The following is an 87,837-nucleotide window of genomic DNA, read 5'->3' on the forward strand; positions in this document are numbered from 1 at the left end:
GTGTATCACCGGCTACCGGATCGCATCCGCGCCCACGCGCTGATTTGCTTCCTCGCCCTGGTGCTTTACCGCGTGCTGCGAATGCGCTTGAAGGCCAGTGATAACCCACTGTCACCGACGAGGGCGCTGGAAATTGCCCGCAAGATCCAGTTCCACCAGGTCCTGCTTCACCGTCGCGAGACGGCGAGCGGCCTAACCAAATTGAAGCCTGAACAACGCGACCTTTTCGAGGCGATTGGGCTACCGGCACCTGCCGCATCCCGCTTGTAGTGCCAATTTTCGAAATGCGTATCCAGGCTAATCAATAGTTTACGCTTCTATCTGTCGAACTCGGGGGAGTTTGGGGCCGATACCACGGTAGCCTTTGCCTCGATGTGGCTGCTGGTTCGAAGGAGTAAACCCTGACTACTCTTCTTTGAACCAACCGATCGGCTCGGGCACCATCCTGATTTCGCTTACGGGCGCATGGAATGCCAACCACCAAGGACGCGACATGGCTCACCTGCAACGCATCGTGATGATTCACGGCCATCTCGAGGGGGTGGTGGAACTCAGTGTGGACGGCCACACCAACATTTGTGGCACCAATGCTTCAGGCAAGACCACCCTGCAGCGTCTGGTGCCGGTGTTCTACGGTGAGCAGCCCAACAAGGTGGTGCCGAAGACCCGACTCAAGTTCGACGCCTTCTATCTGCCACACCGCAACAGCTATCTCGTCTATGAGTATCGTCGCGAGGAGGGCGACGTCTGTCAGGCAGTGCTGACACGCAAGAGTGATGGCGGTGTCGAGTATCGCTTCGTTGGGGATCCCTACCGCCCAGAGGATTACCTGGTGGAAAGCGAAGGCGGCGTCACTGCTCTGGATTACGCCCAGTGGGCCAACGGCCTTCGCCGCCAGGGTGTCTCGGTCTCGCCTAAGCTTGGTGCCACCTCTGAATACCGCTCGGTGATCCAGAACGACTTCACCCAGCTTGGCGTCTCCCAACCCCGCGGCAACAGCAAGGAGGGGCTGCGGCTGCGTCAGGTCGCCGCCCGCTTTAGCCTGGTGCGACCCGGGCAGCGCATCCGCCACATGGAGAAGCTGGTCTCGGCGGTGCATGCCAAGGAGGGCAAGATGGACACCCTCAAGACCATGCTGGCGGCGATCTTCGAGGAGGATGGCGTCGAGCTGCCGGTCACTCGTATCCGCAACACCAAGGCACGGGAGTGGATTGCGCGCATGCGTCAGTCGATGCGCCTGGAGCCGCTTCAGCGCTCGCTGGCTGCCCTGGAGAGCCTCGATCGCGAGATCGCTGATATCGAGACCTCGCTGTGGCAGCTGCGGCCCCAGCTCGAGGCTGACCACCACCGCGCCGATCGCGAGAGCGCAGACCTCGAGGCGCAGATCCAGAGCCAGCAGCGCGCCTTCCAGGCACGGGAGGAGGCCTACGAGGAAACACGCTATGCGCTGAATGAACGCTTGAGTTCGCTCGATAGCGAGCTGAGCAAGGCGCGAGCCGACCTTGACGACCTGCAGCGCCAGTTCGAGGCCTTCGAGGAGGCCGACATGCCGAGTCTCGAACAGGACCTCAAGGCGCTGCCCCAGTGGCGTGACCAGCAACAACAGCTGCGTGACCACCTGGAACTGATGCAGCAGGTGGTAAAGGAGAGCAGGGCCAGGCTGGAGGCGCGTCTGGTGGAGCTGGGCGACTCCCTTGAGCAGCGCCGCGATGAGCTTCAGGCGCTGATCGATGCGCTGGGCGAGGAGAAGGAGGCTTGTCGCGATCAGCAGAACGATGCCGAAAGCCGCCTGGACGTCGACTACCAGGCCCGCCGCCAGGCCCTGGACGACGACTATCGCACCCGCCTGGAGACGATCACTGTCCGGCTCTCCGAGCTCAAGGCGCAGCTTTCCCATAGTGCCCAGACCCCGGAAGAGATCCGCGAGGCGGAGCAGGCCCAGGCCCGGGTCGACCAGGCTCAAAACGAGCAGAGTGCTGCTTCTGCCGCCATGGAGAACGTGCGAGCCGAACTCGATGAGCGTAAGCAGGAGCGCGAGGGCGCCGATCGGGAGCTGGAAAGAGCCCGAGCACAGCGCACCCGCATCGAGACGCACTGCGAAGCCCTGCTGATCCAGCGCGACCCTGCGCAGGGCAGCCTGCGCCACTTTCTGCGCCACCATCGTCCGGGCTGGGAGCAGGGCCTGGGCAAGGTGATCGCTCCCGAGCTCCTCGAGCGCCGTGACCTGGCGCCCCAGCTCAACGACACCGCCAGCGACGACCTTTACGGACTGACGCTGGACCTGGCCGCCATCGCAATGCCCGATTACGCCCAGGACGAGGCCAGCCTGCTAGCCGAGATCGAGGCTGCAGAAGCGGCAGTGGGCGAAGCCCAGGAGACCGAGAAAGGCGCCGAGAAGGTGCTGCGCGCCTGCCACCAGAAGGTCCAGGAGATGGACGCGCGCCTCGACCGCGCCCGTAGCGCCCGACGTCGCGCCGCTGAGGAGGTGGACTACGCTTTGCAGGCACGCAGTCAGTGCCAGCTGCGCCACGCCGCCGCCCAGCAGGAACGCCAGGCCGCCTGTCGCGAGGCGTTGGAGGAGCAGGAGGCTATTCAGCAGACGCTGCGCGATGAGCAACGCCAGGCCCTGGAGTCGCTGGCTGATGGCCACCGGGCGCAACGCCTGGAGCTGACCGCCGACTTCCAGGGGCGGCTGGCCGGCTTCGATCAGCAGATCGTTCAATACCGCCGCCAGCTGGACGACCACAAGGAGGAGAATCGCCGCCAGCGTGACGAGCTGCAGGCCGCCTTCGACCGCGAGCTGACGGACCAAGGCGTCGACCCGGTCACCGTGCGCGAGACCCGCTCACGCCTTAAGGATCTGGATCAGCGCATCCGCCAGACCATGGGCCGGCAGGACGAGCTGGATGCCTATAGCCGCTTTATGCGTGTCGACTGGGGCGAGCGCAAGCCGCGCCTGGTAGAGAGGGAGGCCGAACTCTCCCGCGAGCGCCAGCAGGCCGAGCGCGAACGCGAACAGCACAGGGTTGAATTCCGTACCGCTCGCAGTGAGCACCAGGCGGCGGTGAGCGCGCTGAAGACCCATCGCGACGCAGCCAGGGCGCTGGCTGAGACCCTTGTTCCTCTGCTCGCCAAACTCGAAGCCTTGAGTCTCGAGCCTGCCCTGGAACCTGTCGCCGAGTCCCCGGGCGATGCCGATGAACGCATCGAGCGTGTTCGCCAGGGGCTTGCCGACCACGCCCGGCGCCTGGACGACCTGCGCCGCGGCTGCGAGAAGATCGAGTCCGAGCTGGTCAAGGGTGCCAGTGCCGACTTCCAGGATACCCTGGCGGCCGAGCGCGCCAGGCTCGAGGGCGAGAGTCCACGCCGGCTACTGCCGGTGATCGCCGGCATGCTCCAGCTGCTCGAGGGTCAACAGCAGCAGCTGCTGCAGGAGGGACGCAATCTAAGCGACGACCTCGACAAGTTCTTCACTGTGTTCCGCGACCTCAATCGGCGCATCAATGCCCAGAGCCGGCGTCTGTCCGACGAGGTGGCAGACGACCTCAGGCTCGAGGGTATTGGCAGGGCCGAAGTGAAGATCCAGTCGACCATCGACGAGCTCGGTTTCTGGGAGCCGCTCAAGCGCTTTGCCCAGCGCTATCACGAATGGCGTGACTCGGGCCAGCCGCTGCCCGGTGATGACTACCTCGATGCCCTGGCCGACGTCGTGGAGCTCTTGCGCAGTGATCAGCAGTACAGTTTCGAGAGCCTGCTTCGCCTGGAGCTGCACCTCAACGAGGGTGGCACGGATCTGGTCATCAGGAACGACCGGCAATTGCTGGAGTCCTCCAGCCATGGCATGGCCTACTTGATCCTGTGCAAGTTTCTACTCGCCTTCACCCGGTTGCTGCGCGGCCAGGCCGAAGTGGCCATCCATTGGCCCATCGACGAGATCGGTACCCTGGCCTACCACAACGTCGAGAAGCTCTTCGATGCCTGCGACAATAACCGTATCCACATCGTCGGCGCCTTCCCCAACCCGGAGTCGGATGTGCTGCTGCTGTTCCACAACCGTTACCTGATTGACCGCGATGAGGCGGCACCCAGTAAGCGACGTCTCAAGCGCATCGAACCGCGCCTGAGCCGCCTGGCGCAGCGGCTGCAGGCCCGTGCCGAGGAGGCCGCTTCATGATCGAGCGCTCTATGGTTGAACTGGGTCCCCTGATCGAACGCCTGCTGGCCGGCGAGTTCATTTGTGCGGTGAGCGACGAGAGCGCCTTCCGCCGCCTGCAGGACGACGAGGTTCGCGAGCAGCTCGATACCTACTTGCGCCCGCTCAACCGCCGGCTAGCCACCAATGACGAGGGCAGCGTCTACTTCCTGGCCTGGCGAGCGCTCGATGAGGCCGCTCGGGAGCAGCTATCACGCCAGCTGGCGGACACCGTCAACAGCCTGCTGCCGATGCTGGAGTGGCTGCAGCTGGTGCAGGAAACGCTGGGCCGCGACGGCCTGGCCGCCCCCGGTGACGTGCTCAAGCCCGCTGACTTCAGCTCGCGTTGCGAGGACAACCAGGGGCTGCGCGAGCGCCTAGAACGCCTGGCCACCGACCCCTTCTTTGGCTCCCAGAGCGATCAGCTCGATGCCCAGCTCAAGCAGGTCTTCAAGCGCTTGAAGGAGCACGGCTACCTGCTTCAGCCCCATGCGGATCGCCAGTACTTCGTGGTCACCGCCAAGATCGATTACCTGGTCGACCTGGTGCGCTTCATACGCGATGAGGAGAACCTGCCCGTGGATGACCAGGCTCCGGCTAGCCAGGAGAGCCTGCTGTGAGTGACGGCGATCCCCACGCTCTGGAGAGCCGCCTGATCAGCACCGGCGTCGAGCGTCTGGCCCTGCTCGGCAAGCACGCCGAGGCACTGATGGCCGGCTACGCCAGGGACGAGGTGCCTCTGGAGGGGCTCAGTACCACCGTACTCAACCGACTGCTGGCGGCGCGCATCCTGTGGCGGCCGGACGAGCAGGGCGGTGTGAAGCTCACCCCCAAGGTACGCGAGCTGATCGCCGAGATGCTCGCCGACGAGACGCGGCGGCACGTCAACGCCGATGTGGCCGAGACCCTGGAGCTTATCCGCACCCTGGTGCAGAGCTACCGCGAGGCTCGTGACGCCGGCGAGTACTGGCGCCAGGAACAGCAGCTATTGCGCCTGCGTCAGGAGGTAGATGACCTCAACGGCCGCTTCGCCGACGCCATCGACAGCCTGTGGCGGCGCCTCAACAGCGACTTCGGCTTCGTCAGCCGCCTGGGCGACAAGATTCGCGAGAACGAACGCGCCCAGAAGCAGATCGTTCGCCTGCTCGATGGCCTGGAACTGATCGACTTCCACGAGCTGATCGAGCTGGTAGGCAGCGATGGCACCTTGCGCAAGCTGTTGGTCAGCGGCCTGCAGCACCAGCTCACCCAGCACTACACCAGCCTGCGCGAGGTGCAGCGGCGCATGGTCGAGTTGATGGCGCGCTTCCGCCAGCAGCAGTCGCGAAGCCGCCTGGTAGCCGGCATGGCCGGCTTCCTTCGTGAGCATCCCGGCTTCGTGCCCGGCAACTACGCCCGGCGCAGCGAGGTACCGACGCTGGTCAACCGCGCCGCCCCGCTGATCGCCTCCGGCGCCGCGGCCCTGGATCATCATCCCGATACGCGAGTACTCACCGAGCTGTTGCATCAGCTGCCGCAGCCTACCCATCGACCGGACCCGGTTACCGCCGCTGGCGCCGCTGCTCCCCAGGAAGACACGCTTGTCGCCACTCGCCATCAGGCACTCAAGGAGGACGTGGAGCGCTTCTATCTCTCGGTGGTGGACCGCGGGGGTGAAAAACTGAGCGCCCTGGAGTACCTGCAGGAAGGCGAACTGGAGTGGGGTGAGGAGATCTGGCTTTTCCAGGTGATTGCCGAATTCCAGGGCCTTCCCAGAGGCGAGCAACGCGTCTTTTGTCTGCGTCAGCAGGAGAGCCAGGCCAGCTCCTTTAACCACCTGCGGCTGATCCATGACGTCAGTCTGGAACTGAGGGTGGGGGCATGAACCTGTCGTCGCGTGCTCGAAACGTGCTCCGCGAGGCTGGCCAGGCGTTGCGTAGTGCTCCAAGCATAGAGAAGCGCCGCAGCAAGGTAGTGAACGAGATCGTTGATTGGTGTCAGGAGCACGATATCGAAACCGGCCCGCGCCTCTCCCACGCCCGTCTGCAGCTAGACCGTGAGCTACTCACCCGGATTGACGAAACCCTGGCCTCTCTGGGGGAGCCTGCCATCGCGGCTGATCTCAGCGGCCTGACTACCACCGAGCAGGCCTCACTTGGTAACCGTGAGGAGAAGAGCGTCCGCGAGAAGCCTCGCGATCGACGCGTACTGGCCTGCTTTCCTGCTGCTGCGGAGCAGCGGTCGGGCCTGATCCGCCGCTGCTGCGACGTCCTCGACCTCGACTGGCACGAACTCAATCTCGACGCCTTCGACGTGCTGGTTCAGGTCGAGAATCTCGATAGCTTCTACGCACTCCCGCCGACCATTCCGGTGCTGGCCAACGGGTCCCGTCCGTTAGTGCTCTACCGTGGCGACAGCCACTACGGTGGGGCCTTCGCCAGGGTGGCCGAGGCCTGGGCTGAGAGCGCCAGGCCCCACCTCTATCTCGGTGACTTCGACGCCAAGGGGGTGAGCATCGCGCTTTCTAGCCGCGCCACCCATCTTCTGCTGCCGCCGCTCGAAGATCTTTCAGAGCGCGCCAACGCCGCGCATCTGCCGTCCGAGCAGCAGAGCTACCAGCCGGCCCTGCGTGACCACGCCGCCCGTCTGCCCGTTGGTCACCCGCTGACCGACTACCTCGTCATCCTGCTTCGAGAGCAGCGCGGCCTGCGGCAGCAGTGGTTTGGTGATTTACTGGAAGGAGTGCCGCTGAATGAATCTGGTCTATTGCATTCGTGGCACCAGCGGTAGGGCTGGCGGTCTCAATGAAGGCGCTGGAAGCGCGCGCCGAGAAACTCCCGCTACTGCCGGGCAAGGTAAGGGGGGCTGAAGGAACAAAGGATGTTGCCCGTCACCTCTGCTAAAGGATCTCACTGTCGACCAGGTTACCGTCGGAGTTAAAGAGCCGACAGAGCGGTGGGGTCAAACGCTCCTCCAGGCCGCCTCGTTGACCAGGTTGATCGGGTGTTCGCCCCGGAGTGCCAGGACCAGATTGTCCACCGCACGTTGAGCCATGGCATGGCGCGTCTCATGAGTGGCCGAGCCGATGTGCGGCAGGGCCACTACATTCGTCATGTGTGGCAGAGGCGACTCCGGCGACAGCGGCTCCTGCTCGAACACGTCCAGGCCGGCAGCGCGAATGCGGCCCATCTCCAGCGCCTCGATGAGCGCCGCCTCGTTGACGACCTGTCCGCGCGCGATGTTGACGAAGATCGCAGTGGGCTTCATCAAGGCAAACTCTCGCTCGCCGATCAGGTGCTCGGTCTCGGCGGTGAGCGGCACGGTGACACAGATGATATCTGCCTCGGCGAGCAGCGAGTCCATCTCGTGGCGCTCGGCACCGAGTTCCACCTCCAGCTCGGGCTTGGGGGAGGCTTTGGTGTAGAGGATGCGCATACCGAAGCCCAAGGCGCCGCGCCGCGCCACGGCGGCGCCGATGCGTCCGAAGCCGATCATGCCCAGGGTCTTGCCGTGCACGTCGCTGCCGAAGTGCTCGGGTCCGATCCCGGTTTGCCATTCACCACGCTTGATCAGCTCGGCCAGCTCCACGGCGCGCCGGGCGGTGGCCATTATCAGCAGAAAGCCGGTGTCGGCAGTGGTCTCGGTGAGCACGTCGGGGGTGTTGCACAGCAAGATGCCACGGCGGGTCAGCTCCTCGACGGGATACTTGTCGTAGCCCACCGAGATGGTGGCGATGGCCTCTAGGTTTGGGGCTTCCTCCAGCAATTCGGGGGTGATCGCCACGCTGGCTCCGATCAAGCCGTGGGCGTCGGGCAGCGCTGAACGGAAGGCGGGGTCGTCGGCTGAGGCCAGGTCGGGAAAGGTCTGGACTTCGAAGTCTTGGCCAAGCTGGGCCAACTGCTCGTCGTTCAGGCGGCCATAGGCGAGGATGCGTTTCTTCATTGTTAAGGCTCCTTTAGGTTCTCTTTTCCGTTGATGTTTCTATAGATTACGCACACCCGCTGGTGGGCGATCAGCCAGCTGATGCCTGTCAGACTCCGCCCCTCGAAGCTGATTCATCATGCGGTCGACAGCCAGGATCGGTAGACCCACTGTCTTCATGGGGTCGGTTTCTACCCGCTGTCAGCCCCCGTGTCGTGAGTGCCGGCCGCCAGAGCTAGGCTTGCGCCCCTGCTATCTTGCCTTAGCTTAACCTCTCTGGCCTTAAACTTTGGTCGCAATTTGATCAGTAGCCCTTGCGGAGGCCCAAGAGGGCGATTAACTTACCAGTTGTATGATGTATGACAACAACGCTGTTGTCGTTACCCCTGCGGCGGTCGGGGAGTCCCTGGCCCCGGTAAGCATGAGGACGGTTGCGTGAAGTTTTCCAGAGAAGAAGTGGTGCAAGCCATCGGCGATGGTCTGCTGTCGTTTCCCATCACGGACTTCGATCAGGAAGGTCGTTTCGATGCCGAAAGCTATCGCAAACGGCTGGAGTGGTTCATCAGCCACGACATCTCGGCTGTATTCGTGGCCGGTGGTACCGGCGAGTTCTTCAACCTGACACACGACGAATTTCGCGATGTGGTTCGAGTCGCCGTGGAGACGGTGGACGGTAAACTGCCGGTGATCGCCAGCGCTGGACTGAGTGTCGAGAGCGGCAAGGCCTATGCCAAGGCAGCCGAGGAGGTAGGTGCTGACGGTATCCTGCTGATGCCGCCCTATCTGACCGAGTGCCCCCAGGACGGGCTGGTCGAGTATGCCCGGCAGATCTGCGATTCGACCCGGCTCAACGTCATCTACTACAACCGCGGTAATGGCATCCTGGATGCCGGGTCCGTCACGGCGCTGGCCAATGCCTGCCCCAATCTGGTCGGGCTCAAGGACGGCAAGGGCGACATCCAGGCACTGAACAAGATCGTCAAGACAGTGGGTGACCGCCTGGTCTATATCGGTGGCGTGCCAACGGCAGAGATTTTTGCCGAGGCCTATCTCTCCATTGGTGTCAATACCTACTCATCGGCCGTGTTCAATTTCGTCCCCGACATGGCTGTGACCTTCTACAAGGAGCTCCGCAAGGGTAACAGCGAGGTCGTTAAGCAGATCACCCTCGACTTCTTTATTCCCTTCGTGGATCTCAGGGATCGGAAGAAAGGGTATGCCGTCAGCCTGATTAAAGCCGGCGCCGAGATCGTCGGTCGTCCGGCGGGCAGCGTACGTGCGCCCCTGACCATGCCCACCAGCCAAGAGCGCGAGACACTCGCCTCGCTGATCAAGGTGGCCGAAAGCCTGTAACGCTTTGATTCCGCCATTACTGGCTGAACCTGGACCTTGGAGAAGGTTATGTCCCGCATTGCATCCGTCGTCGTGACTCCCATCGCATTTCGCGATCCTCCCTTGCTTAATGTGAGCGGTATTCATGAGCCTTGGGCACTGCGTTCGATCATCGAGGTGGTCACCGAAGACGGCAACTATGGTCTCTCCGAGTCCTATGGCGACGAGCAGACACTGACACATTTGCAGAAGGTGGCAGCTATACTAAAAGGCATAGACGTCTTCCATCTCAACGAATTGAAAACCATCGTGGCAGAGGCCACTGCTAGTCAGTCTCAGCAGAGTGGTATTGAACTCGCGCCTGGAACTAATCAGGCAACCACATTGCCACGCGTGTTTGCCGCCTTTGAAGTCGCTTTTCTGGACCTGATCGGCAAGTTTACCGGGCGCAGTGTCTGTGATCTCTTGGGTGGCAAGGTGCGTGACGCCGTCCCCTACAGTGCTTATCTCTTCTACAAATACGAACGTCACCGGTTCGCTCAGGACGACTGGATCGATGCCTGGGGTGAGGTTCTCACCCCCGACGATGTAGTTCGTTCGGCTAGGCAGATGATCGATCAGTACGGCTTCCAGTCAATCAAGCTCAAGGGTGGAGTGTTCGAACCGGAACAGGAACTCGAGGCGATTCGCTCCCTGCGTGAGGCCTTCCCTGAACACCCGCTGCGTATCGATCCCAACGGCGGCTGGACCCCCGAGACCACCCGGCTCCTGATGCCGCAGATGGAGGGACTGCTGCAGTATCTTGAGGATCCCGCCCCCGGCAAGGATGGCATGGCCGAGGTCCATCAGTCGGCCAGCATGCCTCTGGCTACCAACATGTGCGTGATCGGCTTCTTCGATTTCCCCGAGGCTATCGCCAAACAGTCCGTGGACGTGATTCTCTCCGACCACCATTATTGGGGCGGATTGCAAGCGACGCGTGATTTGGCCCGAATCTGCGAGACGTGGGGGCTGGGGCTGTCCATGCATTCCAACTCCCATCTGGGCATCAGCCTGATGGCCATGACCCATGCCGCCGCCGCGATCGACAACCTCACCTATGCCTGTGACACCCATTATCCCTGGCAGGAGGAGGAAATCATTGTGGGTGGCAAGATTGAATTTGAGCACGGCAGCGTTCGCGTCCCCGATGCGCCTGGCCTTGGCGTCGAGTTGGATCGCGACGCACTGAAGCAACTGGCGCGCAATTATCAGGAGTGTGGCATTCGTTCGCGTAACGATGTCAAGGAGATGCAGAAGTACGAGCCCAGCTGGACCGGGAAAGCTCCTCGCTTCTGAGGCCTCAATCGAGGCAGTTTGATGTTGAACCCACAAAAGTTACAAGGATACCGACATGCAGATTCGCACCTTGGCGCATTCTGTCACTCTGGCAAGCGCCGCACTGGCGTTCGCCGGCTCCGTTCATGCCGCAGAAGATTTGAAGGTCCAGACCTCCTTCAATTCAGGTGATTTCGCCTACCAGTATCTTCAAGAGAACTGGGTACCCAAACTCAAAGAGATGACCGGTGGGGACGTCACCATCAATCTGATGCCCATCGGTAGCGTTGTGCCCTACAAGGAAACCATGGAGGCCGTGGCCATGGGGCTGTTGGATGGCGACATGACTGCCCCGGCCTATTTTACCGGTAAGGATCCGGCCTTTGCCCTGATGGGTGACCTGATTGCCGGATACGACAAGCCCTCGCAGTTCCTCGATTTCTGCCAGAACGGTGGCGGTGAGGAAGTTCTGCAAAAGGCCATCGACGCCCAGGTCGGCGACAAAGTTGAGGTGGTCGGCTGCGGCCCCTATAAGCGTGAGGCCTTGGTCGCTGCGGTCCCTATCCATAGCGTCGAGGATCTAGAGGGCGTGAAGATTCGTTCGCCGGAAGGCCTGGCGGCGGCTGTGTTTGAGCGTGCCGGGGCGACACCGGTCAACATTCCCTTCTCCGAAGTCTATACCTCGCTGCAGCAGGGCGTGGTAGATGCCGCCGATGCCTCTGCCTATGTCAACAATGATGCCTCAGGCATGCACGACATCGCAAAATACCCGATCTACCCGGGCATTCACTCCATGTCATCGCAGCAGTTCACCCTCAATCAGCAGACTTGGGAGTCGCTGAGCGAGGAGGATCAGCAGGCACTGAGTCAGTGGTTCTACGATGCCTTCCATGACCTGGCCGGCGCAGTGCAGGAGCAGGACGAGAAACTGGTGGCCCGCGACAAACAGAAAGATGACATGACTGTTATCGACTGGCCTCAAGAAGAACGTGACCAGTTCCGCGAGATCGCCCGCGGCGCCTGGGAAGCCTTCGGCGAGAAAAGTGAGCTGGCCCAGCAGGCCCTGCAGGCTCACCTTGACTACATGAAGGAGAAAGGTTTGCTCGAGGGTGAAGCTGTGACAGACGCCGCCGAGGCATCTCAGGGCGAGCAAAACTGACACGTTACCTTTCAGACCACGGCAACGATCGTTGTCGTGGTCTTCTTTCTTACTGGAGTCTGCTATGCGACTACTCAGCCGACTGGCGGCGGGTATGGACCGGATCAGTGCTTTCATCGGCTATGCCTGTGCGGTGCTGTTCTTTGCCTGCATCGTGCTGTCTGCCCTTGAGGTGGTGATGCGCTATGTCTTCGATTCCCCCACCCAGTGGACTTTTGAAACGGTCATGGCACTTTGCGCCACTGGCTGGGTGATGACTAGCGGCTATGTCACCCAGCGCAAGCGGCACATCGCCATCACCATGATGGAGCTGATCGTGCCTGCCCATGTGTGGAAAAAGATGGAGCTGGTGTCGTTGGGGGTGGCGATCTTTGCTCTGTCCGCACTGATCTGGGCCACTTGGGAGCCAGCGATGATGGCTCTGCATGGTGGGGAGAGAAGCGGCAGCTCGTTCAATCCGCTGCTGCCGGCCTACCTCAAACCGACCCTTGTGGTGGGAGCCTTCCTCTATCTCCTGCAACTGCTCGCCAACGTGGTTCACTGGTTTGAGGACCAGGCCAAGGGAGAGGCCGAATAATGGCTATCGAAGTTGTTACCTTGTTGATCGTGCTGGCCCTGCTAGCACTAATGGCCTTCGGTATTCCGCTGGGGGTTACCACGCTGACTGTGTCCGTGGTCACCGCGCTGATTTACTACGGGCCGGATGGCCTCTTTCTGGTCGCGTCCAACGTCTATCACGTGCTCGAGAAATACGAATTGGTTGCTGTGCCGTTCTTCGTGTTCATGGCCAACGTGCTGGAACGTTCGGGAATCGCTCACTCGTTGTTCGACAGCATGTCGATTCTCGGTGGTCGCGCACGTGGTTCGGTGGCTGTGCAGACCTGTGTGGTCGCGGTCATCCTCGCGGCGATGAGTGGCATCATGGGCGGCGAGATTGTCATGCTGGGCCTAATCGCCTTGCCGCAGATGCTGCGCCTTGGCTACGACCGCAACCTATCGATCGGTATTATCTGCGCCGCCGGCGCCCTAGCCACACTGATTCCACCCTCGGTGGTGATGATTGTCTACGGCCTGGCCGCCCAGGTGTCTATCACCAAGCTGTTCGCCGCCGGTGCCATACCGGGCATGGTCCTGGCCTCGATCTACATCACCTATATCCTGATTCGTTGCCGCCTCAATCCGGCGCTGGCGCCGATCAACGACATTCCCGAAACTGCGCTACCGCTGTACAAGCGCCTCAAGTACCTCAAAGGGGCGGTCCTGCCATTTATCCTAATCGGCTGCGTACTGGGTGCTATCTACACAGGTATTACCACGGTGACTGAGGCCGCCGCTATGGGTGCGGTAGGGGCGATGATCGTTGCTGCGATTCTCAAGCAGTTCTCCTACCGAATGATCCGTGATGCCATGCGCCAGACGGCACTGACCGTGGGTTCGATCATCTGGTTGGTACTCGGGGCGGTCAGCCTCGTCGGCATCTACAATCTGATCGGGGGCGTCAGCTTCCTGACGAACTTCCTGGAAGGCCTCGATGTGCCGCCGCTGGCCGTGATCGCCATCATGATGCTGATTGTCATGGTACTGGGGACCTTCCTCGAGTGGATCGCGATCATCTTCATCACTGTCCCGATTTTCGCGCCGGTGGTGGTGGGCTTGGGCTACGACCCGGTGTGGTTCGGCGTGCTGTTCGCCATGAACATCCAGATCTACTACCTCTCGCCCCCGTTCGGCCCGGCTTGCTTCTTCCTCAAGAGCGTGGCGCCAGAGGGAGTTGAGCTGCAGCACATCTTCCGCGCGGTGCTTCCCTTCATCGGGCTGCAGGTGATCGGCATGGCACTGGTGCTGTTTTTCCCACAGCTGGCGCTGTGGCTGCCCAACCTGATGTTCGGATAGGAGGTATCGACCATGAAGATGCGCAACGACGAGCTGACACGCCAGGACGACGAGCTGACCATCAGTGACTCACCAGAAGAGGTCAACCAGTTTCGCTTTGGCTTCTGGCCGGAGATCGCCGGCTTGGTGGCTACCGGAATCATCATCTGGCTCATGCTGCTATAAATAGATGACGTCATTGATTGGGGGCGCAGGTCTGAAGTTTTTAACCCTAGAGCCAAGGGTTGGTCAGGCGCCGTACCCATTGAACGACTGTAAGAGACAGCGTCCATGTTTCCCAAGATTACCAATATGAAAATCGTGCCGGTGGCCGGCTATGACGGCTTCCTGTTGAACCTCAGCGGCGGCCATGCCCCCTGGTTCATCCGCTGTGTGTTGATTCTCGAAGATGATGCCGGCAACCAGGGGGTCGGGGAGATTCCCTCGAGTGACGGCATCCTTAAAGGGCTGGAGCAGTGCCGCTCACTGGTTGAAGGCTCGAAGGTCAACAATATCAAGCAGACCTTGAACCAAGCGCGCCAAGCGCTGGCCCGAAATGGGCGCGAGGAGCGAGGACGCCAGACCTTCGATCTACGTGTGGCCGTTCATGTTGTCACCGCCATCGAGTCGGCGCTGTTCGATCTTTTCGGTCAGGCGCTGGGCATGCCAGTGGCCGACCTGCTAGGCCAGTACGGCCGTCAGCGTGATGAGGTCGAGGCCCTGGGCTATCTGTTCCTGCTCGGCGACCCGGCCAAGACCGACCTGCCCTACCCCAAAGCTGAAAATCCTAAAGATGCCTGGGACGAGGTGCGTTACCAGGAGGCCTTGACGCCGGACGCAGTAGCTAACCTGGCCAAGGCAGCCTATGAGCGCTACGGCTTCAAGGACTTCAAGCTCAAGGGCGGGGTGCTGCGTGGCGAGGAAGAGGCCGATTGCATTCACGCCCTTCATGACGCCTTCCCCGAGGCGCGTCTGACCCTCGACCCTAACGGTGCCTGGACGCTCGACGAAGCGGTGCGGGTGCTGGAACCGATCAAGCACTTGCTGAGCTACGCCGAGGATCCCTGCGGTCAGGAGGAGAGCTACTCCGGCCGCGAGACCATGGCGGAGTTCAAGAAGCGCACCGGTCTGCCCACCGCGACCAACATGATCGCGACAGATTTCAAGCAGTTGCAATACGCCGTGCAGCTCAATTCAGTGGATATCCCGCTGGCAGACTGCCACTTCTGGACCATGCAGGGTGCCGTGATGGTCGGTGAGCTATGCAACGAGTGGGGCATGACGTGGGGCTCACACAGTAACAACCACTTTGATATCTCGCTGGCGATGATGACCCATGTGGCAGCGGCCTGTCCGGGCGAGATCACCGCCATCGACACCCACTGGATATGGCAGGACGGCCAGCGCATCACCAAGAACCCGTTCCCGATCCGCGATGGCAAGCTCAAGGTGCCGACGACGCCGGGCCTGGGTGTCGAGCTGGACGAAGAGAAGCTGATGGAGGCCCATCGTCTCTACCAGTGCCTCGAGGTGACCCAGCGCAATGATGCCATGGCCATGCAGTATCTCATTTCCGGTTGGGAGTTCGATCCCAAGCGGCCGGCACTCGTGCGCTAAGTCACTCTTGGCTGTTAGACTAAAAGTCATACTTTTAGTTGAAGGGCTTCTTTATGGGAAAGAGTAAGGAAATGCCAGCAGAAATCGTGCGATTGGATTTGCATAAGGTGGCGAAACAGGGACCTCTTTCTACCCATGTTGCCGATCAACTCGAATCGTTGATTCTTCAGGGGAGAGTCAAGGTTGGCGAGAAGCTTCCCACTGAAAGTCAGCTGTGCGACTCCTTCGGCGTTAGCCGTACCGTGATTCGCGAAGCGATTACGCATCTCAAGTCGCTGGGGCTGGTGGAGACGCGTCGTGGGGTGGGCACCACCGTGCTGCGCTCGACGGCCGTCGAGGCGCGGCCGGCGGAGCGGATCAACCCGACCACCGTCGAGGATATCCTGCATGTTCTCGAGTTTCGCCTGACCCTGGAGCCGGCGGCGGCGGAACTCGCTGCCCTGCGGCACGACGCCGAGGATCGGCGCCTCATCGAGGCGAAGCATGCCGCTTTCGTCAAGGCTCATGCCGAGAACAGCCTGGCCCGGGTGGAGGACTACGAGTTTCATCTTGCTATCGCTGCGGCCACCCATAATCCGGTCTTCGAGCAGTTCTACGAGCAGCTCAGCGCCAGCAGCATTCCTCGCGCCAAGCTGTTGAGCATCGATATCAATCCGGTTGCTGCGGATCGCTATCTGGCGCGCGTCCAGGAAGAGCATGCCTTTGTTCTTGAGGCCATTCTTTCCCGTGACCCCGAGGCGGCCAAGGAGACCATGTACCAGCATCTCAATCGTTCTCGAAACCTGTACCTGCAATATCAGGAAAATTGAAGCAAGCAAACCCTAGGAGGCATCATGACCCCACAAGGCACATCCCTGATCGGCCAACAGGCCGTCACAGGTGACCAGGCCGTCATCCACGCCATCGACCCGGCCAACGGTGAGGTCTTGGCTCCGGACTACCCGGGCCTGGATCGCACCGCGGTCGCTCGGGCCTGTGAGCTCGCCGAAACCGCCTACGCCACCTATCGCGAGAGCTCGCTGGAGGACCGCGCGGCCTTCCTCGAGGCCATCGCCGCCGAGATCGAGGCCCTGGGCGATGACCTGGTCGAGCGAGCCATGGCCGAGACCGGTCTGCCCCAGGCGCGCATTGAGGGTGAGCGCGGCCGCACTTGTGGCCAGCTGCGCCTGTTCGCCTCGGTGGTACGCGCCGGCGAGTGGCTAGATGTGCGCATCGATCCGGCGCTGCCAGAGCGTGAGCCCATGCCCCGCGTTGACCTGCGACAGCGCCACGTGGCCCTGGGGCCGGTGGCCGTGTTCGGTGCCAGCAACTTCCCTCTGGCCTTCAGCGTTGCCGGCGGCGACACCGCCTCGGCGCTGGCCGCCGGCTGCCCGGTGGTGGTCAAGGCACACTCCGCCCACCCCGGTACCTCTGAGCTGGTGGGCCGGGCCGTGCAGGCCGCGGTGGCTAAGTGCGGCCTGCATGAGGGCGTCTTCTCGGTGCTGTTCGGCTCCGGCAAGGAGATCGGCCAGGCGCTGGTTGCCGATCCGCGTATCCAGGCGGTGGGCTTCACCGGCTCGCGCTCGGGTGGTCTGGCGCTGCAGCAAACGGCTCAGAGCCGCCCTCAGCCGATTCCGGTCTACGCCGAGATGAGCTCCATCAATCCGGTGTTCCTGCTCCCCGAGGCGATTCAGGCACGTGGCAAAGAGATCGCCGAAGGCTTCGTCGGCTCGCTCAACATGGGTGCCGGGCAGTTCTGCACCAATCCCGGCCTGGTGATCGGCATCAAGGGTAAGGGGCTGGATACTTTCCTTGCGACGGCTGGTGAGGGTATCAAGGGCAGCGTAGCCCAGACCATGCTCACCCCGGGGATTCATGCTGCCTATCAGGACGGTGTCGGTGCCCTGGCAGGCAACGCCAAGGCCCGTGAAGTTGCCCGTGGGCAGTCCGGAGAGGGACCCTACCAGTGCCAGCCTGCACTCTTTGTCGCCAGTGCTACCGACTTCCTGGCAGACGAGGCCATGCAGGCCGAGGTATTCGGTGCTGGCGGCCTGGTAGTGGAGTGCGCCGACGCCGAGGAAATGCAGCGTGTGGCCGCGGCCCTGGAAGGCCAGCTCACCGCCACTCTGCAGATGGACGACGGCGACACGGAGGCGGCCAAGAAGCTGCTGCCGCTGCTCGAGCGCAAGGCCGGCCGTATCCTGGTCAATGGCTGGCCCACCGGCGTCGAGGTATGCCACGCCATGGTCCACGGTGGCCCCTTCCCGGCCACCTCGGACAGCCGTACCACCTCGGTGGGCAGCGCGGCTATCCACCGCTTCCTGCGCCCGGTGTGCTACCAGAACCTGCCCGAGGGCTTGCTGCCCGACGCCCTCAAGGAAGGCAACCCACTGGGCGTCAGCCGGCTGGTGGACGGCAAGCGGGATTAATTCTCGGAATCTGCAAGCGGTTAGACTCCTTTGGCGGCCTACGGGTCGCCTTTTTTGGCTTTTCGTTGTTGAGTGAAGCCTGATGAGGTGTACTTCCATCAACCACTGACCCAGGCGGCCTGACGCCAATGATCTAATGATCAGAGTTCAGATGAGCTGTCAGGTGGTCCGAAGGATGGGGTCCACTTCAAACCTTGAAGATGATGTCGGGGCTATCGCACCAGCTATCCAGTGATACAAGGTTGTCGATGTGTTCATGAAGCTTTTGCCAGAGAGGTTGCGGTCAACCCGCCCCGGCTAAGGCTGCGATTAGGGCTTCGAGGGACTGAGAAGCCTACCGAATCAAGTCGGTGGCTACCCGCCACGGCTGAGACCGAGATTATCGACCCCTTTTTGGAGCAAGTTGATGAGTCATTCCTTTCGTGTCGGCATGGTAGGCGTGGGCCTGATGGGTCATGGCATCGCCCGCAATATTCTGAAGGCCGGCCACCGGCTGTGTTTCCTCGATCATCCCGGCAATCAGCCCGTGGATGACCTGCTGGGTGCCGGGGCGGTAACAAAGGCCTCGGGGCGTGAGGTCGCGGAGGATGCCGAGGTGATACTGCTCTGTGTGACCGGCTCACCCGAGGTTGAGGCAGTACTCTTCCAACCAGAGGGAGTCCTGGAGGGGTTGGCACCGGGGAGTATCGTGATCGATTGTTCCACGGCCCTGCCCAGTTCCACTGAGCGCGTCGCGCAACGTGTCGTCGAGGCCGGTGGGCGCTTCATGGATGCGGCCATGACTCGCACCCCGAAGGAGGCCGAGGAAGGGCGCCTCAACCTGATCGTCGGCGCCCCGGCGGACCTGTTTGCCGAGGTGAAGCCACTGCTCGAGGGCTTCGCCGAGAACATCGCCCATGCCGGGGGCGTCGGGGCCGGGCATACCCTCAAATTGCTGCACAACTACGTCTCCCTGGGTTTCTCGGCGGTACTCGCCGAGGCTACCGCGGCGTCGCGTCGTGCCGGTATCGACGATGCGGCCCTGCTGGAGGTGCTCGGCAAGGGCGGCGGGGGAGGCGTGATCCTTGAGCGCCTGAGGCCTTATATCGAGACCGGTGATCCCTCGGGGTTCCGCTTCAGCGTGGCCAACGCCAGCAAGGATATCGGCTATTACCACGCCATGACCGACCAGCTCGGCGTGGCGCGTGGTGTGGCGACGGGAGTCCGCGACCTCTATGCCGCCATCGAGGATCAGGGGTTGTCCGTGCCGGAGGTCATCGGTGTCCTGGAGAGGGATAGCCACTGACATGATGGGTCACCCTTATGGGCCAGGTGGGCTAGATTGGCCAGGTGAGAGACTTCCGTGAGCGCCTTCCACTCGTTCTCCCACCGCCAGCAGGGCCTGCTGCTGACCGGCGGCGGGGCGCTGATCATGTCGCCGGATGCCCTGCTGATCAAGCTGGCAGCCCTCCCGGACGCCGAGATCCTGATGTGGCGGGGACTCTTGTCTGCCCTGGGTTTCTTCCTGATCGTGCTGTTCCGCCATGGACGTCGCAGTCTGCAGGTCTATCGGCGCTGCGGCTGGACGGGTGTGGCGGTCGCCTTGTTGTTCAGCCTGACGACCTGCGGGTTCGTGCTGGGTAACCAGTACACCAAGGCGGGCAATGTCCTGCTGATCCTGGCGGGTGCACCGCTGATCGCCGCCTTGCTGTCCCGCGTGATCCTTGCCGAGCGGCTGCCGCGGCGTACCTGGCTTTCGATCGGGCTGTGCATGCTGGGTATCGGGATGATCGTGATCGACGACACCGGCGTGGGCTCCTGGGTGGGCAATGCCTTCGCCCTCATGGCGGCCACCACCCTCGCCCTCAACTTCACGCTCTGCCGTCGACGCCCGGGCGTCGACATGAGCCCCATGCTCGTCTTCAACGGCCTCATCGTGGGCGGTAGTGCTTCCCTGGTGTTGTGGCTGGGCGGCGGCGGGTTCGCGATGCCGCCGATCGATCGCTTGTTGCTGGTGGTCCTGCTGTGCCTGATCATCGTGCCGACGGGCGTGACCCTGCTGCAGCGCGGGCCGCTCTACCTGCCTGCCGCTGAGGTAGGCCTGCTGCTGCTCCTGGAGGTAGTGGTCGGTACGCTCTGGGCCTGGTGGTTGTTGGGCGAGACGCCAGCGCCGATCGCCCTGGTGGGGGGTGGGCTGGTGCTGGGCACCCTTGTCACCAAGGGGCTCTACGAACGACGCCTTGAACAGCGACTGCGGTCGGCTGCCGGCATCGACTAATAGGGAGAGGAATAATGAAGATCACGCGGTTGAAGACCTGGCAGGTACCCCCTCGCTGGCTATTCCTTAAAATCGAGACCGACGAAGGTGCCTTCGGTTGGGGAGAGCCCGTCATCGAGGGGCGCGCCGCCACCGTGGAGGCCGCGGTCCATGAGTTCGCCGATATGCTCGTCGGTGAGGATCCCCACCGTATCGAGCACCTCTGGAACCGAATGTATCGAGGTGGCTTCTATCGTGGTGGTCCGATCCTGATGAGCGCCATCGCCGGAATCGATCAGGCCCTCTGGGATCTCAAGGGACGTGATCTGGGGGTTCCCGTGCATCAACTGCTGGGCGGCGCCTGTCGGGAGCGGATGCGGATGTATGCCTGGACGGGGGGCGACCGTCCCAGCGAGGTGGGTATCGGTGCCCAGGCCCTGGTCGACCAGGGATTCACGGCCTTCAAGATGAACGGTACGGCGGAAATGGCCATCGTCGATTCCCATGGGCGTATCGACGAGGCGATCGCTCGGGTGGCCGAGGCCCGTCAGGCGGTGGGACCCGAGGTGGGTATCGCCATCGACTTCCATGGTCGGGTCCATCGGCCGATGGCCAAGGCATTGCTCCGCGAGCTCGAGGCCTTCCATCCGATGTTCGTGGAGGAGCCTGTGCTGCCGGAGCACTTGCCCAGTCTCAAACAGATTGCCGGGGGGTTGGGTTACCCCATCGCCACTGGTGAACGCTTGTTCACCCGCTACCAGTTCCGCGACCTGCTCGCCGATGGCATGGTCGATATCATCCAGCCGGATATCTCCCACTGTGGCGGTATCAGCGAGGCCATGCGCATCGCCAGCCTGGCGTCTTGCCATGATGTTGCCCTGGCACCGCACTGTCCGCTGGGGCCCCTGGCCCTGGCTGCCTCGCTCCAGGTGGATGCGGTCAATCACAACGCCTTCATCCAGGAACAGAGCATGGGGATTCACTACAACCAGGAGAATGACGTCCTTGATTACCTGCTCGACAAGTCGGCGCTGGCCATCGAGGATGGCTATTGCCGGATTCCCGAGGGACCCGGGCTTGGGGTGGAGATCGATGAGGCCTTCGTCGAGGAACGCGCGGAGGTCGGCCATCGCTGGCGCAACCCTCTCTGGACGCATCAAGATGGCTCGGTGGCCGAATGGTGAGGATCGCCTTGCAACGAAAGCCATGAGGTGGAACGAATGAACGATAACCCCCGTGAGCTGCAGGCCGCCTTGGCGGAATATCCCTTGGTCGCCATCCTTCGTGGCATAAGGCCCGATGAGGTATTGGCGGTGGCTGATGCGCTGATCGCCAGCGGCTTTCGCATGATCGAGGTACCACTCAACTCGCCGGATCCCTGGGACAGCATTGCACGACTGAAGGCGCATTGTCCGGCGGATATCCTGATCGGTGCAGGCACCGTGCTCTCGGTGGAGGATGTGGCGCGTCTGGCGAGCCTGGATGCTTCCCTGCTGGTGACGCCCAACACCGACGTCGAAGTGATTCGTGCCGGGCGAGACGCTGGGCTGGCCCCCCTGGTTGGCTGCATGACACCCACCGAGGCCCTGGCGGCAGTTCGCGCCGGCGCCTGCGCCCTAAAGCTCTTTCCGGCCGGGAGCCTAGGTATCGGTTATTATCGCGACCTGCGCGCCGTCTTGCCTCCAGACCTGCCGGTGCTGGCGGTGGGTGGCATTGGTGTCGACGAGATGGCTAGCTGGCATGCGGCCGGTATCGCGGGGTTCGGTCTGGGCGGCAGCCTCTATGCAACTAGGCGCTCGAGTGACGAGGTCGGTCGGCGTGGTGCCACCCTGGTAGCAGAATGGCGCCGACTTCAGGTGGCGACATGACCGCCCCCTTCATCGCCGTCGATTGGGGGACGAGCAACTTCCGCGCCTTCCTGGTGGATGGCCAGACGGGACGCTGCCTCGGCGAGAAGCGCTCGTCCGCCGGCCTGAGGGCACTGGAACCCGAGCAGTTTCCCCACTATTGCCGGGAGCAGCTGGCCGAATGGCGGATGGCCGCGGGAGGAATTGCACCGCTGCCTATCTATCTCGCCGGTATGGTCGGGGCGCGCAGTGGCTGGGTCGAGGCACCACAACTGGAGATGCCGCTGACTCTGGAGGCCCTTGCAGCGAACCTCATGCCCGCTCCCGGGCTGGACAATGCCTGGTTGGTGCCTGGGGCCAGGATGGTGACGCCGTCCCATGTGGACGTGATGCGTGGGGAGGAGGTGCAGGCCTTCGGCGCCCTGTCACTGGCGCAACGGCCCGGCGGCCTCTGTTGCCTGCCGGGAACGCATAGCAAGTGGGTCAGTGCCCGGGAGAATACGCTGACCCATTTCACGACGCTGATGACCGGCGAGCTCTTTCATGTGCTGCGCTTTCATACTCTGGTGGGCCAGCCGATTCCCCGTGAGGAGGCCTTCGATGCAGCGGGTTTCGAGCAGGGGCTTGCCGCATCTCGACATCCGTCGGGTATCCTGCATGCGCTCTTCGAGGCGAGGAGTCGGTATCTTCACTCGGGCCTTGAACCTGAGCAGATCGGCAGCTTTCTCTCGGGCGTGCTGATCGGTAGCGAACTCGCTGGCATGCAGCCATATATCGAAGCAGAGGAAGGTGTCGTTCTGGTCGGGTCTCGCGAGCTGAGTGAGAGCTACCGGCAGGCCTTGGAGATACACGGACTGGCCGTTTGTCAGGTCGAGGCCGACAGGGCCAGCATCGAGGGGATCCGGCTGCTGAATCGTTGCCGGGCCGGATCCGCGGGATAGCCAGCCTGCGAGGCTGGCTACCTCGTTCTACCGTATTGCTATCAACTGCCGCGCACCGCCGTGAGATCCGGCAGCCAGGTCACGATCCCCGGGAAGGCGATCAGGATGACCAGTACGACCAATAGCGCCACATAGTAGGGCAGCATTGCCCTGACCAGTTGCTCCATGGATACCTTGCCGACCCCACAGCCCACATAGAGGCAGGTCCCCACCGGTGGAGTGAGCAGGCCGATGCCCAGGATGTAGGCCATCAGAACGCCGAAGTAGACCGGATCCACGCCCACCGAGGTGGCGATCGGTGTCAGCATAGGCGCCATGATGACCATGGCGGGGGTCAGATCCATCACGAAACCCACCAGGAGCAGCAGGCCGGCGACGATCATCAACAGCCAGAAGGGATCCTGGGTGATCGCCTGGACCTGCTGAACCAGTGTCTGCGGCACCATGTTGATGGTCAGGAACCAGGCGATCACCGTGGCGAAGGCCAGCAGCAAGAGCACCATGCCGGTCAGTCGTGCAGTACGGATCAGCATTCCCCAGAGATCTCGCAGGGGGAACTCGCGGTAGACCAGCAGCGAAATGGCCAGTGAATAGAGCAGCGCGGCCACCGCCGCTTCCGTGGCCGTGAACACCCCGCCGATGATGCCGCCAATCACGATGACCGGCAGCACCAGCGCTAACCAGGCGCCCTTGAAGGCCTGCCAGAGCACATCGAGGCGAAACTTACGGGTCTGCCCGGCATGCTTGAGGCTGGCCAGGATGAAGGTGGTTAACATCAACGCAAAGCCGATCAGCATCCCCGGCACGATACCGGCGATGAACAGGCGACTGATCGAGGTCTCGGTGACGATGCCGAACAGGATCAGGGGGATAGACGGCGGAATGATGATCCCGATCACCGAGGAGACGGTGTTGATAGCGGTGGCATGGGGCGCCGAATAACCCTGCTGCTTCATGGAGGGAATCATCATCGCCCCGGTGGCCGCGGTGTCGGCGACGGCCGAGCCGCTGATGCCGCCGAAGAACATCGAGCCGGTGATTGCCACCTGGCCAAGCCCGCCCCGCATGAAGCCGACCAGGGCTCCGGCCAGGTCCATCAAGCGACGGGCGATCCCGCCCTGACTCATCACCTCTCCGACCAGGATGAAAAAGGGAATGGCCAGCAGAGGGAAGCTGTTGACTCCCCGGATCGACTGTTCGATGAGAATCGACAGCGGGATGTCCGACAGCACTGCCATCACGACGCCGGCGACACCCAGGCCGAAGGCGATGGGCAGTCCGATACCGATGGAGGCGAACAGGATGGCCAGAAAGATCCATAGCATGGCTCAACGCACTCCGTTTTGAGAATTTGAGGACAACGGCGGCGTGCGGATCAGCCGCACACACTGCCAGGCGCGCCACAGCGCCACGGAGAGGATAAAGATCGAGCACAGCACCAGGGAGACATTGATCAGGTTCCAGGGCACGCCGAGTATAGCGGTTTGACCCGTCGATCGGGACATCACCACATAACCGCCCCATATCATGATGCCCATCAGTACACTGATGATCAGGTGTTGCACTAGGTAGAGCGTGTAGGCGGCACGCGGCTTGAGCTTGCGGACCACGAAATCCACTGCGATATGCTCGAAATGGGCGAAGGCCGCCGCGGCCCCGATGAAGACCAACCAGATAAACAGCATCCGGGCCAGCTCATCCGCCCAGGGCAGCGAATTGTTGAGCAACGAGCGTCCGATCACATTGGCTGATACCGAGATGATGAGGGCCACCAGGATGGCGGCGATCAGGTGTTCCATGGCCACGGTCAGCCAACGAAAGACCGCGGGGCCCTTTCGCGCCTTGAAATCCAGCTCGAGGGCGCGACGGTTGGGATCAGCGAGATAGGTATCGATATCGGGTGGGGGAGAAGTCGATTCAGACATGGTAAGACTCCAGAGACAGGACAAGGGGCCAGGCAAGGCCCCTTGTCGCTGAACGATCATCGGATGACGCGATATCAGTTGTTCATGGTTTCGTCGACGATCTCGCGGATGTCGGCAATCAGGTCTTCGCCGATTTCCGGCGCCCACTCGTCATAGACCGGCTGCACGGCTTCCTGGAAGGCGGCAATCTGCTCGTCGTTCAGACGATTGATTTGCATGCCGAGCTCCTCGAGGCGATTCCGCGCCCAGTCGTCGTACTCGGTGGCCAGCTGGATCTCGTAGGCAGCGGACTTGCGAGCCGCCTCCTGGACGAGCTCCTGATACTCGGGGTGCAGGTCATCCCAGGTGCGCTCGGACATCATCAGCATGAAAGGCGTATAGACGTGGCGTGTCTCGGAGCCGTACTCCTGAACCTCGTAGAAGTTGGATGTCAGGATGGTGCTCCAGGGGTTTTCCTGGCCGTCGACGACACCCTGCTCCATGGCCGAGAACAGCTCACCGAAGGCCATCGGGGTGGGATTGGCGCCCAGGGTTTCCCAGATGGAGAGGTGTACCGGGTTCTCCATGGTGCGGATGGTCAGGCCACCCATGTCGAGTCCGCCAACGTCTTCCGGCGTCTCGACCGGACGCACGCTGTTGGAAAGCTGGCGATAGCCATTCTCGGAGAAGGCCAGTGCCTTGATGCCGGTGCCATCGAAGGCATCCAGCATGCTCTGGGCGACATCGCTGTTCATGACGGCGATGGCCGCCTCACGGGTCGGCAGCAGGAAGGGCAGGTCGAATGCCGCCAGTTCCGGCACATAGGTGGTGGCCGGCGAGGAGGAGGGATAGGACATGTCCAGGGTCCCGGTCTGCATCATCTCCATCATCTGGACATCGTCACCCAGTTGGCTGTTGGGGAAGACGTTGACGGTCAGCCGTCCGTCGCTGCGCTCGGCGAGGATGTCGGCGAAATACTGGCTCGAGAGATACTGCGGGGAACTTTCGGCCAGGCCAATGCCCATGCGGATGGTGTGGCTGCCGTGATCACCGACCATGTCACCGTCGATGGCAGGTGGCTCGGAGAGGTCCGGTGTCTGTGCATGGGCCATGCCCAGGGTGAGGGTGGCCGCGCCGGCCAGTGTCAGCGTGCTGCGCCAGATAGGCATCATGGCATCTTACTCCTTGGTGTTCTGCGTGGAGCGCGCCTCTGGGCCTTGGCCTCGGCGAGCCTCATCGCGGAACAGGGTGGCGAATTATTGATTGGTTCCACATTCCGGCAGCGCCGTCGGATCACGTCGGGACTCCAGCAGCGATGGCGGGTCGCAAGGGAAAACGTAGTTCAGATCTCCGCATGGCGACAAATCTCACTATGAATGACGGTATGCTTGTATGACAAGTAGAGAGGAGAGAAAACCATGCAGACTTACGAGACCCCCTTCAAGTGCCGCCTCCTGGCCGGCGAGACGCTGACCGGGCTGTGGCTGGGCCTGGCCAATCCCTACACGGCTGAGATGGCGGCCACGACGGGATTCGACTGGTTGCTGCTGGATGCCGAGCATTCGCCCAACGATCTGAAGGGCCTGCTGGGCCAGCTTCAGGCCATCGCTCCCTACGCTTCCCATCCCATCGTGCGCCCCCCGGTCGGAGACCCGGTGCTGATCAAGCAGTACCTGGATATCGGGGTACAGACCCTGCTGGTCCCCATGGTGGAAACGGCAGGCCAGGCCGCCTCCCTGGTGGCGGCCATGCGCTATCCGCCGCGGGGGGTTCGCGGCGTGGGCCATGTGCTGGCGCGAGCTGCCCACTGGGGGGTCGTCGACGACTACCTGACCCGGGCCGACGACGAACTGTGCCTGCTGGTGCAGGTGGAAACCCTCCAGGGCCTGGAGAATCTGGAGGCCATCGCCGCCATCGAGGGAGTCGACGGTGTCTTCATCGGCCCGGCCGATCTCTCGGCTTCCATGGGGCATCTGGGTGACCCCGGCCATCCCGAGGTGCGGTCGGCGATTCACCATGCCATCGCGCGGTTGCGTGCCGTCGGCAAGCCGGCGGGCATTGTCACCGTCGACGAGGACGAGGCCAGGGGCTATATCGATGCCGGCTGTGGCTTCGTTGGGGTCGGCATCGATACCCTCCTGCTGATGAAGGCGATGCATGGGCTGGCGCAGCGGTTTCGTCCCTCCTGAAATCGAAAAGCGTTTCATCTCAGCGGGCGGGAAGGATCCGCCCCGCATTCATCAGGCCGTCCGGATCGAGTAGCGTCTTGATGCCTCGGGCCAGCTCGAGCTCCATTGGCGAGAGTCGCGACAGATAGGCCGCTTGCTTGGCGCGGCCGATGCCATGCTCGGCACTGATGCTGCCATCGAAGCCGTCCAGCACCTCGAACAGAGTCGTCTCGAGGGCATGCAGATGGTCGTGCTTGGCGTCATTGTCGAGCGTGCCTGGTGGCAGAATATTGAAGTGCAGGTTGCCGTCGCCGACATGGCCATAAGCGATGATCTCGCAGTCCGGCGAGGCCGCCATCACCGCCTCGGTGGCCTCGGTCACGAAGGCGGGGATCGCCGAGATCGGTACCGAGATGTCGGTTCGCAGATGCTCGCCGCGCAGGCGCTGGCCTTCCAGCATGCTCTCGCGGAATTGCCACAACTGCAGTGATTGGTTCTCGCTGCTGGCCAGCGCGCCATCGAGGACAAGCTCGCGCTCCATGCCCCGCTCGAGGAGTTGCTCTAGCATGGCGCTGAGATCCACTGGGCCGGTGGCGGCGACTTCCATCAGCACGTACCAGGGGTGTGCCTCTTCCATGGGGTCGCTCAGGCTCGGGGTGGCCTCCATGGCCAGCTCGATGCAGCGTCGCGGTATCAGTTCGAAGGCCGTGAGCAGGTCGCTGCAGCCCCGCCGGGCCAAGACGTAGAGATCGATGACCGCCTCCACGGAGGGCAGCCCCAGCAAGGCGGTGCGGCTCTGTTCGGCCTTGGGGACCAGCTTGAGCACGGCGCCGGATACGATGCCCAGCGTGCCTTCGCTGCCAAGGAACAGCTGCTTGAGGTCGACCCCGCGGTTGTCCTTGTGCAGGGTATTCAGGCCGTTCCAGATCCGACCATCCGGAAGGACCACCTCCAGGCCGAGTACCAGCTGGCGCATCATGCCGTGGCGCAGTACGTTGAGCCCGCCGGCATTGGTGGCGATGTTGCCACCGATCTGGCAACTCCCCTGGGCGCCCAGGGAAAGAGGGAAGTCGCAGTCATGCTCGGCGGCGGCCTGCTTGATGGTCTCGAGGATGCAGCCGGCGTCCACGGTCATGGAGAAGTTGACCGGGTCGATGTCGCGGATACGATTCAGGCGTTCCAGGCTGATCACCAATTCTCGACCGTCACTGGCCGGCAGGGCACCGGCCACCAGACCGCTGTGCCCGCCCTGGGGCGTCATGGCAACGCCATGTTCACGGCAGAGCGCCACGACCTCGGCAAGTTCGGCGGTGGAGGCCGGGCGTACCACGGCCAAGGGCATGCCCAGCCGATTGCCGGCCCAGTCGCTGAGGTAGCGGGCCTGGTCTGCGGGATCGCGCAACACGGCCCGCTTGCCGAGCTGCTGCTCGAGGATCGCCAATAGGGAGGTGTCGTCGCTCATTCGGGGTTACTCCTGCCAGGCGGCGCCATCAGGATAACGGTGATCGGCCAGTGAGGCGTCGTGCATGGTAATGCTGTAGCCCGGCGCCTCGGGGACTTGGTAACGGCCGCGGCGAATCGATACCGGGTCGACGAAGTGCTCATGCAGGTGGTCGACGTACTCGAGCACCCGGCCGTCGAGGTTGCCCGAGACGGCGATGTAATCGAACAGCGAGATGTGCTGGACGTATTCACAGAGGCCGACCCCGCCGGCATGGGGGCAGATGGGCACGCCGAACTTGGCGGCCATGAGCACCACCAGGATGACCTCGTTTAGCCCACCGAGTCGTGCCGCATCGATCTGGCAGTAGTCGATGGCCTCGGCCTGGAGGAACTGCTTGAACATCACCTTGTTGTGGCAATGCTCGCCGGTGGCTACGCCGATGGGTGCCACCCGATGGCGGATCTCGGCGTGGCCGAGGATGTCATCGGGGCTGGTGGGTTCCTCGATCCATAGCGGGTCGAACTCGGCTAGCCGACGCATCTTGGTGACGGTCTCGTCGACGTCCCAGACTTGGTTGGCATCCATCATCAGGACATTGTCCCAACCGATCTCCTCGCGCAGCAGGGCGGCACGACGAATATCCTCTTCTAGGTCGCCGCCGATCTTCTGCTTGAAATGGGTCCAACCCTCGTTCAGGGCGTCGCGCGCCAGCTGTCGCACCTTGTCGTCAGTATAGCCGAGCCAGCCCGCCGAGGTGGTGTAGCCGGGAAAGCCGTCGCGGCGCATCTCGGCCTCGCGCTCGGCCTTGCCGGATTCCTGCCGGCGAAGCAAGGCGATGGCTTCTTCCGGTGTCAGGGCATCGGTGACGAATCGGAAGTCGAGGCAGTGCACCAGTTCCTCGGGGCGCATGTCGGCCAGCAGCTTCCAGATCGGCTTGCCTTCGCGCTTGGCCCACAGGTCCCAGATGGCATTGACCAGGGCAGCGGTGGCGAGGTGAATCGCGCCCTTGTCGGGGCCGATCCAGCGCAACTGGCTGTCGCCGGTGATCTCGCGCCAGAAGGCGCCCATATTGGCGGTGATCGTCTCCAGCGAGCGGCCCTCGAGGAGCGGGGTGAGCGAGCGCACCGCGGTGACGACGATCTCGTTGCCCCGGCCGATGGTGAAGGTCAGGCCGTGGCCCTGGGGGCCCTTGTCATCGTCGGTGTGCAGGATCACGTAGGTGGCGGAGTAGTCCGGGGCGGCGTTCATGGCGTCCGAGCCGTCCAGTGAACGAGACGTCGGGAAGCGGATGTCCTGGACCTCGACGCGGGTGATGGTGGTCATGGTGATCTCCACTTTGTTCGGTACAGGGAAGTCCTGGGCTCAGCCCCGGGAAAGATGCTGCATCAACTGGCGGATGCCGAAGGTCCAGGGTGGTAGTTGGTCGCTGTAACCGACCTCGTTGACCAGGGCGCCGAGCGCCGGGGTCGCGATGGTCACACGGTCGCCCGAGTGGTGGGTGAACCCTTGGCCGGGGCCGTCACGATCCTGAATCGGCGAGAACATGGTGCCCAGGTAGAGCATGAAGCCATCGGGATACTGGTGATGGGCGCCGATGGTCTGGGCGACCAGGTCCAGCGGATCCCGGCTGATCTCACGCATGTCGCTGCTGTCATCGAGCAGGAAGTCATCGTCGGCCCCTTCGATGCGCAGCGATACCTGACACTGGCGCAGGGTGTCGATATCAAACCGCTCATCGAAGACGCGAATGAAGGGACCGATAGCGCTGGAGGCATTGTTATCCTTGGCCTTGCCCAGCAGCAGGGCGCTGCGGCCTTCCACGTCGCGCAGATTGACGTCATTGCCCAGGGTGGCCCCCCTGACTCGACCACGGCTGTCGACCGCCAGCACGATCTCGGGTTCGGGATTGTTCCATTTCGACGAAGGGTGCAGCCCCACGGTGGTGCCCAGGCCTACCGATGAGAGGGGCTGTGCTTTGGTGAAGACCTCGGCATCCGGGCCGATGCCGACCTCCATGTACTGGGACCAGCCGCCCCGGGCCTGGAGTGCCTCCTTGAGCGCCATGGCCTCGTCGGAGCCGGGCTTGATACGCGACAGGTCCTTGCCGATCAGGGCCTGGAGCTCCTCGCGAAGCTCGTTGGCACGCGCCGGATCACCGCCGGCCTGCTCCTCGATCACCCGCTCCATCAGGCTGACCGCGAAGGTCACCCCGCAGGCCTTGATGGCCTGGACGTCGCAGGGGGCCAGCAGGTAGGGAGCCCTGGTTGGCGTAGCAAGGGAGTTGCCCAGCAGTGTTTCGACCGAGCCTAGGCTGGCACCATCGCTGGAGCGTACGATCTCGGCAAGATCATCCCGCTCCAGGAGATCGGCCATGGTCGGGCCGGCGGTGCTGATATCGATGACGTCCTCTCCCCGAATGGCGATCAGTGCAGGTCCCGGCTGGGGTGAGTCCAACCAGGCACGCCCCACCAGCAGGGCCTGGTGATGATCACGGGGAAGAAGGTCAGTCGGCGAGAGCGGAATCATGGTGCCTCCAACGGCGGGAATGGCGGGCGGGCGGCTGGCCAGCCTTCGACGAGCGTGCTATTGGTGTATTGATGTATGACAGGTATGCCAATGTCACTATAACCAACAGATGACCTCGTTGCGACAGCGAGCAGGAGAGCGAGACATGTTCGATGAATTAAAGGGTAGGCGAGTACTGGTGACAGGTGCCAGTCGTGGTATCGGTGCGGCCGTGGCGACCCAACTTGGGCGACTCGGGTGCCGGGTGGCGGTGCATTATCACTCCAGTGACGCCGGGGCCGAAGCGGTATGCCGGGCGATTCGCGAGAACGGCGGGGAGGCCCGCCTCGTCAAGGGCGATGTCAGCCGGTCGGCCGAGGCCATGCGTATCGTCGATGAGGCGGCTGAGCACTTGGGTGGCCTGGATCTGCTGATCAACAATGCGGGCGACATGCTGGGACGCGTCAGCCTGGATGAGATGGACGATGCGCATTACGATCGAGTGATGGACCTCAATGCTCGTTCGGTGGTCATGGCCAGCCGCGCGGCACTGCCCTACTTTCGTCATGCCGGGCGCGGGAACATCATCCATACAGGCTCGATCGCCGCGCGCAACGGTGGAGGAACGGGCGCCGGACTCTATGCCTCGGCCAAGGGCTTCGTCACTACCTTGACCCGCAACATGGCCAAGGAGCTCGCAGGGGAGAACATCCGTGTCAACGCCGTGGCACCCGGCGTGATCACCACCGACTTCCATGAGCGCCACTCCAACGATGCCCAGATGGAAGCGGCGCGTGCGACGATCCCCCAGGGCCGGCTTGGCAATGCTGAAGACTGCGTCGGTGCCTATCTCTTCCTGGCCACTGATGCCCTGAGTGGTTACGTCACCGGCCAGGTGATCGAGGTCAATGGTGGGCAGCTGATGCCATGAGTGATTCCAGCCACGCCGTTTCAAGACAGTACGATATCGCAATTACCATGGGTGACCCGGCGGGCATCGGACCGGAGATCATCTGCCGGGCGGTGGCGGCCATGTCGCCCGAGGACCGTGCCACGACACTGCTGGTGGGCGACCCTGCCATCTATCGGCGCGCCGCCCGGATGCTGGGCAGCGACCTGGACTTCGTCGTTCTCGATGCAGCGGAAACGTCGCCAGGCAGCGTAGCGGTGGCAGGGGTTGAACTCCCTGAAGGGGTCGAGCTTGCCGAGGGGCGCATCAGTGCCGCCGCCGGTGATATGGCGTTTCGCTGTGTAGAGGTGGCGGTGGACCTGGTCCAGTCGGGTCGAGCCGGGGTGATCGTCACCGCTCCTCTCAATAAGGCAGCGCTGCATGAGGCTGGCCATCACTACGATGGCCATACCGGGATGCTGGCTTCGCTGACCGGTGCACCGTCCTCCTTCATGTTGCTGGCCTCCGAGCATCTCTCGACCCTGCATGTCTCGACCCATGTGTCGCTGCGTGAAGCCATCAACAGGGTCACACCGGAGCGTATCGTCGCCACCGTGGAGGCCGGACACGAACACCTCGTCTCGCTGGGCATCGAGACACCACGCATCGCGGTCGCCGGGCTCAATCCCCACTGCGGTGAGGGTGGCATCTTCGGCGACGAGGACACACGCTGCATCGTGCCAGCTGTCGAGGAACTTCAGGCGCGCGGTTTCGATGTCAGCGGCCCCATCTCCGCCGACACGGTCTTCTATCGCGCTTCACGGGGGGAGTTCGACCTGGTGGTGGCGCAATACCATGATCAGGGCCACATCCCGGTCAAGCTGATCGCCTTCGATACCACGGTGAACGTCAGCCTCGGCCTGCCGATCCAGCGGACCTCGGTGGATCACGGTACCGCCTTCGACATCGCCTGGCAGGGCAAGGCCGATGCCACCAACCTGGGATCGGCGATCGCCTATGCGCATCGCCTGGTCAGGGATGATCCGCCGTGAGTGCCTGCCGAGTGGCGATCGTCGCCGATGACCTGACCGGAGCGCTGGATGCCGCAGCGCCCTTCGCGGCACGCGGCGCCGGCACTCGGGTCGTGGTGGCTCTGGAGCACCTCGAGGCCTTGCTGGACACCTGGCAAGATTCGCTGCCGGCGGTCATTGCGGTCAACACCCAGTCGCGGCACCTTGATGCCTCGCTGGCCGCCGAACGGGTCGCCCTGGCCACGGACTTGCTTTCCCGGATTGCTCCCGAGGTCTGGTTCAAGAAGATCGATTCGACCCTGCGCGGCCAGGTGGTGGCCGAATGCCTGGCAATGCGCGAGGCATGCGGGAGGCGCCTGCTGCTGTCGCCGGCCGTGCCGGCCCAAGGGCGCCTCCTGTGTGATGCCGAAGTGTATGTAGAGGGTGTCCCCCTGGCCTCTACGGCCTATGGCGAAGATGCGCGGTCGGCACCCCCTCTGGGCCCTCTCGACGAGGTGTTCGCTTGGCAGGGATTGTCCCTGACTCGCTATTCGTCCCGATCGGATGATGGATTACCGGCGACGGACTGTATCGCGGATGCGGAGAGCGACCACGATCTTGACCACCTCCAGGAGGCCAGCCGGGCCGATGTGGCCGCTTGGCTGATGGTCGGAGCTGCGGGCCTGGCAACGGCGATCGCCCGGCACCTTTTCGGTCAACCACAGCCTGGCCTTGTGATACCTCGGGATGGCTTGTCGCGTCTCTACGTAGTGGGGTCGCGAAGCCCTCGGGCGACAGAGCAGGTGAAACGACTGTGTCGTGTTGAACCGGCGCTGACCATCGCGGAGGCACTGGCATCCCCTTCGGCAGAGCCTACCGTTCAACCCGATCTGGTGATTCCCGGTGGGCCATCTCACCAGGCCCTTGATGCAGATGAGGTGGCGCAGGCAATGGCGATACGCGTCGAGGCCACCGTCGGTCAATGGCCGCCGGGGCCTGGGCTGCTGTTTCTGACCGGCGGGGACATCGCCATGGCGGTGTTGTCGCGACTGGCTGTGACCTTTATCCAGGTGAATGCCGAGTGGTCGCCAGGCGTGGCGACGGGCTGTCTCGAGGGGGATCGCCAGCGATGGGTGATGACCAAGGCAGGCGGTTTTGGCCATCCGGACCTGCTGGTGGAACTCGAAGCCTTTCTCGGCTCGCCCTTCGCAAGTGAGGATGGCGATTAAGACAGCAGAGGAGCGCGCGATCTCATGCATGGATGAGATCGCCCAACCATGGTTGCATTGTCGGATATGGAGCGCTAGCTTTGAATCAGGTGGTATGAGACGTATACAGGAAGACACTGACCTTCAAGAAACGTAGCCAAAGTGACTGTTCTTGAAGGGCCTGTCCCTGAAGTGTCTAGCCTCGAAGGGTCTTGACCTTGAGGAAAGGTTTTAACCTTGGGGATATAGCAGCAAGAATCCATACGGCCACCTGCCAGACCACAACCACAACAACGTCCAGAGCGCTGTGAGGAGAAGTACCATGAGTGACAACAAGAGCCAACGCCAAGCAACATTCGTGCGCGCCATGACGGCTGCCATGCTGGCGGCCGGGGTCAGTATCGCCGGCATTGCCCAGGCACAGGAAACCCTGAATTTCGCCCACGTTTATGAGACCTCCGAGCCCTATCACGAGTGGGCACTGTGGGCAGCCGAGGAGATCGCGGAACGTACCGACGGACGCTATAACATCGAGGTCCATCCCGCCTCGTCGTTGGGCAAGGAGGCCGACATCAACGAGGGTCTGCAACTGGGTACTGTGGACCTCATCTACACCGGTAATCAGTTCGCCGGGCGCTTCCACGGCCCCATCGGCATCGCAGGGGCTCCTTACATGTTCCGCGATTTCGATCACTGGCGTGCCTATGCCGACAGTGACCTCTTCGATGAGATCGCCCAAGGCTATCAGGACGCGACCGGCAACGTGCCGCTGGCGATGAACTACTACGGCAAGCGTCATGTCACCTCCAACAAGCCGATCAATGTTCCCGCAGACATGCAGGACCTCAAGATCCGCACCCCCAATGCGCCGATGTACATGATGTTCCCCGAGGCCGTAGGTGCCAACCCGACGCCAATTGCCTTCGCTGAAGTATACCTGGCACTGCAGCAAGGTGTGGTGGATGCCCAAGAGAACCCGCTGCCGACCATCAAAGCCAAGGCCTTTTACGAGGTACAGGATTACATCAACCTGACCGGCCATATCACGGACTCGCTGATCACCATTGCCGGCGGGCCGCTATGGAATCGCCTGTCCGAAGAGGACCGCGAGATTTTCCGCGAGGTCTACATGGAAGCCGGCGAGAAGATCACCGAAGACATCCTGCAGTCTGAGGAGGACCTCGTCGCCTGGTTCGAGGAGCAGGGAGTGACCGTCAATGAAGTCGACATCACGCCCTTCCGCGAAGCGACCATCCCCTACCATACCGGTGAAGACGCCACCTGGGATCAGGAAACTTACGACCGCCTTCAGGCTATCGGTCAGTAATCTCCTTCTCGTTGCCGACGCGCCACCCCTTCAATGGGGTGGCGTTTTCCGCGGAGCTAGCTCATGACGACCGAAAAATGGCTGGAAGGGGAATCCGGGTTTCAGATCGAGGAAGACGATACCTTCGAGTGGCGTGATTACGGTATCGAGGATTACGCCACTCTTGCAGTGTTCTGGATACTGGCGCTAGATGTGTTCCTGCAGTTCTTCAGCCGCTATGTGCTGGGCAACTCCATCGCCTGGACGGAAGAAATGGCGCGCTATCTGTTGGTGACCGTGGGCTTCATGGGGGGCTCAATGGCTGTGCGTACGGGTACGCACATTTCCGTTGAATTCTTCTATCGTTACATGCCGGGATGGATGTCTCGCCTACTCGTGACTCTTGTCGATCTCGTCAGCATCGCCTTCTTCGCGATCGGTGCCTGGATCACCTGGAAACTTGCCGGCCTGACTACGGCGATGATGGTCTCCGTCGATATCCCCAAAAGCTATCTTTACTACCTGGTGCTGCTGGGCTTCCTCTTGATGCTGGGGCGTTCGGTTCAGATCGCGATTGTGCGCTGGCGCAATCGCACCGTCGTGCATCCCCAGATCCCATAACGACAACCTAGGCCGGAGTCCCTCCCATGTCTCAAATCCTGGCGGTGAGCCGACGGGGTGCATTGATTTCCCCCTTGATCGCTCTGCTGGCGGTCCTTGGCTGTCTCTTGCTGGTCTTCACCGGCCAGTACCTGCTTTTCCTGTTTGCTGCCCTGTTTACCCTGCTGTTGCTGGGGGTGCCGATCGCCATCAGCCTGGCCGGTTCCTGCCTGCTCTATGTCTTTATCACTGGGCAGGTGCCGGATGTGGTGGTCGTGCATCGCATGATCAATGGTATCGATAGCTTCCCGTTGTTGGCGATCCCGTTCTTCATCCTTGCCGGCAACCTGATGAATAATGGTGGCATCACCAACCGCATCTTCGATTTCGCCAAGGCGCTGATGGGCTGGATGCGAGGTGGCCTGGGCCATGTCAATGTCGGTGCCAGCATCGTGTTCTCCGGCATGTCCGGTGCGGCGGTTGCCGATGCCGGTGGCCTTGGCACCATCGAGATCAAGGCCATGCGCGATGCCGGCTATGACGAGCAGTTCTCGGTTGGGATCACGGCGGCATCTTCGACGATAGGCCCGATCATTCCGCCCAGCCTGCCGATGGTCATCTACGGTGTAATGGCCTCGGTCTCAGTGGGACAGCTGTTCGCAGCCGGGCTGATTCCTGGCTTGATGATGGGGGTCGCACTGATGGTGATGATCACCATTATGGCCAAGCGGCGAGGCTATCCTCGTGATACCAGGTTCTCGATCCTGGTCCTCTGGTTTACCTTTCGCCGCGCCTTCCTGTCGCTCCTGACTCCCTTGATCATTGTCGGCGGGATCATCTCAGGCGTCTTCACCCCGACCGAGGCGGCTATCGCGGCGGTGGTCTATGCGCTCTTCCTGGGCGGCGTGGTGTATCGCATCCTGACCTGGCGGCGCCTGCTCAAGGTCAGCATGGAAACTATCGAGACTACCGCCGTCATCCTGTTGATTGTCGCGGGTGCTTCGATCTTTGCCTGGATCATGACCAGCAACCAGGTGACCCAACACGTCGTGGGGTTGCTTGGGCCTTTTGCCGATAATCCCATCGCGCTGCTGATCATCATCAACCTGGTGCTGATCGTAGTTGGCTGCTTTATGGAAACCATCGCGGCGATCACCATCTTGGTGCCGGTGCTGCTTCCGGTCGCCGTGGGCGCAGGGGTGGATCCGGTACATTTCGGTGTGATCATGGTACTCAACCTGATGATCGGCCTGCTGACGCCCCCGGTGGGGATGGTGCTCTACGTCCTGTCGCGAGTGTCGAACATTTCCTTCGAGAACTGCATGCGCGGCACCATGCCGTTCCTGATTCCGCTGGTGATTTCGCTGCTGCTGGTGACCTTCATTCCGGCGATCTCACTGTGGCTGCCGACTCTGGTCTATCGGTGAGCCACGCTTCCATGAGAGGAAAAAGGAATAGCGATCGATGAAACAGCCAACGGAGGAGTTCCGGGTCCCTGTCGGGGACCTGGAAAGCTTCATCAAACAGGCCCTGGTCTGCACCGGTGCCGATAATGCCTCGGCCGATGCCGTGACGCAGGCCCTGGTCACGGCATCGCGGATGGGGACCGACAGCCATGGTCTGAGGTTGCTGCCTCATTACCTCAAAGCACTGCAGGGGGGGAGGGTCAGCGGGCATCCCGAAATGGACTTCAGTCGCCGGCTGCCGGCAACCGGCTTTCTGGATGCCGACAATGGCTTCGGTCACCTGGCCGCGTACACCGCGATGTCACATGCCGGAGATATGGCCGAAGAGGTCGGGCTCGGGGCGGTGGCCGTGGGTCATTCGTCGCATTTCGGTGCCGCGGGCTGCTACGCCCTGGCCGCGGCAGAGCGCGGGCTGATCGGCATGGCCTTCTGCAATTCCGATCCCTTCGTGCTCTTGCACGAAGGCAAGACGTCCTTCCACGGAACCAATCCCATTGCCTTCGCCGCCCCTGTAGCGGGGGAGTCACCCTACCTGCTGGATATGGCGACCAGCTCGGTGCCCTGGAATCGTGTTCAGCAGTATGGCGCCATCGGTCGTGAGCTTCCGGATCAAGTCGCTGCCGATGCCCGGGGAGAAGTGACCCGTCAGCCTGATGACGTGGCGGCCCTTCTACCGCTCGGCGGAAGCGACTTCGGCTTTAAGGGCGCGGGACTCGGTGGCATGGTCGAGGTGCTCAGTTCGACACTTGCCGGAATGCTCAACGGCTTTCGACTATTGCCCATGGGTGGGCCGGACATGTCGACGCCGCGTGGTATCGGGCATTTCGTCCTGGCGATGAACCCCGCCGCCTTTACCGAGGCGTCGACCTTTCAGGCCTGCCTGAGCGACTATCTCGCGGATCTTCGTTCCCGCCCCGCGATCGCCGGCTGCGAGGTACTGGCGCCCGGGGATCGTGAATGGCGGTGTCGAGCGCAGCGCGATGCCGAGGGCATCCCCCTGGACCGCGCCAACCAGGCGGCCTATGCCGCCATGGCGAGCGAGCTCGGCCTTGAGCCACTCAAGCCCATGGCTTGAGTGCCGCAGGGCTGGTGGCAATAGGGCTAGGGGTAAATACGCTAGAATGGCGCCCGACTCGTGTTCAAGATAACCCACAGAGGGGGCGTTTATGAGTAGGTACCGGGTGGAGCGAAAGACCCTTTCCGAACAGGTTGCCGAACAACTCGAAGCTGAGATCCTTGAGGGTCGACTCGGCGAAAACGATCAACTCCCCTCCGAGCGGGAGCTGATGGAGCAGTTCGGTGTCGGGCGGCCAGCGGTCCGCGAAGCCCTCTTCTATCTGCAGCGCCTGGGGCTGATCGCCATCAACAGCGGCACCCGGGCGAGGGTCATCCGGCCTACCGCCGAGGCGGTGATGGCAAGACTCTCCGGCGTGACTCGCCAACTGCTCTCCAAACCCGAGGGTCAGCAGTATTTCCAGGAAGCCAGAGCCATGTTCGAGATCTCGCTGGCGCGTTATGCGGCCCGCCATGCGACCGAGGCCGATCTCCTTCGTTTGCGCCAGGCCTTGCAGGAAAACCGCGATGCCATCGGTGACGAGGCGCGCTTCAAGCGATCCGATAACGACTTCCATGGCGTCCTAGCCAGCATCGGCTGCAATCCCATCTTCGATGCCATCCATGTGGCGCTCTCCGAATGGCTCGATGACAGGCGGGCGCAGGTGCTGCAGCAGCAGGACGAGGACAAGGCGGCCCTTGTCGCTCACATCGAGCTGGTCGAAGCTATAGAATCGCGCGATCCCGATGCCTCGGAAGCCGCCATGCGTCGACACCTGGACCGCCACTATGGCACCTACATGCAACTCAAGAAGCGGCTTTCCTCGCGCTGACGCCTCACCCTCAGCGTGCCTCGGCCTGGCCGACGATTCCCGTCGAACGCAGCGCGGACTCCAGCAGCGGCGTGGGATGCCCTTGTGCCCTTGCCATCTCATGCACCGGCGCAAGACGTCTGCGTAGTTTCTCCCGGTGATGCTGGGCAATATCCTCGAGGCGATGGTCCAGAAACGGATTGCTGAAACGCTCCAGGGTCGTCTCGATATAGTCCTCCAGGTGCAGGCCAGGGAGTTGTCGGTCGAGCACCGGCAAGACCTCATCACGCAGCATCGACTCCAGCGGCTCGCGTAGAGAGGATTCCTGCATGGCTTCGCGCACGTAGCTAAGGCGTGATGCCAATCCCTGGTCGTGCCATCGCTGGACCAGCCAGCTATGGGAGAGGTTAAGGACATGCAGCTTGCGCTTCTCATAGGGAGCCAGGTCGCTCACGACCTGGACATCGGGATGGTGGCAGGGCAACTCGAGCCCTGGCGATTTCCTTATGGCCCAGAGGCCATAAGGTTCGGCGACGGCCCCCACCGGCTCGATGGTGCTCGACACGATGCGATCGACCAGGGTGTCGATCCACAGGCACTCCTGGTCCAGCCAGGAGACGAAGGCCGGATCGGCGTAACGGGTATCAGCAAGGTCGCGGACGATCTCCCGGAGCCGTTGGCCGTTGGCCTGTATCAGTTCGCAAGGCATCAGCGTGACACCCCGGCCGTTGCGCGCATATCTGGCATGAAGCAGCTTCGCCAGGCGGGCGGGAAAGCTGGCGGGAAGTGCATGTCGCGGGTCGACGTCAGCGGGGATGGCATAACCGTCCTCCCCGGTGTTGGAGACCACATGGGTGATTTCCTCGACGAAGCGGCGTTCTATCTCTTTCCAGTCGCTGTCGGCGACCAAACAGGCGGCGAGGCTGTCGACCCATTCTTCGGCATCGATAGTGCGGCCTTCGCGCCTGCCGCGAAAGTGAACCGGGTACTGCAGTCGTTCGGCCAGGTCATGGGCCTTGCGTCGTCCCTCCGGGCGCGAGGAGCCCTGAACGATCACGACCCGCTTGTCGCTTCTTCCTGCCGCCAGTGACTCACTGACGAAGTAATCGACATGGGCCAGCAGGAAGCGGCTCGTGCCGAACTGCATGATCTCGGCATGTTGTTCTGATGGTGGTGCGATCATGGACAGGCATCCTAGAGGGAAACGCCGCGCTTCCAGGGAATGAAATCGTACTGGGCGAGTGCCACGGCCTTCGGACGGTAGCGCCCCGAGGCAGCGTCGATGCAGAGCCTGAGCAGTCGGTCGGCGAGGTCGTCGATACTCGCCTCTCCTCGAATCACGGGGCCGGCATCGAAATCGATGACATCAGCCATGCGGTTGGCCATTTCACTGTTGCTCGAAATCTTCAGCACCGGAGTGATCGGATTGCCGGTCGGGGTGCCCAGTCCAGTGGTGAACATGATCAGGTTGGCGCCCGAGCCGGCCAGGCCGGTGGTGGATTCCACGTCGTTGCCTGGGGTGCAGAGCAAGTTGAGCCCTCTGCGGGCCTGAGGCTCGGTGTAGTCGAGGACATCGACCACCGGACTGTCGCCTCCCTTCCTGGCGGCACCGGCGGACTTCATGGCATCGGTGATCAGGCCGTCGCGGATGTTGCCCGGCGAGGGATTCATGGAGAAGTCGGCACCGACCCTGGCGGCATGGTTCTGGTAAGCGGTCATCAGGTCGCGGAACCGCTCGGCCACTCGATCATCGCGGCATCTCGCCAGAAGTTCGTGTTCCACACCACAGAGTTCGGGGAACTCGCTGAGGATGCCGCTACCACCCAGGGCCACCAGGCGATCGATGACTCCTCCCACCACGGGGTTCGCCGAGAGGCCGGAAAAGCCATCCGAGCCGCCGCATTCCACGCCGATGGTGAGTTCCGAGAGGGGGGCCGGTCTACGCTCGACCCGATTGGCCTCGGCCAGGCCATCGAAGATGGTGGTCAGTGCCTGGCGGATTAGATCCTCCTCACTCAAGCTGGCCTGCTGTTCCAGGTAGTGCACCGGACGCAAGCCATCCGGGTCGCGCCTCTCGACCGCATTCCTGAGCATCTGGATCTGGGCCTTCTGGCAGCCCAGGCTGAGCACCGTGGCACCCGCCACATTGGGATGGCAGATATAGCCGGCGAGCAACTGGCAAAGGGCGTTGGCATCGTCGTCGGTGCCGCCGCAGCCGAGCGTATGGGTGAGAAAGCGGACCCCGTCGACATTGGAGAAGAGGCGCTCCGGAACGGGCTCGGGGGCCTCGTCCAGGGCCGCTGCGCCCTTCAGCAATTCACGCGCCATTTGCTTGTATTCACGGAAGGGGTCGTCTCCCAGGGCATCCGCAACGCACTGGCGAAGCACCTCGATATTGCGGTTCTCGCAGAACACCAGGGGAACCACCAGCCATACGTTAGCCGTGCCGACACGGCCATCAGGGCGGTGGTAGCCCTCGAAGGTGACGTCCTCGAAGGCACCGACCTCCGGTGCCTGCCAATGCCCGCGACGCGCCTGGGGCACGGCGGTATCGGTATTGTGCTCGATGTTCTCGGTGGTGACGGCGCCGCCCTCGGCGATGGGGGCCGTCACCCGGCCGACAGTAACGCCATACATGATCACGCTGTCGCCCACCTCGAACGATGTCAGGGCGAACTTGTGCTTGTGGCGGATCGGCTCGGCAAGCCGGATACGGCGATCACCGTCGTCGATCTCGCTGTCGGCTGGCAGGTCCTTGAGGGCCACGCGGACATTGTCGGCGGCATGCACGCGCAGGCTGTCCAACTGGCCGGCGTCACGGGCGATGGTCTGGTTCATGGCAGGCTCCGGGTTTCAGGCTGATGGCGCGAGTTGGACCATGGCCTTGATCACGCCATGGGAGGGGTCGCACCAGCGGGGCATGGTGTCGGGAACCTCGGTGAGCTCGGCACGGTGGGTGATCATTGCGCTCTCCTGCAGCCGGCCGGCCGCCATCAGGCTTGCGACACGGTCGAAATCCTCGCGGGTGGCATTGCGGCTGCTGAGCAGGGTCATCTCCCGGCGATGGAAGTCGGGGTCGTTGAAGGTGATGTCAGACTTGACGATGCTCACCAGCACGTAATGGCCCCCGTGGCCGACGAAGTCGAACCCCTTCTGCATGGCATGGGCGTTGCCGCTTGCATCGAACACCACATCGGCCATGGCGCCGTCACTGATGCTCGCCAGGAACTCGACGGGATCCTCCTGCATGGGGTTGAGGGTCAGCTCGATGCCCAGCGTCTCGCGGCAAAAGGCAAGACGCTGTTCGCTGGGGTCGATCACGACCACCCTGGCACCGCTCTCGCGGGCGAACTGCACGACGCCCATGCCGATCGGGCCGGCGCCGACCACCACCGCCAGCGAGTCGCCATCCAGTTCGCTGCGCCGCACGGCATGGGCACCGATGGCCAGGCACTCCATCAGGGCCAACTGGTCGAGGGACAGGCTCGAGGAGGTGATGAGGTGGTCGGTCGGGACCACCAGCAGGTCGCACATGCCGCCATCCCGGTGCACGCCGATTACCTGCATATGCTGACAGCAGTTTGTCAGGCCCTTGCGGCAGGCACGGCACTCGCCACAGTGCAGGTAGGGGATCAACGAGGCGTTCTGCCCCACCAGTGCCTGGTCACGACCGTCACCCACCTCCACGATCTCGCCGGCCAGCTCGTGGCCCAGCACCCGGGGGTAGCTGAAATAGGGCTGGTTACCGCCATAGGCGTGGATATCGGTGCCGCAGATGCCGATGCGCCGGATGCGCAGCACGGCTTCGCCGGCACCACAACTAGGTGCCTTTCTCTCTTCGCATTCCATGAGTCCCGGGCGGGTACAGACGACGCTGCGCATCGATGGTTTCCTCTCGTTCAGGTGGACTCGTCGGCGATGACCAACTGATGCTGCTCGCCTAGCCCCTCGATCCCCAGGCGCATGCGCTGACCGGGCCTGAGGTAGACAGGCGGCTTCTGGCCCATCCCCACCCCCGGCGGAGTGCCGGTGGAGATGACATCGCCGGGCTGCAGGCTCATGAAGCGGCTGAGATAGCTGATCAGGACGGGAACCTGGTAGACCATGGTTTCTGTACTGCCGTCCTGGTAGCGGTGGCCGTCTACCTCCAGCCACATGGCCAGCTGGTGGGGGTCGGCGACCTCGTCGGGGGTCACCAGCCAGGGCCCCAGGGGGCCGAAGGTGTCGCAGCCCTTGCCCTTGTCCCAGGTACCGCTACGCTCGAGCTGGTATTCGCGCTCCGAGACGTCGTTGATCACGCAGTAGCCGGCCACGTGGTCCATGGCATCGGTTTCTTCGATATAGCGGCCCCCCTTGCCGATGACCACGCCGAGTTCGACTTCCCAGTCCGTCTTCTGTGAGCCACGCGGAATCCTGACATCGTCGTTCGGGCCACAGATGGCACTGGTCCACTTGTTGAACACCACAGGCTCCGGGGGAACCTGGGCGCCGGTCTCGGCGGCATGGTCGGAATAGTTGAGGCCGATGCAGATGAATTTGCCGACCCGGCCGACACAGGGGCCGAGGCGGGTATCGGCGGGAACCTCGGGAAGTCGGTCGGTATCCAGGTCTGCGAGGGTTGCCAGCCGTTCCCTGTCCAGATGGGGTCCGTCCAGATCGGGCAGGTGGGCCGAGAGGTCGCGAATGACCCCGTCAGGGTCCACCAGGCCGGGTTTCTCGTGGCCACTCGGACCGAATCGCAGCAGTTTCATGATGGTATTCCCTTGTTCTTGAAAGATGGGTTTCAGGAGAAGATTTCTAGTAGATAGTTTTCAAGAGCTTGTTTCCGAGAGGTCTCGCAGGGGCTCTCTCAGGCGAGCCAGCCACCATCGATGATCTGCACCGTGCCGGTGGTATAGCCGGATTCGTCGGCGGCCAGGTAGGTGGCGAGTGCGGCGATTTCTTCCGGCATGCCGAGCCTACCGAGGGGTTGGCGGGCGATGAAGTCGGCATAGACGTCGGCCTCGTCGCGACCCTGCTGTTGCGCCTGTTCACGGATGCGCTCTCGCAGCGAGGGCGATTCGACGGTACCGGGGCAAATGGCATTGCAGCGAATTCCCTGACCGATGTAGTCGGCGGCGACCGACTTGGTCAGGCCGATCACCGCGGCCTTGCTGGTGCCGTAGGCGAAACGGTTGGGCACGCCCTTGAGGCTGGAGGCCACCGAGGCCATGTTGATGATGCTGCCGCCACCCCCGTCGATCATGCTGGGCAAAAGGGCGCGGATTATGCGATACATGGCGATGACATTGAGCGACAGCGAGAATGCCAGCTCTTCTTCTTCGCACTCCATCAGGGATCCGCTGGCGACATGGCCGGCACAGTTGAAGAGGATGTCGAGGGGCGGCAAGTCGCCCTTCAGGACAAGGATGGCATCGGCATCGAGAACATCGAGTCGCCTGGTCTCGATGCCGTTGGCATCGGCCAGGTCGCGCAGCTTGTCGGGGTCGAGATCGGTGGCGATGACCCGGGCGCCCTCCTCGGCAAAGCGCAGGGCACTGGCTCGGCCGATGCCCTGGCCTGCGCCGGTGATCAGTGCTGTCTTGTTGTGCAATCGCATTGGCGGTTCCGTGATTTCCTGGTAATCGGCAACCGGTCGCTGCAAGGGCATTTGCCGGAGCCTGTCTTCGGAACAGTATCCCGCACGTCACATGGTTGGTTGCATGGTATGACAGGATGCTAGCTTTCAAGCATTCTGGAGTATGGCTCAGTTTCTCAGGCCCATCAAACGTCATATTGCGTGTATGTGCACCATACTTCAGGATATGGCGAAATCCTGTCCTGGTGGTTGCACCCGTGAATGCAAAGCCCGTCAAAACCCTCCAACGTCTCAATGTTGCCGAATTCCTGGCCGAGTCCATCTTCTCCGGCGTCTATCGACCGGGGGATTTCGTCCCTCGGGAAATTGATCTTTGCGAACAGTTCGCGATCAATCGCTCGGCGGTACGCAGCGACCTGCGCCGCCTCGTGGATGTCGGGATCATCGAGCGTATCTCGGGTCATGGCTCCAAGGTCAGGGAGTACGAGGACTGGAACATCCTCGATCCCGTGGTGACCGACTGGATAACCCGCTACGCCTCGCCAAATCCCAGAATCCAGCGGGAGATCCTCGCCTTTCGCCTGGATGTCGAGCCCTATGTCGCCATGACGGCCGCCCGTCACGCCAAGGCGCGTGATCTCGTGGCCATCGAGGAAGCTTTCGAGGGGATGGGCAAGAATCTCTACGATGCGACCTGCGCCGAGGAGCGTCGACTGCACAGCGACTACGACGTCGCCTTCCATGTCGCCATCTTCAAGGCAACCCACAACATCGTCTGGTCCCAGCTGTCGCACATCCTGCGCCCCTCCATCTATCTGCTGGTGTCCGAATCCAACATCAGCACCACGGATCCCGAGGAAAGCCTCGAACGTCATCGACAAGTGATGGAGCACATCCGTGCCCGCAACCCGCGAGAAGCCTTCCTGGCCGCCCAGGCAGTGCTCGAGGGAACCGCCAAGGCGCTGGGTATCGAGACCGGCGACAGCCGGTTGGGGAAGGAACTGGAACTACTGTGAGGGGGTCGACGCCCTGTATAAGGAGAGTGGCGTCGGCAGTATGACAGTCTTACGGGAGTCGGATGAAAAGCAGCAAATCCATGTTCAGTCAGGGACAGCATGATTCTGCATGTTGTCCCTGACCTGCCATGTCACGCTTCGCGCTTGCCATCCACCAGGCGGCTCACGCCGAGGGGGTTGCCCTCCTTGAGTGCCTCGGGCAGCAGGCCTGCAGGCAGCGCCTGGTAGCAGACCGGGCGCAGGAAGCGGAAGATGGCCGCGCTGCCCACCGAGGTGGTGCGGCTGTCAGAGGTGGCCGGATAGGGGCCGCCATGCACCATGCTGTGGCAGACTTCCACCCCGGTCGGCCAGCCGTTGGCCAGTATCCGTCCCGCCTTGCGCTCGAGCGTGGGCAGTAGGCTGCGTGCCATGTCGAGGTCGGCATCGTCCATCTGCAGGGTGGCCGTGAGCTGGCCCTCGAGCCTCTCGGCGATCCGCTGCAGCTCGTCGTTGCTGGCGCAGGCCACCACCAGAGAACAGGCCCCGAAGACCTCCTGGCGCTGCAGGGTTTCGTCGCCGAGGAAATCCGCCGCCGTGGTGACGAAGAGGCCGGCCTGGCACTGATTGGTACCCGAGCCCGCCTGGCCGCGTGCCACTTCACGTACGCCGTCGTGGCCAGCGTAGTATGCCACGCCCTCCTGGTAGGCCTCGTGGGTGCCCGGGGTAAGCATGGTCTGGGCGGGGCTCTCCTTGACCGCTTCGCCGGCGGCGTCGAGGAAGGCATCCAGTGACTTGCCCTCGTGAGCGATCACCAGGCCCGGGTTAGTGCAGAACTGGCCGGCGCCCATGGTCAGCGAACCGACGAAGCCTTCGGCGATCTTGTCGCCGCGCGCCTTGAGCGCCTCCGGCAGCAGGAACACCGGGTTGATGCTGCTCATCTCGGCGTAGACCGGGATCGGCTCCGCGCGGTTCTGGGCGATCGTCATCAGGGCGGTACCACCGCTGCGCGAGCCGGTGAAGCCCACCGCCTTGATGCGCGGGTCGGCGACCAGCGCGGCGCCCACCTCGCGGCCGGAGCCGAACAGCAGCGAGAACACGCCTTCGGGCAGGCCGCAGGCTTTGACCGCCTTCTGCAGGGCGCGGCCCACCAGCTCGGAGGTGCCGGGGTGCGCCGAGTGCGCCTTGACCACCACCGGGCAGCCGGCGGCCAGGGCCGAGGCGGTATCGCCGCCGGCGACGGAGAATGCCAGGGGGAAGTTGCTGGGGCCGAAGACCGCTACGGGCCCCAGGGCGACGTGGCGCTGGCGCAGGTCGGCTCGGGGCATCGGTTCCCGATCAGGCATGGCTGGATCGACGCGCACGTCGAGCCATTCGCCGGCGCGCACCACACCGGCGAAGAGGCGCAGCTGGCCGCAGGTGCGGCCGCGTTCGCCCTCGAGGCGCGGCCGGGGCAGCCCGCTCTCGGCCATGGCGCGCTCGATCAGGTCATCGCCGATGGCCTCTATCTCGCTGGCAATGGTCTCGAGGAACACCGCCCGCTCCTCCGGGGAGGTCTCGCGGTAGGTATCGAAGGCCGTCCAAGCCAGCTCGCAGGCCTGGGTGACCTCTTCCTTGCCGCCGCCGACATAGGTGGGCTCCAGGGTCTCGTCGGTAGCGGGATTGATAGCGTTGATGGGATTCGCGTTTCCGCTGACGGCCTTCTGGCCAATCAGTAGCTTGCCTTCCAATGCCATGATGTTCTCCTGGTGTTGGTTCAGAGTGAGGGAATCTCGACGGTTGCCGAGGTCACTGCCTCGAAGCGCAATGCATTGCGCAGCGGCCTTCCGAAGTCGGCCAGGGCGATCTCGAAGCGGTCGCCTTCGCGGGTCCGGATGCCGTCGGCGAAGCTCAGCGTCGCTGTGCCGAAGAAGTGCACGTGTACGTCCCCCGGCCGCCTGAAGTTGGCGTACTTGAAGTGGTGATGCTCCAGGTTGGCCAGGCTGTGGGCCATGTTGGCCTCGCCGGTCAGGAACGGCTTCTCCCATAGGGTCTCGCCGTCGCGCACGATGCGGCTGGTGCCCTCCAGGTGGGAGGGCAGCTCGCCGACCAGCAACTCCGGCCCGAAGCTGCAGGCTCGCAGCTTCGAGTGGGCTAGCCAGAGGTAGTTGAAGCGCTCGGTGACATGGTCGGAGAACTCGTTGCCGATAGCGAAGCCGACCCGCCAGGGCGTGCCGTCGTCGCCGATCACGTAGAGCCCGGCGAGCTCCGGCTCCTCTCCGGCGTCTTCGGCGAAGCCGGGTACCGGGATCTCGGCTTCCGGGGCCACCACGCAGCCGCCATCGCCCTTGTAGAACCACTCCGGCTGGGCGCCGGTCTCGCCGGCGGCGGGCTTGCCGTTCTCGACCCCCAGCTTGAACATGCGCATGGAGTCGGTCAACTCGGCATCGTCGGCCTGGGCCTTGGCGTGCATGGCCGAGCGGGTATCGGCACTGCCCAAGTGGGTCAGGCCGGTGCCGGTGACCAGGCAGTGGGCCGGGTCGGGATGGGTCAGTGGCAGCAGCAGGTGCTTCTCGTCAATCAATTGCTGGTAGTCGAGCCGCGTCTCGGTGAGGGCGGAGGCGACGACATCCTCGAGCGGCTTGCCGCGACCGATGGCTCGCCGCGCCAGGGTCAGGGTATCGGCATCGAGCAGCCTGACCTGCTTTTCGTTCTCCACCAGGGCGGCGCGAACCTGGCCCTGATGATCACACTGGATCAATCGCATGGTGGTTTCCTCATGGAAGGGGAGTTGAGAGTCGTCAAAGCGGCCAGATGGCCAGTTGCGGCCACATCAGGAGGGCGGCGAGGACACACAACTGGATTGCCATGAAGGGCAGTACCGAGAGATAGATGTCCTGCAGGCTGATATCCGGCGGTGCCACGCTCTTGAGATAGAAGGCGGCGGGGCCGAAGGGAGGTGAGAGGAATGACACCTGCATGTTCACGGCAAAGAGGATGCCGAACCAGATGGGATCGAAGCCCAGCTGGACGACGATGGGCAGGAAGATCGGCAGGGCCAGCATGGCGATGCCGATCCAGTCGAGGAACAGCCCCAGTATCAGCATGATCGCCATCATCACCATGATGATCACGATGGGGGCCACATCGAGCCCCAGGATCATGCCCGATACGAAGCGATTGCCGCCCATCAGGTTGTAGACACCCACCAGGGCCGCAGCCCCGATGCCGATCCAGATGATCATGCCGCAGGTGTTCATCGTCTGGCCCAGGCTGTGGTGCAGCATGCCCATGGCGAACTCGCCGCGCACGGCGATGGCCAACAGCACCCCGAACACCCCCATGGCGGCGGCCTCGGTTACCGAGGCGATACCGCCGTAGATGGTGCCCAGCACCAGGAAGGCGATCATCCCCGGCAGCACGATGGCCTTGACGGCATCGAGCTTGCTGGCAAAGGGGTTGTCCTGGGTGGACTCGTCCAGAGGTGGGCCCAAGGCAGGGTTCTTCAGGCAGCGCACCAGCACGTAGGCGATGTACGACCCCATGAGGATCACCGCCGGGGTCACCGCCGCGGTGAACAACTCGGCGATTGATACGCTGGCGATCAGGCCGTAGATGATCAGCACGATCGACGGTGGCATCATGGTGCCGAGAGCACCGCCGGCGCACACTACGCCGATGGAAAGTCGCTTGTCATAGCCCAGGCGAAGCATCTGCGGCAGTGCCAGAATGCCCAGCAGCACGATCTCCCCACCGATGATTCCCGAGAGCGCAGCAAGGAAGAAGGCTACTACGATAGTCTGTACCGCTACGCCTCCGGGCAGGCGTCCGGCGAAGACGCGCATGGCATTGAACAGGTCCTTGGCGATTCCCGAGCGGTCGAGAAGGGAAGCCATCAGCACGAACATCGGCACCGCCACCAGGGAGTACTCGGTGATGAAGCCGTAGACTCGGCTGGTTACCAGCGGCAGTGCCGTTTCACCGAACCAGCCGAAGGTGAAGACCATGGCCACCAGGCCAGTGATGAAGGCCAGCGGCAGGCCGGTCACAAGCAGCGCGAAGATCGCGCCGACCATCAGGATTGTCGCTGTTCCGATATCCATCAGCGTGTCTCCTTGTCAGCATGATCGGGCCTGGCCCTGATCGACTCGATCAGGTGCAGCACTGCCTGAAGCGTCATCAATGTCAGGGCGAAGAAGATCGTGCCCTTGACCATGGCGGGAAAGGGAGGATTCCAGGACGTTCCCGAACGCTCCAGCGACCACTCGCCGAGGGGATTGTGAGACGCGCCCCAGAACATTTGAAAGGCGGCATAGCTCATGGTCAGGCAGAAGACCAAGGTCAGGAGATCGTTGAGACGGTCCATCCAGCACTTCAGCCGGGGGCCGGCACCGTCATAGAGGACCTTGACGCGGATATGGCTGTTGCGTGCCATGGCAGCTGGTCCGCCGAGTGCGAAGATCACCGCGATCAGGAACACCACGGTCTCGTGCACCCAGGAGGTGGGGTTGTTGAAACCATAGCGCATGAAGACCTCGACCACGCTGATTCCCATGGCTAGCAGCACCAGCCAGGCAGCAACACGTGCACCGCGGGCTATCACGCGGTCGAGGGCGTTTCGTTCGGGGGATATCACCTCGACCTTTTCGAGAATGTCGGAAAGGTCTTGCGTGTCGGGAGAGAGGTCTTGTGTCTCAGGGATTTTCTGTGACATGGCTAGACTCTGCGCCCATCACCCGAGGGGCTGCTTCGGGTGATGGGCCGGTTGGGGGTGACAGATGCGGGATTAGAGCAGGTTGCGCGAGCGCAGGAAGGCGGTGGCAGAGTCGTAGATCTTCTGAGTCATTTCGTTCTCGCCGGCCCACTCTTTCCATTCCTGTTCCGCCGCGGTGCGGAACTCCTTGCGTTCCTCGGCGGGGAGGTCGAAGGGATGGACGTCAGGGTCTTCCTGAAGCTTCTGCAGGGTCTCGATGTCCTGCTGCTTGAGGCGCGCGATCAGGTCGTAGGCCATGCCGTCGAAGGCAATGTTGAGGGTGGTCCGTAGTTCCTCCGGCAGGCCGTCCCAGATATCCTTGTTGATCGATACGGCAATCATCGGCATGGAGTGGAAGCCGGGATAGAGGGGGTAGGGAGCGAAGGCGTGCAGGCCCATGGCGTCGTTGTTGGAAAGCACCGTGGAGTCGGCGGCATCGATCACCCCCTTCTCCAGGCCGGTATAGACTTCTGAGCCGGGCAGGTTGACGGGGGTGGCGCCGATGCGTTCGAAGATGTTGTAAACCATGCCTTGGGGGGCGCGGATCTTCAGTCCTTGGAAATCCTCGAGCGTCTTGATAGGCACGGTGGAGGGTACAGATTCCAGCGGGAAGGTCGCAGAGGCGATCAGGTGAGCGCCATAGGGCTCGACCAATTCGTTGTAGAGCTCTTCCCCGCCCCCGTACTTCATGTACTCAAGGAAGTCATACGGGTTCTGCCAGGCACCGACCAGGTTGCCGAGCATGCCGAAGGCAGGATCCTGACCGGAGAAGTAGCTGGGGTCGGTCATGTGGCCTTGGAGAATACCGGCACTGACGGCGCTCAGGGTTTCGGTGGGCCCGACCACAGCATTGATCGGCATGACTTCGATCTCGACCCGACCATCGGTCATCTGAGTGATCTTGTCGGCCCACTCCTGCTTGATCTTGAAGCTGGGTTCGCCGGAGGTCTCGGAAGCCTGGAACTTCCATTCGTATTCCGCCGCTTGCGCCGTGGATAGGCCGAGCAGCAGGGCCGAGCCGGTGAGGATCAGGCTGTGTTTGAGGTTGAGCATGTGAAGTCTCCGTCAGAGGTTCTTGTTGTGGCGCAATGAAACTGTGCGGCTATCCCGTAGTGGGCACCCTAAAGATTGAACATATCGGTAATTTGTTCAACATATACTTTCGTATGTGTCGACTGCGGGAGGGTGAGGGAGTACTTTCAGGGCACATCACCTCATTTCGGGGCAAGCCACGGCCTCAATCTCATGAAAGGAGACTCCTCGATGACCGATCGCAAGCGTCCGCTGCGCAGCGCCGAATGGTTCGGCACCGCCGACAAGAACGGCTTCATGTATCGCAGCTGGATGAAGAACCAGGGGATTCCCGACCACGAGTTCCAGGGCAAGCCGATTATTGGTATCTGCAACACCTGGTCGGAGCTGACGCCATGCAATGCCCACTTCCGCAAGCTTGCCGAGCACGTCAAGAAGGGCGTGTTGGAAGCGGGTGGCTATCCGGTGGAGTTTCCGGTGTTTTCCAACGGTGAATCGAACCTGCGGCCTACCGCGATGTTCACCCGCAATTTGGCGAGCATGGACGTCGAAGAGGCGATTCGTGGCAATCCCATGGATGCGGTGGTGCTGTTGGTGGGCTGCGACAAGACGACTCCGGCGCTTTTAATGGGCGCGGCGAGCTGTGACATACCGACGATCGTGGTGACTGGCGGCCCGATGCTCAATGGCAAGCACCAGGGTAAGGACATCGGCTCGGGCACCGTGGTCTGGCAGCTGTCCGAGCAGGTCAAGGCAGGCAAGATATCGATGCACGACTTCATGGCCGCTGAGGCTGGCATGTCGCGTTCGGCGGGCACTTGCAACACCATGGGTACGGCCTCGACCATGGCCTGTATGGCCGAGTCGCTGGGCACCTCGCTGCCGCACAATGCTGCTATTCCCGCCGTGGATTCCCGCCGCTACGTGCTGGCACACCTCTCCGGTAATCGCATCGTCGAGATGGTCAATGAAGACCTGAAGCTCTCCAGGGTACTGACCCGGCAGGCCTTCGAGAACGCCATTCGCACGAATGCCGCCATCGGTGGTTCGACCAATGCCGTGATCCATATCAAGGCGATCGCAGGGCGTATCGGTGTCGCCCTCTCCCTCGATGACTGGACACGCATCGGTCGCGGCACGCCCACCATTGTTGACCTTCAGCCCTCCGGGCGTTATCTGATGGAAGAGTTCTACTATGCTGGTGGCCTGCCCGCAGTGCTGCGCCGGCTAGGCGAGGCGGACCGGCTCCCGCATAAGGATGCCCTTACCGTCAACGGCAAGACATTATGGGAAAACGTCCAGGACGCTCCGCTTTATAACGAAGATGTGATTCGTCCATTGGACGCTCCGCTGGTTCCCGATGGGGGCATGTGCGTGCTACGCGGTAATCTCGCTCCCAACGGTGCGGTCTTGAAACCTTCGGCGGCGACCCCGGAACTGATGACGCACCGTGGCCAAGCAGTGGTCTTCGAGGATTTCGACGATTACAAGGCACGCATCAACGACCCCGCCCTGGATGTCGATGCCGACAACATCCTGGTTATGAAGAATTGTGGTCCTCGCGGCTATCATGGCATGGCCGAAGTCGGCAACATGGGTCTACCTTCGAAGCTGCTTGAGCAGGGAGTCACCGACATGGTGCGCATATCCGATGCACGGATGAGCGGCACCGCCTACGGCACCGTGGTGTTGCACGTGGCGCCTGAAGCCGCTGCCGGCGGCCCACTGGCGGTAGTCCGCAATGGCGACTGGATCGAACTCGATTGTGAGTCGGGGCGGTTGAACCTGGAAGTCAGTGACGAGGAGCTGACGTCGCGGCTGGAGCAAAGTGATGCCACTGCGGCCTCACGGCGCATCGCCAGTGACGGCGGCTATCGGCAGCTGTACATCGAACGTGTTTTGCAGGCTGACGAAGGCTGTGACTTTGACTTCCTCGTCGGTTGCCGTGGTGCTGAAGTGCCCAGGCATTCTCACTGATGATTGATTGGACCAGTCTCTGGACGACTATGCTTGTCGAAACGACGTTTATGGATCCCCGATTGGACAGGAGCCGTCATGACCGATAACACGCGCAAGATAACTCCAGAACGACTGCGTTCGCGCTGGTGGTTCGATAATCCTGAGCATCCAGGCACCACGGCGATCTGTATAGAGCGCTACATGAATTACGGGATAACCCTCGACGAGCTGACCAGCGGCAAGCCGATCATCGGTGTCTGTCAGTCCGGATCCGACCTGACCCCCTGCAACCGCCACCACATCGAGCTGGTCAAGCGGGTCAAGGATGGTATCCGTGCCGCCGGGGGTGTGCCCTTCGAGTTTCCCATGCACCCCATCCACGAGAACGCACGCCGACCCACGGCGGCGTTGGATCGAAACCTTGCCTACCTAGGCCTGGTCGAGGTGCTCCATGGCTATCCGTTGGACGGGGTGGTGTTCACCACCGGTTGCGACAAGACGACCCCGGCGGCCTTGATGGCCGGGGCCACTGTGAACATCCCCGCCATCGTGCTCTCTGGCGGGCCGATGTTGAATGGCTGGCGCGACAACGAACGCGTTGGCTCGGGAACCATCATCTGGGAGCTGCGCAAGCGCCTGGCTGCCGGCGATATCGATTACGACGAGTTCCTGGCGCGTGGTGCCGATTCGGCGCCCTCGGTGGGCCATTGCAATACCATGGGCACCGCCTCGACCATGAATTCCATGGCCGAGGTACTGGGCATGAGCCTGCCCGGTTCGGCGATGATTCCGGCGCCCTACAAGGAGCGCCCGATCGTCGCCTACCAGACCGGTGAGCGTATCGTCGAGATGGTCTGGGAGGACCTGCGGCCGCTGGACATCCTGACCCGTGAGGCGTTCGAGAACGCCATCGTGGTCTGCTCGGCTCTGGGTGGCTCTACCAATGCCCCCATCCATATCAACGCCATCGCCCGGCATAGCGGCATCGAGCTGACCAACGACGACTGGCAGGCACTGGGCCATGAGATCCCGCTGCTGGCCAATGTCATGCCGGCGGGGGCCTATCTCTCCGAGGAGTTTCACCGTGCCGGTGGCGTGCCCGCCGTGGTGCATGAACTGCTCGCTGCCGGACGGCTCAACGGCGATTCCCTGACCGTCAACGGCCAAACACTCGCCGCTAACGTGCAGGGTTGCGAGACCCGCGATACCGAGGTGATCCGTCGCTACGACAATCCCCTGGTCGAGCATGCCGGTTTCCTCAATCTCAAAGGCAACCTCTTCGACTCGGCGCTGATGAAAACAAGCGTGATTTCCCGGGAATTTCGCCGACGCTTCCTCGAGGACAGCGAAGACCCGAATGCCTTCGAGAGCAAGGTGGTGGTCTTCGACGGCTCCGAAGATTACCACGCCCGAATCGACGACCCCGAACTCGGTATCGACGAGCGTACCCTGCTGGTGATGCGCGGCGCGGGTCCCGTCGGCCACCCGGGCGGTGCCGAGGTAGTGAATATGCAGCCACCGGAAGCCCTGATCCGGCGCGGTATCGAATCGCTGCCGTGCCTGGGGGATGGTCGCCAGTCGGGTACCTCTGGCTCGCCATCGATTCTCAATGCTTCCCCGGAGGCTGCCACCGGCGGCGGTCTGGCCCTGCTCGAGGATGGCGACCGGCTACGCATCGATCTGACGAGTGGCGAAGTCCGCCTCCTGGTCGACGACAGCGAGATCATGGCGCGGCGCGAACGTCTCGAGAAAGCGGGCGGCTACCGTTATCCGGATCACCAGACCCCCTGGCAGGAGATTCAGCGCGGCCTGGTCGAACCCCTCGACCGCGGCATGATCCTGACGACGGCGACGCAGTATCGTGACGTGGCCCGCAGGAGCCCGCCGCGGGACAACCACTGAGGCCTCAGCGGGCCAGCCAGCCGCCGTCTACCGCCAAGGCGTGACCATTGACGTAGGCGGCTGCCGGCGAGCAGAGGAAGACCACCGCCCCGGCCAGGTCTTCCGGCTTTCCCCAACGCCCTGCGGGAATACGGTCGAGTATCTCTGCACTGCGCTGCTCGTCCTCGCGCAGGGCCTGGGTATTGTCTGTGGCCATGTAGCCCGGGGCGATGGCGTTGACGGTGATGTCGTGGGTCGCCCATTCGTTGGCCAGCAGGCGAGTCAGGCCGAGGATGCCACTCTTGCTGGCGGTATAGGAAGGTACGCGGATGCCCCCCTGGAAGGAGAGTACCGAGGCGATGTTGACGATTCGCCCCGGTGCCTGGCGCTCAACCAGGTGGCGAGCGACCTGCTGGGCGAGGAAGAAGGCCGCCTTGAGGTTGACGTCGACCACGGCGTCCCAGTCTTCTTCCGAGAATTCCAGCGCCGGCGCCCGCCGTATGGTGCCGGCATTGTTGACTAGAATATCCAGCTGTTTGGCGGCTTCCAGTGCCCGTGCGACGATCTCCCCCGGCGTGTCCTTATCGAGTTCAGCCTGAACGTCGAAGAAGCGCCGACCCTGGGCTTCCACCGCGGCGCGTGTCTCGTGCGCAGGGCTGCGGTTCACGCCGACAATGTCGGCTCCGGCTTCTGCCAGGGCCACGGCCATGGCCTGACCGAGTCCCTTGTTGCAGCCGGTGACCATGGCCACCTGGCCTTTCAGCGAGAAAAGTGTCATCCAGCGAGCCTCCTTAGAACGGAAAATGGCCGGGCATTTCAGGTCCGGATTGGGGCGGGTTCGATGAGTCCGCTTATGACCCGCAGGAGTTCGCTGGCGTGACGGATGCCTATGGCCCCCTCGGAAGTGATTTCCTCGTCGGGGAAGTGATTGAAATGGACGACTTGCATGCCGGTAGCCAGGCCGGCGGCCACGCCCACTGCGGCTGATCCAAAATTTAGGAGAGACTCGCCTCCATCCCCATTGCCCTTTAGTTGTACTGAGGAGACTTCATGATCCATGGCGCTTTTCCCAGGCCGCCTCGTCGACCATCATGCCCAGCGTCTTGCCGTGGACGTCACTCCCGAAGTGCGTCTCGCCGATGCTTGCCTGCCAGTCGCCGTGTCTTACGAACTCGGCAAGTTGTGCTTCGTTGAGGCGTCCGTAAGCCAGGATTTTTTTGTCATGATGGTTCTCCCAGATTGGCTTCCAGTTCAGCGAGTCGCTCGCGGTGGGGAAGGCCCTCCATGTCGCCGATCACCTGGACTGCCTCGGCGCCAATCAGGTTGCCGCGGCGTACCGCTTCCCGGGGAGAGCGGCCGTCGAGCAGGGCACTGATAACGCCCACGGCGAAGCCATCGCCGGCCCCCACGGTGTCAACTATCTTGGCGACCGGGAAGCCGGGCAGGGTGAAGCTTTCTTTGCTGCCCCCTAGGTGGCCACGGTAGTAACTGCCCTCGGGACCCAGCTTGATGATCACCGCCTTGGCCCCACGTTCAAGATAGAAGTCGGCGATCGCCTCGGGGCTGTCATGTCCGGTGAGCAGCCGGCCCTCGGCCAGGCCGGGCAGCACCCAGTCGGCCCTGGCCGCCAGGGCGTTCAGGGTTTTGCACATCTCGGCCTCGCTTGGCCACAGGCTGGGGCGCAGGTTGGGGTCGAAGGAGATGCTGACGCCTGCTTCCCGTGCTTGTTCCAGCATATGGTAGGACAACTCCCGGGCCCTGACGGAGAGCGCCGGGGGGATGCCGGTGGCGTGCAGGTGGCGTGCCGCGGTGAAGTCCACCTCGGCGGCATCGTCCAGGCAGAGCTGGCTGGCGGCGCTGTTGCGACGAAAGTATTCGACCCGTGGGTCAGCGCCGCCGTCGGCTCGCTCCTTGAAGACCAGGCCGGTGGCATGTTCCGTGTCGCTGATCAGGTGGCGGCAGTCCAGCCCCTCTTGCTCTAGGGTACGGCGGATGAAGGTGCCGAAGCCGTCATCGCCGACCCGACTCAGCCAGCCTACGTGGAAGCCCAGTCGTGCCAGGCCGATGGCAACATTGGTGTCGGCACCGGCGATGCGCCGCTGGAAGGTCTCGACCTCGGCCAGTTCGCCAGGGGTCTCGGCGACGAACATTGTCATGGCCTCACCGAAGGCAAGGATTTCCGGAGCGGGAGAAGCAGGGGCGGACATGGGATACCTCGCAGTGTCGTAAAGTGTTGCCGGTACTTCTTGGCGCTGGGTAGGCTGCCAACGTCAGGGGCCATGTGACAGAAGGGTTCTTAGACGTTTCTTGTAGATTTGGCCTGATCAAGCAGGTGTCCACTACCAATCAGGTAGATCATCGCGATGAAATTGGCCTCGTTCCGGTCGCCACGTGTGCGCGACTTGCTCGCCTGGAATGAACTGTTCATGCCTTTTAGACGTGCGTTGGTCAGGCCGGAAATGCAGCACCTTACCACCTGCTCGCCGTGGCGCTCCAGCGTCGTCAGGGCCTTCGCCGTCGGCTTGAGAAGCCGCTGGTCGGCAACCGTCTTCCGCATCTCCGAGAAAACCGGCACGGTTCTCGGTCATTGAGACCGACGACCCTACAAAAATGACATGCCAAATCACGACGCCTTGCGCTACATTTGTAGGGGGAACTTGTCTAATCACGACAAACAGACACAGGCAAGCGTCCAGATAGCGACATAATAATAACCTGTGTACGCTCCTCACAGGAGTCTAGCCATGACCCTCCCCTCTCAGGTATCGCACAAGCCGGCCGCTCCGCATTCCATCGGATTCCTGCTGCTGGAAAATTTCACCCTTTTCTCTCTGGCTTCAGCCATTGAGCCGTTGCGCATGGCCAATCAGCTGGCCGGGCGCGAGCTATATCGCTGGTATACGCTCAGCGTCGACGGCCAACCGATAAGAGCAAGCGATGGCTTGCAGGTCACTCCCGATGCGGCGCTCTCGGTGCCGTTGAGTCTCGACATGGTCATCGTCTGTGGCGGCGTCGGACCCAATCGCAGCGTGCAGCGTGAGCATATCGCCTGGCTGCAGTCCCAGGCTCGTCTATCGCGACACCTGGGTGCCATTTGTACCGGCAGCTGGGCGCTGGCCAAGGCAGGCTTGCTGGATGGCTACGAGGCAAGCATCCACTGGGAGTGCTTGGCGGCCATGCAGGAGGCCTTCCCGCGGGTGATACTGACGCCGCGGCTGTTCTCTATCGATCGCGACCGTGTCTCCTCTTCCGGTGGCACTGCACCACTGGACATGATGCTCACCCTGATCAGTCGTCATCACGGGCGGGAGCTTGCCGCCGGCATCTCGGAGATGTTCATCTGCGATCGGGTGCGCGGGGAGAGCGACCAACAGCGAGTACCACTAAAACATGTGCTCGGTACCACCCAGCCCAAGCTGCTGGAGATCGTCGCCCTGATGGAAGCCAATCTGGAGGAGCCCATCGGGCTCGACGAATTGGCGGACTATGTCGATCTGTCGCGTCGCCAGCTCGAGCGGCTGTTTCAGAAACATCTACTCTGTGCGCCGTCGCGCTACTACCTCAAGCTGCGTCTGACCCGCGCCCGCCAGTTGCTCAAGCAGACCTCCTTCTCGATCATCGATGTGGCTTCTGCCTGCGGCTTCGTCTCCACGCCGCATTTTTCCAAGTGCTATCGCGAGTTCTTCGGCATACCGCCCCGGGATGAACGACTGGGGATCACCACGCCGGAATTCTCGCCGCCGACCCTGAAGAAGGAAGACGCTACCCTGTTGAAGTCCGCCACCTTCGAGCCGCTGTCGGCGGGACCGCCCTCCAGCGCCGGGGTTGCCCTCGACCAGGCACGGGGCGAGCCCACTTACGCCAGCGTCAAGATCAAGCAGGGAGAGGGAGTGTGACGGTCTCCGGTGCTACTCACCTGACCTCGTAAAGGAAGCGCCCCGGGGCTGAACTGCCATCAGGGGAGACCAGGCTCGTCGTGATTGCGTCCGCCATGACGTTTTTGGAATTCTCACCGTCGCTTCCAAACGCCGATTCGGGGTTGGCCAGGGATATGCTGCCGGCAAGTCCATAACAACGCCGGAGCCTTCCCCATGACCCCACGTGAGCTGCATGACGATGCCATCGTTATCGATGGCCTGATTATCGCCAAATGGAACCGCGAGCTGCTGGAGGATATGCATCGCGGTGGCCTGACCGCTGCCAACTGCACTGTCTCGGTGTGGGAGGGTTTCCAGGCCACCGTCGACAATATCGTCAGGTCCAGCTCGCTGATGGCCGAATGCAGCGACCTGGTGCGTCCCGTGCGCACCACCGCCGATATCACCCGCGCCAAGGAGGAGGGCAAGACCGGCATCATCTTCGGCTTCCAGAATGCCCATGCCTTCGAGGATCAAATCGGCTACGTCGAGGTCTTCAAGCAGCTCGGCGTGGGTATCGTGCAGATGTGCTACAACACCCAGAACCTGGTAGGTACCGGTTGTTACGAACGTGATGGCGGGCTTTCCGGCTTCGGTCACGAGATCGTCGCCGAGATGAACCGGGTAGGCATCATGTGCGATCTCTCCCATGTCGGCGCCAGGACCTCCGAGGAGGTGATTCTCGCTTCCAATAAGCCCGTCTGCTACTCCCACTGCCTGCCCTCCGGTCTCAAGGAGCATCCTCGCAATAAGTCCGACGAGGAGCTCAAGTTCATCGCCGACCATGGCGGCTTCGTCGGTGTCACCATGTTCACTCCTTTCCTGCGTGCCGGCATCGACGCCACCATCGATGATTACGTCGAGGCTATCGGTTACGTGATGAATATCGTTGGTGAGGACGCCATCGGTATCGGCACCGATTTTACCCAGGGTCATGGTCAGGATTTCTTCGAGTGGTTGACCCACGACAAGGGCTATGCGCGTCGTCTCACCAGCTTCGGCAAGATCATCAATCCCGAAGGCATCCGTACGGTTGGCGAGTTCCCCAATCTTACCGAGGCGTTGCTCAGGCACGGCTACAGCGAGCTTCAGGTCAGGAAGATCATGGGCGAGAACTGGGTGCGGGTCCTCAAGGATGTCTGGGGCGCCTGATGGCCAGCTAAGGGCCGCGAGCGTTTCCCGCAGCCCCTCTCGATAGTTCATAGAACCCTGATGCTTATAACGACAATTCCGAGGAAAGTACCCGTGACCAAAATAGCCCCTGAACTGCCCATCGAGGTGGACGTAGAGACCGGCATCTGGACCACCGATGCGCTGCCGATGCTCTATGTGCCGCGGCACTTCTTCATCAACAACCACATCGCGGTGGAAGAGGCGCTGGGCGCCGAGAAGTACGCCGAGATTCTCTATCACGCCGGTTACAAGAGCGCCTGGCACTGGTGCGAAAAGGAGGCCGAACTGCACGGTCTCGAGGGCGTGACGGTATTCGAGCACTACATGACGCGGCTGTCCCAGCGCGGCTGGGGAAGGTTCATCACCGAAGCGATCGACTTGGAGGCGGGCACCGCCCGAGTGCGCCTTGAGCACAGTGCCTTCGTCTATCAGTTGGGCAAGGTGGATCGCAAGATCGAGTACATGTTCACCGGCTGGTTCGCCGGTGCCATGGACCAGATCCTGGCCGCACGTGGCAGTGACCTGCGCACTGTCGCCGAGCAGACCCAGAGTGGCGCCGAGAAGGGGTGCGAGGTCGGCTATTTCGAGGTCAAGCCGCGGTTCGACGCGCAGCAGCAGGGTTGAGGGGACATTCACCATGGCATTCGATGCAATCTTTCAGCCGATCCAGATCGGCAAGCTCACCATTCGGAACCGGGTGGTCAGCACCGCCCACGCCGAGGTGCATGCCACCGACGGAGGCATGACGACTGAGCGCTACGTCAAGTATTACGAGGAGAAGGCCAAGGGCGGCTGTGGCCTGAGCATCTGCGGCGGCTCCTCGGTGGTCTCCATCGACAGCCCACAGGGCTGGTGGAGCTCGGTGAACCTCTCCACCGATCGCATTATCCCGCACTTCCAGAACCTGGCGGACGCCGTCCACAAGCATGGCGGCAAGATCATGATCCAGATCACCCACATGGGTCGCCGCTCGCGCTGGGACGGTTTCGACTGGCCGAGCCTGGTCTCGCCGTCGGGGATCCGTGAGCCGGTGCACCGCTCCACCTGCAAGACCATCGAGGAGGAGGATATCTGGCGGATCGTCGGGGATTTCGCCCAGGCCGCACGCCGGGCCAAGGCAGGGGGCCTCGACGGCGTTGAGCTTTCCGCCGTGCACCAGCACCTGATCGACCAGTTCTGGAGCCCGCGGGTCAACAAGCGCGAGGACCAGTGGGGCGGCAGCTTCGAGAACCGCATGCGATTCGGAATGGAGGTGCTCAAGGCGGTGCGTGCCGAGGTCGGCGACGACTTCGTGGTAGGCATGCGGATCTGCGGTGACGAGTTTCATCCCGATGGCCTTTCCCACGACGACATGAAGCAGATCGCCGCCTACTACGATGCCACCGGCCAGGTGGATTTCTTCGGTGTGATCGGCTCGGGCTGCGATACCCACAACACCCTGGCCAACGTGATTCCCAACATGTCCTACCCGCCGGAGCCCTTCCTGCACCTGGCGGCAGGCATCAAGGAAGTGGTCAGCGTGCCAGTGATCCATGCCCAGAACATCAAGGATCCCAACCAGGCCCAGCGCATCCTCGAGGGCGGCTATGTGGACCTGGTCGGCATGACCCGGGCGCATATCGCCGACCCGCACCTGATCGCCAAGATCAAGATGGGCCAGGTGGACCAGATCAAGCAGTGCGTGGGCGCCAACTACTGCATCGACCGCCAGTACCAGGGCCTGGACGTGCTGTGCATCCAGAATGCCGCCACCTCCCGCGAGTACATGGGCCTGCCGCATATCATCGAGAAGAGCGAAGGGCCCAAGCGCAAGGTCGTGGTGGTGGGCGGTGGTCCCGGGGGCATGGAGGCGGCCCGCGTCGCTGCCGAGCGCGGCCACGATGTCACCCTGTTCGAGGCCGCCGAGGCGCTCGGCGGCCAGATCAGCATCGCCGCCCAGGCCCCGCAGCGCGACCAGATCGCCGGCATCACCCGCTGGTTCCAGCTGGAGCTGGCGCGGCTCAAGGTCGACCTGCGCCTGGGGACCCGCGCCGATGAGGCGACGCTGCTCGATCTCCGCCCGGACATCGTGGTCCTGGCCACCGGCGGTCATCCTTTCCTGGAGCAGGATCCGGCGTGGGGCTACTCGGAGAACCCCGAGGAGAGCCTGGTGGTGAGCACCTGGGACGTGCTCAACGGCAAGGTGGCCCCGGGCAAGAACGTGCTGATCTACGACACCATCTGCGAATTCTCCGGGCTCTCGGCGGCGGACTACCTGGCCGAGAAGGGCGCCAAGGTCGAGATCGTCACCGACGACATCAAGCCGGGTGCCGCGGTGGGGGGGACCACCTTCCCCACCTATTACCGCAGCCTCTACGACAAGGAGGTGATCATGACCTCCGACCTGCTGCTGCACAAGGTCTACCGGGAAGGCGACGGCCTGGTGGCGGTGCTCGAGAACGAGTACACCGGTGTTCAGGAGGAGCGAGTGGTCGATCAGGTGGTGGTGGAGAACGGAGTGCGTCCCGACGAGGCGCTCTACTACGCCCTCAAGGAGCAGTCACGCAACCGCGGCCAGGTCGATCTCGAGGCGCTCTTTGCGATCAAGCCGCAGCCTTGCCTTTCTGAAACGGGCGATGGCTTCCTGCTGTTCCGGCTCGGGGACTGCAATGCGCCGCGCAATACTCATGCGGCGATCTACGATGCCCTGCGGATCTGCAAGGATTTTTAACCCCTAGCTGTAAGCTGTAAGCCGGATGCTGTAAGAGGAGAGATAACTTACCGCTTACAGCTTAAGGCTTACAGCTCCTCATCGAGGAGAGGTGAGCGAGATGCTCGAGACCCTGTTGCCCATACTTATCTTCGCCGCCCTGGCGCTGGCAGTGCTCGGTGCCGTGCGGCGTATCCGCCTCTGGCGCCAAGGACGGCCTGCCAGGGTCGCCATTCTCGGTGGCCTTGCTGCCATGCCCCGGCGCTACCTGATCGATCTGCACCATGTGGTGGCCCGCGATAAGGTGATGTCCAATACCCATGTGGCCACCGCGGGGGGCTTCGTGTCGGCGGCAGCCCTGATGATACTGGTTCACGGCCTGGGTTTTGACACGCCCCTGCTGGGCGGCCTCCTCCTCGCAGCCAGCACGGTGATGTTCGCAGGCAGCCTTTTCGTCGCTCGGCGACGCCTTGATCCGCCGGCGCGTCTCTCCAGGGGCCCCTGGATGCGCCTGCCGAAAAGCCTTCTAGCCTTCTCCCTGGGTGTCTTCCTGATCACCCTGCCCACTATCGGCGTTCTGCCGCCAGGCTTTTCACAAGGAGCGGGTCACTGGCTGCTGGCGCTGGTGCTGGCGGCGCTGGTGACCTGGGGCCTTGGCGAGATGTTCTTCGGCATGACCTGGGGCGGGCCCATGAAACACGCCTTCGCCGGTGCCCTCCACCTGGCTTTCCATCGTCGTCCCGAGCGCTTTTCGAGCAAGAACGGCCACGCGGGGCGCTCCACTGGCCTCAAGGCGCTGAATCTCGAAAATCCCGAGGCGCCACTGGGCGTCGAAACACCGGTTGACTTTACCTGGAACCAGCGCCTCGGTTTCGATGCCTGCGTACAGTGCGGGCGTTGCGAGGCGGTTTGCCCGGCCTTCGCCGCCGGCCAGCCGCTCAATCCCAAGAAGCTTATCCAGGACATGGTGATAGGGATGGTCGGTGGCAGTGATGCCGCCTACGCGGGTAGCCCCTACCCCGGAAAGCCCCTGGGCGAGCACCATGGCGATCCCCAGGGTCCCATCGTGGCGCGCCAAGGCAAGGCGCTGGTGGATGCCGAGACCCTCTGGTCCTGCACCACCTGCCGTGCCTGCGTCGAGGAGTGTCCGATGATGATCGAGCATGTGGATGCCATCGTCGACATGCGTCGTTTCCTGACCCTGGAGCACGGCAATACGCCGAACAAGGGAGCCGAGGTGCTCGACAACCTGATTGCCACCGACAATCCCGGTGGTTTCGATCCGGGTTCGCGTCTGCACTGGGCGGCGGATCTCGATCTGCCACTGATGTCGGACGTCAAGCAGGTGGATGTGCTGCTGTGGCTGGGTGACGGTGCCTTCGATATGCGCAACCAGCGCACCCTGCGCGCACTGGTGAAAGTGCTGCGGGCTGCCGGCGTCGATTTCGCGGTGCTCGGAAACGAGGAGCGGGACAGCGGCGACGTGGCACGACGGTTGGGCGACGAGGCCACCTTCCAGTCGCTGGCCCGGCGCAATATCGCCACCCTGTCCCAGTACCGCTTCCTGCGTATCGTCACCTGCGATCCCCACAGCTTCCACGTGCTGGGCAACGAGTATGGAGAGCTCGGTGGTAACTATACCGTTTCTCACCATTCCACCTATATCGCCGAGCTGCATGATGCGGGCAGGCTCGCTTTTGCGCCCTGGAAGGGTGGCAAGGTCACCTACCATGATCCCTGCTATCTCGGTCGCTACAACGGCGAATACGAGGCACCGCGCAATGTGCTCAAGGCACTGGGCATCGATGTGGCCGAGATGGGGCGTTCGGGATTTCGTTCGCGCTGCTGCGGGGGAGGCGGTGGCGCGCCGATCACCGACATCCCCGGCAAGCAGCGGATTCCCGACATGCGCATGAACGATGTCAGGGAAACCGGCGCCGAGCTCGTGGCGGTGGGTTGCCCGCAGTGTACCGCCATGCTGGAAGGCGTCGTGGATACCCCCGCAGAGGTGCGCGATATTGCCGAACTGGTGGCAGATGCCTTGGTGCTCGAGAGTGACTCGGGCAGAAGCAAGCATCGCAATCAGCCGGCTTTCGAGGAGGTGACGTGATGACCGACGACGTGATGACAGGAATAGCGCGTCGCGATCCACGCAAGGAGTGGATCGCCCGTAACCGCCTGCACCCTGAGCATGACCGGGTGCTGGCCGAGCTGGGGAAAGGGTCAGCCGCGGCCATCGAGTGGATGGGCCCTCATGGAGTGATCCGCAAGAATCCCCATACGGCGGGTTTTATCGGGCCCAGCGGGCTCAAGCGCATCGATCGCAGCGGCCTCCAGCAGGGAGGCGCCCCGAGCGTTGCTGTGAGAGCGCGCCAGGAGAGCCGCCGGCGTATCGATATTGCCTCGCCCGCCTTCCTCGTCGCGGTGGTCCCGGAAATGGGTGGCGGGCGACTCTCGCATCATGACCGCGATCTGCTGGGCCTGGCTCGCCAACTGGCCGATGCCGACCCCGACCGGCCTGGTGCCGTGCTGGCCGTGCTCTTTGGGGGCTACAAGGGCGAGGGAGAAGGCGAGCCGAAGGAGCGGGCGCTGGGCGAGGCCGGTATCGACCGCCTCCTGCACCTCACAAGTGACGAATACGAGGGCTTCGCACCGGAGGCGCGGCTCGCGGCGCTGGCCGCGGCGGAACGTGAACTGGCACCACGCCACTGGCTGCTGCCCGACTCCCCCCTCGGGGGGGCTGATCTGGGTCGCCGCCTGGCCATGCGATTGGAGGAAAGGCCCGCTACCGGCGTCTGGCAGCTCGAGGCCGATGCAACCTGCACGCTGGGCTGGCGCTGTACCGCACGCGGTGCCGCCGGCAGCCTGGATATCCAGCGGCCCCTGCCGCGCGTGGCGCTGGTATTGGCGGAGTGCGCCGAACCGGTCAGCGATACCCTGCATGCGGCTGAGGAACTTACCCTGAACGTCGAGCTGCCTGCCAACCTGACACGTATCGAGGATCTCGGCCAGGTCGCCGTGGATCCCGCTGCCATCTCTCTGGGCGAGGCCGAGTTCATTCTCTCTGCCGGCAACGGTGTCACTGATTGGGAGGGCTTCCACCATGCCGCCCAGTGTCTGGGAGCCACGGAAGGGGCCTCGCGAGTGGCGGTGGACAATGGGTTCATGCCCCGCGATCGCCAGGTAGGTGCCACCGGTACCTGGGTTACCGCCCGGGTCTATGTGGCGGTGGGCATCAGCGGGGCCATCCAGCATCTGCAGGGCATCCAGAGCTGCGAGAAGGTAGTGGCCATCAACTCCGATCCCGGCTGTGACATGATCAAGCGGGCAGACCTGGCGGTGATCGGTGATGCGAACGAGGTACTGGCCGCCCTGGTCGATCTGGTGGAGAGCCGTCGACCGCAGGCAAAGAGAGGAGAATCCCGCGATGCAGCCTGATTCACGACCCTTCGAGGTGGCGGTGCTGGTCTCGGTCGGTCGCCATCCCCTGACCGGCCGGGCTCGGCGTGCCGATCACGATGCCCGTGGCCTCGAACTGGCCCTCGGCTTGGGCAGACATCTTGATCGGCTCCAGGTACGGGCGGTGCATGCCGGTCGCCATGACAGCGGAAATGACACCGCCCTGCGAGGATACCTGGGCATGGGCCTCGCGGAGTTGACCCTCGTGGAGCAGCCTGACGGAGCCGATGTGATCCCCGCCCTGGCCACCGTGCTGACCCGTTCCCCACCGCAACTGGTGGTGACCGGCAGTCGTGCCGAGTGCGGTGAAGGCTCGGGTCTGGTTCCCTATGCCCTGGCCGAGCGGCTGGGCTGGCCGCTGGTCAATGGCGTGGTCGAGGTGGAGTCTATCGACAATGGTGTGGCGACGCTTCTGCAGGCACTGCCCCGGGGCCAGCGTCGCCGCCTGGCAGTGCGCCTGCCGGCCATCCTCAGCGTGGACGGTGCAGCCCCCGCGGCTCGTCAGAGCGCCTTTGGCCCGGCCCAGCGAGGAGAGCTGGCCCCCCTTCAGGAAGCCGGCGTCATTGACGAGGCCTTTGCCGAGTGGACATTCTCGCCGGCCCGGCGGCGTCCCAAGCGCCTGAAGATCATCAAGGCGACCTCGGCACGGGAACGATTCAAGGCGGCTGCCGCCAAGGCGGAGGGGGGCGGTGGCCAGGTGTTGAGCAATGTCACTTCCGAGCAGGGTGCCGAGGCAGTCTACAAGCTTCTCGAGGAGGAGGGTGTGCTGCGCTGAGAGCGATTCTCTAGAGCGCACGCCTTCTCGAATCCTTCGCAGTCCCTCTGTCTGAGTGCCTCTCCAGGCATGGCTTCGCAAAGCGTCAGCAGCAGGGCCACCAACAAGAACGCCGGCCAATGGCCGGCGTTCTTGTTTCGCTGGAAGGCGCCTTACGCAGCGTTCGTTGCCTTGATACTCATCTCGCGCTGCTCCTCCACCAACCCTTTCACCAGGCTATAGGCCATCGCCAGGAGAATCAGGGTGAAGGGCAGGCCGGTGGCCACGGCTCCCGCCTGGAGGGCACCCAGAGCCGTGTTGCCCCCACCATAGAGCAGGATGCCGGCGATTACCCCCTCCAGACAGGCCCAGAAGACCCGCTGACCACGCGGCGCATCGTGCTTGCCACCGGCAGTGATGTTGTCTATCACGAGCGAACCGGAGTCGGAGGAGGTGATGAAGAAGATCAGTACCAGGAGGATCGCCAGGCTCGAGGTCAGGGTGGTCAACGGCAGCTGTTCGAGCATCTGGAACATTGCCAGCGACACCTCGCTGATGCCATTGGCCAGTTCCCCGACGCCATTGACGGACTGGTTCAGGGCAGTGCCGCCGAAGGCGCTCATCCAGACGATGGTGACCAGAGTCGGCACCAGCAGTACGGCAATCAGGAACTCGCGTACTGTGCGCCCGCGCGAGACCCGGGCGATGAACATGCCGACGAAGGGCGACCAGGAGATCCACCAGGCCCAGTAGAATACTGTCCAGCCATGGTACCAGGTGGTGTCCTCACGACCGACCCAGTTGGAGAGCGGCAGGATATGGCTCGCGTAGGCCAGGGTGGTGCTCCACAAGCCATTGAGAAACAGCAGGGTGGAGCCGGTGATGACCACGAATGCAAGCAGCACGATGGCAAGCGCCATGTTGATGTTGGAGAAGAGCTTCACGCCACCGTCGATACCCCGCCAGACGGAGAACAGGGCAGCTACCGTGACAAGGATGATGATGGCGATCTGCGTGCCGATGGTGTTCGGGACCTCGAACAGGTAATTGAGGCCGCCAGCCGCTTGAGACGCCCCGAAACCCAATGATGTCGCCAGGCCGAAGATGGTCGCCAGCACCGCGAAGATGTCGATGGTATGGCCGGGCCAGCCTCGGACACGCTTGCCCAGAATGGGCGTGAAGGCCGAACGCAGACTCAGTGGCAGTCCACGGTTGTAGGCGAAGAACGCAAGGGACAATCCCACCATGGCGTAGATCGCCCAGGGATGCAGGCCCCAGTGGAACATGGTCGCCCCCATTGCCGCGCTGGCCCCCTCGGGGGTACGGGCCGCCACATTGAGGGGAGTACCGTACCAATCGGTGTAGTAGGCCACCGGCTCGGCCACGCTCCAGAACATCAGGCCGATACCCATGCCTGCTGCGAAGAGCATGGCGAACCAGGAGGAAGTGGAGTATTCGGGCCTAGCCTGATCGCCACCGAGCCGGATTCGCCCGAGTGGCAGCACGATCAGCACCAGGCACAGCAGCACGAAAAGGTTGCCGGCAATCATGAACAACCAGTCGAAATACGCGATCGACCATCCCCGCGCTGCCGTCAGATGGGAATTGGCGGCATCGGGATAGACCAGGGCATAGATAACGAAGGCCAGGATGGCCAGCGTGGAGATGGGGAAGACGGGATTGTGGAAATCCATCCCCAGCATCTTGGTATTGTCCTGCCCGGCGGACAGGAGAGGGGTATCATCTCGTTTCATTGGCGGTTATCGACTCTTGTTATCGGAAGTTCTTGCGATGGAGGGGGCGTCTCTTGCCGCCGTGACACCGGCAAGCGAGGTCATTCTTGGCCTGGTCTGAAGAGGGCAGTGTCTTGAAAGCGACCTTCAGCTATCCGTCGTCTCGGAGATGTCTCGCACAGATACGTGAGTGACTCTTTGGGGCAAGTCCCCCGGCGTGGAGGGAATAGGCTGGAGCGGCGGAATCAACCGCCAAGAACACAACAACGACAGGAGCCTGCCATGAGCCAAGCCAACCGTGGGGTCGTCTACATGGGCCCCGGCAAGGTCGAGGTACAGTCGATCCCCTTCCCCGAACTGGCACTGGGCAAGCGCAAGTGTCAGCACGGCGTCATTCTCAAGGTGATGACCACCAATATCTGCGGCAGCGACCAGCACATGGTGCGCGGGCGCACCACCGCACCCGAGGGCCTGGTGCTCGGCCATGAGATCACCGGCGAGGTGATCGAATGCGGTCGCGATGTGGAGTTCATCAAGGTCGGTGATATCGTTTCGGTGCCGTTCAACATTGCCTGCGGGCGCTGTCGCAACTGCAAGGAGGGCAGGACCGGTATCTGCCTTAACGTCAATCCTTCGCGCCCCGGAGCGGCCTACGGCTATGTGGACATGGGCGGCTGGGTAGGCGGTCAGACCGAGTACGTCATGGCACCCTACGCCGACTTCAATCTGCTCAAGTTCCCCGACCGCGAGCAGGCCATCGAGAAGATCCAGGACCTGACCCTGCTCTCGGACATCTTCCCCACCGGTTATCACGGCTGTGTCACCGCCGGTGTGGGGCCCGGCAGCACCGTCTACATCGCCGGTGCCGGCCCGGTGGGCCTGGCTGCGGCAGTCTCGGCGCAACTGCTCGGGGCGGCCTGCGTGATCGTCGGCGACATGATTCCTGAACGTCTGGAGCAGGCCAGGAGCTTCGGCTGCGAGACCCTGGATCTACGCCAGGACACGCCCATGGCTGACATGCTCGAGCCGATACTGGGAGAACGCGAAGTGGACGCCGCCGTGGATGCCGTGGGCTTCGAAGCGCGCTGTCATGGGCACGACCACTCACACGAGCAGCCCGCGGCGGTGCTCAATGCCTGCATGGATGTCACCCGGGCCGGTGGTCAGATCGGCATCCCCGGCCTCTATGTCACCGAGGATCCGGGTGCCGAAAGCAAGGCGGCGAAACATGGCAATCTCTCCATGCGCCTGGGGCTGGGCTGGGCCAAGTCTCACTCCTTCCATACGGGGCAGTGCCCGGTGATGAAATACCACCGCCAGTTGATGCAGGCAATTCTCTTCGACAAGGTCAGGATCGCCGATGCGGTCAACGTCGAGGTGATTTCCCTGGATGATGCGCCCCGTGGCTACGCGGACTTCGATGGAGGCGCCGCCAAGAAGTTTGTCCTCGATCCCCACGGTAGTGTCACTGCCTGATCCCGCAGGGCCTGGGGTCCTTCATCCCGGGCCTTATCCGGAATGCCCACTGCCTGATACGAAAGCTGCCCCAACAGCCTGTCGCGCATTGCCCGGGCTAAGGTCCGGTGCCAACATCAAGGTGGTGCAGCACCCACCGATAACAACGAGCCCGCCATGACCGTCGAGACCCTCACCCCCAAGCGCCGCTTCCGCGACAGGCCCCGTGGCCGCGACCTGCCTCCCGTTGCCCTGGCGTCGTTGCGCCAGCTGCTCGGCGACGAGCGCAGCGACTCGACACTCCGGCGCCGTGACCTGCTGATCGAGCACCTGCACGCCATCCAGGATGCCCATGGCCACCTCGCGCTGGTGAACCTGCGGGCGCTCGCCGCCTACATGAACCTGCCGATGGCGGCGGTCTACGAGACGGCGACCTTCTACGCCCATTTCGACGTGGTGCATGACGACCAGTCACCGCCGCCGGCGGTGACGGTGCGGGTCTGCGATTCGCTCTCCTGCCAGCTGGCCGGCGCCGAGACGCTGAAGGCCGAGCTCGAATCTGGAATGGATCCCAGTCAGGTGAGGGTGCTGCGCGCCCCCTGCATGGGGCGCTGCGAGACGGCACCGGTGGTGGAAGTGGGGCACCACCATCTGCTGTTCGCCACCACGGAGGGCGTGGAGGCGGTTGTCGATACCGGTCATTTCCATCCCGAGGCGATCGTCTGGCAGCACCTGGCGGACTATCGCGCCGAGGGCGGCTACCGGCTACTCGCCGACTGTCGTGGGGGAGGCGTCACGGTCGAGGCGCTGATGGAGACACTCGAACGCTCCAACTTGCGCGGCCTGGGCGGTGCCGGCTTCCCCACTTTCAAGAAGTGGACTTTCGTGCGCCAGGAGCCGGGGCCGCGCTACTGCGCGATCAACGCCGACGAGGGTGAACCCGGCACCTTCAAGGATCGCGTCTATCTGGAGCGCTCGCCGCACCGCTTCCTCGAGGGGGCCCTGGTCAGCGCCTGGGCAGTGGAGGCCGAGGCACTCTATATATACCTCCGCGACGAGTATCCCGGCCTGCACCGGGTGCTGCACGAGGCGATCGGCGAGCTCGAGGCCGCTGGCCTCGTGCCACAGGGCTACGTCGTGCTGCGCCGCGGTGCCGGGGCCTACATCTGCGGCGAAGAGTCGGCGATGATCGAATCCCTGGAGGGCAAGCCCGGCAAGCCGCGTAACCGCCCTCCCTACGTCGCCCAGAAGGGGCTCTTCGACCGCCCGACCCTGGTCAACAATGTCGAGACCGTCTACTGGATCCCGGAGGTCTGGGAGAAGGGCGCCGAGTGGTTTGCCGAGCAGGGTCGCCATGGTCGCAAGGGGCCGAGAAGCTTCTCGGTCTCGGGCCGTGTGAAGCGCCCCGGCGTGCATCTGGCACCGGCAGGCATCACCCTCGAGGAGCTCATCGACGAGTATTGCGGCGGCATGGCCGAGGGGCACCGGCTCGCCGGCTACCTGCCCGGCGGTGCCTCGGGCGGCATCCTGCCGGCGAGCAAGGCCGATATCCCGCTGGACTTCGACACCCTTCAGGAGCACGGCGGCTTCATCGGCTCGGCGGCCGTGATCGTGCTCTCGGATCAGGACGACCTCAAGGCGGTGGCCACTAACCTGCTGGCCTTCTTCGCCGACGAGTCCTGTGGCCAGTGCACGCCATGCCGGGTAGGCACCGAGAAGATGCTGACCCTGCTCGAGCGCGACGAGTGGCGAGTCGACGAACTCGAGCGGCTGGCGCAGGTGATGATGGACGCCTCCATCTGTGGCTTGGGCCAGGCAGCCCCCAACCCGGTACTGGGGCTTCTCAAGGACTTCCGCGGCGAGTTGGCCAGCCAGAACGTGATCATCAAGGGGTAAGCGCCATGACACAGGAACCTTTCACCCTGATTCTGGATGGTAGCGAGGTCAGTGCCCATCCCGGCGAGACGCTCTGGCAGGTCGCCAAGCGTGCCGGTGAGACCATTCCGCATCTCTGCTTCAAGGATGCACCGGGCTATCGCTCCGACGGCAACTGCCGTGCCTGCATGGTCGAGATCGAAGGCGAGCGGGTGCTGGCGGCGAGCTGCCTGCGCGAAGCCCGACCCGGCATGGTTGTCAAAAGCGCCAGCTCCGAACGGGTCAGCACCGCCAGGAAGGGCGTGATGGAACTGCTGATTGCCGACCAGCCCGAGCGGGATGCCAGCCCCGATCGCTCCAGCCACTTCTGGGCCATGGCCGACCAGCTGGCCATCGATGTGGCGGGGGTCCGCCAGTGGCTGCCCTCGCGGGAGGAGCGCAACGAACCCACCGTGCACCACGTAGCCCAGCGTGAGGGCTCGCTGATGCACGACAGCTCCCACTCGGCCATGAGCGTCAATCTCGATGCCTGCATCGAGTGCAACCTCTGCGTGCGTGCCTGCCGCGAGGTCCAGGGCAACGATGTCATCGGCCTGGCGCATCGTGGCGCCGCCTCCAAGGTCGTCTTCGACTTCGACGATCCCATGGGCGACAGTACCTGCGTGGCCTGTGGCGAGTGCGTGCAGGCCTGTCCTACCGGCGCGCTGATGCCGGCGACCCTGATGGACGCCCAGGGGCGCGGCGATTCCGCGGTGGCCGATCACACCGTCGACTCGGTCTGCCCCTACTGCGGAGTTGGCTGCCAGCTCACCTATCATGTCAAGGACGACAGCATCCTCTTCGTCGAGGGCCGCAACGGACCGTCCAACCAGAACCGCCTCTGCGTGAAGGGACGCTTCGGTTTCGACTACCCCAGGCATCCTTCGCGCCTGACTCGGCCGCTGATCCGCAAGTCGGGTGTCCCCAAGCGGCTCGACCCGGCCTTCGACCCGGCGCAGCCGCTCACCCACTTCCGCGAGGCCAGCTGGGAAGAGGCGCTGGACCTGGCGTCCCAGGGCCTGGTCGACCTCAAGACCGCCCACGGCCCCGATGCCCTGGCCGGCTTTGGCAGCGCCAAGTGCTCCAACGAGGAGGCGTGGCTGTTCCAGAAGCTGGTGCGTACCGGCTTCGGTTCCAATCATGTCGATCACTGTACCCGGCTCTGCCATGCCAGTTCGGTGGCTGCGCTGATGGAGTGCATCGGGTCGGGAGCGGTCACCGCCTCCTTCATGCAGGTGCTTGAGTCTGACGTGGTGATCCTTACCGGTTGCAACCCCGCAGTGAACCATCCTGTGGCGGCCACCTACTTCAAGCAGGCGGCACGCAACGGTACCAAGCTGATCATCATCGATCCACGCGGCCAGGGCCTGAGCGCCTACGCCCACATGAGCGTGCGTTTTTCCCCGGGGGCTGATGTCTCGCTCTTCAACGCCATGCTCAACGTGATCGTCACCGAGGAGCTCTTCGATCAGGCCTACATCGACGCCCACACCGAGGGTTTCGCGGCCCTCAAGGCTCACGTGGTCGACATGACACCGGACGCCATGGCGCCGGCCTGCGGGGTCGATCCGGACACCATCCGCGAAGTGGCCAGGCTCTATGCGAGGGCTGAGCGGGCGATGATCTTCTGGGGCATGGGTATCTCCCAGCACACCCACGGCACCGACAACGCCCGCTGCTTGATCTCGCTGGCGCTGGCCTGCGGCCAGACCGGCCGCTCCGGCACCGGGCTGCATCCCCTCCGCGGCCAGAACAACGTTCAAGGCGCCTCCGACGCGGGCCTGATCCCCATGGTGCTGCCCGATTATCAGCCGGTGGGCGACGACCAGATCCGCTCGGCCTTCGAGGAGCTATGGAACACCCCCCTGGAAGCCAGGCCCGGTCTCACCGTGGTGGAGATCATGGACGCGATCCACGCGGGTCAGATCAAGGGGATGTACATCCAGGGCGAGAACCCGGCGATGTCCGACCCGGACCTCGACCACGCCAGGGCGGCGCTGGCTAGCCTGGAGCACCTGGTGGTGCAGGATCTTTTCGTCACCGAGACTGCCCAGTATGCCGACGTCATCCTGCCGGCCTCCGCCTGGTCGGAGAAGGAGGGCACGGTCACAAATACCAACCGCCAGGTGCAGCTCGGGCGTGCCGCCGTGCCACTGCCCGGAGAAGCCAGGCCCGACTGGTGGATCATCCAGGAGATCGCTCGACGCTTCGGGCTCGACTGGGACTACACCCATCCCCGTGAGGTGTTTGCCGAGATGAAGCAGGGCATGCCGTCTCTGGACAACATCACCTGGGAGCGCCTGGAGCGTGAGAAATCGGTGACCTATCCTTGCCCGGCGGAAGACGCCCCGGGGGCCGACGTGGTCTTCTCCGACGCCTTCCCGCGGGCGGGTGGCAAGGCGAAGTTCGCGCCCACACGCCCCCTGCCGCCGGATGAGCCCGTGGATGGCGACTACCCCACGGTGCTGACCACCGGTCGTCAGCTCGAGCACTGGCACACCGGCTCGATGACTCGCCGCAGCCAGGTCCTCGACGATCTCGAGCCCGAGGCGGTGGCCAGCGTCTCTCCGGCGGAGCTCGTGCGGCTGGGTGTGTCGCCGGGTGAGCCGATCACCATCACCACCCGGCGCGGGGCGATCACGCTCAAGGTACGGGTCGACCCGCTGATGGCGGAAGGCATGGTGTTCGTGCCCTTCTGCTATGTGGAGGCCGCTGCCAACCTGCTGACCAACCCCGCCCTGGACCCCTACGGCAAGATTCCCGAGTTCAAGTACGCGGCATGCCGTCTGAGTCCGGCCGCTATCGCTCTGGCGGAGTGAGGGCACTGCCCCTCGACGGAAAAGGGAAAGGACCATGTACAGGATGCGTCGCTGGGTGGTTCGCCATGCCGGAGTCTTCGAGGCGATCTACCGACGCTTCGAACCGATGCTGGTCAAGCTCGATCCAGTATGGAAGCGACTGGGCCACGAGCGCATCGAGGCGCCGGTGAGGTCGGTGGAAAAGGCCATCAAGGCGACGCTTTTCGATTGCCGGATGTGCGGTCAGTGCGTTCTCTCCGACACCGGCATGTCCTGCCCCATGAACTGCCCCAAGCAGCTTCGCAACGGCCCCTGTGGTGGAGTGCGCGCCAATGGGCATTGCGAGGTGAAACCGGAGATGGTGTGTGTCTGGGTCGATGCCTGGGAAGGGAGTCAGCGGATGCAGGAGGGGGAGCGCATCCACGCTGTCCAGTTGCCTGTCGACCATCGCCTCACGGGAACCTCTTCCTGGCTGCGTGTGGTTCGCCAGCTGACCGGTAGCTCTTCCTCGACCGCCTCCAGAGAGGCGACAAAGTGAGGTTCGATGACGAGCCCGTGCCGGGCTACTCCCTGCCGATCCTGCCTGGTCATGTCTCCCCCGGTCGACTGGAACGGGTACTGCGGGCCGGCAAGTTCGCGATCACCAGCGAGATCGACCCGCCGGACTCAGCCGATCCAGCGGAGGTCCTCAAGCGCGCGGCGATCTTCGATGGCGTCGTCGATGCCATCAACGCCACCGATGGCTCCGGTGCTCACTGTCACATGTCCAGCGTCGGCGTCTGCTCGCTGCTCACCCGGGTCGGCTATGCCACCATCCTGCAGATATCGTGCCGTGACCGTAACCGTATCGCCATACAGGGCGAGATCCTCGGTGCGGCGGCCATGGGTGCCTGCAACCTGCTCTGCCTGACCGGTGACGGTGTGCAGGCCGGTGACCATCCCCAGGCCAAGCCGGTATTCGATCTCGACTCCATGTCCCTGTTGCAGATCGCCCGTGGCATGCGCGATGACTCTCGCTTCGAGAGCGGGCGGCGCCTCGAGACGCCCCCGCGGATCTTTCTTGGCGCGGCCGAGAATCCCTTTGTGCCGCCGCTGGCGTGGCGACCGCATCGCCTGGCCAAGAAGGTGGCGGCCGGTGCCCAGTTTTTCCAGACCCAATACTGCTTCGATATCGAGCAACTGCGTGACTTCATGCTCAAGGTCAATGACCTGGGCCTTCTCGAAGGTCCCGATCGTGTCTTCATCCTGCCGGGCATCGGACCCCTGGCCTCGGCACGAAGTGCGCGGTGGATTCGCGACAATGTTCCCGGCGTGCATATCCCCGACGCCGTGGTCCGTCGGCTCGAAGGGGCCGTGGATCAGAAGGAGGAGGGCAAGCGGTTGTGCATGGATCTGCTTCACTCGATCCGCGAGATTCCGGGTGTCAGCGGCGCCCATATCATGGCCTATCGTCAGGAGCGCAGTGTGGCGGAAATCATCGAGACCACCGGCGTCCTCGACGGTCGTACGCCCTGGTACCCGGGACGCGATGACCCGCAGAAGCTCAATCCCGAATCTCCCGATGCCCTGTGAGGTGGAAGGTATCGCGAGCTAGCAAAGAAAGGGCCCGCTCGATGGCGGGCCCGATAGTGGAGGCATTGCCTCGGCTCAGCTGGGTTGGACGATCTGTAGATTCTGCAGATGGGGAGCGGTATTTCCCAGGTTCTCCAGCATCCTTTCACGGTACCAGTCGATGAAATCGATCACGCCGAACTCGGCGGTCCTGGAGTAGGGTCCCGGCTGGTAAGCCACGGAGTTGATCCCGCGCTGGTTCTCCTCGACCAGGCGTCGATCCTGGTCATTGGTGGCATCCCAGACCTTGCGGATCTCATCGGGTTGGTAGTCGACCTCTTCGGTGGCCTCCTTGTGCACCAGCCACTTGGTTGTCACCAGGGTCCGTTCCGGCCCCAACGGAAGCACCCTGAACACGATCGCATGATCCCCCAGGAAGTGATTCCACGAGTTGGGGAGGTGCAGGATGCGCAGCGAGCCCATGTCGGTACTCTTGAGCCGGCCCATCAGCTTGCTGCAGCCTGGCTTGCCATCCATGGTCATGGAGACCACCCCGTTGAGCAGCGGAGTGCGGGTCAGGCGATTGCGCTTGCCGAAACGCTTGAGCTGCCAGGGGACCTGCTGAGCATCCCAGTCGGCCTGCTTCGTGGCGACCAGTGTCTTGTAGGCCGGGGTAGCACGGGGATCGTCAGTATCATCGAACTCCTGCAGCGAGTTGAGCAGCTCAGGGTGGGCGCCATTGCAGTGGTAGCACTCGCGGTTGTTCTCTATCACCAACTTCCAGTTGGCATTCTCGACGATATTGGACTCCACGGCGATCTTGACATTGGCCATGTCGTAGGGCTCGAGATAGTGCTCCAAGGTGACCAGGAAGTCATCGATAGCGGGTGGCTGCTCGGCCAGGCTGATGAAGATGTAGCCCCCGGCAGTACGCACATGGATCGGCTTGAGGCCGTAGGTCGAAAGATCGAAGTTCTCGCCCATGTCGGAGCCTGCAAACAGCAGGCGGCCGTCGAGCTCATAGGTCCACTGATGGTAGGGACAGACCAGCTTGGCCACCTTACCCCTCTCGTGGACACAGAGACGCGAACCGCGGTGGCGGCAGACGTTGTGGAAGCCATGCACCTTGCCCTCGTTGCCACGCACCAGGATCACCGGATTGTCGCCGATCTCCAGGGTCAGGTAGTTGCCCTTGGCGGGGATCTCGCAGGTCATGCCGGCGAACAACCACTCCTTGGCGAAGATCTCCTGCATGTCCAGGGCGAAGACGCGGGCATCAGTGTAGAACGGCTGGGGCAGTGACAAATGGGTGGGATGATCGGCGAGCATCTGGCTTGCCGCTTCGCGTGTCGGGGTCAGGTCATCGTCGAGGTGGACGTGGGAGATCGAATCCATGGACTACATCCTCTTGCAGGCCGCGGATGCGGCAATTGATTGGTGTTGTTAGAGGCGAAAGCAATGCGGGGTTTGAGATATGGGCTGATTCTGGAGCAGCTCTAAAGGGAGGAGTTGTCTGCCCACGACGGATCTCGATTCAGGGGCGACGCTGCATTCGAGGAAAGGGAGGAGGGGTGGGAATCATGGATATGGCCATGTCGCTGACAGGCAAGTGGCCGCGGGGGCGCGTGGCGCAGAATGCCGGCAACGGGCGATGGCGCGGCAGCCGAGCCTTCCATGGTGCATTGCAGGCGACACGATAATGACAATGAGTTTCCTCAACCCCGTCACGACCCAGACCTGGACCAACGGCCGCCATGTAGTGCGTTGCGTCAAGGTGATCCAGGAGACCTGGGACGTCCGTACCTTCTGTTTCATGGCCGAGCAGCCGGTACTGTTCTTCTTCAAGCCGGGGCAGTTCGTGACCCTCGAGCTGGAGATAGACGGACAGCAGGTCATGCGCTCCTATACCATCTCGAGCTCACCGTCGATTCCCTACAGTATTTCGATCACCGTCAAGCGCCTGCCTGGCGGTAAGGTCTCGAACTGGCTTCACGACAACCTGAAGGCCGGCGACGAACTGGTGGTGCATGGCCCGGTGGGTAACTTCAACATCATGGACTATCCCGCCGATAAGGTTCTGTTGCTTTCCGGTGGCGTGGGAATCACCCCCTTGATGTCCATGGTGCGCTGGTTCTTCGATACCAATTCCATGGTTGACGTGGAGTTCGTGCATAGCGCTCGCTCCCCTCGCGACATCATCTACCATCGCGAACTGGAGCATATCTTCTCGCGTATTCCTGAATTCAAGCTGCATATCGTGACCGAACGCAGCGGCGAACTGAACGAGAGCTGGGCAGGTTACCGGGGCTACCTCGCCCAGGCGATGCTCGAGCTGATGGTGCCGGACTTCATGAGTCGCGAGATCTTCTGTTGCGGCCCTACGCCCTACATGAACGCCGTGAAGAAACTCCTGCGCGATAACAATTTCGACATGAGCCATTACCACGAGGAGTCCTTCGCCGCCACGCCGATCGATGTGCAGGAGGAGGTGCAGGAAAATGTCGAGCAGGCCGAAGCGCTGGCCGAGGAGTTCGATACCGCCGACTTGATCAGCGTGGAATTCTCAACGTCGGGCAAGAGCGTGCGCATCCATCCCGGCGAAACGGTGCACTCCGCTGCCGCTAAGCTTGGCCTGCACATCCCCAAGGCCTGCGGCATGGGCATCTGCGGAACCTGCCGGGTCCCCCTGAGCTCCGGTCAGGTGGATATGGATCACAACGGGGGCATCACCGACGAGGACCTCGCCGAGGGCTATATCCTCTCCTGTTGCAGTAAGCCGCTCGGTGATGTGGTGGTTGATTACTGAGTGGGCGAGTTGCCGGTCGTCCAGCATGTCGCAAAGGCTTCCTCTGTCGTAAACACACTGCCCCGTGACGCTTGCGAGCAGCATGCTGCACACCCTCGGGGGATACCATCACCGCATGCATCACAACCGAATCGATCTTCCCAACGACAATAAATCCGGAGTTCCCCAGATGACCCACCGTGAAGGTTTCCGCCCCCAGGCTTCTCTGTCCGCCTATGATCCCTCCCTGTCCTCGGCCATCGCCGAGGAGACCGAGCGCCAGGAGGCACATATTGAACTGATTGCTTCCGAGAACTACGCCAGTCGGTATGTCATGGAAGCCCAGGGCTCTCAGCTCACCAACAAGTATGCCGAGGGCTATCCCGGCAAGCGCTATTACGGTGGCTGCGAGTTCGTCGACAAGGTAGAGAAACTCGCCATCGAGCGTGCCTGTGATCTGTTCAGCGCCGATTACGCCAATGTCCAGCCCCATTCCGGTGCCCAGGCCAATGCCGCCGTGTTCATGGCGCTGGTCTCCCCGGGCGACACCGTGCTGGGCATGAGCCTGGCCCATGGCGGCCATCTGACCCATGGTGCGGCACCCAACTTTTCCGGCAAGCACTACAATGCGGTGCAGTACGGCCTGAACCCCGAGACGGGCGAGATTGATTACGCCGAGGTTGAGCGTCTGGCCCGCGAGCATCAGCCGAAGATGATCATCGCCGGCTTCTCCGCCTATTCGCGTGTCGTCGATTGGCGCCGTTTCCGGACTATTGCCGACGAGGTGGGCGCCTGGTTGATGGTCGACATGGCCCATGTGGCCGGCCTGGTCGCTGCCGGTCTCTATCCGAGCCCGCTGCCCCATGCCCACGTGGTCACCACTACGACTCACAAGACCCTACGCGGCCCACGCGGAGGCCTGATCCTCTCCTCCCATTCCGATGAGAGCCTTCACAAGAAGCTCAACGGCGCCGTCTTCCCGGGCCAGCAGGGCGGCCCTTTGATGCATGTCATCGCCGCCAAGGCAGTGGCCTTCCGTGAGGCGATGAGCCAGGAGTTCGTGACCTATCAGCAGCAGGTGATCGACAACGCCCGTGTCATGGCCGGGGTCTTCATCGACCGTGGATACGACGTGGTCTCCGGCGGTACCGACGATCATCTGTTCCTGGTCTCGCTGATCCGTCAGGGCGTGACCGGAAAGGATGCCGACGCTGCCCTGGGTCGTGCCCATATCACCGTCAACAAGAATAGCGTCCCCAATGATCCCCAGAGCCCTTTCGTGACCTCCGGCCTGCGCATCGGAACACCCGCGGTGACGACTCGCGGATTCGGCACCGATGACTGCGAGCAACTCGCCGGCTGGATCTGCGACATCCTCGATGTGCTGGCCGAGCAGGGCAGCACTACTGCCGTGGAAGCCGAGGTGCGTGAAAAGACCGAGGGGCTTTGTGCTCGCTATCCGGTCTATGCAGAGAGCGCGGCGACAACAGCCAGTGACAAGGCGTCATCCATCGCCTGAGCCGATTTCGTCAGGGTGGCGCCTGCCCCGCCGGCCACGGCCGATCCAGGAGAGAGAACATGCAACGTTATTCAGGCTTCGGGCTGGTCAAGCACGCGCTGAGCCATCACGAGAACTGGGAGCGCCAGTGGCGCAACCCGACACCCAAGAAACAGTACGACGTCATCATTATCGGCGGCGGTGGGCACGGCCTGGCAACGGCCTACTACCTGGCCAAGGAGCATGGCGTGAAGAATGTCGCCGTGCTCGAGAAGGGCTGGCTGGGTGGCGGTAACACCGCACGAAACACCACCATCGTGCGCTCCAACTATCTCTGGGACGAATCCGCGGCCCTCTACGAGCACTCGATGAAGCTCTGGGAAGGGCTCTCCCGGGATATCAACTACAACGTGATGTTCTCCCAGCGCGGGGTATTGAACCTCGGTCATACGCTGCAGGACATGCGTGATATCCAGCGCCGCGTGAATGCCAACCGCTTGAATGGCATCGACGGCGAGGTGCTCGACACGCGGGGCGTCCAGGAGATCGTGCCGATTCTCGACTGCTCGACGCGTGCCCGCTACCCGGTCCTGGGTGCCTCCTGGCAGCCTCGCGCCGGCGTGGCCCGCCATGATGCCGTGGCCTGGGGCTATGCCCGGGCCGCCGATGCCCAGGGTGTCGATCTGCTCCAGAACACCGAGGTCACCGGCTTCAAGATTCGTGACGGTCGCGTCCATGGGGTGCACACCAACCGCGGCGATATCGAAGCAAGCACCATCGGCTGTGTGACCGCCGGCAACTCGGGGGTGCTCGCGAAGATGGCCGGTTTCCGCCTGCCACTGGAGTCGCATCCGCTGCAGGCGCTGGTCTCGGAGCCGCTCAAGCCGATTCTCGACACCGTGGTGATGTCGAATCAGGTCCATGGCTATATCAGTCAGTCAGACAAGGGCGACCTTGTCATCGGCGCCGGTATCGATGGCTACAACGGCTATGGCCAGCGTGGCAGCTACCCCACCGTCGAACACACCCTGCAGGCCATCGTCGAGATGTTCCCGATGTTCTCTCGGGTACGCATGAATCGCCAGTGGGGAGGCATCGTCGATACCTGCCCGGATGCCTGTCCGATCCTGTCGAAGACACCGGTCAAGGGCCTCTTCTTCAACTGCGGTTGGGGTACCGGCGGCTTCAAGGCCACGCCGGGCTCGGGCCACGTATTCGCTGCCAGCCTTGCCAAGGGCGAGATGCACCCTATTGCGGCACCCTTCTCCATCGATCGCTTCCACAGCGGGGCGCTGATCGACGAGCACGGCGCTGCCGGCGTGGCCCACTGAGTTCCGCACGCTGCTGCCTGACAGCACAGCCCTGGATAACGACTTTCATCCCGGTGATGGAGGGGGAGATTTCATGTTTCTGATCTACTGTCCGTATTGCCAGGAACTCCGTGAAGAGCCGGAGTTTCATGCCAAGGGCCAGGCACACATTGCCCGGCCACAAGACCCCGAGGCCTGCTCCGATGAAGAGTGGGGGGATTACCTGTTCTTCCGCGACAATCCCCGCGGTATCCACCATGAGCTGTGGGTGCACGCCATTGGTTGTCGCAAGTTCTTCAACATCACTCGCGATACGGTGAGCTACGAGATCCTCGAGACCTACCCCATGGGCGAGCAACCCCGCATCACCGCGGATCGTGTCGCCGTCGATGGTACGGGCCGAGAGCCCGGCAGGACTACCAGCGAAACCTCCGCCCAGCAGAAAGGAGTCCGCGCATGAGCCAGGTCAATCGTCTTGCTCGGGGTGGGCGCATCGACCGTTCGCGCCCACTGAGCTTCACCTTCAATGGCCAGACCTATCAGGGCCATGCCGGCGATACCCTGGCATCGGCGCTGCTGGCCAACGGTGTGGATGTGGTCAATCGCAGCTTCAAGTATTCCCTCCCTCGCGGCATCGTCACCGCCGGCGCGGAAGAGCCCAATGCGGTGGTCCAACTGGGTGCCTCCGAAGCCTCCCAGGTGCCCAATGTGCGTGCTACCCAGCAGGCCCTCTACAAGGGTCTGGTCGCTCGCAGTACCAATGGCTGGCCCAGCGTGCAGCGAGACCTGATGGGTGTCGTCGGCAAGCTGGGGGGCAAGTTGATGCCTCCAGGCTTCTACTACAAGACCTTCATGGCGCCGGCTTCACTGTGGATGACCTACGAGAAGTACATCCGCAAGAGTGCCGGCCTGGGGCGTAGCTCCACCGAATCCGACCCCGATATCTACGATCACCAGCATCGGCACTGTGACGTCCTGGTGATCGGTGCCGGCCCAGCGGGGCTCGCTGCCGCCCTGGCAGCCGGGCGCAGTGGTGCCCGGGTGATCCTCTGCGATGAGCAGGAGGAGCTGGGGGGTTGCCTGCTCGCGACACCTGAACTGCTCGACGACGAACCCGCCGAGAAATGGCTGAGTGCCGTGACGGCCGAGCTCTCCGAGCTGGCCAACGTCACCGTGCTGCCGCGTACAACGGCCAATGGCTACCATGACCACCATTTCGTGACGCTGCATGAGCGGCGTACCGACCATCTTGCCGATACGGCACCAAGGGTGAATGGTCGTCGTCAATCTCGTGGACGCATGCATCATGTCCGGGCTGACCGGGTGATACTCGCTACCGGTGCCCACGAGCGCCCCCTTGTGTATGCGGGTAACGACGTGCCGGGTAACCTGCTCGCCGGCGCTGTCTCCACCTATATCCGTCGCTATGGAGTGATACCCGGCCAGAAGCTGGTGCTCTCCACCAGCAATGATCACGCCTATCGCGCCGCCCTGGACTGGGCCGAACAGGGCAAGGACGCCCGGCGCGAGGTGGTGGCCATTGTCGACGCACGAGCCAATCCTGCTGGCGAGCTGGTGGAACAGGCACGCCGCCTAGGCATCCGGGTGATCACCGGCAGTGCGGTGATCGAGGCCAAGGGCACGAACCGAGTGTCGGCTGCCCGGGTGGCCAAGATCGATCTCGAGGGCTTCAGGGTCACTGGCTCCGTCGAGGATCTCTCCTGCGACACCATTGCCAGCTCCGGGGGTTACAGTCCGGTGATCCATCTGGCCTCCCACACCGGGGCCCGCCCCAGCTGGAACGACAGGATTCTGGGTTTCGTGCCCTCCCTGGTCAAGGGGGTCAGCGCCGCTGGCGGAGCAAGCGGTACCTATCCGCTTCCCGAGGTGCTGGCAGACGGGCGCGAGGCAGGGCTGCAGGCTGCCTCCTCCTGTGGTTTCGAGGCCGCGACTATCGAGCTTCCCCGAGTGGATGTCCTGTCCGAAGGAGAGGCCTGCGCGCTCTATCAGGTACCCCACGAGAAGCCGACCTTGCGCGCGCCCAAGCAGTTCGTCGACCTGCAGAACGATGTCACCGCCGCAGGCATCGAGATCGCCACGCGCGAGGGCTTCGAGTCCATCGAACACGTCAAGCGCTATACGGCCATGGGTTTCGGCACCGATCAGGGCAAGCTCGGCAATATCAACGGCATGGCCATCGCCGCGCGCTGCCTGAAGCGCTCGATTCCCGAGGTGGGGACCACGGTATTCCGTCCCAACTACACGCCGGTGACCTTCGGCGCCATCGCCGGCCGCCACTGCAAGGAGCTGTTCGATCCCGAGCGCTACACCGCACTACATGACTGGCATGTCGAGCGTGGCGCCGAGTTCGAGGTGGTCGGGCAGTGGATGCGTCCCTGGTACTATCCTCAACAAGACCGCCGCGGCGCCAATGGCAAACGCGAGAGCATGTCGGAGGCGGTGGCACGGGAATGCCGTGCGGTTCGCGAGAAGGTGGGCATCCTCGATGCCTCGACCCTGGGCAAGATCGATATCCAGGGAGCCGATGCCCGTGAGTTCCTGGGCCGTATCTACACCAACAAGTGGGAAAAACTCGCCGTCGGCAAGTGCCGCTACGGGCTGATGTGCAAGGACGACGGCATGGTCACCGATGATGGCGTGACCGCCTGCCTCGCCGAGAACCACTTCGTGATGACCACCACCACCGGCGGAGCCGCGGCGATCCTCGAGTGGCTGGAGCTCTGGCACCAGACGGAGTGGCCCGAACTCGATGTCAGCTTCACCTCAGTGACCGATCACTGGGCGACCATGACCATCACGGGACCCGAGTCACGCCGGCTGCTTGCCGAGATCAGCGACATCGATCTCGACCGGGACAGCTTCAAGTTCATGGACTGGCGCGAGGGCAGGGTGGCGGACGTGCCGGCCCGGGTCTTCCGCATCTCCTTCACCGGCGAGCTCACCTACGAGATCAACGTCCAGGCCCACTTCGCCATGCATGTCTGGAAGACGCTGTTTTCCCATGGCGAGAAGTACGGACTGACCCCCTATGGCACGGAGACGATGCACGTATTGAGGGCGGAGAAGGGGTTCATCATCGTCGGCCAGGACACGGACGGCTCGGTAACCCCCGAGGATCTGGGCATGCAGTGGGCCATCGGCTACGACAAGCCGTTCCCCTGGATCGGCAAGCGTGCCCTGACCCGCAGCGACACCCGGCGTGAAAACCGCAAGCAGCTGGTAGGCCTGAAGCCCAAGGATCCGACGGTGGTGCTGCAGGAGGGGGCCCAGATCGTGTTCGACCCCAAGGCCTCGATCCCCATGCCCATGGTGGGGCACGTGACCTCCAGCTATTACAGCCCGACCCTGGAGGCCGGCTTTGCCCTTGCCGTGGTCAAGGGGGGGCAGAATCGAATGGGCGAGACCGTCTACATGCCCATGGCCGACGGCACCACTCACGAAGCCGAGATCGTCAGTCCGATCTTCGTCGATCCCAAGGGAGAGCGTCAGAATGTCTAATCCGTCCAGCGTCAATCTTTTCGACTCCCGCGCCGACCTGTCGATGGCCGAGTCGCCGCTTGCCTTCTCGATGAGCCGGCGCAACGTGCCGGCGGCCGGTGCCGATAGCCGGGTGGTGCTGCGCGAACGGCCCTTCCTCGGTCATCTCATTCTGCGTGGGGGTGCCATCGTGCTCGACGAGGCGGTGCGCGAGGAGTTGGGCATCAACCTGCCCGGTCGCCCCCAGGGACTGACCCTAGACGCTTCGGGCGAGCGCTCGATCCAGTGGCTCTCGCCGGACGAGTGGTTGCTGATCGTGCCAGGGGGCGAGGAGTTCGATCTCGAGGGACGCCTGCGCCAACGCCTGGGGGATGCAAGCTTCGCCATCGTCAATGTCAGCGGCGGTCAGACCCTGCTCGAACTCGAGGGCGAGGCCGCCCGTGAGCTGCTGATGAAGTCGGTGGTCTACGATGTGCATCCCGATCATTTCCCGGCCGGCAAGGGGGTGACCACGGTCTTTGCCAAGACCAGCACCATCCTTCGGCGTCCCTCGGATACCCGTTGGGAGCTTGTGGTGCGCCGCAGCTTTGCCGACTACTGTCTTCGCTGGCTGCTCGATGCCGGCGAGGAGTACGCCATCGGTGTGGAGACGTGAGCCCATGAGTGACTCCACGGCCAGCTGGATTCTTGCCGCCCAGTGCCCTAGCCTGCTGGGCACCGTGGATGTGGTGACGCGCTTTCTCAAGGAGAGCCGTTGCTACATCACCGAGCAGCACTCCTTCGATGATCGTATCAGCGGGCGCTTCTTCATCCGCACCGAGTTCCGGCCCGAGGCCGAGGACTTCGATGCAGAGGCCTTCCAGTCCGACTTCGCAGAGCGCGCCGCCGAGTTCGACATGACTTTCGAGCTGACGCGTCCCGGGACGCGCTTGCCGGTGGTGATCATGGTCTCCAAGGCCGACCACTGCCTTAACGACTTGCTCTATCGCTACCGGACAGGCCAGCTTCCCATCGATATCCGTGCCGTGGTCTCCAACCATCCGGACCTCGAACCCCTGGCTGCCTGGCACAATATTCCCTATCACCATCTGCCTATCACCCCCGAGACCAAGGCCGAGCAGGAGGCGCAGGTATGGGAGGTAATCGAGAAGAGTGGCGCCGAGCTGGTGATACTGGCGCGCTACATGCAGGTACTTTCCAGCGCGATGTGCACCCGGCTGAGCGGGCGGGCGATCAATATCCACCATTCGCTGCTGCCCGGCTTCAAGGGAGCGAAGCCCTACCACCAGGCCTACGACAAGGGTGTCAAGCTGGTCGGCGCCACGGCCCACTACATCAACGACGACCTGGATGAAGGGCCGATCATCACCCAGGGTGTGGCACCGGTGAGTCATACCGACTACCCGGAGGACCTCGTCGCCAAGGGGCGCGACGTCGAATGTCTGACGCTGGCCCGGGCCGTCGCCCTGCACGTGGAGCGTAGAGTCTTCCTCCATGCCAGGCGCACGGTGGTCTTCGATCGCTAACAAAGGTGATACAGCATGCCAATCAGCGTATTCGATCTGTTCAAGATCGGCGTCGGGCCGTCGAGCTCGCACACGGTAGGTCCCATGCAGGCGGCCTTCGACTTCGTCCGCGAGTTGCAGGAGCGCTCGCTGCTCCAGCGAGTTGCCCGCGTCGAGGTGCAGCTTTACGGCTCGCTCTCGGCCACCGGTATCGGCCACGGCACCGATCGTGCGGTGATCATGGGCCTGATGGGCGAGCGGCCCAACCATATCGACCCCGACATCATCGGTCCCAGCATCGATACTCTGCGGGAAGCCGAGGCGCTGCACCTCGATGGTCACCACCGTGTACCCTTCCTGTGGGCGCGAGACATGCAGCTCTTCGAGGAGAGTCTGCCCCACCATCCCAACGCCATGCGGCTGATCGCCTACACCGAC

General features: G+C 63.0%; 72 protein-coding genes and 1 pseudogene. 51 read left to right on the forward strand and 22 right to left on the reverse strand.

Annotation, left to right across the window (positions count from 1 at the left end):
• The 5 genes and pseudogenes from BMY30_RS18010 to BMY30_RS13645 all read left to right on the forward strand — a co-directional run.
• Positions 1–270 (forward strand): annotated as a pseudogene (locus BMY30_RS18010) (IS1634 family transposase); the annotation flags it as partial.
• Between the two features lie 223 nt (positions 271–493).
• Positions 494–4,174: an ATP-binding protein gene (locus BMY30_RS13630; protein ID WP_089714758.1), complete on the forward strand. Its 3,681-nt coding sequence runs from the start codon at positions 494–496 to the stop codon at positions 4,172–4,174.
• A gap of 11 nt (positions 4,175–4,185) precedes the next feature.
• On the forward strand, positions 4,186–4,812 hold the full coding sequence (locus tag BMY30_RS13635) for a condensin complex protein MksE (RefSeq protein WP_089714760.1): 627 nt from the start codon (positions 4,186–4,188) through the stop codon (positions 4,810–4,812).
• Positions 4,809–6,056 carry a hypothetical protein gene (locus BMY30_RS13640; RefSeq protein ID WP_089714625.1) on the forward strand — a complete coding sequence of 416 codons (1,248 nt, stop codon included), beginning with the start codon at positions 4,809–4,811 and terminating at the stop codon, positions 6,054–6,056. Before BMY30_RS13635 ends, BMY30_RS13640 begins: the two co-directional genes overlap by 4 nt.
• The gene (locus BMY30_RS13645; protein WP_139195529.1) at positions 6,053–6,961 is read left to right on the forward strand and encodes a DUF7281 domain-containing protein; all 909 of its coding nucleotides are present in this window, start codon (positions 6,053–6,055) and stop codon (positions 6,959–6,961) included. Before BMY30_RS13640 ends, BMY30_RS13645 begins: the two co-directional genes overlap by 4 nt.
• Before the next feature lie 171 nt (positions 6,962–7,132).
• Here BMY30_RS13645 and BMY30_RS13650 read toward each other — a convergent pair whose 3' ends face one another.
• Positions 7,133–8,113, reverse strand: coding sequence for a 2-hydroxyacid dehydrogenase (locus BMY30_RS13650; RefSeq protein WP_089714627.1), 981 nt, complete (start codon positions 8,111–8,113; stop codon positions 7,133–7,135).
• Positions 8,114–8,527: 414 nt separating this feature from the next.
• Here BMY30_RS13650 and kdgD point away from each other — a divergent pair, with 414 nt between their 5' ends.
• From kdgD to BMY30_RS13715, 14 genes are all read left to right on the forward strand, one after another.
• Positions 8,528–9,445: a 5-dehydro-4-deoxyglucarate dehydratase gene (kdgD, locus tag BMY30_RS13655; protein WP_089714629.1), complete on the forward strand. Its 918-nt coding sequence runs from the start codon at positions 8,528–8,530 to the stop codon at positions 9,443–9,445.
• Between the two features lie 48 nt (positions 9,446–9,493).
• Positions 9,494–10,762, forward strand: a complete 1,269-nt coding sequence (locus BMY30_RS13660; RefSeq protein WP_089714631.1) for a glucarate dehydratase family protein — start codon at positions 9,494–9,496, stop codon at positions 10,760–10,762.
• 55 nt (positions 10,763–10,817) lie between these two features.
• Positions 10,818–11,900 (forward strand): TRAP transporter substrate-binding protein, encoded by a 1,083-nt coding sequence (locus tag BMY30_RS13665; protein WP_089714634.1) that lies wholly within the window; start codon positions 10,818–10,820, stop codon positions 11,898–11,900.
• A 94-nt stretch (positions 11,901–11,994) separates the two neighbouring features.
• On the forward strand, positions 11,995–12,477 hold the full coding sequence (locus tag BMY30_RS13670) for a TRAP transporter small permease subunit (protein WP_244516217.1): 483 nt from the start codon (positions 11,995–11,997) through the stop codon (positions 12,475–12,477).
• Positions 12,477–13,793 (forward strand): TRAP transporter large permease, encoded by a 1,317-nt coding sequence (locus BMY30_RS13675; protein WP_089714638.1) that lies wholly within the window; start codon positions 12,477–12,479, stop codon positions 13,791–13,793. Before BMY30_RS13670 ends, BMY30_RS13675 begins: the two co-directional genes overlap by 1 nt.
• Positions 13,794–13,805: 12 nt before the next feature.
• Positions 13,806–13,958: a hypothetical protein gene (locus BMY30_RS17880; protein ID WP_170840147.1), complete on the forward strand. Its 153-nt coding sequence runs from the start codon at positions 13,806–13,808 to the stop codon at positions 13,956–13,958.
• Between the two features lie 105 nt (positions 13,959–14,063).
• Entirely contained in the window at positions 14,064–15,389 is a 1,326-nt protein-coding gene (locus tag BMY30_RS13680) for an enolase C-terminal domain-like protein (protein WP_089714640.1), read from the forward strand.
• Between the two features lie 38 nt (positions 15,390–15,427).
• Positions 15,428–16,198: a FadR/GntR family transcriptional regulator gene (locus BMY30_RS13685; RefSeq protein ID WP_342027792.1), complete on the forward strand. Its 771-nt coding sequence runs from the start codon at positions 15,428–15,430 to the stop codon at positions 16,196–16,198.
• Positions 16,199–16,222: 24 nt separating this feature from the next.
• Positions 16,223–17,797, forward strand: a complete 1,575-nt coding sequence (locus BMY30_RS13690; RefSeq protein ID WP_089714644.1) for an aldehyde dehydrogenase (NADP(+)) — start codon at positions 16,223–16,225, stop codon at positions 17,795–17,797.
• A gap of 406 nt (positions 17,798–18,203) precedes the next feature.
• Entirely contained in the window at positions 18,204–19,082 is an 879-nt protein-coding gene (locus tag BMY30_RS13695) for an NAD(P)-dependent oxidoreductase (protein WP_089714646.1), read from the forward strand.
• Between the two features lie 57 nt (positions 19,083–19,139).
• A complete protein-coding gene (locus BMY30_RS13700; protein ID WP_089714649.1) occupies positions 19,140–20,054 on the forward strand; it encodes a DMT family transporter in 915 nt (304 codons plus the stop codon).
• A 14-nt stretch (positions 20,055–20,068) separates the two neighbouring features.
• Positions 20,069–21,217 (forward strand): galactonate dehydratase, encoded by a 1,149-nt coding sequence (gene dgoD / locus BMY30_RS13705; RefSeq protein ID WP_089714652.1) that lies wholly within the window; start codon positions 20,069–20,071, stop codon positions 21,215–21,217.
• A 36-nt stretch (positions 21,218–21,253) separates the two neighbouring features.
• On the forward strand, positions 21,254–21,901 hold the full coding sequence (locus tag BMY30_RS13710; protein WP_089714654.1) for a 2-dehydro-3-deoxy-6-phosphogalactonate aldolase: 648 nt from the start codon (positions 21,254–21,256) through the stop codon (positions 21,899–21,901).
• Positions 21,898–22,821, forward strand: a complete 924-nt coding sequence (locus BMY30_RS13715) for a 2-dehydro-3-deoxygalactonokinase (RefSeq protein WP_089714656.1) — start codon at positions 21,898–21,900, stop codon at positions 22,819–22,821. The genes BMY30_RS13710 and BMY30_RS13715 overlap by 4 nt, the downstream gene beginning before the upstream one ends.
• 41 nt (positions 22,822–22,862) lie before the next feature.
• Here BMY30_RS13715 and BMY30_RS13720 read toward each other — a convergent pair whose 3' ends face one another.
• The 3 genes from BMY30_RS13720 to BMY30_RS13730 form a co-directional block, all read right to left on the reverse strand.
• Positions 22,863–24,146: a TRAP transporter large permease gene (locus BMY30_RS13720; RefSeq protein WP_089714658.1), complete on the reverse strand. Its 1,284-nt coding sequence runs from the start codon at positions 24,144–24,146 to the stop codon at positions 22,863–22,865.
• 3 nt (positions 24,147–24,149) lie between these two features.
• Entirely contained in the window at positions 24,150–24,746 is a 597-nt protein-coding gene (locus BMY30_RS13725; protein ID WP_089714660.1) for a TRAP transporter small permease, read from the reverse strand.
• A gap of 74 nt (positions 24,747–24,820) precedes the next feature.
• Positions 24,821–25,897: a TRAP transporter substrate-binding protein gene (locus tag BMY30_RS13730; RefSeq protein ID WP_089714662.1), complete on the reverse strand. Its 1,077-nt coding sequence runs from the start codon at positions 25,895–25,897 to the stop codon at positions 24,821–24,823.
• Between the two features lie 246 nt (positions 25,898–26,143).
• Here BMY30_RS13730 and hpaI point away from each other — a divergent pair, with 246 nt between their 5' ends.
• Complete coding sequence (hpaI, locus tag BMY30_RS13735) at positions 26,144–26,914, forward strand: 4-hydroxy-2-oxoheptanedioate aldolase (protein ID WP_089714664.1); 771 nt, start codon at positions 26,144–26,146, stop codon at positions 26,912–26,914.
• A 19-nt stretch (positions 26,915–26,933) separates the two neighbouring features.
• On the opposite strand, the gene BMY30_RS13740 is transcribed toward hpaI, so the two are convergent.
• The 3 genes from BMY30_RS13740 to BMY30_RS13750 are packed head-to-tail and all read right to left on the reverse strand — an operon-like array spanning position 26,934 to position 30,863.
• The gene (locus tag BMY30_RS13740) at positions 26,934–28,355 is read right to left on the reverse strand and encodes an FAD-binding oxidoreductase (RefSeq protein ID WP_089714666.1); all 1,422 of its coding nucleotides are present in this window, start codon (positions 28,353–28,355) and stop codon (positions 26,934–26,936) included.
• Positions 28,356–28,361: 6 nt separating this feature from the next.
• Entirely contained in the window at positions 28,362–29,660 is a 1,299-nt protein-coding gene (locus tag BMY30_RS13745) for an L-fuconate dehydratase (protein ID WP_089714667.1), read from the reverse strand.
• A 39-nt stretch (positions 29,661–29,699) separates the two neighbouring features.
• A complete protein-coding gene (locus tag BMY30_RS13750; protein WP_089714669.1) occupies positions 29,700–30,863 on the reverse strand; it encodes a fumarylacetoacetate hydrolase family protein in 1,164 nt (387 codons plus the stop codon).
• 145 nt (positions 30,864–31,008) lie between these two features.
• Here BMY30_RS13750 and BMY30_RS13755 point away from each other — a divergent pair, with 145 nt between their 5' ends.
• The 8 genes from BMY30_RS13755 to nanR all read left to right on the forward strand — a co-directional run bounded on the left by BMY30_RS13755 (position 31,009) and on the right by nanR (position 39,207).
• On the forward strand, positions 31,009–31,773 hold the full coding sequence (locus tag BMY30_RS13755) for an SDR family NAD(P)-dependent oxidoreductase (protein WP_089714671.1): 765 nt from the start codon (positions 31,009–31,011) through the stop codon (positions 31,771–31,773).
• Entirely contained in the window at positions 31,770–32,783 is a 1,014-nt protein-coding gene (gene pdxA, locus BMY30_RS13760) for a 4-hydroxythreonine-4-phosphate dehydrogenase PdxA (RefSeq protein WP_089714673.1), read from the forward strand. Before BMY30_RS13755 ends, pdxA begins: the two co-directional genes overlap by 4 nt.
• Positions 32,780–33,970, forward strand: a complete 1,191-nt coding sequence (locus BMY30_RS13765) for a four-carbon acid sugar kinase family protein (protein WP_089714675.1) — start codon at positions 32,780–32,782, stop codon at positions 33,968–33,970. The genes pdxA and BMY30_RS13765 overlap by 4 nt, the downstream gene beginning before the upstream one ends.
• A gap of 301 nt (positions 33,971–34,271) precedes the next feature.
• Positions 34,272–35,276, forward strand: coding sequence for a sialic acid TRAP transporter substrate-binding protein SiaP (locus tag BMY30_RS13770; RefSeq protein ID WP_089714677.1), 1,005 nt, complete (start codon positions 34,272–34,274; stop codon positions 35,274–35,276).
• A gap of 63 nt (positions 35,277–35,339) precedes the next feature.
• On the forward strand, positions 35,340–35,876 hold the full coding sequence (locus tag BMY30_RS13775; RefSeq protein WP_089714679.1) for a TRAP transporter small permease: 537 nt from the start codon (positions 35,340–35,342) through the stop codon (positions 35,874–35,876).
• 26 nt (positions 35,877–35,902) lie between these two features.
• Positions 35,903–37,282 (forward strand): TRAP transporter large permease, encoded by a 1,380-nt coding sequence (locus BMY30_RS13780; protein WP_089714681.1) that lies wholly within the window; start codon positions 35,903–35,905, stop codon positions 37,280–37,282.
• Positions 37,283–37,319: 37 nt separating this feature from the next.
• Positions 37,320–38,396: an Ldh family oxidoreductase gene (locus BMY30_RS13785; protein ID WP_089714683.1), complete on the forward strand. Its 1,077-nt coding sequence runs from the start codon at positions 37,320–37,322 to the stop codon at positions 38,394–38,396.
• A gap of 91 nt (positions 38,397–38,487) precedes the next feature.
• Positions 38,488–39,207 carry a transcriptional regulator NanR gene (gene nanR / locus BMY30_RS13790; RefSeq protein WP_089714685.1) on the forward strand — a complete coding sequence of 240 codons (720 nt, stop codon included), beginning with the start codon at positions 38,488–38,490 and terminating at the stop codon, positions 39,205–39,207.
• A 10-nt stretch (positions 39,208–39,217) separates the two neighbouring features.
• Here nanR and BMY30_RS13795 read toward each other — a convergent pair whose 3' ends face one another.
• The 5 genes from BMY30_RS13795 to BMY30_RS13815 all read right to left on the reverse strand — a co-directional run bounded on the left by BMY30_RS13795 (position 39,218) and on the right by BMY30_RS13815 (position 44,785).
• Complete coding sequence (locus tag BMY30_RS13795; RefSeq protein WP_089714687.1) at positions 39,218–40,369, reverse strand: mannitol dehydrogenase family protein; 1,152 nt, start codon at positions 40,367–40,369, stop codon at positions 39,218–39,220.
• An 11-nt stretch (positions 40,370–40,380) separates the two neighbouring features.
• Positions 40,381–42,024: a UxaA family hydrolase gene (locus BMY30_RS13800; RefSeq protein WP_089714689.1), complete on the reverse strand. Its 1,644-nt coding sequence runs from the start codon at positions 42,022–42,024 to the stop codon at positions 40,381–40,383.
• Positions 42,025–42,039: 15 nt separating this feature from the next.
• On the reverse strand, positions 42,040–43,068 hold the full coding sequence (locus tag BMY30_RS13805) for a zinc-binding alcohol dehydrogenase family protein (protein ID WP_089714690.1): 1,029 nt from the start codon (positions 43,066–43,068) through the stop codon (positions 42,040–42,042).
• A 17-nt stretch (positions 43,069–43,085) separates the two neighbouring features.
• A complete protein-coding gene (locus BMY30_RS13810; protein WP_089714692.1) occupies positions 43,086–43,937 on the reverse strand; it encodes a fumarylacetoacetate hydrolase family protein in 852 nt (283 codons plus the stop codon).
• A 98-nt stretch (positions 43,938–44,035) separates the two neighbouring features.
• Positions 44,036–44,785, reverse strand: coding sequence for an SDR family oxidoreductase (locus tag BMY30_RS13815; RefSeq protein WP_089714694.1), 750 nt, complete (start codon positions 44,783–44,785; stop codon positions 44,036–44,038).
• A gap of 236 nt (positions 44,786–45,021) precedes the next feature.
• Here BMY30_RS13815 and BMY30_RS13820 point away from each other — a divergent pair, with 236 nt between their 5' ends.
• Positions 45,022–45,780: a FadR/GntR family transcriptional regulator gene (locus BMY30_RS13820; RefSeq protein ID WP_244516218.1), complete on the forward strand. Its 759-nt coding sequence runs from the start codon at positions 45,022–45,024 to the stop codon at positions 45,778–45,780.
• Between the two features lie 131 nt (positions 45,781–45,911).
• On the opposite strand, the gene BMY30_RS13825 is transcribed toward BMY30_RS13820, so the two are convergent.
• The 5 genes from BMY30_RS13825 to BMY30_RS13845 form a co-directional block, all read right to left on the reverse strand.
• Complete coding sequence (locus tag BMY30_RS13825; RefSeq protein ID WP_089714698.1) at positions 45,912–47,492, reverse strand: aldehyde dehydrogenase (NADP(+)); 1,581 nt, start codon at positions 47,490–47,492, stop codon at positions 45,912–45,914.
• 20 nt (positions 47,493–47,512) lie between these two features.
• The gene (gene araD1 / locus BMY30_RS13830) at positions 47,513–48,502 is read right to left on the reverse strand and encodes an AraD1 family protein (protein ID WP_089714700.1); all 990 of its coding nucleotides are present in this window, start codon (positions 48,500–48,502) and stop codon (positions 47,513–47,515) included.
• 34 nt (positions 48,503–48,536) lie between these two features.
• Positions 48,537–49,838 (reverse strand): TRAP transporter large permease, encoded by a 1,302-nt coding sequence (locus BMY30_RS13835; protein ID WP_089714702.1) that lies wholly within the window; start codon positions 49,836–49,838, stop codon positions 48,537–48,539.
• Positions 49,838–50,449 (reverse strand): TRAP transporter small permease subunit, encoded by a 612-nt coding sequence (locus BMY30_RS13840; RefSeq protein WP_089714705.1) that lies wholly within the window; start codon positions 50,447–50,449, stop codon positions 49,838–49,840. Before BMY30_RS13840 ends, BMY30_RS13835 begins: the two co-directional genes overlap by 1 nt.
• Before the next feature lie 72 nt (positions 50,450–50,521).
• Positions 50,522–51,541 (reverse strand): TRAP transporter substrate-binding protein, encoded by a 1,020-nt coding sequence (locus tag BMY30_RS13845; RefSeq protein ID WP_089714708.1) that lies wholly within the window; start codon positions 51,539–51,541, stop codon positions 50,522–50,524.
• Between the two features lie 210 nt (positions 51,542–51,751).
• On the opposite strand from BMY30_RS13845, the gene BMY30_RS13850 reads away from it, so the two are divergent.
• Positions 51,752–53,497, forward strand: coding sequence for an IlvD/Edd family dehydratase (locus BMY30_RS13850; protein ID WP_089714710.1), 1,746 nt, complete (start codon positions 51,752–51,754; stop codon positions 53,495–53,497).
• A 78-nt stretch (positions 53,498–53,575) separates the two neighbouring features.
• Positions 53,576–55,381, forward strand: a complete 1,806-nt coding sequence (locus tag BMY30_RS13855; RefSeq protein WP_089714712.1) for an IlvD/Edd family dehydratase — start codon at positions 53,576–53,578, stop codon at positions 55,379–55,381.
• Positions 55,382–55,385: 4 nt separating this feature from the next.
• On the opposite strand, the gene kduD is transcribed toward BMY30_RS13855, so the two are convergent.
• From kduD to BMY30_RS13875, 3 genes are all read right to left on the reverse strand, one after another.
• Complete coding sequence (gene kduD, locus BMY30_RS13860) at positions 55,386–56,138, reverse strand: 2-dehydro-3-deoxy-D-gluconate 5-dehydrogenase KduD (RefSeq protein WP_089714714.1); 753 nt, start codon at positions 56,136–56,138, stop codon at positions 55,386–55,388.
• Between the two features lie 442 nt (positions 56,139–56,580).
• Complete coding sequence (locus BMY30_RS13870) at positions 56,581–57,567, reverse strand: sugar kinase (protein ID WP_089714718.1); 987 nt, start codon at positions 57,565–57,567, stop codon at positions 56,581–56,583.
• Between the two features lie 89 nt (positions 57,568–57,656).
• Positions 57,657–57,935: a transposase gene (locus BMY30_RS13875; protein WP_244516219.1), complete on the reverse strand. Its 279-nt coding sequence runs from the start codon at positions 57,933–57,935 to the stop codon at positions 57,657–57,659.
• Between the two features lie 169 nt (positions 57,936–58,104).
• Here BMY30_RS13875 and gbdR point away from each other — a divergent pair, with 169 nt between their 5' ends.
• The 7 genes from gbdR to etfB all read left to right on the forward strand — a co-directional run bounded on the left by gbdR (position 58,105) and on the right by etfB (position 67,373).
• Positions 58,105–59,256: a choline metabolism transcriptional regulator GbdR gene (gene gbdR / locus BMY30_RS13880; protein WP_089714720.1), complete on the forward strand. Its 1,152-nt coding sequence runs from the start codon at positions 58,105–58,107 to the stop codon at positions 59,254–59,256.
• A 195-nt stretch (positions 59,257–59,451) separates the two neighbouring features.
• Positions 59,452–60,429, forward strand: a complete 978-nt coding sequence (locus BMY30_RS13885) for a dipeptidase (protein ID WP_089714722.1) — start codon at positions 59,452–59,454, stop codon at positions 60,427–60,429.
• A 93-nt stretch (positions 60,430–60,522) separates the two neighbouring features.
• Positions 60,523–61,074: a DUF5943 domain-containing protein gene (locus tag BMY30_RS13890; RefSeq protein ID WP_089714725.1), complete on the forward strand. Its 552-nt coding sequence runs from the start codon at positions 60,523–60,525 to the stop codon at positions 61,072–61,074.
• A 13-nt stretch (positions 61,075–61,087) separates the two neighbouring features.
• Positions 61,088–63,160, forward strand: coding sequence for a dimethylglycine demethylation protein DgcA (gene dgcA / locus BMY30_RS13895; protein ID WP_089714727.1), 2,073 nt, complete (start codon positions 61,088–61,090; stop codon positions 63,158–63,160).
• 100 nt (positions 63,161–63,260) lie between these two features.
• Positions 63,261–65,249, forward strand: a complete 1,989-nt coding sequence (locus tag BMY30_RS13900; protein WP_089714729.1) for a (Fe-S)-binding protein — start codon at positions 63,261–63,263, stop codon at positions 65,247–65,249.
• A 14-nt stretch (positions 65,250–65,263) separates the two neighbouring features.
• Positions 65,264–66,577, forward strand: a complete 1,314-nt coding sequence (gene etfA / locus BMY30_RS13905) for an electron transfer flavoprotein subunit alpha (RefSeq protein WP_089714762.1) — start codon at positions 65,264–65,266, stop codon at positions 66,575–66,577.
• A complete protein-coding gene (etfB, locus tag BMY30_RS13910; protein WP_089714731.1) occupies positions 66,567–67,373 on the forward strand; it encodes an electron transfer flavoprotein subunit beta in 807 nt (268 codons plus the stop codon). Before etfA ends, etfB begins: the two co-directional genes overlap by 11 nt.
• Positions 67,374–67,525: 152 nt before the next feature.
• Here etfB and BMY30_RS13915 read toward each other — a convergent pair whose 3' ends face one another.
• Positions 67,526–69,106, reverse strand: coding sequence for a BCCT family transporter (locus BMY30_RS13915; RefSeq protein ID WP_089714733.1), 1,581 nt, complete (start codon positions 69,104–69,106; stop codon positions 67,526–67,528).
• 261 nt (positions 69,107–69,367) lie between these two features.
• Here BMY30_RS13915 and fdhA point away from each other — a divergent pair, with 261 nt between their 5' ends.
• The 5 genes from fdhA to BMY30_RS13940 all read left to right on the forward strand — a co-directional run bounded on the left by fdhA (position 69,368) and on the right by BMY30_RS13940 (position 76,824).
• Entirely contained in the window at positions 69,368–70,561 is a 1,194-nt protein-coding gene (gene fdhA / locus BMY30_RS13920; RefSeq protein WP_089714735.1) for a formaldehyde dehydrogenase, glutathione-independent, read from the forward strand.
• Between the two features lie 156 nt (positions 70,562–70,717).
• Positions 70,718–72,436, forward strand: a complete 1,719-nt coding sequence (locus tag BMY30_RS13925; RefSeq protein ID WP_089714737.1) for an NADH-ubiquinone oxidoreductase-F iron-sulfur binding region domain-containing protein — start codon at positions 70,718–70,720, stop codon at positions 72,434–72,436.
• A gap of 5 nt (positions 72,437–72,441) precedes the next feature.
• Positions 72,442–75,273, forward strand: coding sequence for a formate dehydrogenase subunit alpha (fdhF, locus tag BMY30_RS13930; protein ID WP_170840148.1), 2,832 nt, complete (start codon positions 72,442–72,444; stop codon positions 75,271–75,273).
• 34 nt (positions 75,274–75,307) lie between these two features.
• Positions 75,308–75,790, forward strand: a complete 483-nt coding sequence (locus BMY30_RS13935; protein ID WP_089714741.1) for a methylenetetrahydrofolate reductase C-terminal domain-containing protein — start codon at positions 75,308–75,310, stop codon at positions 75,788–75,790.
• A complete protein-coding gene (locus BMY30_RS13940; RefSeq protein ID WP_089714743.1) occupies positions 75,787–76,824 on the forward strand; it encodes a methylenetetrahydrofolate reductase in 1,038 nt (345 codons plus the stop codon). The genes BMY30_RS13935 and BMY30_RS13940 overlap by 4 nt, the downstream gene beginning before the upstream one ends.
• Positions 76,825–76,899: 75 nt before the next feature.
• Here BMY30_RS13940 and BMY30_RS13945 read toward each other — a convergent pair whose 3' ends face one another.
• Positions 76,900–78,198 (reverse strand): aromatic ring-hydroxylating oxygenase subunit alpha, encoded by a 1,299-nt coding sequence (locus tag BMY30_RS13945; protein ID WP_089714745.1) that lies wholly within the window; start codon positions 78,196–78,198, stop codon positions 76,900–76,902.
• Between the two features lie 304 nt (positions 78,199–78,502).
• Here BMY30_RS13945 and BMY30_RS13950 point away from each other — a divergent pair, with 304 nt between their 5' ends.
• The 8 genes from BMY30_RS13950 to BMY30_RS13985 all read left to right on the forward strand — a co-directional run.
• Positions 78,503–79,609 (forward strand): FAD-binding oxidoreductase, encoded by a 1,107-nt coding sequence (locus tag BMY30_RS13950; protein WP_089714747.1) that lies wholly within the window; start codon positions 78,503–78,505, stop codon positions 79,607–79,609.
• A gap of 169 nt (positions 79,610–79,778) precedes the next feature.
• Positions 79,779–81,107 (forward strand): serine hydroxymethyltransferase, encoded by a 1,329-nt coding sequence (gene glyA, locus BMY30_RS13955; RefSeq protein WP_089714749.1) that lies wholly within the window; start codon positions 79,779–79,781, stop codon positions 81,105–81,107.
• Positions 81,108–81,166: 59 nt separating this feature from the next.
• A complete protein-coding gene (locus BMY30_RS13960) occupies positions 81,167–82,417 on the forward strand; it encodes a sarcosine oxidase subunit beta family protein (protein ID WP_089714750.1) in 1,251 nt (416 codons plus the stop codon).
• Positions 82,418–82,490: 73 nt separating this feature from the next.
• Positions 82,491–82,856: a sarcosine oxidase subunit delta gene (locus BMY30_RS13965; RefSeq protein WP_089714752.1), complete on the forward strand. Its 366-nt coding sequence runs from the start codon at positions 82,491–82,493 to the stop codon at positions 82,854–82,856.
• A complete protein-coding gene (locus BMY30_RS13970; protein WP_089714753.1) occupies positions 82,853–85,915 on the forward strand; it encodes a sarcosine oxidase subunit alpha family protein in 3,063 nt (1,020 codons plus the stop codon). The genes BMY30_RS13965 and BMY30_RS13970 overlap by 4 nt, the downstream gene beginning before the upstream one ends.
• Entirely contained in the window at positions 85,908–86,549 is a 642-nt protein-coding gene (locus tag BMY30_RS13975) for a sarcosine oxidase subunit gamma (RefSeq protein WP_089714755.1), read from the forward strand. The genes BMY30_RS13970 and BMY30_RS13975 overlap by 8 nt, the downstream gene beginning before the upstream one ends.
• A gap of 4 nt (positions 86,550–86,553) precedes the next feature.
• Positions 86,554–87,420 carry a formyltetrahydrofolate deformylase gene (purU, locus tag BMY30_RS13980; RefSeq protein WP_089714756.1) on the forward strand — a complete coding sequence of 289 codons (867 nt, stop codon included), beginning with the start codon at positions 86,554–86,556 and terminating at the stop codon, positions 87,418–87,420.
• 15 nt (positions 87,421–87,435) lie between these two features.
• Positions 87,436–87,837, forward strand: a 402-nt coding sequence (locus BMY30_RS13985) for a serine dehydratase beta chain (RefSeq protein ID WP_280140903.1), incomplete at its 3' end; no start/stop codon positions are given.

It is taken from the genome of Halomonas daqiaonensis (genome assembly GCF_900109725.1).
Lineage (GTDB): Bacteria > Pseudomonadota > Gammaproteobacteria > Pseudomonadales > Halomonadaceae > Halomonas > Halomonas daqiaonensis.

Coding starts and splice junctions, on each gene's coding strand:
- BMY30_RS13630 (WP_089714758.1), top strand. CDS start 494: ATGGCTCACCTGCAACGCATCGTGATGATTCACGGCCATCTCGAGGGG.
- BMY30_RS13635 (WP_089714760.1), top strand. CDS start 4,186: ATGGTTGAACTGGGTCCCCTGATCGAACGCCTGCTGGCCGGCGAGTTC.
- BMY30_RS13645 (WP_139195529.1), top strand. CDS start 6,053: ATGAACCTGTCGTCGCGTGCTCGAAACGTGCTCCGCGAGGCTGGCCAG.
- BMY30_RS13650 (WP_089714627.1), bottom strand. CDS start 8,113: ATGAAGAAACGCATCCTCGCCTATGGCCGCCTGAACGACGAGCAGTTG.
- BMY30_RS13660 (WP_089714631.1), top strand. CDS start 9,494: ATGTCCCGCATTGCATCCGTCGTCGTGACTCCCATCGCATTTCGCGAT.
- BMY30_RS13665 (WP_089714634.1), top strand. CDS start 10,818: ATGCAGATTCGCACCTTGGCGCATTCTGTCACTCTGGCAAGCGCCGCA.
- BMY30_RS13670 (WP_244516217.1), top strand. CDS start 11,995: ATGGACCGGATCAGTGCTTTCATCGGCTATGCCTGTGCGGTGCTGTTC.
- BMY30_RS13675 (WP_089714638.1), top strand. CDS start 12,477: ATGGCTATCGAAGTTGTTACCTTGTTGATCGTGCTGGCCCTGCTAGCA.
- BMY30_RS17880 (WP_170840147.1), top strand. CDS start 13,806: ATGAAGATGCGCAACGACGAGCTGACACGCCAGGACGACGAGCTGACC.
- BMY30_RS13680 (WP_089714640.1), top strand. CDS start 14,064: ATGTTTCCCAAGATTACCAATATGAAAATCGTGCCGGTGGCCGGCTAT.
- BMY30_RS13690 (WP_089714644.1), top strand. CDS start 16,223: ATGACCCCACAAGGCACATCCCTGATCGGCCAACAGGCCGTCACAGGT.
- BMY30_RS13695 (WP_089714646.1), top strand. CDS start 18,204: ATGAGTCATTCCTTTCGTGTCGGCATGGTAGGCGTGGGCCTGATGGGT.
- dgoD (WP_089714652.1), top strand. CDS start 20,069: ATGAAGATCACGCGGTTGAAGACCTGGCAGGTACCCCCTCGCTGGCTA.
- BMY30_RS13710 (WP_089714654.1), top strand. CDS start 21,254: ATGAACGATAACCCCCGTGAGCTGCAGGCCGCCTTGGCGGAATATCCC.
- BMY30_RS13715 (WP_089714656.1), top strand. CDS start 21,898: ATGACCGCCCCCTTCATCGCCGTCGATTGGGGGACGAGCAACTTCCGC.
- BMY30_RS13720 (WP_089714658.1), bottom strand. CDS start 24,146: ATGCTATGGATCTTTCTGGCCATCCTGTTCGCCTCCATCGGTATCGGA.
- BMY30_RS13725 (WP_089714660.1), bottom strand. CDS start 24,746: ATGTCTGAATCGACTTCTCCCCCACCCGATATCGATACCTATCTCGCT.
- BMY30_RS13730 (WP_089714662.1), bottom strand. CDS start 25,897: ATGATGCCTATCTGGCGCAGCACGCTGACACTGGCCGGCGCGGCCACC.
- hpaI (WP_089714664.1), top strand. CDS start 26,144: ATGCAGACTTACGAGACCCCCTTCAAGTGCCGCCTCCTGGCCGGCGAG.
- BMY30_RS13740 (WP_089714666.1), bottom strand. CDS start 28,355: ATGAGCGACGACACCTCCCTATTGGCGATCCTCGAGCAGCAGCTCGGC.
- BMY30_RS13745 (WP_089714667.1), bottom strand. CDS start 29,660: ATGACCACCATCACCCGCGTCGAGGTCCAGGACATCCGCTTCCCGACG.
- BMY30_RS13750 (WP_089714669.1), bottom strand. CDS start 30,863: ATGATTCCGCTCTCGCCGACTGACCTTCTTCCCCGTGATCATCACCAG.
- BMY30_RS13755 (WP_089714671.1), top strand. CDS start 31,009: ATGTTCGATGAATTAAAGGGTAGGCGAGTACTGGTGACAGGTGCCAGT.
- pdxA (WP_089714673.1), top strand. CDS start 31,770: ATGAGTGATTCCAGCCACGCCGTTTCAAGACAGTACGATATCGCAATT.
- BMY30_RS13770 (WP_089714677.1), top strand. CDS start 34,272: ATGAGTGACAACAAGAGCCAACGCCAAGCAACATTCGTGCGCGCCATG.
- BMY30_RS13775 (WP_089714679.1), top strand. CDS start 35,340: ATGACGACCGAAAAATGGCTGGAAGGGGAATCCGGGTTTCAGATCGAG.
- BMY30_RS13780 (WP_089714681.1), top strand. CDS start 35,903: ATGTCTCAAATCCTGGCGGTGAGCCGACGGGGTGCATTGATTTCCCCC.
- BMY30_RS13785 (WP_089714683.1), top strand. CDS start 37,320: ATGAAACAGCCAACGGAGGAGTTCCGGGTCCCTGTCGGGGACCTGGAA.
- nanR (WP_089714685.1), top strand. CDS start 38,488: ATGAGTAGGTACCGGGTGGAGCGAAAGACCCTTTCCGAACAGGTTGCC.
- BMY30_RS13795 (WP_089714687.1), bottom strand. CDS start 40,369: ATGATCGCACCACCATCAGAACAACATGCCGAGATCATGCAGTTCGGC.
- BMY30_RS13800 (WP_089714689.1), bottom strand. CDS start 42,024: ATGAACCAGACCATCGCCCGTGACGCCGGCCAGTTGGACAGCCTGCGC.
- BMY30_RS13805 (WP_089714690.1), bottom strand. CDS start 43,068: ATGCGCAGCGTCGTCTGTACCCGCCCGGGACTCATGGAATGCGAAGAG.
- BMY30_RS13810 (WP_089714692.1), bottom strand. CDS start 43,937: ATGAAACTGCTGCGATTCGGTCCGAGTGGCCACGAGAAACCCGGCCTG.
- BMY30_RS13815 (WP_089714694.1), bottom strand. CDS start 44,785: ATGCGATTGCACAACAAGACAGCACTGATCACCGGCGCAGGCCAGGGC.
- BMY30_RS13825 (WP_089714698.1), bottom strand. CDS start 47,492: ATGGCATTGGAAGGCAAGCTACTGATTGGCCAGAAGGCCGTCAGCGGA.
- araD1 (WP_089714700.1), bottom strand. CDS start 48,502: ATGCGATTGATCCAGTGTGATCATCAGGGCCAGGTTCGCGCCGCCCTG.
- BMY30_RS13835 (WP_089714702.1), bottom strand. CDS start 49,838: ATGGATATCGGAACAGCGACAATCCTGATGGTCGGCGCGATCTTCGCG.
- BMY30_RS13840 (WP_089714705.1), bottom strand. CDS start 50,449: ATGTCACAGAAAATCCCTGAGACACAAGACCTCTCTCCCGACACGCAA.
- BMY30_RS13845 (WP_089714708.1), bottom strand. CDS start 51,541: ATGCTCAACCTCAAACACAGCCTGATCCTCACCGGCTCGGCCCTGCTG.
- BMY30_RS13850 (WP_089714710.1), top strand. CDS start 51,752: ATGACCGATCGCAAGCGTCCGCTGCGCAGCGCCGAATGGTTCGGCACC.
- BMY30_RS13855 (WP_089714712.1), top strand. CDS start 53,576: ATGACCGATAACACGCGCAAGATAACTCCAGAACGACTGCGTTCGCGC.
- kduD (WP_089714714.1), bottom strand. CDS start 56,138: ATGACACTTTTCTCGCTGAAAGGCCAGGTGGCCATGGTCACCGGCTGC.
- BMY30_RS13870 (WP_089714718.1), bottom strand. CDS start 57,567: ATGTCCGCCCCTGCTTCTCCCGCTCCGGAAATCCTTGCCTTCGGTGAG.
- gbdR (WP_089714720.1), top strand. CDS start 58,105: ATGACCCTCCCCTCTCAGGTATCGCACAAGCCGGCCGCTCCGCATTCC.
- BMY30_RS13885 (WP_089714722.1), top strand. CDS start 59,452: ATGACCCCACGTGAGCTGCATGACGATGCCATCGTTATCGATGGCCTG.
- dgcA (WP_089714727.1), top strand. CDS start 61,088: ATGGCATTCGATGCAATCTTTCAGCCGATCCAGATCGGCAAGCTCACC.
- BMY30_RS13900 (WP_089714729.1), top strand. CDS start 63,261: ATGCTCGAGACCCTGTTGCCCATACTTATCTTCGCCGCCCTGGCGCTG.
- etfA (WP_089714762.1), top strand. CDS start 65,264: ATGACAGGAATAGCGCGTCGCGATCCACGCAAGGAGTGGATCGCCCGT.
- etfB (WP_089714731.1), top strand. CDS start 66,567: ATGCAGCCTGATTCACGACCCTTCGAGGTGGCGGTGCTGGTCTCGGTC.
- BMY30_RS13915 (WP_089714733.1), bottom strand. CDS start 69,106: ATGAAACGAGATGATACCCCTCTCCTGTCCGCCGGGCAGGACAATACC.
- fdhA (WP_089714735.1), top strand. CDS start 69,368: ATGAGCCAAGCCAACCGTGGGGTCGTCTACATGGGCCCCGGCAAGGTC.
- BMY30_RS13925 (WP_089714737.1), top strand. CDS start 70,718: ATGACCGTCGAGACCCTCACCCCCAAGCGCCGCTTCCGCGACAGGCCC.
- fdhF (WP_170840148.1), top strand. CDS start 72,442: ATGACACAGGAACCTTTCACCCTGATTCTGGATGGTAGCGAGGTCAGT.
- BMY30_RS13935 (WP_089714741.1), top strand. CDS start 75,308: ATGTACAGGATGCGTCGCTGGGTGGTTCGCCATGCCGGAGTCTTCGAG.
- BMY30_RS13945 (WP_089714745.1), bottom strand. CDS start 78,198: ATGGATTCGATCTCCCACGTCCACCTCGACGATGACCTGACCCCGACA.
- BMY30_RS13950 (WP_089714747.1), top strand. CDS start 78,503: ATGACAATGAGTTTCCTCAACCCCGTCACGACCCAGACCTGGACCAAC.
- glyA (WP_089714749.1), top strand. CDS start 79,779: ATGACCCACCGTGAAGGTTTCCGCCCCCAGGCTTCTCTGTCCGCCTAT.
- BMY30_RS13960 (WP_089714750.1), top strand. CDS start 81,167: ATGCAACGTTATTCAGGCTTCGGGCTGGTCAAGCACGCGCTGAGCCAT.
- BMY30_RS13965 (WP_089714752.1), top strand. CDS start 82,491: ATGTTTCTGATCTACTGTCCGTATTGCCAGGAACTCCGTGAAGAGCCG.
- BMY30_RS13970 (WP_089714753.1), top strand. CDS start 82,853: ATGAGCCAGGTCAATCGTCTTGCTCGGGGTGGGCGCATCGACCGTTCG.
- BMY30_RS13975 (WP_089714755.1), top strand. CDS start 85,908: ATGTCTAATCCGTCCAGCGTCAATCTTTTCGACTCCCGCGCCGACCTG.
- purU (WP_089714756.1), top strand. CDS start 86,554: ATGAGTGACTCCACGGCCAGCTGGATTCTTGCCGCCCAGTGCCCTAGC.